The 114015-nt window shown below is 61.4% G+C and carries 107 protein-coding genes, 1 pseudogene and 1 riboswitch (2 of these 109 running past the window's edge); of the genes and pseudogenes, 63 read left to right on the forward strand and 45 right to left on the reverse strand.

Annotated features, from left to right (window positions below; all coding sequences use genetic code 11):
* A protein-coding gene (locus JTP94_RS17965) for a TonB-dependent siderophore receptor (RefSeq protein ID WP_204851828.1) crosses the window boundary here: on the reverse strand, nt 1–514 show its 5' portion. The gene continues 1682 nt to the left of window position 1, outside the view; 514 of the gene's 2196 nt are visible here — the first part of the coding sequence; it begins with the start codon at nt 512–514; its stop codon lies beyond the left edge, outside the window.
* Between the two features lie 158 nt (nt 515–672).
* A complete protein-coding gene (locus tag JTP94_RS17970) occupies nt 673–1557 on the reverse strand; it encodes an AraC family transcriptional regulator (RefSeq protein WP_204851829.1) in 885 nt (294 codons plus the stop codon).
* Nucleotides 1558–1865: 308 nt separating this feature from the next.
* Between JTP94_RS17970 and htpG the strand changes: the two genes are divergently transcribed.
* The 8 genes from htpG (at nt 1866) to JTP94_RS18010 (ending at nt 11736) form a co-directional block, all read left to right on the forward strand.
* Nucleotides 1866–3752 (forward strand): molecular chaperone HtpG, encoded by a 1887-nt coding sequence (gene htpG / locus JTP94_RS17975; RefSeq protein ID WP_204851830.1) that lies wholly within the window; start codon nt 1866–1868, stop codon nt 3750–3752.
* A 184-nt stretch (nt 3753–3936) separates the two neighbouring features.
* The gene (locus tag JTP94_RS17980) at nt 3937–4671 is read left to right on the forward strand and encodes a PIG-L deacetylase family protein (RefSeq protein WP_204851831.1); all 735 of its coding nucleotides are present in this window, start codon (nt 3937–3939) and stop codon (nt 4669–4671) included.
* 23 nt (nt 4672–4694) lie between these two features.
* On the forward strand, nt 4695–5657 hold the full coding sequence (locus JTP94_RS17985) for a VOC family protein (protein ID WP_204851832.1): 963 nt from the start codon (nt 4695–4697) through the stop codon (nt 5655–5657).
* 2 nt (nt 5658–5659) lie between these two features.
* The gene (locus JTP94_RS17990; RefSeq protein ID WP_204851833.1) at nt 5660–6331 is read left to right on the forward strand and encodes a 4-carboxy-4-hydroxy-2-oxoadipate aldolase/oxaloacetate decarboxylase; all 672 of its coding nucleotides are present in this window, start codon (nt 5660–5662) and stop codon (nt 6329–6331) included.
* A complete protein-coding gene (locus JTP94_RS17995) occupies nt 6324–7382 on the forward strand; it encodes a 4-oxalomesaconate tautomerase (protein ID WP_204851834.1) in 1059 nt (352 codons plus the stop codon). The genes JTP94_RS17990 and JTP94_RS17995 overlap by 8 nt, the downstream gene beginning before the upstream one ends.
* A gap of 192 nt (nt 7383–7574) precedes the next feature.
* The gene (locus tag JTP94_RS18000; protein ID WP_204851835.1) at nt 7575–8348 is read left to right on the forward strand and encodes a siderophore-interacting protein; all 774 of its coding nucleotides are present in this window, start codon (nt 7575–7577) and stop codon (nt 8346–8348) included.
* A gap of 341 nt (nt 8349–8689) precedes the next feature.
* Entirely contained in the window at nt 8690–10423 is a 1734-nt protein-coding gene (locus JTP94_RS18005) for a type I secretion system permease/ATPase (protein ID WP_204851836.1), read from the forward strand.
* A 2-nt stretch (nt 10424–10425) separates the two neighbouring features.
* On the forward strand, nt 10426–11736 hold the full coding sequence (locus JTP94_RS18010; protein WP_204851837.1) for an HlyD family type I secretion periplasmic adaptor subunit: 1311 nt from the start codon (nt 10426–10428) through the stop codon (nt 11734–11736).
* A gap of 29 nt (nt 11737–11765) precedes the next feature.
* Here the strand turns inward: JTP94_RS18010 and JTP94_RS18015 are convergent, their stop codons facing one another.
* Nucleotides 11766–13205: a family 16 glycosylhydrolase gene (locus JTP94_RS18015; RefSeq protein WP_204851838.1), complete on the reverse strand. Its 1440-nt coding sequence runs from the start codon at nt 13203–13205 to the stop codon at nt 11766–11768.
* Nucleotides 13206–13509: 304 nt separating this feature from the next.
* On the opposite strand from JTP94_RS18015, the gene msuE reads away from it, so the two are divergent.
* The 4 genes from msuE (at nt 13510) to JTP94_RS18035 (ending at nt 15733) form a co-directional block, all read left to right on the forward strand.
* Nucleotides 13510–14070, forward strand: a complete 561-nt coding sequence (gene msuE / locus JTP94_RS18020) for an FMN reductase (protein WP_204851839.1) — start codon at nt 13510–13512, stop codon at nt 14068–14070.
* Nucleotides 14071–14132: 62 nt separating this feature from the next.
* Entirely contained in the window at nt 14133–14309 is a 177-nt protein-coding gene (locus JTP94_RS18025; protein WP_246755034.1) for a hypothetical protein, read from the forward strand.
* Nucleotides 14310–14374: 65 nt separating this feature from the next.
* Nucleotides 14375–14959: an alpha/beta hydrolase gene (locus JTP94_RS18030; protein ID WP_204851840.1), complete on the forward strand. Its 585-nt coding sequence runs from the start codon at nt 14375–14377 to the stop codon at nt 14957–14959.
* A 114-nt stretch (nt 14960–15073) separates the two neighbouring features.
* Nucleotides 15074–15733 carry a peroxiredoxin gene (locus JTP94_RS18035; RefSeq protein WP_204851841.1) on the forward strand — a complete coding sequence of 220 codons (660 nt, stop codon included), beginning with the start codon at nt 15074–15076 and terminating at the stop codon, nt 15731–15733.
* A 61-nt stretch (nt 15734–15794) separates the two neighbouring features.
* Here JTP94_RS18035 and JTP94_RS18040 read toward each other — a convergent pair whose 3' ends face one another.
* Nucleotides 15795–16697: a LysR family transcriptional regulator gene (locus JTP94_RS18040; RefSeq protein ID WP_204851842.1), complete on the reverse strand. Its 903-nt coding sequence runs from the start codon at nt 16695–16697 to the stop codon at nt 15795–15797.
* A gap of 93 nt (nt 16698–16790) precedes the next feature.
* Here JTP94_RS18040 and JTP94_RS18045 point away from each other — a divergent pair, with 93 nt between their 5' ends.
* Nucleotides 16791–17825, forward strand: a complete 1035-nt coding sequence (locus JTP94_RS18045) for an aldo/keto reductase (protein ID WP_204851843.1) — start codon at nt 16791–16793, stop codon at nt 17823–17825.
* Nucleotides 17826–17909: 84 nt separating this feature from the next.
* Here the strand turns inward: JTP94_RS18045 and JTP94_RS18050 are convergent, their stop codons facing one another.
* The gene (locus tag JTP94_RS18050; RefSeq protein ID WP_204851844.1) at nt 17910–18941 is read right to left on the reverse strand and encodes an aldo/keto reductase; all 1032 of its coding nucleotides are present in this window, start codon (nt 18939–18941) and stop codon (nt 17910–17912) included.
* Between the two features lie 256 nt (nt 18942–19197).
* Here JTP94_RS18050 and recX point away from each other — a divergent pair, with 256 nt between their 5' ends.
* The 9 genes from recX to JTP94_RS18095 all read left to right on the forward strand — a co-directional run bounded on the left by recX (nt 19198) and on the right by JTP94_RS18095 (nt 27811).
* Entirely contained in the window at nt 19198–19737 is a 540-nt protein-coding gene (gene recX / locus JTP94_RS18055) for a recombination regulator RecX (RefSeq protein WP_204851845.1), read from the forward strand.
* Between the two features lie 103 nt (nt 19738–19840).
* Nucleotides 19841–20416, forward strand: a complete 576-nt coding sequence (locus tag JTP94_RS18060) for a DUF922 domain-containing Zn-dependent protease (protein ID WP_246755080.1) — start codon at nt 19841–19843, stop codon at nt 20414–20416.
* A 111-nt stretch (nt 20417–20527) separates the two neighbouring features.
* A complete protein-coding gene (locus JTP94_RS18065) occupies nt 20528–21577 on the forward strand; it encodes a LacI family DNA-binding transcriptional regulator (protein ID WP_204851847.1) in 1050 nt (349 codons plus the stop codon).
* A gap of 83 nt (nt 21578–21660) precedes the next feature.
* Nucleotides 21661–23268, forward strand: a complete 1608-nt coding sequence (locus tag JTP94_RS18070; protein ID WP_204851848.1) for an ABC transporter substrate-binding protein — start codon at nt 21661–21663, stop codon at nt 23266–23268.
* A gap of 11 nt (nt 23269–23279) precedes the next feature.
* Nucleotides 23280–24248, forward strand: a complete 969-nt coding sequence (locus JTP94_RS18075) for an ABC transporter ATP-binding protein (RefSeq protein ID WP_204851849.1) — start codon at nt 23280–23282, stop codon at nt 24246–24248.
* On the forward strand, nt 24238–25107 hold the full coding sequence (locus JTP94_RS18080) for an ABC transporter ATP-binding protein (RefSeq protein WP_204851850.1): 870 nt from the start codon (nt 24238–24240) through the stop codon (nt 25105–25107). The genes JTP94_RS18075 and JTP94_RS18080 overlap by 11 nt, the downstream gene beginning before the upstream one ends.
* Nucleotides 25108–25118: 11 nt before the next feature.
* A complete protein-coding gene (locus tag JTP94_RS18085; protein WP_204851851.1) occupies nt 25119–26045 on the forward strand; it encodes an ABC transporter permease in 927 nt (308 codons plus the stop codon).
* A 25-nt stretch (nt 26046–26070) separates the two neighbouring features.
* A complete protein-coding gene (locus tag JTP94_RS18090) occupies nt 26071–26958 on the forward strand; it encodes an ABC transporter permease (RefSeq protein WP_204851852.1) in 888 nt (295 codons plus the stop codon).
* 40 nt (nt 26959–26998) lie between these two features.
* Nucleotides 26999–27811, forward strand: a complete 813-nt coding sequence (locus tag JTP94_RS18095) for a glycerophosphodiester phosphodiesterase family protein (protein ID WP_204851853.1) — start codon at nt 26999–27001, stop codon at nt 27809–27811.
* A 41-nt stretch (nt 27812–27852) separates the two neighbouring features.
* Here the strand turns inward: JTP94_RS18095 and JTP94_RS18100 are convergent, their stop codons facing one another.
* The 5 genes from JTP94_RS18100 to JTP94_RS18120 are packed head-to-tail and all read right to left on the reverse strand — an operon-like array spanning nt 27853 to nt 33130.
* Complete coding sequence (locus JTP94_RS18100; RefSeq protein WP_204851854.1) at nt 27853–28578, reverse strand: ribonuclease activity regulator RraA; 726 nt, start codon at nt 28576–28578, stop codon at nt 27853–27855.
* A gap of 18 nt (nt 28579–28596) precedes the next feature.
* Nucleotides 28597–30333 carry an L-arabinonate dehydratase gene (gene araD, locus JTP94_RS18105; protein ID WP_204851855.1) on the reverse strand — a complete coding sequence of 579 codons (1737 nt, stop codon included), beginning with the start codon at nt 30331–30333 and terminating at the stop codon, nt 28597–28599.
* Nucleotides 30334–30388: 55 nt separating this feature from the next.
* The gene (locus JTP94_RS18110; RefSeq protein ID WP_204851856.1) at nt 30389–31252 is read right to left on the reverse strand and encodes an ABC transporter permease; all 864 of its coding nucleotides are present in this window, start codon (nt 31250–31252) and stop codon (nt 30389–30391) included.
* 4 nt (nt 31253–31256) lie between these two features.
* Nucleotides 31257–32072 (reverse strand): ABC transporter ATP-binding protein, encoded by an 816-nt coding sequence (locus JTP94_RS18115; RefSeq protein ID WP_204851857.1) that lies wholly within the window; start codon nt 32070–32072, stop codon nt 31257–31259.
* A 53-nt stretch (nt 32073–32125) separates the two neighbouring features.
* Nucleotides 32126–33130 carry an ABC transporter substrate-binding protein gene (locus JTP94_RS18120; protein WP_204851858.1) on the reverse strand — a complete coding sequence of 335 codons (1005 nt, stop codon included), beginning with the start codon at nt 33128–33130 and terminating at the stop codon, nt 32126–32128.
* A gap of 130 nt (nt 33131–33260) precedes the next feature.
* Between JTP94_RS18120 and JTP94_RS18125 the strand changes: the two genes are divergently transcribed.
* The 5 genes from JTP94_RS18125 (at nt 33261) to nadC (ending at nt 38408) form a co-directional block, all read left to right on the forward strand.
* Complete coding sequence (locus JTP94_RS18125; protein WP_204851859.1) at nt 33261–33953, forward strand: GntR family transcriptional regulator; 693 nt, start codon at nt 33261–33263, stop codon at nt 33951–33953.
* 114 nt (nt 33954–34067) lie between these two features.
* Nucleotides 34068–34970: an NrtR DNA-binding winged helix domain-containing protein gene (locus JTP94_RS18130; RefSeq protein WP_204851860.1), complete on the forward strand. Its 903-nt coding sequence runs from the start codon at nt 34068–34070 to the stop codon at nt 34968–34970.
* 69 nt (nt 34971–35039) lie between these two features.
* Entirely contained in the window at nt 35040–36011 is a 972-nt protein-coding gene (nadA, locus tag JTP94_RS18135) for a quinolinate synthase NadA (RefSeq protein ID WP_204851861.1), read from the forward strand.
* A complete protein-coding gene (locus JTP94_RS18140; RefSeq protein ID WP_204851862.1) occupies nt 36008–37549 on the forward strand; it encodes an L-aspartate oxidase in 1542 nt (513 codons plus the stop codon). Before nadA ends, JTP94_RS18140 begins: the two co-directional genes overlap by 4 nt.
* 1 nt (nt 37550) lies before the next feature.
* Complete coding sequence (gene nadC / locus JTP94_RS18145) at nt 37551–38408, forward strand: carboxylating nicotinate-nucleotide diphosphorylase (protein WP_204851863.1); 858 nt, start codon at nt 37551–37553, stop codon at nt 38406–38408.
* A gap of 16 nt (nt 38409–38424) precedes the next feature.
* Here the strand turns inward: nadC and JTP94_RS18150 are convergent, their stop codons facing one another.
* Both JTP94_RS18150 and JTP94_RS18155 read right to left on the reverse strand, forming a co-directional pair.
* Nucleotides 38425–39201, reverse strand: a complete 777-nt coding sequence (locus JTP94_RS18150; RefSeq protein WP_204851864.1) for an SDR family oxidoreductase — start codon at nt 39199–39201, stop codon at nt 38425–38427.
* 96 nt (nt 39202–39297) lie between these two features.
* Nucleotides 39298–40158, reverse strand: coding sequence for a MurR/RpiR family transcriptional regulator (locus JTP94_RS18155; RefSeq protein ID WP_204851865.1), 861 nt, complete (start codon nt 40156–40158; stop codon nt 39298–39300).
* 228 nt (nt 40159–40386) lie between these two features.
* Between JTP94_RS18155 and murA the strand changes: the two genes are divergently transcribed.
* The 11 genes from murA (at nt 40387) to JTP94_RS18210 (ending at nt 54558) form a co-directional block, all read left to right on the forward strand.
* A complete protein-coding gene (gene murA / locus JTP94_RS18160; protein ID WP_204851866.1) occupies nt 40387–41643 on the forward strand; it encodes a UDP-N-acetylglucosamine 1-carboxyvinyltransferase in 1257 nt (418 codons plus the stop codon).
* Nucleotides 41640–42530: an N-acetylglucosamine kinase gene (locus tag JTP94_RS18165; protein ID WP_204851867.1), complete on the forward strand. Its 891-nt coding sequence runs from the start codon at nt 41640–41642 to the stop codon at nt 42528–42530. Before murA ends, JTP94_RS18165 begins: the two co-directional genes overlap by 4 nt.
* 273 nt (nt 42531–42803) lie before the next feature.
* Nucleotides 42804–43727 (forward strand): N-acetylmuramic acid 6-phosphate etherase, encoded by a 924-nt coding sequence (gene murQ, locus JTP94_RS18170; protein WP_204851868.1) that lies wholly within the window; start codon nt 42804–42806, stop codon nt 43725–43727.
* A gap of 81 nt (nt 43728–43808) precedes the next feature.
* A complete protein-coding gene (locus tag JTP94_RS18175) occupies nt 43809–45329 on the forward strand; it encodes an ABC transporter substrate-binding protein (RefSeq protein ID WP_204851869.1) in 1521 nt (506 codons plus the stop codon).
* Nucleotides 45330–45356: 27 nt separating this feature from the next.
* On the forward strand, nt 45357–46316 hold the full coding sequence (locus JTP94_RS18180) for an ABC transporter permease (protein WP_204851870.1): 960 nt from the start codon (nt 45357–45359) through the stop codon (nt 46314–46316).
* Nucleotides 46316–47155 (forward strand): ABC transporter permease, encoded by an 840-nt coding sequence (locus JTP94_RS18185; RefSeq protein WP_204851871.1) that lies wholly within the window; start codon nt 46316–46318, stop codon nt 47153–47155. Before JTP94_RS18180 ends, JTP94_RS18185 begins: the two co-directional genes overlap by 1 nt.
* A complete protein-coding gene (locus JTP94_RS18190; protein WP_204851872.1) occupies nt 47152–48891 on the forward strand; it encodes an ABC transporter ATP-binding protein in 1740 nt (579 codons plus the stop codon). Before JTP94_RS18185 ends, JTP94_RS18190 begins: the two co-directional genes overlap by 4 nt.
* A gap of 23 nt (nt 48892–48914) precedes the next feature.
* Complete coding sequence (locus JTP94_RS18195) at nt 48915–49934, forward strand: serine hydrolase (RefSeq protein ID WP_204851873.1); 1020 nt, start codon at nt 48915–48917, stop codon at nt 49932–49934.
* Between the two features lie 10 nt (nt 49935–49944).
* Nucleotides 49945–51060 (forward strand): anhydro-N-acetylmuramic acid kinase, encoded by a 1116-nt coding sequence (locus tag JTP94_RS18200; RefSeq protein WP_204851874.1) that lies wholly within the window; start codon nt 49945–49947, stop codon nt 51058–51060.
* A gap of 116 nt (nt 51061–51176) precedes the next feature.
* On the forward strand, nt 51177–52127 hold the full coding sequence (locus tag JTP94_RS18205) for a lytic transglycosylase domain-containing protein (RefSeq protein ID WP_204851875.1): 951 nt from the start codon (nt 51177–51179) through the stop codon (nt 52125–52127).
* 160 nt (nt 52128–52287) lie between these two features.
* On the forward strand, nt 52288–54558 hold the full coding sequence (locus tag JTP94_RS18210; protein ID WP_204851876.1) for an FdhF/YdeP family oxidoreductase: 2271 nt from the start codon (nt 52288–52290) through the stop codon (nt 54556–54558).
* A 22-nt stretch (nt 54559–54580) separates the two neighbouring features.
* Here the strand turns inward: JTP94_RS18210 and guaD are convergent, their stop codons facing one another.
* The 6 genes from guaD to JTP94_RS18240 all read right to left on the reverse strand — a co-directional run bounded on the left by guaD (nt 54581) and on the right by JTP94_RS18240 (nt 61611).
* Nucleotides 54581–55939, reverse strand: a complete 1359-nt coding sequence (gene guaD, locus JTP94_RS18215; RefSeq protein WP_204851877.1) for a guanine deaminase — start codon at nt 55937–55939, stop codon at nt 54581–54583.
* Between the two features lie 14 nt (nt 55940–55953).
* On the reverse strand, nt 55954–56811 hold the full coding sequence (locus tag JTP94_RS18220) for an aromatic ring-hydroxylating dioxygenase subunit alpha (protein ID WP_204851878.1): 858 nt from the start codon (nt 56809–56811) through the stop codon (nt 55954–55956).
* A 33-nt stretch (nt 56812–56844) separates the two neighbouring features.
* Nucleotides 56845–57780 (reverse strand): ABC transporter permease, encoded by a 936-nt coding sequence (locus JTP94_RS18225; protein ID WP_204851879.1) that lies wholly within the window; start codon nt 57778–57780, stop codon nt 56845–56847.
* Between the two features lie 15 nt (nt 57781–57795).
* On the reverse strand, nt 57796–58833 hold the full coding sequence (locus tag JTP94_RS18230) for an ABC transporter permease (RefSeq protein ID WP_409456615.1): 1038 nt from the start codon (nt 58831–58833) through the stop codon (nt 57796–57798).
* 7 nt (nt 58834–58840) lie between these two features.
* Nucleotides 58841–60415 (reverse strand): ABC transporter ATP-binding protein, encoded by a 1575-nt coding sequence (locus tag JTP94_RS18235; RefSeq protein ID WP_204851881.1) that lies wholly within the window; start codon nt 60413–60415, stop codon nt 58841–58843.
* Nucleotides 60416–60489: 74 nt separating this feature from the next.
* A complete protein-coding gene (locus JTP94_RS18240) occupies nt 60490–61611 on the reverse strand; it encodes a BMP family ABC transporter substrate-binding protein (RefSeq protein ID WP_204851882.1) in 1122 nt (373 codons plus the stop codon).
* Between the two features lie 249 nt (nt 61612–61860).
* Here JTP94_RS18240 and JTP94_RS18245 point away from each other — a divergent pair, with 249 nt between their 5' ends.
* The 6 genes from JTP94_RS18245 to JTP94_RS18270 all read left to right on the forward strand — a co-directional run bounded on the left by JTP94_RS18245 (nt 61861) and on the right by JTP94_RS18270 (nt 65942).
* Nucleotides 61861–62097, forward strand: coding sequence for a hypothetical protein (locus tag JTP94_RS18245; protein WP_246755036.1), 237 nt, complete (start codon nt 61861–61863; stop codon nt 62095–62097).
* The gene (locus tag JTP94_RS18250; RefSeq protein ID WP_204851883.1) at nt 62094–62744 is read left to right on the forward strand and encodes a Rieske (2Fe-2S) protein; all 651 of its coding nucleotides are present in this window, start codon (nt 62094–62096) and stop codon (nt 62742–62744) included. Before JTP94_RS18245 ends, JTP94_RS18250 begins: the two co-directional genes overlap by 4 nt.
* Nucleotides 62744–63376: a glutathione S-transferase family protein gene (locus JTP94_RS18255; protein ID WP_204851884.1), complete on the forward strand. Its 633-nt coding sequence runs from the start codon at nt 62744–62746 to the stop codon at nt 63374–63376. Before JTP94_RS18250 ends, JTP94_RS18255 begins: the two co-directional genes overlap by 1 nt.
* 18 nt (nt 63377–63394) lie before the next feature.
* Nucleotides 63395–65194, forward strand: coding sequence for an adenine deaminase (locus JTP94_RS18260; RefSeq protein ID WP_204851885.1), 1800 nt, complete (start codon nt 63395–63397; stop codon nt 65192–65194).
* Between the two features lie 89 nt (nt 65195–65283).
* Entirely contained in the window at nt 65284–65532 is a 249-nt protein-coding gene (locus tag JTP94_RS18265) for a hypothetical protein (RefSeq protein WP_037192288.1), read from the forward strand.
* A complete protein-coding gene (locus tag JTP94_RS18270; RefSeq protein ID WP_204851886.1) occupies nt 65529–65942 on the forward strand; it encodes a type II toxin-antitoxin system VapC family toxin in 414 nt (137 codons plus the stop codon). Before JTP94_RS18265 ends, JTP94_RS18270 begins: the two co-directional genes overlap by 4 nt.
* A 13-nt stretch (nt 65943–65955) precedes the next feature.
* Here JTP94_RS18270 and JTP94_RS18275 read toward each other — a convergent pair whose 3' ends face one another.
* The 8 genes from JTP94_RS18275 to putA form a co-directional block, all read right to left on the reverse strand.
* On the reverse strand, nt 65956–67572 hold the full coding sequence (locus JTP94_RS18275) for a GMC family oxidoreductase N-terminal domain-containing protein (protein WP_204851887.1): 1617 nt from the start codon (nt 67570–67572) through the stop codon (nt 65956–65958).
* Nucleotides 67573–67709: 137 nt separating this feature from the next.
* Nucleotides 67710–68783: an ABC transporter ATP-binding protein gene (locus tag JTP94_RS18280; RefSeq protein ID WP_204851888.1), complete on the reverse strand. Its 1074-nt coding sequence runs from the start codon at nt 68781–68783 to the stop codon at nt 67710–67712.
* A gap of 1 nt (nt 68784) precedes the next feature.
* Complete coding sequence (locus JTP94_RS18285; RefSeq protein ID WP_204851889.1) at nt 68785–70713, reverse strand: glycoside hydrolase family 127 protein; 1929 nt, start codon at nt 70711–70713, stop codon at nt 68785–68787.
* Between the two features lie 26 nt (nt 70714–70739).
* Nucleotides 70740–71603 (reverse strand): carbohydrate ABC transporter permease, encoded by an 864-nt coding sequence (locus JTP94_RS18290; RefSeq protein ID WP_204851890.1) that lies wholly within the window; start codon nt 71601–71603, stop codon nt 70740–70742.
* Nucleotides 71600–72517 carry a carbohydrate ABC transporter permease gene (locus tag JTP94_RS18295; RefSeq protein ID WP_204851891.1) on the reverse strand — a complete coding sequence of 306 codons (918 nt, stop codon included), beginning with the start codon at nt 72515–72517 and terminating at the stop codon, nt 71600–71602. Before JTP94_RS18295 ends, JTP94_RS18290 begins: the two co-directional genes overlap by 4 nt.
* A 69-nt stretch (nt 72518–72586) precedes the next feature.
* Nucleotides 72587–73822 (reverse strand): sugar ABC transporter substrate-binding protein, encoded by a 1236-nt coding sequence (locus tag JTP94_RS18300; protein ID WP_204851892.1) that lies wholly within the window; start codon nt 73820–73822, stop codon nt 72587–72589.
* Between the two features lie 45 nt (nt 73823–73867).
* Nucleotides 73868–74887, reverse strand: a complete 1020-nt coding sequence (locus JTP94_RS18305; RefSeq protein WP_204852320.1) for a LacI family DNA-binding transcriptional regulator — start codon at nt 74885–74887, stop codon at nt 73868–73870.
* Between the two features lie 249 nt (nt 74888–75136).
* Complete coding sequence (gene putA / locus JTP94_RS18310) at nt 75137–78841, reverse strand: trifunctional transcriptional regulator/proline dehydrogenase/L-glutamate gamma-semialdehyde dehydrogenase (RefSeq protein WP_204852321.1); 3705 nt, start codon at nt 78839–78841, stop codon at nt 75137–75139.
* A gap of 185 nt (nt 78842–79026) precedes the next feature.
* Between putA and JTP94_RS18315 the strand changes: the two genes are divergently transcribed.
* Both JTP94_RS18315 and JTP94_RS18320 read left to right on the forward strand, forming a co-directional pair.
* Entirely contained in the window at nt 79027–79488 is a 462-nt protein-coding gene (locus JTP94_RS18315) for an Lrp/AsnC family transcriptional regulator (RefSeq protein ID WP_168813940.1), read from the forward strand.
* Nucleotides 79489–79631: 143 nt separating this feature from the next.
* Nucleotides 79632–79898 (forward strand): hypothetical protein, encoded by a 267-nt coding sequence (locus JTP94_RS18320; RefSeq protein ID WP_204851893.1) that lies wholly within the window; start codon nt 79632–79634, stop codon nt 79896–79898.
* Nucleotides 79899–79944: 46 nt separating this feature from the next.
* On the opposite strand, the gene JTP94_RS18325 is transcribed toward JTP94_RS18320, so the two are convergent.
* Nucleotides 79945–80130 carry a 4-oxalocrotonate tautomerase gene (locus JTP94_RS18325; protein ID WP_034507216.1) on the reverse strand — a complete coding sequence of 62 codons (186 nt, stop codon included), beginning with the start codon at nt 80128–80130 and terminating at the stop codon, nt 79945–79947.
* A 115-nt stretch (nt 80131–80245) separates the two neighbouring features.
* Between JTP94_RS18325 and JTP94_RS18330 the strand changes: the two genes are divergently transcribed.
* Both JTP94_RS18330 and JTP94_RS18335 read left to right on the forward strand, forming a co-directional pair.
* Nucleotides 80246–81130 carry a LysR family transcriptional regulator gene (locus JTP94_RS18330; protein WP_204851894.1) on the forward strand — a complete coding sequence of 295 codons (885 nt, stop codon included), beginning with the start codon at nt 80246–80248 and terminating at the stop codon, nt 81128–81130.
* A 56-nt stretch (nt 81131–81186) separates the two neighbouring features.
* Nucleotides 81187–82212: a LacI family DNA-binding transcriptional regulator gene (locus JTP94_RS18335; protein WP_204851895.1), complete on the forward strand. Its 1026-nt coding sequence runs from the start codon at nt 81187–81189 to the stop codon at nt 82210–82212.
* A 6-nt stretch (nt 82213–82218) separates the two neighbouring features.
* Here the strand turns inward: JTP94_RS18335 and JTP94_RS18340 are convergent, their stop codons facing one another.
* Complete coding sequence (locus tag JTP94_RS18340; RefSeq protein WP_204851896.1) at nt 82219–83106, reverse strand: LysR substrate-binding domain-containing protein; 888 nt, start codon at nt 83104–83106, stop codon at nt 82219–82221.
* Nucleotides 83107–83251: 145 nt separating this feature from the next.
* Between JTP94_RS18340 and JTP94_RS18345 the strand changes: the two genes are divergently transcribed.
* On the forward strand, nt 83252–84112 hold the full coding sequence (locus JTP94_RS18345) for a DUF1989 domain-containing protein (protein ID WP_204852322.1): 861 nt from the start codon (nt 83252–83254) through the stop codon (nt 84110–84112).
* A 121-nt stretch (nt 84113–84233) separates the two neighbouring features.
* Here JTP94_RS18345 and JTP94_RS18350 read toward each other — a convergent pair whose 3' ends face one another.
* The 7 genes from JTP94_RS18350 to JTP94_RS18380 all read right to left on the reverse strand — a co-directional run bounded on the left by JTP94_RS18350 (nt 84234) and on the right by JTP94_RS18380 (nt 90160).
* Nucleotides 84234–84578 carry a hypothetical protein gene (locus JTP94_RS18350; protein ID WP_204851897.1) on the reverse strand — a complete coding sequence of 115 codons (345 nt, stop codon included), beginning with the start codon at nt 84576–84578 and terminating at the stop codon, nt 84234–84236.
* Nucleotides 84579–84734: 156 nt separating this feature from the next.
* Nucleotides 84735–85349 carry a thiamine phosphate synthase gene (locus JTP94_RS18355; RefSeq protein ID WP_204851898.1) on the reverse strand — a complete coding sequence of 205 codons (615 nt, stop codon included), beginning with the start codon at nt 85347–85349 and terminating at the stop codon, nt 84735–84737.
* Entirely contained in the window at nt 85346–86119 is a 774-nt protein-coding gene (locus tag JTP94_RS18360) for a thiazole synthase (protein WP_204851899.1), read from the reverse strand. The genes JTP94_RS18355 and JTP94_RS18360 overlap by 4 nt, the downstream gene beginning before the upstream one ends.
* A gap of 3 nt (nt 86120–86122) precedes the next feature.
* A complete protein-coding gene (gene thiS / locus JTP94_RS18365) occupies nt 86123–86320 on the reverse strand; it encodes a sulfur carrier protein ThiS (protein ID WP_204851900.1) in 198 nt (65 codons plus the stop codon).
* Nucleotides 86311–87291, reverse strand: a complete 981-nt coding sequence (gene thiO / locus JTP94_RS18370; RefSeq protein ID WP_204851901.1) for a glycine oxidase ThiO — start codon at nt 87289–87291, stop codon at nt 86311–86313. The genes thiS and thiO overlap by 10 nt, the downstream gene beginning before the upstream one ends.
* A 1-nt stretch (nt 87292) precedes the next feature.
* Nucleotides 87293–89119, reverse strand: a complete 1827-nt coding sequence (thiC, locus tag JTP94_RS18375; RefSeq protein WP_204851902.1) for a phosphomethylpyrimidine synthase ThiC — start codon at nt 89117–89119, stop codon at nt 87293–87295.
* A gap of 93 nt (nt 89120–89212) precedes the next feature.
* Nucleotides 89213–89324: riboswitch (TPP riboswitch) on the reverse strand.
* Between the two features lie 92 nt (nt 89325–89416).
* Entirely contained in the window at nt 89417–90160 is a 744-nt protein-coding gene (locus JTP94_RS18380) for a hypothetical protein (RefSeq protein WP_204851903.1), read from the reverse strand.
* A 604-nt stretch (nt 90161–90764) separates the two neighbouring features.
* On the opposite strand from JTP94_RS18380, the gene JTP94_RS18385 reads away from it, so the two are divergent.
* Nucleotides 90765–91856, forward strand: a complete 1092-nt coding sequence (locus JTP94_RS18385; RefSeq protein WP_034506754.1) for a porin — start codon at nt 90765–90767, stop codon at nt 91854–91856.
* Between the two features lie 130 nt (nt 91857–91986).
* Here the strand turns inward: JTP94_RS18385 and JTP94_RS18390 are convergent, their stop codons facing one another.
* Nucleotides 91987–92628 (reverse strand): TetR family transcriptional regulator, encoded by a 642-nt coding sequence (locus JTP94_RS18390; protein WP_204851904.1) that lies wholly within the window; start codon nt 92626–92628, stop codon nt 91987–91989.
* Between the two features lie 576 nt (nt 92629–93204).
* Between JTP94_RS18390 and JTP94_RS18395 the strand changes: the two genes are divergently transcribed.
* From JTP94_RS18395 to JTP94_RS18420, 6 genes are all read left to right on the forward strand, one after another.
* Entirely contained in the window at nt 93205–93939 is a 735-nt protein-coding gene (locus tag JTP94_RS18395; RefSeq protein WP_271024005.1) for an EF-hand domain-containing protein, read from the forward strand.
* A gap of 463 nt (nt 93940–94402) precedes the next feature.
* Nucleotides 94403–94975 (forward strand): RNA polymerase sigma factor, encoded by a 573-nt coding sequence (locus tag JTP94_RS18400; protein WP_204851906.1) that lies wholly within the window; start codon nt 94403–94405, stop codon nt 94973–94975.
* Entirely contained in the window at nt 94968–95417 is a 450-nt protein-coding gene (locus JTP94_RS18405) for a hypothetical protein (protein ID WP_204851907.1), read from the forward strand. The genes JTP94_RS18400 and JTP94_RS18405 overlap by 8 nt, the downstream gene beginning before the upstream one ends.
* Nucleotides 95414–95863 (forward strand): periplasmic heavy metal sensor, encoded by a 450-nt coding sequence (locus JTP94_RS18410; protein WP_047554785.1) that lies wholly within the window; start codon nt 95414–95416, stop codon nt 95861–95863. Before JTP94_RS18405 ends, JTP94_RS18410 begins: the two co-directional genes overlap by 4 nt.
* Nucleotides 95864–95938: 75 nt before the next feature.
* The gene (locus JTP94_RS18415; protein WP_204851908.1) at nt 95939–97435 is read left to right on the forward strand and encodes a DUF1800 family protein; all 1497 of its coding nucleotides are present in this window, start codon (nt 95939–95941) and stop codon (nt 97433–97435) included.
* Nucleotides 97436–97437: 2 nt separating this feature from the next.
* Nucleotides 97438–98658 (forward strand): DUF1501 domain-containing protein, encoded by a 1221-nt coding sequence (locus JTP94_RS18420; protein ID WP_204851909.1) that lies wholly within the window; start codon nt 97438–97440, stop codon nt 98656–98658.
* A gap of 13 nt (nt 98659–98671) precedes the next feature.
* On the opposite strand, the pseudogene JTP94_RS18425 reads toward JTP94_RS18420, so the two are convergent.
* From JTP94_RS18425 to aceA, 3 genes and pseudogenes are all read right to left on the reverse strand, one after another.
* Nucleotides 98672–98884 (reverse strand): annotated as a pseudogene (locus JTP94_RS18425) (helix-turn-helix domain-containing protein); the annotation flags it as partial.
* A 22-nt stretch (nt 98885–98906) separates the two neighbouring features.
* Nucleotides 98907–99152 (reverse strand): hypothetical protein, encoded by a 246-nt coding sequence (locus JTP94_RS18430; protein WP_204851910.1) that lies wholly within the window; start codon nt 99150–99152, stop codon nt 98907–98909.
* 27 nt (nt 99153–99179) lie between these two features.
* Nucleotides 99180–100469 carry an isocitrate lyase gene (aceA, locus tag JTP94_RS18435; protein WP_204851911.1) on the reverse strand — a complete coding sequence of 430 codons (1290 nt, stop codon included), beginning with the start codon at nt 100467–100469 and terminating at the stop codon, nt 99180–99182.
* Between the two features lie 208 nt (nt 100470–100677).
* Between aceA and JTP94_RS18440 the strand changes: the two genes are divergently transcribed.
* The 7 genes from JTP94_RS18440 (at nt 100678) to JTP94_RS18470 (ending at nt 108130) form a co-directional block, all read left to right on the forward strand.
* A complete protein-coding gene (locus JTP94_RS18440; RefSeq protein WP_204851912.1) occupies nt 100678–102090 on the forward strand; it encodes a short-chain fatty acyl-CoA regulator family protein in 1413 nt (470 codons plus the stop codon).
* Between the two features lie 168 nt (nt 102091–102258).
* Nucleotides 102259–103101 (forward strand): transporter substrate-binding domain-containing protein, encoded by an 843-nt coding sequence (locus JTP94_RS18445; RefSeq protein WP_204851913.1) that lies wholly within the window; start codon nt 102259–102261, stop codon nt 103099–103101.
* 29 nt (nt 103102–103130) lie between these two features.
* Nucleotides 103131–103880: an amino acid ABC transporter permease gene (locus JTP94_RS18450; protein WP_204851914.1), complete on the forward strand. Its 750-nt coding sequence runs from the start codon at nt 103131–103133 to the stop codon at nt 103878–103880.
* Entirely contained in the window at nt 103877–104650 is a 774-nt protein-coding gene (locus tag JTP94_RS18455; protein WP_204851915.1) for an amino acid ABC transporter permease, read from the forward strand. The genes JTP94_RS18450 and JTP94_RS18455 overlap by 4 nt, the downstream gene beginning before the upstream one ends.
* Nucleotides 104651–104659: 9 nt before the next feature.
* Entirely contained in the window at nt 104660–105448 is a 789-nt protein-coding gene (locus JTP94_RS18460; protein ID WP_204851916.1) for an amino acid ABC transporter ATP-binding protein, read from the forward strand.
* Nucleotides 105449–105459: 11 nt separating this feature from the next.
* Nucleotides 105460–106800 carry an MmgE/PrpD family protein gene (locus tag JTP94_RS18465; RefSeq protein WP_204852323.1) on the forward strand — a complete coding sequence of 447 codons (1341 nt, stop codon included), beginning with the start codon at nt 105460–105462 and terminating at the stop codon, nt 106798–106800.
* A gap of 31 nt (nt 106801–106831) precedes the next feature.
* The gene (locus tag JTP94_RS18470; protein ID WP_204851917.1) at nt 106832–108130 is read left to right on the forward strand and encodes an LLM class flavin-dependent oxidoreductase; all 1299 of its coding nucleotides are present in this window, start codon (nt 106832–106834) and stop codon (nt 108128–108130) included.
* A 53-nt stretch (nt 108131–108183) separates the two neighbouring features.
* On the opposite strand, the gene JTP94_RS18475 is transcribed toward JTP94_RS18470, so the two are convergent.
* The 6 genes from JTP94_RS18475 to JTP94_RS18500 all read right to left on the reverse strand — a co-directional run.
* Entirely contained in the window at nt 108184–109905 is a 1722-nt protein-coding gene (locus JTP94_RS18475; protein ID WP_204851918.1) for an ABC transporter ATP-binding protein, read from the reverse strand.
* Nucleotides 109906–110101: 196 nt separating this feature from the next.
* Nucleotides 110102–111076 carry a sugar kinase gene (locus tag JTP94_RS18480; protein ID WP_204851919.1) on the reverse strand — a complete coding sequence of 325 codons (975 nt, stop codon included), beginning with the start codon at nt 111074–111076 and terminating at the stop codon, nt 110102–110104.
* Complete coding sequence (locus JTP94_RS18485) at nt 111073–112131, reverse strand: ABC transporter ATP-binding protein (protein ID WP_204851920.1); 1059 nt, start codon at nt 112129–112131, stop codon at nt 111073–111075. The genes JTP94_RS18480 and JTP94_RS18485 overlap by 4 nt, the downstream gene beginning before the upstream one ends.
* A gap of 31 nt (nt 112132–112162) precedes the next feature.
* Nucleotides 112163–112978 (reverse strand): carbohydrate ABC transporter permease, encoded by an 816-nt coding sequence (locus tag JTP94_RS18490; protein ID WP_204851921.1) that lies wholly within the window; start codon nt 112976–112978, stop codon nt 112163–112165.
* 1 nt (nt 112979) lies between these two features.
* Nucleotides 112980–113915 (reverse strand): carbohydrate ABC transporter permease, encoded by a 936-nt coding sequence (locus JTP94_RS18495; protein WP_204851922.1) that lies wholly within the window; start codon nt 113913–113915, stop codon nt 112980–112982.
* On the reverse strand, nt 113915–114015 hold the final stretch of the coding sequence (locus tag JTP94_RS18500; RefSeq protein WP_204851923.1) for an ABC transporter substrate-binding protein. 1231 nt of this gene lie beyond the right edge of the window; the window shows 101 of its 1332 coding nt (coding positions 1232–1332); its start codon lies beyond the right edge, outside the window; the stop codon is at nt 113915–113917. Before JTP94_RS18500 ends, JTP94_RS18495 begins: the two co-directional genes overlap by 1 nt.

Raw genomic sequence — 114015 nt, forward strand, 5'->3', positions numbered from 1 at the left:
AGGAGGGACCTTTCAGCACCTCGACGCGCTCGAGCATGAACGGATCGATCTGGAAGCCGCCGAAGCCATAGCTGTAGAGCGTCAGGCCGTTCATGAAGACGCCGGTCTGCGTCGCATCGAAGCCGCGAATATAGAACCAGTCGGTATCGCCGTCATTGCCGAAGGGTTGCGTGGTGACGCCGGGCGTATAGCGCAGCGCCTCGTCGACCTTGTTGGTAATGCCGCGATCCTGCATTTCCTCCCGGCCGACGACGGACACCGATTGCGGCACCTCGGTGATCGGCGTATCGGCCTTCGAACCCGAAGTCGTCTTCTTGGCGACATAGCCCTTAACCGGGGCCGTACCACTATCTTCGCTCTTCTGCTGTGCACCCTGGATGACCAAGGGCTGCAATTCCGTGGGGCTTTCCTGTGCCATGAGCTGCGAACCCGCCAGCAGCGCTGCAATGGCTACGCCCGTCGCCAAAAAACGCGTCTTCGATTGGTCTTTCTTCGATCCCAGCATTTCCGTCATATGTCCCGATTTTACGCCTGCTCGGCCAGGGCGGCCGATCCCTCAATAAGATGAGCAGTTAACTCATATTTAACGGCGCGGCTTGTCCGTTGCTGGGGAAATTGAATGTTTTTGGGCAATTCTCCGCGACGCGTACAATTGCTCGCGAACTGTGGTTTTCAGGCAAGCCGGCTTCGCTTCCAACTGGCCGGGGCAGCGCCGACATTCTTGCGGAAGACACGGGTGAAATGCGCTTGGTCGGCAAAGCCGGTCTCGACGGCAACGGTCGTCAGCGGCATCTCGTTCTTCAACAGAAGGTGCTTGGCCCGTTCGAGCCGGGCCTGCGTCTGCCATTGGTGCGGCGGCAAGCCGGTCGAGGCTTTGAAGGCGTGGCTGAAATGCGATTGTGACAGGCCGGTGAGGGAGGCAAGCTCCTCGAGCCGGATGTTGCGCACGCAATTTTCCTCGATGTAGTCGACGGCGCGGCGCAGCTGCCAGGCCGCAAGCGCGCTGCGCCGACGCGGTTGCGGCGCGCGCAATTGCAGCACATTGATCAGCAGGGAGAGCGTCAGACCATCGCCATAGAGATCGTGGAGCGGCTCGGGATTCTCGCATTCGGCGGCGATCAGCTCAGCGAGCGCTATCAGCCGTGAATCGCTGAAATGCAGTCGCGGATGGTCGATCTGCGCGGGATCGATGTCCTCCATCAGCCTTCTGCCAATGATTTCGGTATCGAAATGAATATCGAGATGTCGCACGAATTCGATGCCGCTAAGATCGGCCCAGAGCTCCATGCCAGCGGGAATGTAGGAAATCCGGCCATGATCATAATCCTGCGGACGCCCTTGCGCGCGCGGTGACAGCCGGACGTTCGTCGCTCCCGAGCCGCGTTGGTCGAGCAGGATGAACAGCCGCGGATCCTGGGAGATATAGTATCCGCCGGCTTGCGCCGCGCAGTTGACGTTCCATATGTCGGCAACGATGCCATTCCATTGGCGGCGATGGACACCGCCGATGACGGAGAAGCCGCCGATCTTGTTTTGCATTCTTGGCTGAAACGTCATTCGTAGCTTCCGGCGTTGCTCCGCGGGATAATCCTTCAGATTAAACTCAAGTTATTATATCAGAGCCATGCCGCTGGCAATTGGGTGATTGCGGCCTTCATCACCGTCAGGTTTGGCTAGCAAGAAGCCTCGTTCCGGCGCTACAAATCGCGCGGCCGGAACATTGTGCCGGATGGACGATTGTGTTTGATGAGAGGGAAAATCATCCGGCCGCTAGCGCATGAAGCGACAACGCACGCTTGAAATTTGCCCCATCTTCCGCCACCTGTTCGGCGCGACTTTCAATATTCCCAGGAGACTAGACGCATATGACAACCACCGCAGAAAATACCGCTGAGAGCCACGTCTTTGAGGCTGACGTTGCCCGCCTTCTGCACATGATGGTTCACTCGGTTTATTCGGACAAGGACGTCTTTCTGCGCGAGCTGATCTCGAACGCGGCCGACGCCTGCGAAAAGCTGCGCTATGAAGCGATCGCCGAGCCCGCGCTGCTCGCCAACGATCCCGACAGCCGCATCCTGCTGACGCTCGACGGCGATGGCGGTAAGCTCGTCGTCGAGGACAACGGTATCGGCATGAGTCGCGACGAGCTGATCGAGGCGCTCGGAATGATCGCCCGCTCCGGCACCCGCGCCTTCATGGAGCGCATCGAGGCCAACAAGCAGGGCGAAGGCGCCCAGCTCATCGGCCAGTTCGGCGTCGGCTTCTATTCCTGTTTCATGGTGGCCGACCGGGTCGATGTCGTCTCCCGCCGCGCCGGCGCCGAGGATGCCTGGCTCTGGTCCTCCGACGGCAAGGGCGGCTACAGCGTCGCTCCGATCGATGCAAGCGAGGCTCCCGCTCGCGGTACCCGCATCACGCTGCATCTGATGGACGATGCCAAGAGCTATGCATCGCGCTGGACGGTGGAACGTATCGTCAAGGAGCAGTCTGGCCATGTGCCGGTGCCGATCAAGATCGCCGAGACGCCCGGTGCTGAGCCCACGCAGCTGACCGACGGCACCGCGCTTTGGACCAAGTCGAAGAACGACATCACCAGCGAGGAATACACGGATTTCTATCGCGGCGTTTCCGGCCAGTATGACGAGCCGGCGCTGACGGTGCATTTCCGCGCCGAAGGCCGCCACGAATATTCCGCTCTCGCCTTCGTGCCGGGCTCGCAGCCATTCGATCTCTCCGATCCGGATCGCAAGGGCCGCATGAAGCTCTATGTGAAGCGGGTCTTCATCACCGACGAGGCGGAATTGCTGCCGCGCTATCTCCGCTTCGTGCGCGGTCTTGTCGATACGAACGACCTGCCGCTCAACGTCTCGCGCGAAATGATCCAGGAAAGCGCGATCCTGTCGGCGATCCGCAAGGGTGTCACCAACCGCATCATCACGGCGATCGAGAAGCTGGTGGAAAGCGATAATGACGCTTTCCTGAAGCTCTGGGAAAATTTCGGCAGCCTGATCAAGGAAGGCCTCTACGAGGATTTCGAGCGGCGCACGCAATTGCTGGCGCTGTCGCGCTTCCGCACGACAGCCTCCCCAGACGGCTACCGTTCGCTTGCCGACTACGTCAAGGACGCCAAGGAAGGCCAGCAGTCGATCTACTATCTCGTCGGCGGCAGCCTGGAGCAGTTGAAGGCATCGCCTCAGCTCGAAGGCTTCCGCGCCCGCGGCATCGAAGTACTGTTGCTCACGGATTCCGTCGACAGCTTCTGGGTGACGAACGCGCCGGAATTCGAGGGCAAGAGCTTCAAGTCGATCACGCAGGGCTCCGCCGATCTCGCGCAGTTCAAGAAGCTGGATGAAGACAAGGCGGAAAATGCGAGCGCTCCCGCCGAAGTGCAGGCCTTCATCGATTTCGCGAGGGAAAAGCTTGCCGATGAGGTGTCGGACGTTCGCGCTTCCGATCGCCTGATCGAAAGCGCCGTCTGCCTTGTCGCCTCCGAACAGGGCTACGACCGGCAGCTCGAGAAGATCCTGCAGGGCGCCGGCCGCCTGCAGTCCGGCGCCAAGCCGATCCTCGAGATCAATATGGATCATCCCGTGGTCAAGGCCATCGCCGCCAAGGTCGACGCACCGTCGCTGCGCGACGATGCGGCATTCCTGCTGCTCGATCAGGCGCGCGTGCTGGATGGCGACAAGCCGGCCGATCCGCGCGCTTTTGCCGAGCGTCTGGCGCGGGTGATGGAAAAGGCACTGCAGTAGTCGATAGGGCCGGCACGGCTTTGATGAGGCCGTGCCGGCCCGGATCTTTCGAGTGCGGTCGGGAAGGCTGAATACGTTCGACAGAGCGGGTCGCTATAGCCAAAACTTATCGCCAGGGCACGAAATCCGAATTGGCAAACTGCGCCGCGCGGCGTGAAATCGCTGTCGTTCGGAAGGAGTTCCCATGTCGGAAGAAAAGACTGCATTGGTCATCAGCGCGCATGCTGCTGACTTCGTATGGCGCTGCGGCGGCGCGATCGCGCTGCACGCGGAGCGGGGCTACAAGGTCACCGTCGTTTGCCTTTCCTTCGGCGAACGCGGCGAGTCGGCAAAGCTCTGGAAGCAGCCGGGCATGACGCTGGAGCGGGTCAAGGCGGCGCGAAAGGCGGAATCGGAAAAGGCGGCACAGGCGCTCGGCGTCCACGATCTCATCAGCTTCGACCTCGGCGACTATCCGCTACGCCTGACGGACGAGGACAAATACTGCCTGGCCGATGTCATCAGGAGCGTGCAGCCGGCCTTCATGCTCAGCCACTCGCACTACGATCCCTACAATACCGACCATATGTATGCGACCCAGGTCGCCCTCGAAGCCCGCATGATCGCGCAGGCCTGGGGCCATAATCCGGGTCAGAAGGTGCTCGGTGCGCCGCAGCTCTATCTGTTCGAGCCGCATCAGACCGAGCAGATGGGCTGGAAGCCGGATGTCTTCCTCGATATCACCTCGGTCTGGGAGAAGAAGCGGGCGGCGATCGAGTGCATGGAAGGCCAGGAGCACCTCTGGGAATTCTACACTCGCGTCGCGCAGAACCGGGCCAACCATTTCCAGCGCAATTCCGGCGGCCAGTCGGGCGGTCGCGCGACGCAATATGCCGAGGGTTTCCAGTCTGTCTTCCCCCGCACGGTCGATGAGCTCTGATGAGCTTTCGGGAGGAGCATTGCATGGAACCCTGTTTCGACATCGCGCATCTGGCGCATGTGGAGATTTATTCGGACAGGTTCGAAGAGAGCCTGGATTTCTTCGTCAACGTCTATGGCCTGACGCTCGCCGGCCGCGACGAGTATTCGGCCTACCTGCGGGCTTGGGACGACTATGAATTCCATACGCTGAAGCTTACCCAGCATCACACGACGGGTGTTGGACATATCGCCTACCGGACCTCCTCGCCCGCGGCATTGGAACGGCGCGTGAAGGCGATCGAGGCGAGCGGCTACAAGGTGCTCGGCTGGGTCGACGGCGACCTCGGCCACGGGCGGGCATTCCGCTTCGAAGATCCGTTCGGGCATATGTTCGAGATCTACTGGGACACGGTTCGCTATTCGCCGCCGGAGCATGAGAAGCCGGCCTTGAAGAACCTTACCCAGCGTTATCACGCCAGGGGATGCCATCCACGCCGGCTCGACCATCTGAACCTCCTGGCTGCCGATGTCGCCGAGTTTCGCCGTTTCATGGAGGCATGCCTCGGCTCTCGTGTCACCGAGATGATTGAGCTCGACAATGGCCGGCTCGGCGGCTGCTGGTTCACGATCAACAACAAGACCTACGACCTTGCCTGCACCGAGGAGCATGGTGGTGGGGACGGACGCCTCCATCACGTGACCTATGCCACCGACAGCCGCGAGGAGATATTGCGTGCCGCCGACATCTTTCTCGAAAACGGCGTTCATATCGAGACCGGACCCCACAAACACGCGATCCAGGGAACCTTCTTCCTCTACGTCTGGGAGCCGGCCGGCAATCGCGTCGAGCTCGCCAATTCCGGCGCGCGGTTGATCCTGGCGCCCGACTGGCAACCCGTGGTCTGGACGGAGAGCGAGCGCAAGAAGGGGCAGGCTTGGGGGCTGAAGACGATCGAGACCTTCCATACCCACGGTACACCGCCGCTGGACAAGAAAGGAAACTGACGATGGGAATTGTTGTCCAGCAGATCGCGAGGGCCGAACAGCAGGTGATCGAACGCCTGGCGAAAGCCGGCGTTGCGACCGTGCATGAGGCGCAGGCGCGCAAGGGCATGCTCGCCAGCCATATCAGGCCGATCTATGCCGGTGCACAAATTGCCGGTTCCGCCGTCACCATCTCAGCGCCCCCCGGCGACAACTGGATGCTGCATGTGGCGATCGAGCAGCTGAGGCCGGGCGACATTCTCGTTCTGGCGCCGACATCGCCTTGCGACAACGGCTATTTCGGCGATCTGCTGGCGACCTCAGCCATGGCGCGCGGATGCAAGGGGCTCGTCATCGATGCCGGCGTGCGCGACGTTCGCGATCTCACGCAGATGGGTTTTCCGGTCTGGTCGAAGGCGATCTCCGCCCAGGGTACGGTCAAGGAGACGGTTGGTTCCGTCAACGTATCAGTGGTATGCGCCGGCGCCTTCATCGAGGCGGGCGATGTCATTGTTGCCGATGACGATGGCGTCTGTGTCGTGAAGTGCGCCGAGGCGGAAGTGGTGGCAGCTGCCGCCGAAAAGCGGATGGCGAACGAGGACGCCAAGCGCAAGCGTCTCGCCGCCGGCGAGCTGGGGCTCGATATCTACGACATGCGGCAGACCCTATCAGCCAAGGGGCTGAAATATGTATGAGGACGGCATTGCGTGCCTGTGGATGCGCGGCGGAACCTCCAAGGGCGCGTATTTTGTTGCCGAGGATCTTCCCTCGAACCCGGCAGAACGGGATGCTTTGCTCTTGAAGGTCATGGGGTCATCGGACCCGCGTCAGATAGACGGTATCGGCGGTGCCGATCCCCTGACCTCTAAGGTGGCCATCCTGTCGCCTTCCACGCGCGACGATGCCGATGTCGATTACCTATTCCTGCAGGTCTTTGTCGATCAGCCCGTCGTCAGCGATGTGCAGGGCTGCGGCAATATTCTGGCCGGCGTCGGGCCTGCCGCCATCGAACGAGGGCTGGTGAAGACGACCGGAGACGTGACAGAAGTCCGCATCAACATGCTCAATTCCGGCGAGGTCGCCGTTGCGCGCATCGAAACACCGAGCGGCCGGGTGAATTACGCCGGAAAGACCGAGATTGCCGGCGTTCCGGGAGGCCATGCTGCCATTCCCCTGCTGTTCACCAATATCGCCGGCTCCATGTGCGGCGCGTTGCTGCCGACAGGGAACGAGGTCGATGTTATCGATGGAATAGAGGCGACCCTGATCGACAACGGCATGCCCTGCATTGTCATGCGGGCGGCGGATTTCGGGCTGACGGGGCAGGAGAGCCGCGAGGCGCTGGAGGCAGATGAGGTGCTTCGCTCGCGGGTCGAGGCCATTCGCCGCAAGGCCGGGCTGATGATGAACCTCGGCGACGTGACATCCGCCTCCGTGCCGAAGATGACGCTGGTCTCGGCGCCTGAGAACGGCGGCGCGATCTCGACGCGCAGTTTCATCCCGCATCGGGTCCATGCTTCCGTCGGCGTTCTCGCTGCAATCACGGTTGCGACGGCCACGCGCCTGCCCCGAAGCCCGGCTGCGGCTCTGGCCGTCAATCCGGTCGATGGACGCTATCTGATTGAGCATCCAACGGGTCTGATGGAGGTTTTCCTGGACCTCGACGACAGAGGTTCGATCAAGGGGGCGGGAACGGTCAGGACAGCGCGAAAATTGTTCGATGGCCGCGTGTTTCCGACGTTATAAACTTGAGTTTCACTTTCATCTTTTCATTGCGCAGTGTGCGTTCTTCTCCTATAGAGGAACCCGAAATGGCCGGGTGTATCCGGCCACGTAAGCGTTAACGTCACTCAACGCGTATGATCGAACGGCTCTGCGGCTTCGATCTGCGCGACTATGTCCTGCAGATCAAGGTTTAAGAGCCTCGAAAGGACACAGATGGATAACCCCCAAACCTCCAATCCGAATAGTTCGGCTCCGAAGATCGAGCGCGTGCGCCATGAGCTGAAGCGGCGTTCCCTGACCGTCTCCAACGTCGAAAAGATCACGCCCGGAATGCTGCGCATCGAACTTGCCGGCGAGGATCTTGCCGATTTCGTCAGCCTGGCGCCCGACGATCACATCAAGGTTCTCGTGCCGGGCTCTGGTGAAGAGATGGAGCGGCGCGACTATACGCCTCGCCGTTACAATACCGATGCCCACACGCTCGTCATCGATTTTGCCATTCATGAAGCAGGACCGGTCACTCAATGGGCGCTTGGCGCCCGCCCCGGCGATAGGCTGGAGATCGGCGGTCCCCGCGGTTCCGCTGTTATCTCCGGCGGCATCAAGAATTGGCTGCTCGTCGGCGACGAGACGGCGTTGCCGGCAATCGGCCGTCGCATCGAGGAGACCGGCAGCGATGCACACATCACGGCCATCATGGCGGTTGCTGGTGATGCCGAGCATCAGGTCTTTCAAACGGATGCCCAGCTGAAGACTCATTGGGAGCATCGGCCCTTGTCGGAGGCGACCGACGCGTCTGCGCTGATTGCCGTTCTCCAATCGGTCGAGCTCGCGCCCGGCACCTTCGTCTGGATTGCCGCTGAAGCCTCGGTGACGCGTGCACTGCGGACCTATCTCGTCGAAGAACGCGGCTATCCCCTGAGCTGGATCAAGGCATCCGGCTACTGGGTCAAGGGCAAGGCGGACACGACCGAGAAATTCGACTAGGCGTCGATATGGCAGGCGGCTGCAAGAAACCGCCTGCCAATCCTGATATGAAGGCCGGCTCATCTTGCCGGCGGATGTTCCTGCCCCATCTGATGGCACAGCTGTTCCGTAAAAGGACAAGACGCTCAATGCTAAGATTGAGTTCACCGAGACTGAAGCCGGGGCAGATTTCGACTTCCTAAATTGCGTGGGATCGCCGAAGGTTAGGCGCGAAGCGGAAATGGTGGCGAAGTCATCACCGGCCACTTTAAAGGTTCGAGGCGCCGAGCGGGAGGCGGTGCCGACGAACGTCGCGCAAACCCCTGCCGCACGCGACGGCCGATGTTGAGGATCGAAGCGAAGTGCCTGCCGTCCCGAAAGAACCACCGCAAACATTCGTCTCGCTGATGTTGTCGTCGCTGCGCAAGGCCTTCTTCAGTATTGCGCTCGCGAGTGCTGGTATCAACGTGCTGGCGCTGACCGGCTCCTTCTTCATGCTGCAGGTCTACGACCGGGTCATTCCCAGTCGCAGCCTGCCGACACTGTCGGGACTCGTCATCATCGTCGCAACCCTGTTCCTCTTCCAGGGAGTGCTGGAGCTGCTGCGTTCGATGCTGCTTGCGCGCATCGGCATGTCGCTAGACGAGCAATTGAACCGAAAGGTCTTCCGCTCGCTCTTGTTCCTGCCGACCCAAAGGCAGACATCGGATGACGGGTTGCAATCGGTTCGCGATCTTGAGCAGATCCGCTCGTTTCTGTCAGGCAGCGGCTCGACGGCGCTTTTCGATCTGCCTTGGATGCCTTTCTACCTGATCCTCTGCTTCCTATTCCACGTCTGGATCGGCGTCACGGCCCTATGCGGCGCCGTCCTGCTTGTCGGCATAACCTTGCTCGCGGAAATATTGTCGCGACAGCCAACCCTGGAGGCGGCCAAGTCCTCTGCGCTGCGTCTCGGCTTCGCGCAGGCCGCGCGGCGAAACTGGGAGGCCGCGATATCAATGGGTTTTGCCGGCCGACTGACCGAGAAATGGGCTGTCATGAATGACGATTACCTGAAGCATCAGGCGGCCGCGGGTTCCATCGTCGGAGCGCTGACGATCGCGGCAAAGATGGCGCGCATGATGCTTCAATCCGCGGTGCTGGCGGTCGGCGCGATCCTCGTCATCCGTCAGGAAGCGACGGGCGGCATCATCATCGCGAGCTCGATCCTGGTGACGCGGGCGCTGGCACCCGTCGAGCTTGCGATCGGTCAATGGAAGGGCTTCGTTGCCGCACGCCAGGGCTGGGCGCGGCTTGCGACGCTCCTCGATGTCGCACCGGCCGAGCAGCACGCTCTCACCCTGCCGGCACCAGCGCGCGAACTCAGCGTCGAGAATATCAGCGTTGCCTCTCCGGGCGGCCGCGATCTCATCCTGCGCAACGTCTCGTTCAAAGTACCGGCGGGAACGGTGCTGGGTGTCATCGGTCCGAGTGCATCGGGCAAGTCTTCGCTGGCGCGCGCGATCACGGGCCTCTGGCCGGCTGCGATCGGCACCATCAGGCTCGACAAGGCAGCGCTATCGCAATGGGAGCCGAACGAACTTGGCCGGCATATCGGCTATCTGCCGCAGGATGTCGCTCTCTTCGACGGCTCGATTGCGGACAACATTTCCCGTTTCGATAGGGATATGGAGCCCGAGCCGGTCATCTCAGCTGCAAAGGCTGCCGGCGTCTACGACATGATCGTCAAGCTTCCCGATGGATTCGATACGGTGATCGGCGAGGGCGGCTCGCGGCTTTCAGCCGGCCAGCGGCAGCGCATCGCATTGGCGCGCGCGCTTTACGGGGATCCGTTCCTGGTGGTGCTGGACGAGCCGAATTCGAACCTCGATGCGGAAGGGGAGGCTTGCCTGACCGCGGCGCTGACGGGTGTGCGGGAGCGCGGCGGCATCGCCATCGTCATCGCTCACAGGCCGAGCGCGCTTGCCGCCGCCGATAAGGTGATGATCGTTGCCGGCGGCCAGATGCAGGCATTCGGGCCGAAGAAGGAGATCCTTGGTCCGCCGCCCAAGCAGGTCGGGACGGCAGCCCTTGCGATTGCTGGCGGAGAAGTATGAGGATGAACGACAGCCCATCACCTTCAACCGAACGCGCCATCCGCCGCCTGTCCTTGCTCGTGGTGGCCGCCATCCTGCTATTGTTCGGCGTCATGGGCGGTCTTGCGGCCGCAACGAAGATTTCCGGCGCGGTGATTGCTCCCGGCAGCCTGGTCGTCGACAGCTACGTGAAGCCGGTGAAGCACCTGAAGGGCGGCATTACCAGCGCGATCTTCGTGAAGAATGGCGATCATGTCGGTGCAGGCCAAGTGCTCCTGCGGCTAGACGACACGCAAACCAGAGCCAACCTCGCCATCATCCGCAAGCGCCTCAACGAACTGTCCGCCCGCACGGCGCGTCTGGTCGCCGAGCGCGACGGCAAGGATGAGATCGCCTTTCCTGCCGATCTGCTCTCTGCTGCCGACAACGAGGATGTCGGGGCCATTCTGGACGGCGAGCGGCGGCTTTTTCGAGACCGGCAGGCTTCACGCGAGGGCCAGAAATCGCAGCTGCGCGAGCGAATTCAGCAGCTGAAGCAGGAGATCGAGGGTCTTGTCGCGCAGGAGCAGGGCAAGCGGAACGAGATTGGGCTGATCGGCAAGGAGCTTAGCAGCCTCGAGGGGCTGCTCAGCCAGGGCATCATTTCGGCAACCAAAGTCTATTCCCTGCAGCGGGAGAGCGCTTCGCTGAACGGCGATCTCGGCAATCTCGTATCGTCGATCGCCCAGACCAGGGGCAAGATCGCGGAAACCGAACTGCAGATTCTGCAGATCGATGCCGATCAGAGTTCGCAGGTCTCCGATCAGCTGCGCCAGGCAGAAAGTGACACAGGCCAGTTTTCGGAACGCCTGGTCGCCGCCGAGGACGATCTGAAGCGGATCGACATCAGGGCGCCGCAGGCAGGTATCGTGGATCAGCTGGGCGTGCATGCCGAAGGCGCGGTCATCTCCCCGGCCGAAGCGATCCTGCAGATCGTTCCCGACAAGGATGCGCTCGTGGCCGAGCTGAAGCTCGCGCCGCAGGATATCGATCAGATCGCCGTCGGACAGCCGGTCTCATTGCGATTTCCCGCCTTCAATCAACGGATTACGCCGGAGCTGAACGGGCATGTGGAGACCGTCTCTGCGGATCTGGCGACCGATCAACGTTCGGGCCAGAGCTATTATATCGTGCGGACAAGGTTGCCGAAGCAGGAATGGGACCGACTGGGGCAGCTGACGCCGCTGCCCGGCATGCCGGTGGAGGCTTTCATGCAGACAGGCCAGAGAAGCATTTTGGCCTATCTGACGAAGCCGATGACCGACCAGATCAGGCGGGCATTCAAGGAGGATTAGGGTGCCGCTGAAAGCTACTCTTGATCTTCTCAGATATGCCAGTCCGACGTATGGGCTGTTTGGGCCGAGGCAGCGAGCTGCGTCGTATGGTCATCAAGTGAATAGGCCTTGATGTAGTCGATTTTCATTTCGGATCCGTTCTGAAGCCCGTTCGCCGGCTCGCCCGCCACACCGCCGACGGCGAGATCGACGATCATATACATCGGACCATGCATGTCGGCGGGCGTAGCGGCATGGGCGACGGCGACGTCGTCGAAATACCAGGTGATCTGATCCTTGTCCCAGAGCACGCCGTAATTGTGGAAGCCGTCGGTGCTCGACACTTCCACCGGAATAGACGTCATCGTGTGCTCGCCGGTGGCATTCGAATGAACCGTCACGTTGACCGTGTTCGGGTTCTGGCCGCGCATTTCCGCAACGTCGAGTTCCGGCGGCCAGGAGCCGTCCTCCGGCAACAACCAGAAGGCAGGCCAGACGCCCTGGTCATGCGGCATCTCGGCGCGCATTTCGAAATACCCATAGGTCTGGGAGAAGGTGGAATGGGTGGTCAGTATGCCGGAGGTGTAGTCATGGTTCTCGGTGATTGTCTTCAATGCGTCGGGCGTCGGTTTCGCCGTGATGGTGAGAACACCGTCGGAAGAGATGGAAAACGGATTTGCGGATGCCGTCGGCGCATAGGATGGATTGATGTACCATTGCAGCTCGTCGTTCAGGCTGCTGCCCTTGTCTGGCGCCCAGGAATATTTCGCATCCCAGGTGCCCTGCGTTCCCTCATGCAGGGAGAGCGTGTTGAAATCATCCGAAAAGGTTTGCGTCAATGAGGATCTGTCCAGCCCGAGCTGGAACTGATCCTCGTGCAGATCGGCAACGGTCTTGTTGGCGAAGACCAGGCTTTCGCCGTTGCCGAGATCGAGATGCAGATTGGCGCCGTCCTGGCTGGTATGGCTGACGACCTGGTCGAATGAGGTCAGGCCGTACTGGTTGAGGCGCACCTTGTCGTCATCGCTGAAGTCGGTGATGAGATCGCTGCCGTTGCCCTTGGTGACGATGAAGGTATCGGCCCCGCCACCGCCCGTCAGCACATCGTTGCCGGCGCCGCCGTCAATGGTCTGGCTGCCGCTGCCGCCCGTGATGATGTTGTCGGCGCTGTTGCCATAGGCATGGCGATTGTTGCCGGTCACCGTAAGGTTTTCGAAATTGTCGGGCAGGGTGTAATCCATCCAGGTGTTGATGGTATCGACCCCTGCATTGGGTGCTTCATAGGCGTGGTTGAGGCTCGAATAGAGGTAGTAGATATCGTCGCCGGTGCCGCCCATCATCGTCACGTTGACGGAGCTGTCGCCCCACATCGAATCATTTCCGCTGGTACCGTAGAGCGTCGGGCCGGAGCCCGTGGCCGAAAAGAAACCCGTCGACGTATCGCTGTAGTATAGCGGCTGGCCTAGGGCATTCAAAACCGAATTGGGCATCGCAAACCTCTTCCTGTGTGCCGGGCTGTCTCCTCCACAGACCTAATATTCCTCCACGCTCATGTGCGTCAGATAGCGTGCTTTGTTTTTTCGCCCAGTGCCGCGCGGCAAGTTTTTCCGCCGTGTGACCGAAATGGCTGGACATCGCGCATTTTTGATCAACCGGGACGGGCGGCTCCGGCACGTAGAGAAGAGATTTTCGGTTTTGCGACCAACGAGAGATCGTCGTTTCTTTTAATCTACCATTTTTGTGGACAATATTCGCATCAACGAAAACGTGCCCGACGTTCGGAAAGGGATGAGAATGAGTGCGCCTAAACTGGTCGGCATCGCCGGCAGCTTCAACCGACCATCAAAGACCTACGCACTGGTCCAGACCGTCGCCGATCTCGCGGGCGACCGATATGGTTTCACCAGCAAGGTCTACGACCTGCACGATGTCGGCCCCTCGCTCGGCGCAGCACAATGGCGCAAGGACCTCGACGATCAGGCCAGGAAGGTGATCGATGATATCGTCTCGTCGGATGCGCTGGTCATCGGTTCGCCGACCTTCAAGGGATCCTATCCGGGGCTCTTCAAGCATCTCATCGACCTCATCGATCCGCATGAGCTGCGCGCCAAACCGATCATCATCACGGCGACGGGCGGAGGCGACCGTCATGCGCTGATGGTGGAACACCAGTTGCGGCCGCTCTTCGGCTTCTTCATGGCCCACACGCTGCCGACAGCGGTCTATGCCTCGGATCGCGATTTCACCGACTACAAGGTTTCCTCGGAGCCGCTCGCCAACCGGATCAATGAAGTCGTCGGCGAGCTTGCCGCCTTCTTTCCGCATCCGGTGAGGGTGCTTGTTGCTGCGGAATAGTGCCTGAAAGGCGGTCCGGTCTGCGAGCACCAGACTTGGAATTCAACGAGATGGAGGGTTGCATGAGATCTAATATCATCAGTCGCCTGAAGACGATTTTCGGTTTCTTTCCGTTGGATAGAAAGAAGGATGGGCTCGTGCCCGCACAAGGGGCGCCGATCGCAAGCTACGACCGGGAGCCTTCCGCCCGCGACTATGAGCTCTATTATTGGTGCTCCTCGCCGGCGCCCTGGTATTGAAGGGACACGCTCTTGGTTTCGTGTCGCGGGTTGCGGTTCTCGCTGAAATCGGCTGCGAGGGTATCATGAGCAGAGTGCTGATCGTGCCGGGATTGTTCGGATCGGGCGAGGGGCATTGGCAACGCTATTGGCTGCAGGACCATGCTGACGTTCGGCTAGTGGAGCAGGACGACTGGGACTTTCCCAATCTCGGCAATTGGATGGAAAGCCTGGAGGCGGCGCTGGAAGATGCCGGCGATGCTTACATCGTCGCCCATAGCCTGGGTTGCCTGCTGACTGCGAGATTGGCCAGCCGTCCGGCTGCGCGAAGGGTCAAAGGTGCGCTTCTCGTCGCACCTTGCGATATTCCCGCAACCGAGACACTTCATGCCGGTCATCTTTCCTTCGGCACGATGCCAACGGAGGCGCTGCCTTTCCCTAGCATCACGATCGGCAGCCTCAACGACATCTATATGAGGCTCGACCGCCTGACCATGTTCGGCCGGCTCTGGAATTCCGATATCCGCAACATCGGCCTTGCCGGGCACATCAATATCGCCAGCGGATTTGGACGATGGCCGAGCGGCTACGGCTTTCTGGAAATGCTGAAGGCGCGCACCAGGCATCGCAGGCCACAAGGGCTCCCGCTTGCAATCACAGCGCTCCCTTGAAAGAGGGGCTTCCCATGGGAGGCATTCGACGCCATTGTGCGGCCGACTTTTTGACCATGTCCTCTGCTCGCAATCCAAGGTATGCGACGAGGATCACATTTTGGAGGTAAGGTAATGAGCTTGCGTATCAACGATATTGCTCCCGATTTCACCGCAGAGACGACGCAAGGGGAAATTCACTTCCACGACTGGATCGGCAGCGGCTGGGCCGTTCTGTTCTCCCACCCGAAGAACTTCACGCCCGTCTGCACGACCGAACTCGGAGCGATGGCAGGTTTGGAGAGCGAATTCGCCAAGCGCGGCGTCAAAGTCATCGGCATTTCCGTCGATCCGGTCGAAAGCCACAGCAAATGGAAGAGCGACATCAAGACGGCGACCGGCTTCGAGGTCGAATATCCGTTGATCGGCGACAAGGACCTCCAGGTCGCCAAACTCTATGACATGTTGCCGGCCGGCGCTGGCGAAAGCTCCGAGGGGCGGACGCCCGCCGACAACGCCACCGTTCGCTCCGTCTTCGTCATCGGCCCGGACAAGAAGATCAAATTGATCCTCACCTATCCGATGACCACGGGTCGCAATTTCGGCGAAATTCTCCGCGCCATCGACTCGATCCAGCTGACGGCCAAGCACCAGGTCGCGACGCCGGCAAACTGGCAGCAGGGCGAAGATGTCATCATCACCGCCGCCGTTTCCAACGAGGATGCCATCAGCCGGTTCGGCTCGTTCGATACGGTACTGCCCTATCTGCGCAAGACCCGGCAGCCGACTGCCTAAATCCGCGTGTTGGCACGATTACCAATCGATGCGATGCGGCCTTAGGGGCCGCATCGCATTTTCATAGCCTGACATTCTCGCGCAGGAACTCCAGGAGCGCCCGCACGCGCGCCGGCAGGGGGCCACCCTGGCCGATATAGACGGCGTAGAATTCCTCGACATCGCCCGGGTTGAGCTCTTCCAACACCGGTAGCAGCCGGCCGGCATCAAGGTCGGTCTTAACAGTGAAGGCGGCGAGGCGCGCAATGCCGGCACCCGCAAGCACAAGGTGACGCATGGCTTCGCCGTCGCCAACCTGCAGGCTGCGCGCCGCCGGAAGTGTCATCATCTGGTTGCCGAGCCGAAGAGGCCAGTCTTCGATCGCCCGCGAATAGGAAAAGCCGATGCGGCAGTGCCTTTCAAGCTCTGCGGGTGAGCGCGGCACACCATGCCGCCGTAGATAATCCGGCGATGCAACGATCATCCTGCGCGTCATGCCCAGCTTGCTGGCGGTGAGGCTGGAACTCTTCAGCGGGCCGGTGCGGATTGCGACATCCGCCCGCTCTTCCATCAGATCCACGACCCGATCGGTGTGGAAGACCTCGAGCGAGACATCAGGATATAGCGCCATGAAGGCGGGAACGAGTGGAGCGAGCACATGATTGCCGAAGGAGCCGCTGGTGTTGATGCGGATATGCCCTGCAACCTGCTCGCCTGCCGAAGCATGGCGTTCGGCCTCGCCAATATCGGCGAGGATCGCCACGCTGCGTTCATAGAAGCCGCAGCCCTCGGGCGTCAGCTGCAGGCGCCTTGTCGAGCGATTGATGAGACGCGCGCCGAGGCGCTTCTCCAGCCTCGCGACGAGTTTGCTCACGGCTGAAGGAGTCATCCGGCAGGCGGTGGCCGCGGCGGTGAAGCCGCCGAGCTCGACGGCGCGGACGAAGACCTCCATTTCACCGGAACGATTGATGTCCTGACGGCTCATGATGAATTGAAATCACAAATCAGTTTCTTTTCGGCAATCTATATCATCATGGCCGAAGCGTCTATCTATTAGGAGAACCAAAGGAGACAGACGATGGATTACAGAAATCTTGGTGCTTCCGGTTTGAGAGTACCGGTGCTCAGCTTCGGAGCTGGGACGTTTGCCGGCAGCGGACCGCTGTTCAGTGCCTGGGGCTCGACGGACGCGACCGAAGCGCGGCGTCTGGTCGATATCTGCCTCGAGGCGGGCGTCAATCTCTTCGACACCGCCGATGTCTATTCGGCCGGCGCCTCGGAAGAGGTGCTGGGTCAGGCGATCCGGGGCCGGCGCGACGCCGTGCTGATTTCGACCAAGACCGCGCTGCCGATGGGGGATGGACCGGGCGATTGGGGCACCTCGCGTTCCCGGTTGATCAAATCGGTCGACGGCGCCTTGCGCCGTCTGGGCACCGACTATATCGACCTGCTGCAGTTGCACGCTTTCGATGCCTCGACGCCGATCGAGGAGACGCTGTCCACCCTTGACGGTCTCGTGAAGGCGGGCAAGATCCGCTATATCGGCGCTTCCAATTTCGCCGGTTGGGAACTGATGAAATCGCTTGCCGTGTCCGACAGGCATTCCTACGTGCGCCACGTCGCCCATCAGGTCTATTACTCGCTTGCAGGCCGTGACTATGAATGGGAGCTGATGCCGCTCGGCGCCGACCAGAATGTCGGCGCGCTGGTCTGGAGCCCGCTTGCATGGGGCAGGCTGACGGGCAAGATCCGCCGTGGTCAGCCATTGCCGGAGAAAAGCCGTCTGCACGAAACGGCATCCTTCGGGCCGCCGGTCGATGATGAAAAGCTGTTCGATATCGTCGATGTTCTGGATGAGATCGCCGCCGAAACCGGCAAGAGCGTGCCGCAGATATCAATCAACTGGCTTCTGAGCCGCCCGACCGTGTCGAGTGTCATCATCGGTGCACGCAACGAAGAGCAGCTGAGGCAGAATCTCGGTGCGGTCGGCTGGGCGCTTTCCAGGGAGCAGATCGAAAAGCTGGACCGGGTGAGCGCCGTGACAGCGCCCTATCCTTATTTTCCGTATCGGCGGCAGGAAGGCTTCGCCAGGCTCAATCCGCCGCTGGTCTGACCGGCAACTCTTGCGCTTGCGCGAGACCGGGATGAGGAAAAAACTGGCGGCGAAGAACAATCTCTCTTCGCCGCCAAACTACATTTACCGGCCGCCTTCGATCTTGCGGTGGCGCTGGTTCCTGCCGCTCTCGCCATAGGGATAGGCGGCGGGTTGCGGTGCGCTGATCTCGTTCAGCCTATCCATCTCCGCCTCCGACAGCTTCAGCTCGGCTGCGCCGAGATTGTCGGCAAGCTGCTCCCGCGTGCGGGCACCAAGGATGACGGAGGTCACCGCTGGCCGCGCTGCCGTCCAAGCGAGTGCGACTTGCGCCATGCTGACGCCGCGTGCCTTGGCGATCTCTTCCACGGCAGCGATGATTGCCCAGGTCCGTTCCTGCGCGTTTCGCGGTGCATAGGATTCGCTGCCGCGATTGGGGTTCTCGCCAAGCCGGGTAGCACCGGTCGGCGCCTCGTCGCGCTTGTATTTACCGGTCAGCCAGCCGCCGCCGAGCGGTGACCAGGGCAGCATGCCCATACCGGCATCCAGACAGGCGTCGACGATCTCAAGCTCGATATCGCGGATGAGCAGATTATATTGTGGCTGCAGCGTGACCGGCCGCGTGTATCCGTGCGCCTTGGCGATCTCGACGGCCTTGGCGATGTGCCAGCCGACATAGTTGGAGAAGCCGTAGTAGCCGATCTTGCCGGCGCGCACCGCATCGTCGAGAAAGCGCAACGTCTCCTCGATCGGGGTCAAGGCATCCCAGGCGTGCATCTGATAGAGATCGATGTGGTCGATGCCGAGGCGGCGCAGCGAGTCATCCAGAGCCTGACCGAGATGCCGGCGCGAGAGGCCGATGTCGTTCGGGCCGTTGCCCATCGGGAAGCGGCCCTTGGTGGCGACGACGGCCTGACGCGCTTCGGTCGGACGCGCCTTGAGCCAGCGCCCGATGATCTCTTCCGACTTGCCGGCGCTATAGACGTCGGCGGTGTCGATCAAGTTGCCGCCCCAGGCGAAGTAGTCGTCCAGCAGTTTGTGCGATGCGGCTTCGTCCGCTTCCGCGCCGAAAGTCATGGTGCCAAGGCAATAGGCTGACACAACGGCCCCGCTTGGGCCAAGCTTGCGATAATCCATTCCTGTCTCCTCTGACGGAGCGACTGCACCCGATTCGCAAAAGCGAACGGCAGAGCCAGGCTCCGATATCCATAGCGATGTCGTGGTTGAGACGGCCTCCACCGTCGATGGGTTCGACGCTCGGCATGTTATTGCCGTGGCCGCAGCCCAAGCTTAACCAATCATCCTATGATATCCAAGCGCATTCATTGCCTGGACGGCTTGGCTTGCGTAAAATTCTCCGTGATGATTCTTCTTTCGCCGAATGCCTTCCTTCATGGATGAAACGCCGCCGACAAGCCGCATGCTCTCCTGGGCGCGCAACTCCACCATCTATCGGCTCGAGCGCCGGATGATGACCGAGAAGCAGCTGTTCGATGCAATCGCCAAAAAAGCAAAACAGAAGTTCGAGGATATCGGCGCTGAGCAGATCAAAGCGCTTGCCGATTTTGCGGTCAAATTCGCCTATGAGCTGAAAGTGCTCGATGATGTCGCGTACGCCGAGATCAGCACGCGCTCGGCAGTTCGCTCCGGCAAGTCGAAGAAGGCCATCGCCTTCAAGCTCGCGTCGAAGGGGATACATAGTGAAACGGTCGTCGCGGCAGTGGAAGAGGTCGATGATCTCCATGCCGCCGTCATCTTTGCCAGAAAGCGCGGCTTCGGCCCCTTTCGGCGCGGTGATCTCGATGAGAAGCGCAAGTCAAAGGAATTGTCCGCCTTTGCCCGCAACGGCTTTAGCTTTGCGGTCGGTAAAAAGGTTTTCGATATGGAGCGTCATGACGCCGAAGAAGTGCTGCAGTCGACCTCTGCATTCTGAGGCCTGACACTCATTGAAATAGCCGGGGTCACCGGCTAGCTTGCCGCGCTTGAGAGCGGCGCGCATGGGGAAGTTCGTGAAATCAGATATTCGATTATTCGCAATGGCGGTGTGTGTCGCCTTTTGTCCCGTTGCCGCACATGCGGATTGGCAGCCGGTTGAGATCATCAAGACTTACGCGATCGCGGGAACATCCGGGGCCAAGCTTTATGATTCGATCGGCGAGCGCGGCCCATTGCTCGGTCCTAAGGCAAGGGCGATTGCCCATACCGATTTCAAGCTGACATGGACCCGGAAATACGAGCCGCAGCCGGATGGTGCCTGCACCATCACCGTCAACATTCCCAAAGTGATCATCACCTACACATTGCCGAAACCCACGGCGCAATTGCCAGCTTCGACCCGCAAAAGCTGGCAGAAGTTCATTGCGGGTGTCGAGGCGCATGAGCGGGTGCATGGTGGGTTCATCAAGGACATGGTCAAGGAAATCGAGACCATGAGCGTCGGCTTCTCCGTGCCCGACGACCCGAAATGCAGCAGGATTCGCGTGGAATTGACGAAGCGGCTTGGCGAGATCTCCAAGAAAGAGCGGCAGCGCAACGTCGACTTCGACAAGGTCGAATTCAGCGACGGCGGCAATCTCCAGCAGCTTGTTCTGAAACTGGTAAGGGAAGAATAGGCGGCGACAGAGATATCGAAGCTCGCAAGGCCATTGTCGTCTCCACCGCTTGCCCCGACACCAACCTTTCGCCATTGTCGCCTCGGGGCGGAAGAGGTTGTGCAAGGCGATATGAAAACACCCAGGAGAATCGGCATTCTTGAGGTTGCTCGGCTAGCCGGCGTTTCCGCTACGACGGTTTCCCGCGTCCTCAACGGTCATGCCGATAGCCGCATCAGCCTGGAGACACAGGAACGCGTCAGGGCGACGGCGAACAGTGTCGGCTATGTCGTCAACCGGCTGGCGACATCGCTCAGAACGCACCGAACCGGTGTGTTCGGCGCCATCGTCAATAGTCTTTCGGGTCACTATCAACCGCATCTGACAAGCCGCCTTCAGGCGGCGGCTCAGCGGCGAGGGGTGGAACTGCTGGTTGCGCAGGCGAAGGCCGAGGCTGGCGAGGTCGCCGGCCAATTGCGGCTGTTCCAGGAGGACTTCTTCGACGGCGTGATCATGGTCAGCGATCTCCCTGGTCAGCGGGCCCTTTGCGATCATCTGGATCGCATGGGCAAGGCGCATGTGACGCTCGGCGCGGGGTTGACCGGTCCGCTGCCTGCAGTCGTGACGGACGATCGTCATGGCATGACCCTGCTGTTCGACCATCTGACGGGACTTGGGCACAGCCGCATCTCCTTCGTCTACCGCGTGAGCCGCAGCGCGCTCCGCGACCGTCTGTCGATCTTTCTAGATATGGTTGCCGGCAGCGCGGGTTCCATCATCGGCGACGTCATCTCCTTCGAGAGGAGTGATAGCGATCGTGAGGCGTTCAAGGGGATCCTGGCTTCGCCCACAACGCATCCGACGGCCCTCATCTGCGGAAGCGATGGCCTTGCTATCGAGGTCGTCGCATTCCTGCGCGATATCGGGCTGCGGATTCCAGCCGATATATCCGTGGTAGGCTATGACAATGTGCCCGACACCGCCTATTGGGCGCCGCCCCTGACGACGGTGGCACAACCGACGGATTCGCTGTGCGAAGCCTCGCTTGACCTTCTGGTTGAGCTGTCGAATCTTCCGGCGGAAGTGCGTGTCGCAAAGCGTCCGATACGCTTCGTGCCGCCCGAACTTGTCATACGTGCGTCATCGAGCTCCCCTAGTTTGCAGCCATTCTCCCTTGCGTAATTTGAAACGGCAGTTTTGAGCGCAAGTGGTCGTTTTTTATTTGCGCAAACGTTTGTGCAAGCCCTTAAAAGGAGAGTGTGCCGATGTCCGATACCTTGCTCACCGGCCTCAATATGGCCATTACCCGCCGCACGACGCTTCTCATGGGAGCGGCGGCAGGACTCTCCGTCTTCGTGCCGGCGCTGTCTGCTTCCGCTGATGACGGCGATGACAAAAGACCCGAGCTTCGCATCGCGGTTCAGCAGAATCCGGTGTCGCAGGAGCCTGTCGATGCGGCCAGCAACGTCGCCTTCCGCAACAACTATTCCATTCACGAGACGGTTCTTGCGCTCGACATGCGCGGCGATTTCTCGGTGAAGCCCAATCTCGGGGTATCCTGGACCTGGGTCTCGCCGACCATCCTTGAGATGAAGCTGCGTCCGGGCGTGATCTTCCACGACGGCCGCGAGATGACGTCCGAGGATGTTGCCTTTTCCTTCGGCCCCGAGCGGCTTCTGAACAAGGATGCGCCGGGCTATCCCACCTATCGCACCAATTTCACCAGCCTCGATCATGTCGAGGTGGTGGATCCGCTGACGGTTCGCTTCATCACGAAATTCCAGGATCCGATCTTCCTGCAGCGCCTGGCATCCTATGCCGCCGTCGTTATCAGCAAGGACGCCTGGCAGAAGAACGGCGGCAATTGGACCACATGGCGTCAGAAGCCGGTCGGTGCCGGCCCCTACAAGGTCGAGAGCTATGCGACCAATGAAAATGTGATCCTCGCGTCGCATGATCAGGCCTATCGCGGCAAGCCGGCGGCCAAGCGCGTGACCTTGCGCATCGTGCCGGAAGTCTCCTCGCGCATCGCCGGTCTGCTCGCTGGCGACTACGATATTGCCACGGATCTGCCGCCGGATCAGCTTGCGGTCGTCACCGCCAGCACCGGCCATGAGATCGTCGGCGGCCCCGTTCCCAACCATCGCATTCTGTATTTCGACAAGAACAATCCGGCGCTGAAGGACCCGCGCGTACGCCAGGCGCTCATTCTCGCCATCGATCGCCAGGCCATCGTCGACACGATCTGGAATGGTCGCACCAGGGTTCCGAACGGCCTGCAGTTCGAACTCTACGGTCCCGTCTATCTCAAGGATTACCCCGCCTATAAGTACGATCCGGATCAGGCGATGAAGCTCCTGAAAGATGCCGGCTATAACGGCGAAGAGATCGAGATTCGCTCGCAGAACAATTACTACACGGCGGAAAATCCCGTCACGCAGGCCGTCGTCGCCATGTGGCAGGCCGTCGGCGTCAACGCCAAGATGAAGTTCGTCGAAGGCGGCAAGCTGTTCGAAAACTCGTCGACCCGTGCGACCGGTAATTGGTCGAGCACCGGGCAGATCCCGGACCCCTACATCTCCTTCTTCACCCAGTTCAGCTCGGCCGGTTCGCTCAACTCGTTCAAGATCTGGCAGAATGCGGACTTCGACGCCCTGGGCGCGAAAATGGAGCAGGCCGTCGATCCGGCCGAACGTGCCAAGATCTTCCGCGACATGCTGCATCTGATCGAATGGGAAGATCCGGGCGAGACAGTCCTGCATCAGAACGCCGTCTTCTTCGGCATCCGCAAGGGCATCAAGTGGCAGCCGCTACCGGCCTTCCAGATGGATCTCGGCGCGGGCAGCCTTGCCTTCGAAGAGCAGAAGAGCTGAGCTGTCCGCCGATGGCCACCCCCATCCTTTCGGTCGACAATCTGAGCGTTGCGTTTCAGACCAAGCCGGGCCGATCCCATCCGGTCAACAACGTCTCCTTTGACCTTGCCGAGGGCGAAATCCTCGGCATCGTCGGGGAGAGCGGCTCGGGCAAGAGCGTGACGTGCCTTGCGCTTGCCGGCCTGCTGGGGCCGACGGCGCGCGCGACAGGATATATTTCCTTCCAGGATTCCATGTACGATGCCGGCGAGCTTGGCTCGATGGCGCGGGCAAAACTGCCGCCCATCGGCCTGATTTTTCAGGAGCCCGTCTCCTGTCTCGATCCTGTGCGCACGATCGGCTCCCAGATTGCCGAAGCGGCTGTTAGCGCCGGCATGTCGGCAAGCGAAGCCAAGGCCGAGGCGCTCAGGCTACTGGCCGAGGTGGCCATTCCGCAGCCGGAAACCCGCTACAACGCCTATCCCGCACAATTTTCCGGTGGCATGTGCCAGCGCGTGATGATCGCGATGGCGCTTGCCATGCAGCCGCGGCTGATCATTGCCGACGAGCCGACCACGGCGCTCGACGTGACGGTTCAGGCGCAGGTCGTGGCATTGCTGGTCAAGGCGGTGCGCGAGCGCGGCATCCCGATGATCTTCATCAGCCACGATCTCGATCTGGTTTCCGAAGTCTGCGACCGCATCGCCGTGATGTATGCGGGCTCGCTGGTCGAGATCAACCGGACGGACGATCTCTACGACAATCCGCGCCATCCCTATACGCGGCTGCTGCTGGAGGCGATGCCGGGGCGCGGCAAGCCGCTCGAAAAGCTCGCCGATATCCCGGGAGAGTTGAAGCTGCACGATACCGCGCCGCTGGCCTGCGCCTTCGCGCCGCGTTGCCCGCGGGTCGAAACCCATTGCGCGACGGCGGTTCCGCCTCTGATCGCCGGCACGGCTTCGCTCGCCTGCTTCAATCCATGGAGCTCTCATGACGCCTGAGAAACAGACACCATCGAGCGAGCAGGAGGCTGGTCTCGCGCTTGTCGCCCGCAATCTGCAATTTTCCTATTCGCCGGGCTTCTCCCTGTGGCCGGGGCGCGCTCAAGGATTTCATGCGATCAAGGATGTGAGCCTGGAATTGAAGTCTGGCGAGACGCTGGGTCTGGTCGGGGAATCCGGTTGCGGCAAATCCACGCTCGCCTCGCTTCTCTGCGGCGACCGGATGCCGACATCAGGCGCCATCGAATTGTTCGGCCAACCCTTCGACACCTTGATGAAGCCGAACCGGCGCGGGCTGGCCAGGCATTTGCAGGTGATTTCACAGGATACGCTGGGCGCGCTTGATCCGCGGCGCAGCGTCGGCCACCAGATGCTGGAGACACTGGCGATCCACGGCATCGGCCATCCGTCGAGCCGGCTCGACCGCGCCGCCGAGACCTTCAAGGCCGTGAGCCTACCGGTCTCCGCCCTGCAGAAGTTCCCGCACCAGCTTTCGGGCGGGCAGCGCCAGCGCGTGGCCATCGCCCGCGCCTTGATCGTCGAGCCGAAGATCCTGCTCTGCGACGAGCCGGTCTCGGCGCTCGATGTCTCGGTGCAGGCGCAGGTTCTCAATCTTCTGCTCGATCTGCAGCGCGCCCGCGGCCTGTCGCTGCTCTTCATCAGCCACGACGTGCGGGTGGTCCGCCATGTCTCGCATCGCGTCGCGATCATGGAGGCGGGACAGATCGTCGAGACCGGCTCGACCGAGGAGGTCTTCACAAATCCCGCCCACCCCTACACGGCAAAGCTTCTGTCTGCCGTTCCGCGCGGACGACGCCACAAGATGCGGCAGGCAACGGCCGTTCTCGAAACGCTCTGAAGGAACAGGCAATGCTTCAGTCCATCCTGCGCGCGCTCTTCAGGGCTCTCGTCACGCTCTTTCTGGCGATCACCTTCACCTTCATCATCCTGCGTATCAGCGGCGATCCCCTACATTCGCTGCTGCCCGTCGAGACGCCGCCGGAGGTGGTGGCGTTGATGCGGCAGCAGTGGGGTCTCGATCAGCCGCTCTACATCCAATATTTTTCCTATCTCGGCCATCTGGTGCGCGGGGATTTCGGCACGTCGCTGCTGAACGGGCAGGATGCCTTGACGCTCGTCCTTTCAAAGGTGCCGGCGACGCTGGAACTGATGGGCGCGGCCCTGGTGGTGGCATTCGGCGCCGGCGTGCCTCTCGGCATTCTGGCCGCGCGCAATCGCGGCGGTCTGATCGACCGTTTTGTGATGATGCTGGCGGTGCTGATGCATTCCCTGCCGAATTTTCTGATCGCAATCCTGCTCATTCAGTTGTTCGCCGTATCCTTGCGGCTGCTGCCGAGCGGCGGCGGATCGACGGCAGCGCATCTGGTCATGCCTGTTCTGGTCATCGGTCTTTACAATGCCGGCATCATCGCCCGTTTCGTTCGTTCGAGCGTGCTGGAGGTGCTGGGCCAGCGTTATATCCTGGCCGCCCGCGCCAAGCGGATCGGCGAGCGCGCCGTGCTCTGGCAGCATGTCATGCCGAATGCGGCATTGCCGCTCCTGACCATGCTCGGCTTCCTTGTCGGTGGCATGATCGGCGGCGCGGCTGTTGTCGAGACCGTCTATGCCTGGCCCGGCGTCGGCCGCTTTCTCGTTTCATCGGTGGCGCAGCGCGACCTCAACATCGTGCAGACCATCGTCATCCTCATCACGGCGACGATGGTGAGCGCCAATCTCCTCATCGATTGTCTCTACATTCTCGCCGATCCGCGCCTGCGGCATCGGGCATCGGCCTGATCGGCCAGTTCGAAAGGTCATCATCATGACGAACGCCGCGACGGGCGCCGATGCGCTCCCCAAGATCAAGTCAGAGAAAGCCTCGCGCAGCCCGCGTCTCGATCTCACGACTGCGCTTTGCGCGATCGTGCTTGTCACGTTCATTCTGGTTGCGATCTTTGCCAATCTGCTTGCGCCCTACGGCTTTGCGCAGATCGACCTTCATGCCCGCAAGGCGCCGCCGATCCTGTTCGGCGGCACATTCAAGCACGTTCTCGGCACGGACGAGCTTGGTCGCGATATTCTGAGCCGGGTCTTCTATGGCGTGCGGACCAGCCTGCTGATCGCGCTCGGCGCTTCGACGATCAGCCTGGCGCTCGGAACGACGCTCGGACTGCTCGCCGCCTTCCGCCGCGGCTTTGCCGACACGCTGATCCGGGTGGCGGTGGATTTCCAGGCATCGATGCCGTTTCTGATCATCGCGCTCGCCGTTCTCGCCTTCTTCGGCGACAACCTCTGGCTTTTCATGGCGCTGCTCGGCCTCTACGGCTGGGAGCGTTACGCCCGGCTGGTTCGCACCATGGCCGGCCTGGAGCTGGAACGGGGCTATGTCGCCGCCCTCAAGCGCAATGGCGCTGGCACACCACGCATCGCCTTCCTGCATGTCCTGCCGAACATCCTTTCGGTCGTTCTCGTCAATCTCACAGTGATCCTGCCCGAAATCCTGATGCAGGAATCGGCGCTGAGCTTCCTCGGCCTCGGTATCCAGCCGCCGCTCGTCAGCCTCGGCAGCATGGTCGGGGCAGGGCGTGATTACATCATGACCGAATGGTGGATTTCGACGCTGCCGGGCATCGTGATCTTCCTGCTGTCGCTGTCGATCAGCCTGATCGGCGACTATCTGCGCGACGCCTTCGACCCGACGCTGCATTAAGCCTCTGCTGAAAACATTCGATAATCCAAGGAGACTTCCATTGCCTTTGCCTCTTCATGCCGCTCGTCACGGCCTGCTGCGCATTGCAGCCCATCGCGGCTTCAGCCGACATTTCCCGGAAAATACCATCCTTGCCTTTCAGCAGGGGGTGGATGCCGGCGCCAACGAATCCGAGATCGATCTGATGCTGACGCGCGACGACAAGATCGTCGTGATGCATGACAAGACGCTGGACCGCACCACGAGCGGCCGCGGCTTTGTCGCCGATCATGATCTCGACCATATTCTGACGCTCGATGCGGGTGCGAAATTCGATCCGCGTTTTGCCGGCACGCGCGCGCCAGCCTTCGCCGAGGTAATCTCCTGGGCGAAGCGGACGGATACGCGCCTCGCCATCGAGATGAAGGAGCATGAACGGCCCGACAGGCTTGCCGACATCATGATCGGGACGCTGCGCGACATGGATGCCTTCGAGCACGTCGCCATCTCCTCCTTCGATCACCTCGACCTTCGGCGGGTGAAGGAAATCGAGCCCCGCCTGCAGACGGAAGCGATCCTTCATCATCGTCCGGTCGATATCGTCGCCTCCATGCGATCAGGCGAGATAGATGGCGTGTCGCTGGAGCTCAATCGCTTTCATCGCGCCGACGCCGAGGCCCTGCAGGAAGCCGGGATCGCTGTGCGATTGAGCCTGCCGCTACCGGAAAAGCTCGCCGTCTTCTGGCAGGGCGGCAGAGACCTGCTTCCGATGATCCGGCGCTGCATCAAGGATGGCATTATCGACGCCCTGATCGGCGACGATGTGGATTTCCTGTGCATGCTGGCGAGAAGTGCAGCCGGAATCGAGGAATGACGGGCGCTCCCCTGGCCCCGCTTTTGCCGTGAGGGCCGCCGTCAGCGGCCCTTTTTCTTTCGCCATTCGGCGAATCTGAGTTTCGGAGCATCGCTGGTCGCCGGATAGAGACCGATGATGGTGGCGCCGTTCATGACCTCCTCGGTCACGAAGTCCTCGTAAGCCGTCATCTCCACAGTCTCGTCGGCAATCTCGTCTGCCAGATGTGCGGGAATGACGATGACGCCCTCGTTATCACCGACGAGCACATCGCCGGGGAAGACGGCAACATCGCCGCAGCCGATCGGACCGTTGATTTCGATGGCCTGATGCAGCGTCAGGTTTGTCGGCGCGGACGGCCGGTGATGGTAGGCGGGAATATCGAGATCGGCGATTTCCGGGCTGTCGCGGAAGCCGCCATCGGTGACGACGCCGGCCACGCCGCGCACCTGCAGGCGCGAGATCAGGATGGACCCTGCCGAGGCGGCGCGCGCATCCTTGCGGCTATCCATGACCAGAACGGCGCCGGGCGGGCATTGTTCGACTGCAGCGCGCTGCGGATGTTCCGGATTACGGAAGACTTCGAGCGTGTTGAGGTCTTCGCGCGCCGGGATATAGCGCAGCGTGAAAGCCTGGCCGACCATGTTCGCCTTCTTCGGCGAAAGGGGGCGCACATCCTGGATGAACTGGTTGCGCAAGCCGCGCTTGAAAAGCGCTGTGGCGATCGTCGGCGTTGCGACCCCCATCAGCTTGTTGCGCGTCTCGTTGCTCAGCACATAATTGCTCATGCGATATATCCTTTAAGATCAATAGATGTCGGGCTCGCCCGGCGTGGGGCCGAAACCGGTTTCCAGAAAATCGAAGTCGCAGCCCGTATCGGCCTGCGCCACATGGCGCGAGAACATCCAGCCATAGCCGCGGCCGAATTTCTCGGTCGGCTTGACCCAGGCGTTGCGCCGCCGTTGCAACTCGTCCTCGTCGACCAGCATGTCGATGCGCCTCGCTTCTAGATCGAGGCGAATGATATCGCCGTTGCGCAGCAAGGCCAGCGGTCCGCCGACATGGGATTCCGGTGAGACATGCAGAATGCAGGCGCCGTAGCTGGTGCCGCTCATGCGCGCATCGGACAGGCGGAGCATGTCGCGATGCCCCTGCTTCAAGAGCGCCTTGGGGATCGGCAGCATGCCCCATTCCGGCATGCCAGGTCCGCCTTGAGGCCCGGCGCCGCGCAGCACCATGACGTGGTCGGGCGTGATGTCGAGATTTTCGTTGTCGACCGCGGCTTTCATCTCGGGATAGCTGTCGAAAACCAGCGCCGGCCCTTGATGCTTATGGAAGCGCGGATCGCAGGCGGCCGGCTTGATGACGGCGCCAGTCGGCGCGAGATTGCCTTTCAGCACCGCGAGCGAGCCTTCATGGTAGACCGGATTGTCGAGCGAGCGGATGACGTCGTCATTGTAGCATTTAGCGCCTTCGAGCGTTTCGCCGAGTGTGACGCCGGATACTGTCAGTGCCGACAGGTCGAGCTTGGAAGCGAGCTTCGCCATTAGCGCGCGCAGGCCGCCGGCGTAATAGAAATCCTCCATCAAATAGGTCTTGCCGGTCGGCCTGATATTGGCCAGCACCGGCGTGGTGCGGCCTGCCGTGTCGAGATCGTCAAGCGAAAGATTGACTCCGGCCCGGCGCGCCATGGCGATCAGATGGACGACGGCGTTGGTGGAACAGCCCGTCGCCATCGCCACGGCGACGGCATTGTTGACAGCGGCTTCCGTCACGATCTTGGAGGGAATGAGATCTTCCCAGACCATGTCTACGATGCGGCGGCCGACAGCCGAAGACATGCGGATATGGTTGGCATCCGGTGCCGGAATGGAGCTCGCGCCAGGCAACGTCAACCCCAGCGCCTCGGCGATCGCCGTCATCGTGCTCGCCGTGCCCATGGTCATACAGTGGCCGTAGGAGCGGGCGATGCCGGCTTCGACGTCGACCCATTCCTTCTCCGAGATCGTGCCGGCGCGGCGCTCGTCCCAGAATTTCCATGCGTCGGAGCCGGAGCCCAGATATTCGCCGCGGTAATTGCCCCGTAGCATCGGACCGGCTGGCAGATAGATCATCGGCAGCTCCGCGGAGAGAGCGCCCATGACGAGGCCTGGCGTGGTCTTGTCGCAGCCGCCCATCAAGACAGTGCCGTCGACCGGATGCGAGCGCAGAAGTTCCTCTGCTTCCATCGCCAGCATGTTGCGATAGAGCATGGTCGTCGGCTTCACATAGCTTTCCGACAGCGACAGCGCGGGCAGCTCCAACGGAAAGCCGCCGGCCTGCAGGATGCCGCGCTTTACGTCCTCGACGCGGTGCTTGAAGTGGGCATGGCAGGGATTGGCATCAGACCAGGTGTTGAGGATGGCGATGACCGGCTTGTCGGTCCATTCTTCGGGTGCATAGCCCATCTGCATGGTGCGGGAGCGATGGCCAGAGCTTCTGAGATCGTCCGGTGCGAACCATCTGGCACTGCGCAGTTCCGAGGGCTTTTTCCTGCTGTTCATTGTATTCCAGCCTTGTATCCGAATGTTGGTGGAAGCGATAAATCGATGCGCCGCATCATTCCTTCATGCCCCATTTTTGCAGGGTCCGACGCTCGATCGTCTGGAAGACCAGGTTCTCGACAATAAGCCCGATGACGATCACAGTCAGCAGGCCGGCGAAGACCGAGGGTATGTCGAGAAGATTGCGGTTTTCGAAGATGAACCAGCCAAGGCCGCCCTGGCCGGAGGAGACGCCGAACACAAGCTCGGCGGCAATCAGCGTGCGCCACGAGAAGGCCCAGCCGATCTTCAATCCGGTGAGGATCGAGGGGAAGGCAGCGGGAATGAGGATGCGGAAGACATAGGAAAGTCCGGTCAGCCCATAATTGGCGCCCACCATGCGAAGGGTGCGGGAGACGCCGAGGAAACCGGCATGGGTGTTGAGCGCGACAGCCCAAAGTACCGAATGTATGAGCACGAAGACGAGGCTTGCCGGGCCGAGGCCGAACCAGATGAGGGCGAGCGGAAGCAGCGAGATCGCCGGCAGCGGATTGAACATCGCCGTCATGGTTTCAAGAAAATCGGTGCCGATACGGGTATTGATCGCGACGACCGTGAGGATGGCGGCGAGCACCGTTCCCGTCACATAACCTGTCACCAGCACCTTCAGTGTCGTCCAGATGCGTGCCGGCAGGACGCCGTCGGCGAAGCGATCGTAGAGCGCCGTCAGCGTGTCGCTGAGAGTCGGGAACAGCAGGGGATTGTCGAGATGTCGGGCATAGGCCTCCCAGATGATGGCAAGGGCGACGATCAGCAGTGATTTGCGGAAGAAACCGGATTGCCAGAGGAGCTCCAGCGGACCGAGCTTCTGCTCGACAGCTGCGATATGGCCAGCCGTTTCGGCTGCGTCGGGAGCAAGGATGATCTGCGGTGCGCTCATGGTCTCACTCCCTGTGTCCCTGATCGGCAAACAGCATGTGATGGATTTCCTGCTCAAGCTTGGCGGCGGCCGCAGCGTCGTTGCGGACCGATTCCACATCGCGCACCTCGGCCTTGACGCGGCCGGGATGCGGCGACAGCAGCAGGATGCGGTTGGAGATCTTGATTGCCTCGGCGATCGAATGAGTGACGAAGATCACGGTGAAGCGGGTGTCTTCCCAGAGCTGCAGCAGCTCGTCCTGCATCTGGCGGCGGGTCAGCGCATCGAGCGCGGCAAAAGGCTCGTCCATCAGGAGAATATCGGGCTGCATGGCCATGCCGCGGGCAATTGCGACGCGCTGTTTCATGCCGCCGGAAAGCATATGCGGATAGGTGTCCACCGCCCGGGTGAGTTTTACCTTCTCGATATAGTCACGGGCAATGGCCTCGGCTTCCCTGCGTGGCAGGCGGCGCGCCGTCGTCAGCGGGAACATCACGTTTTCCAGCACCGTCTTCCAGGGCAGCAGCTGATCGAACTCCTGGAAGACCATCATGCGGTCGGCGCCGGGCTTCTTGACCGGCTGCCCCTTGATCTCGATCCGGCCCGCTGTCGGCGTCATATAGCCGCCGATGGCCTTCAGCAGGGTCGATTTTCCGCATCCCGATGGCCCGAGAAGAACGAAGCGGTCGGACTGGGCAACCGAGAAGCTGACGTTTTCCGTCGCGGTGATCAGGAGGTTCGGCGTCTTGTAACGCAGCGTCACCTTATCGACATTCAACAGCGGCTTCTCGGTCGCCGTTTCTGTTGTTGGCTTGTCGTCGGCAATTTTTGTCTGAAGCATGAGGGCTCCTCCACGAAATGGCTTGCAGGCGGCATTCGCGCCGCCCGCAGGCGTCAGTTGCCGTTGAGATCAGCCGCTTCCGGCAGGTAGTAGTCCGTCCAGGCCTTGGGCATCGTCTTCAGCACACCTGTCTTGTAGAGGTGGGCCGCGAATTTCATGGTTCCCTGCGGGTCCATGCGGAATTCCATCATGTGCGGCTCATTGAGGATCGCCAGCAGGTCGTCGACACCAGTCTTGTCGCCGCTCACCGTCTTATAGGCCTCCACAGCCGATTTCGGGTCCTTTTTGATGAAATCGATCGCTTCCGCCGTCGCCTCACGCACTGCCTTGATGATCGTCGGGTTGGCGCTGGCAAACTGGGTCGTGGTGAAGAAGGTGCCCTGGGTCAGCTCGCCGCCGATGATGTCGCGGGAATCGATGACCTTGTGAACGCCCGGCTGTTTCAGCTCCAGATATTGGAAGGGCGGGGCGGAGAAATGGTTCTTGACCTCATGGGTCTGGTTGGCAAGCGCTGCCATGGCATCGGGATGGCCGAGTTGCACGGTATTGGCATCGAACTTGTGCACCTGGTCGTCGCCATACATCTGCGCGGCGGCCATCTGCAACAGGATGGCCTGCGTCGAAACGCCGACTGTCGGCACCGCGATCTTGTCGCCCTGCTGGATATCCTTCAGCGACTGGATGCGCGGATCGCGCGAGACCATGATGACCGGCTGGGCGGAATTGGTGACGATGCCCTTGACCTTGCCCCTGGTGCGATCCCAAAGCAGCAGGAGATTGCCGGTGCCGGTATTGACGATGTCGACGCTGCCGGAAAGCAGTGCATCGGTCTGCGCGCCGCCGCCGCTGAAGGTGCGCCATTCCACCGCGACACCAGGCAGGCCATCGGCCGCCGCGTGTTTCTCGATCAGCTTCTGCGTCTCCATGACGTGGCTGGCGAGATAAAGAATGCCCGGCTGGCGCGTGATCGAAATGTCGGTCTTTTCAGCGGCGCCGGCTGAAAAAGTGCCGGCAAGCATCACGCCGACCGCGGTCAGACAGCGAAGAAATCCTCTCATCTATTCCTCCCGATTGATCCAACCCTTGAGAAATGGAGTTGGCTTGGCCGGACTAAAGCACTAATGTATCAGTGCATCAAGCCCTAAACTGTGCTTAATGGATCGACGCTCTCGATCAGAAAGGCTGCCAGTGAAGCTCAACCCGAAAGAATTCGCCCTGGACCGCTCCCGTCAGGTCGCGCCGCAGATCCTGGAAATCCTGAGATCGCGTATTCTTTCCATGAGCCTGCCGCCGACGACGGTGCTATCGCGCATTTCTCTGCAAAGTGAGTTCAATGTCAGTCAGACGCCCGTGCGCGATGCCCTGATCCGGTTGGAAGAGGAGGGGCTGGTCGAGGTCTATCCGCAATATGCGACTGTTGTCTCAAGGATCGATGTCCGCAATGCCATCGAGGCGCATTTCCTGCGATTGTCGATCGAGCTGGAAGCTGTCCGGCGGCTGGCGGTGGACTCGCCCGCGGAGACGGCGGCGGTCCTGGAGGGCATTCTCGCCCGCCAGAAACACGTCATGTCGCAGGAAACCTACGATCTCTTCGATTCGCTCGACAAGGATTTTCATCGGGTACTTTATGAGAGGGCAGACATTCTCGGTCTGTGGGCGACAGTTCGGCGCCAGGGCGTGCATATCGACCGGTTGCGCATGCTCAATCTTCCGATGCCGGGCAAGTTGGAGCAGATCATCGTCGATCATCGGGCCGTCGTCGATGCCGTTCGCTTAGGCGATCCGGAGGCGGCCGTTGCAGCCTTGCGCAAGCATCTCTCCGGTACATTGTCGATCATCGATCTGATCTGCGAGCAATATCCGGATTATGTGAGCCGGTAGACGCAATCAGTCCTCTCAAGGCTGCTTGGACATGTGGAGCGCGCAAGCGCGCGCATTGGCTTGTGCCTCGCTTCATGCGAGAAAGCGTATGATGAAACAGATCATGGAGTTCGCTTGACCATCGGGCTTGCGCATGCCGAGCTGATCGCGGTCCTGACGGCTGTCACGGGCAATGATCCCAGGGTGATGACGGTGCGTTCGGGCGAAGCCTTGCCGTCCGGTCCGTTCGAGCTTGGGCACCGCACGCTGCAAAGCGGGCTTCGCGAGTGGATCAGGGAGCAGACGGCTCATCCCGTCGGCTATCTGGAGCAGCTCTATACCTTCGCCGATCGCGACCGAAACAATGAGATCCTTGGCGGGCGGACGATCTCGATCAGCTATCTCGGTCTGGTGCGCGAACAGGCGGCGCCTGGCGGCGGCTCACCAGGATGGCACGGCTGGTACGAATATCTCCCCTGGGAAGACCATCGCAATGGTCGGCCGGCAATTCTCGATAATATCGCCGACCGCCTTGCGCTCTGGGCCGACGGCGATGGGACGAGGCGTGACCAACGCCGGCGCCGTATCGATTTCGCCTTTGGATTGAACGGCGCCCCATGGAACGAAGACATGGTTTTGCAGCGCTACGAACTGCTTTATGAAGCCGGCATCGTCGCTGAGGCGGGCTGTGAACAGTCGCGCACTTTCGGCCGGCCGATGTTTGCCGATCACCGCCGTATCCTCGCCACCGGCATGGCGCGGCTGCGGGCCAAGATCAAGTACCGCCCGGTCGTCTTCGAGCTCATGCCTGGGAATTTCACGCTTCTGCAATTGCAGCGAACCGTCGAGGCGCTGGCAGGCCTGACGCTGCACAAGCAGAATTTCCGCCGGCTGATCGAGCAGCAGGACTTGGTGGAAGAGACCGGCGGCTCCGAAAGCGAGACTGGCGGCCGCCCGGCAAAGCTCTTCCGCTTCCGTCACGCCATCCTCGAAGAACGCGAATTCGCCGGAACGAAATTACCGCTCTCTCGCAATTGACATATGCTCATATCGAGAATATCTATTTGCGCATAATATGCTCAAAGTGAGTATAACAAGGAGCCGGTCATGAATCTTCCCGTATCCGCATCCTCCCTCTATGATCGTGTCAGCCGTGTCATCCCCAAAGCCGAATGGCTGACGTTTGAGGATGATGTCGAGGCCATCCTCGAACTGAAGCGGCGGCGCAACGCTGTCATTCTCGCTCACAACTACCAGACGCCGGAGATCTTCCACGGCGTTGCCGATATCGTTGGCGACAGCCTGGCGCTGGCGCGCAAGGCCATCGAGGTCGACGCCGATATCATCGTGCTTGCCGGCGTGCACTTCATGGCCGAGACCGCCAAGCTGCTGAACCCCGAAAAGACGGTACTGATTCCGGATATGGGGGCGGGTTGTTCGCTCGCGGATTCGATCACGCCCGAGGATATCGCCCTGCTGCGGCAGGCGCATCCGGGCGTCCCTGTCGTCACCTACGTGAATACGTCGGCCGCCGTGAAGGCGGCATCCGATATCTGCTGCACTTCGGGCAATGCCAAACAGGTGGTGGAATCGCTCGGTGTGCCGAGAGTGCTGATGCTTCCGGACGAATATCTGGCGCGCAACGTCGCGCGCGAAACCAATGTCGAGCTCATTGCCTGGCATGGACACTGCGAGGTCCATGAACTCTTCACCGCCGATGACGTGCGTCAGCTTCGCGAGAACTATCCTGGTATCACCGTGCTTGCACATCCCGAATGCCCGCCCGATGTCGTCAAGGAAGCGGATTTTGCCGGCTCGACCGCCGTCATGTCCGATTATGTCGGCAACAGGCGTCCGGCACGCGTCGTGCTTCTGACGGAATGTTCGATGAGCGACAACGTCGCCGTGCATCATCCCGACGTCGAGTTCATCCGGCCCTGCAATCTCTGCCCGCACATGAAGCGCATCACCCTCGGCAATATTCGCAAGGCGCTGGAACAGGGCCAACATGAAGTGACCATCGATCCGGCGATCGCGGTCGCTGCACGTCGCGCGGTGGAAAGGATGCTGGCGATATGAGCGAGATCCTCGAGGAACTAAGCGGCCGCATCGTCATCGTCGGCAGCGGTCTTGCCGGGCTGATGACGGCGTTGACCTTGGCGCCGGAGCCGACCGTGATCGTAACGCGCGCCGCGCTCGGCGGGGAATCGTCGAGCGCCTGGGCGCAGGGCGGCATCGCCGCCAGCATGGGTGACGACGATAGTGCTGCGTTGCACCTGGCCGATACGCTTGCCGCCGGCGACGGGCTTTGCGATTTGAAGATGGCTGCGAGCATCGTCGCAGAAGCGCCCGCTGCCATCGCTGCACTGGAGCGGGCTGGCGTTCAGTTTGATCGCAATGGTGCCGGCGTACTATCATTGGGCCTTGAAGCGGCTCATTCACGTCGCCGTATCGTGCATGCGAAAGGCGACGGCTCGGGTGCGGCCATTGTCCGCGCTCTTGTTGACACGGTTGCACGGACCCCGTCGATCACGGTGCTTGAGGGTTACCGGGCACAACGCCTGTTGCTGGATGGCGACCATATCGCCGGCCTGCTGTGCGCAACGGAAGAGGGGGCAGTCATCCTGCCATCCTCGCGCGTCGTGCTTGCGACGGGCGGCATCGGCGGGCTGTACGATGCCACGACCAATCCTGTTGGCAATTTCGGGCAGGGGATCGCGCTTGCCGCGCGGGCCGGAGCACTGCTTGCCGACATGGAATTCGTGCAGTTCCATCCGACGGCACTCGATAGTCGCCGGCGGCCGTTAGCACTCGTTAGCGAGGCGGTTCGCGGCGAGGGCGCCATGCTCGTCAATGAGAAAAACGAGCGCTTCATGGCTGAGGTCGATGGCGCCGAATTGGCCCCCCGCGATGTTGTCGCGCGCGCGATCAGCGCGGAGATCGCGCGCGGCGGCCGGGTCTTTCTCGATGCCCGCCAGGCGCTCGGCAGTCGTTTCGCGGCGCGTTTCCCTGTCATCGACGCGCTTTGCGGCGAGGCCGGCGTCGATCCATCGCGTGATCTCATTCCGGTGCGCCCGGCCGTCCACTATCATATGGGCGGCGTGGCCACGGACGAGAATGGCCGCAGTTCCGTGCCCGGCCTATGGGTCGTGGGTGAGGCGGCCTCCACCGGCCTGCACGGGGCCAACCGCCTTGCCAGCAATTCGCTGCTGGAGGCCGCGGTCATGGGCATGCGGGCGGCGCATGATATTCGCAGCCTGGACACGAAGCCGGCGAAGTTGCCGCAAGACGATCTGAACGTTGTGGCACCCGATCCATCGCTCGTTCGGCCGATCGTCTCGCGCCATCTTGGCGTGCTGCGCAACGCTGGCGCGATTCATGGCGCGATCGCAGCCCTCCTGCCGCTGTTCGACAGCGAGGGCCCGGCCGCAGATCCGGCTCTCGTCGCGCTGCTGATCGCCGTCTTTGCCAGCTTGAGGACGGAATCGCGCGGTGCTCATGCCCGCACCGATTTTCCGCTGAAGCAGCATCATGCGCAGCGTCGCATGATGCGTCTGTCGGATGCCCTGGATATTGCCAGATCCGTCATCCCCTATTCCTTTGCCAGGAGCGCCTGACATGACCCTCGTTCCCCTTCCGCGCCTCATCGTCGAGCCGCTGGTGCGCAATGCGCTTCTTGAGGATCTCGGCCTTGCCGGTGACGTTACGTCTACAGCCGTTATCCCTGCGACCCATCGTTCCAGAGTGGCGATGGTGACACGTCAGCCGGGTGTGGTTGCCGGCCTCGACGCCTCGGAACTCGCCTTCCAGCTCGTCGATCCCGGCATCACCATGACCCGTCATGTGCCTGATGGCACGAAGGTCGAGGCAGGCGAAGTGATCGCAACGATCGAGGGACCGTCGCGCGGCCTGCTGACGGCCGAACGCACCGCCCTGAATTTCCTCGGCCATCTCTCGGGCATCGCATCCGTGACTGGCGGCATTGTCGAAGCGATCGCCGGCATGAAGGCATCGATCGTCTGCACCCGCAAGACGACGCCGGGTCTGAGGGCACTGGAGAAATATGCGGTACGCGCCGGCGGTGGCATGAACCATCGTTTTGCGCTCTATGACGCGGTCCTGATCAAGGACAATCATGTCGCCATTGCTGGCGGTGTCGTTGAGGCGATCCGTCGCGCCAAAGCTGGCGTGGGCCATATGGTCAAGATCGAAGTCGAGGTCGATACGCTGGAACAGCTTCGCGAAGCGATGGCCGAAGGTGTGGATGCCGTGCTGCTTGACAATATGACGCCGGATCAGCTTCGTAACGCCGTCGATATCGTCGCCGGGCGCGCAATCACCGAAGCATCTGGCCGTATCACGCCGGCAACCGCTGCCGCGATCGCTGCCTCCGGCGTTGATCTCATTTCGGTGGGATGGCTGACGCATAGCGCGCCGACGCTCGATATCGGGCTGGACTGGAAGGCGGCGGCCTGAGCCGCCACTTGGGCCTTCACACCACGACCGGCACCTGCGCCCCATCCATGCTGATGACGACGCCGGTGACGTAGCTGGCCTTGGCCGAGCTGAGGAAGGCAGCGACATTGGCGATGTCGGCTGGATCGGCCATGCGGCCGATCGGGATACGCCGCAAGGCGTCGGCTAGCGCCTCTTCCTCCGTCGAGCCGGCCAGTTTCGCCGATGCCTTCAGGCCCTCGGCCACGCGGTCCGTCTCCGTCAGGCCGGGATTGAGCCCGACGACGCGCACGCCCTGGCCGGCATAGGCATTGGCCAGGCCGACGCTTGCAAGCATCAGAGCGGCATTGGCAGCGCCGCCGGCAAGATGGGTCGGCGAGGCGATCTTGCCGCCATTGCCGATGATATTGATGACGGCGCCAGAGCCGCGCCCACCCATGCGTTTGATCACGGGATCGAGCACGTTGATGTAGGAGAAATACTTCGCGTCCATCGCGGCGCGCCAGATAGAAGGCGTCAGGTCCTGCACCGGCGTGCGCATCGCGGCGCCGGCGCTGTTGACGAGGATATCGATGGGGCCGATCTCGGCCTCGACCTTGTCGACGACTTCAAGCGCTTGCTGGTCGGATGTCAGGTCGGCGACATAGCCGCGCGCTCCGGAGAGTTTCGACAATGCCGTGTCGATATTGGCTTGCGCGCGCGAACAGATGGCGACGCGTGCGCCTTCTGACAGAAAGAGTTCAGCGCAGGCATAGCCGATGCCCTTCGAGCCGCCTGTGATCAGAACGACTTTATCCTTGAGGCCAAGGTCCATGAGATGTCTCCGGGTGCATTGCAAAAGGGTCCGCAAGCTACGACCGGAAATCCATGCCGTACAGAGTGGCAGCCGTCACAGCTTGTTTACCGGTCTCTACGAAAGGCGCTTGGCCTTCAGCACGGAGACGGCGGTTTCGCTGTTGTGGACATAGTCATGGGCATCGGGCTGCTTCTGCACCAGCAGAATGAACAGCAAATCCGTCAACATCAGCTGTGCGTCGCGCGCCGTAATCGACGAAGAGCGGACGCGATCCTCGTCGCCGACGGTATGAAGGCGGATATCGGCGACACGGGCGAGCGGATTGTCCTGAAGCCCGGTAACGGCAATGACCGTCGCCTTGCGCTGGCTTGCCAGTTCGGCGATCCGCAGCGTCTCGATGCTGGTGCCGGAATAGGAAAGGGCGAAGAGCAGGTCGTCCGGCCCGAGCGTCGATGCATTGGCCATCTGCACATGGCTGTCGCTGTCATGCAGGACGTTGCGGCCGAGCTTCATCAGCTTGTAGGAAAAGTCGCGGGCGACCAGGGACGAGGCGCCGACGCCGGCCAGATGGATGCGTCTGGCATCGTGGAGGGCTTCCAGCGCCTTTTCGATGTCGGCCTCATTATTCACCGAAATGGTCTGCTGCATGGCCTGCAATTTACTGCCCAACAGTTTCTGCAGGATGGTCAGATAGCCGTCGTCCACTTCGATCGTGCCGTGGATCATGCCAGCCGGGGCCGGCCACTCCTGGGCTTTCGCCTCGCTGACGGCGAGCTTCAGCTCCTGATAGCCGGCATAGCCTAGCTTCTGGCTGAACTTGACGACGCTCGACTGGCTGCGGCCGGTTTCGACCGCAAGCGCCGCCGATGAGAGGCGCAACATCTGGTCGGGGTTTTCGACGATGAATTGCCCGATCTGGCGGTCGGCGGGCGCCATGGTCTCGAGCTGCGCGCTGATTTTCTTTAAGATGGACATCTGTTCCTTCGGGCCGCCGAGGCCGATTCACGCGTCATCACGAGCACACCAAAAATAACATCTGAGCGAAGCGGGGCAACCGTGCTTCGAGCAATGAAGGTTATCACAGAGAATTGGAATAAAAAATTCCAATTCCCGTTGACAGTATGGAATGGGCGAATAGTCTTCAGCGAGAAGCAGGTGGCGGAGTCTCTGGGACTTCGCACCTCTCTTCAACGGGTTCTGATCATGGATAGACTTCGCATCTCCGGCGGCAAAAGGTTGCAGGGTGCCGTGACGATTTCAGGCGCCAAGAATGCTGCCTTGCCGCAGATCGCGGCAGCGCTCTTGAGCCCACATCCGCTGGAGCTCACCAACCTGCCGTTAGTGAGTGACGTCGAGAACATGCTTGGCGTCATTGCCCTTCATGGGGCGAACATCACCCGCGCGGCACACGGCACCACGATCGATTCGAGCGCCATCGTCTCGAAGGAAACCTCCTACGATACCGTCCGGCGCATGCGGGCGACGGTCCTGGTGCTGGCGCCGTTGCTTGCCCGTTTCGGTCAGGCGCGCGTCTCCCTTCCCGGCGGCTGTGCCATCGGTGCTCGGCCTGTCGACATGCATATCAAGGCGCTGGCGACCCTGGGCGCCAATATCGCGATCGAAAGCGGCCTGATCGTCGCCTCGGCCGCCAATGGGCTCAAGGGCGCCCGTATCGTGCTGAGCTCGCCGTCGGTCGGTGCGACGGAGACGGCTATGATGGCCGCTTGCGCCGCCAAGGGCGAGACGGAAATCCTGAATGCCGCGCGTGAGCCGGAAGTTGCCGATCTCGCCGCCTGCCTCAGCGCCATGGGTGCGCGGATCGAAGGGGCGGGCACGCATCGCATCCTGATCGATGGCGACACCAGCTGGCGTCCCGCCAAACACCACGGCATCCCCGACCGCATCGAGGCGGGCACCTATGCCGTAGCCGCCGCCATCACCGGCGGACAGCTCGAGCTCATCCATGCCCGGTTGGAAAATCTGGCCTCGGTCGTGCAGGCGCTGGAGGCCATGGGCGTCAGCGTCTGGCCGAGCGACCGTGGTCTCGTGGTTTCGAGAGACGGTCCGCTCAAGGGCGCCGACCTCACCACCGAACCCTATCCGGGCTTCCCGACCGATCTGCAGGCGCAATTCATGGCTCTTGCCTGCTGCGCCGAGGGCGCGTCGCTGATCCGCGAGACGGTGTTTGAAAATCGCTTCATGCATGTGCCGGAGCTGATGCGGCTGGGAGCCAACATCACCCTGCAGGGCACGACTGCTCTCGTGCGGGGTGGTGCGCCGCTCAAGGGGGCGCAGGTGATGGCCACGGACCTTCGCGCCTCCGTCTCGCTGGTGCTGGCGGCGCTCGTGTCGGAAGGCGAGACCGTCGTCAATCGCGTCTATCATCTCGATCGCGGCTACGAGCAGCTCGATCGCAAGCTTCGCCTCTGCGGCGCCGATATCGAGCGGCTGACGTCATGACCGCTGCAGCAGAAAATGCCCCATATTTCCTTGGCGTCGATGGCGGCGGCACCGGCTGCCGCGCCCGCATCGAGGATGCCGCCGGCACGATATTGGGGCAGGGATTGTCCGGTCCCGCGACGACGCGGCTCGGCATTGAGGAAGCATGGGCGTCGATCGCCAGGGCTTTCGATGCCGCAATCGAAGAGGCGGGTCTAAGCGCTTCCGATATCAAGCGTATCCATGCAGGCGTCGGGCTGGCCGGTATCAGCCGCAAGGGTGCGCTTGCGGCTCTCAGAGCCATAGAGCATCCCTTCGCCAGCATCGATTTCGTCAGCGATGGCGAGGGGGCCTGCCTCGGCGCCCATTCCGGCCGCGATGGGGCGATCGTCATTGCCGGCACGGGGTCGATCGGGCTCGGTCTCGTCGAGGGCCGGCAATTGCGGGTCGGTGGTTATGGTTTTCCGATCTCGGACGAGGGCAGTGGCGCTTACCTCGGGCTGAAGGCGGTGCAGCTTGCTCTGCGCGCCCATGATGGCCGCGAGCAGAAGACGGCATTATTGGCCGAGATCATGCAGCGATTCCAGAACGATCACATGGAAGCGGTGGCCTGGATGGATCGCGCATCCGCCACCGACTATGCGACACTTGCGCCGATGGTTCTTCGTCATGCCGACCAGGGCGATGCCGTGGCACGCCGCATCGTACAAAGCGCGGCAGGGCATATCGACACATTGGTTCGCACCCTGTTCGAGAAGGGCGCGCCGCGTGTCTGCCTGCTTGGCGGCCTGGCGAGTCCGCTCGAGCCCTGGCTTGCACCGGACGTGCGCCGCAGCCTCAAGCCCATCGATGGCGATGCGGTTTCGGGTGCTATCATCCTCGCCAGAAGGGCGATCTGCCAGCGTTGACAGGAAGATTGGTGCGGGCGGTTTCTAGCACGATAAAATGGAATATTTTATTCCTTTTTTGATTGACTGAAGGAATAAACGGACATAGTGTTAATAAAGGTAAACAGGGAATGGGCGCAGAACGAAGCCGAAAAGGCCGGCTGCATCCTGGTTGATTTCAGTCTTCCGTTTTGTTGAAAACCGAACTTTGCCGGGGCGGGTCCGATGCTTCATCGGTCGGGCTTGTCATCTCCTTATCTATTGATATCGAAGCGTTATTTCGAGAGCAGACCCATGACAGAGCAGAAGTTGATATCCGAACTGGAGCAGTTGGTTTCCGAAGGCCGCAATCCGAACACGATGCATATCGATCTGCTGCCGACCTTCGATATCCTGCGCGAGATTAATTATGCGGATCAGACGGTGCCGATCGCCGTCGAAAAGGTCATTCCGGCGATCGCCGCTGCCGTCAACCAGATCGTCGTCGCCTTCCAGAAGGGTGGTCGGCTGATCTACATGGGGGCAGGGACCAGCGGCCGGCTCGGCGTTCTCGACGCTTCCGAATGCCCGCCGACGTTCAGCGTGCCGCCGGACATGGTCATCGGCCTGATTGCTGGCGGTCCGGATGCGCTGCGGCGCTCGATCGAGGGAGCCGAGGACGATCCGGAGCAGGGGCGTCAGGCACTGGAAGAGATCAATCTGACGAAGGACGATGTCGTTGTTGGCATCGCCGTCAGCGGCCGCACCCCTTATGTCATCGGTGGCTTGAACTATGCGAAGAGCATCGGCGCCTTTACGGCTGCCCTGTCGTGCAATCCCAATTCCATCATTGCCGGCATCGCCGATCTGGCGATTTCCCCGGTCGTCGGGCCTGAAATCCTGACCGGTTCGACGCGCCTGAAGTCCGGCACGGCACAGAAGCTCATCCTCAACATGCTGACGACGGCAAGCATGATCCGCATCGGCAAGAGCTATCAGAATCTGATGGTCGACGTCAGCGCGAGCAACAAGAAGCTGGTGGCGCGCGCCGCGCGCATCGTTATGCAGGCAACCGGCTGTTCGCAGCAGGAGGCACGCCGTGTCCTCGATCTGACGGGAAACGACGTCAAGCTTGCCATTCTCATGGAAATAACCGGAATGGGCATTGAAGAAGCCCGCACGGCATTGCAAAACGCTGATGGGTTCCTGCGCAAGGCCATCAACACGAAGACTGCTTAAAGGGACGTCGCGGCGCGCCGCGATCGTAATCAATTGGCCAAAAACGGCCGGGGACATTTGAAAAAAATCGGAGGGATAGGAATGGAACGGCATTTTGCAAGGAAACTGATTTCGGGGGTGGTGCTGGCGGCAGGACTAGGCATGGCGGCGGTCGCCATACCGGCGCAGGCAGCGACGCTGCGCATGGCGTGGTCGCAGGACGCGACCGGGCTCGACCCGCACAAGCAGACGGCGTTCTCCTCCATCCGCCTGTTGGAGCTGATTTATGAACCGCTCGTTCGCCTCGACGGCAATCTGCAGATTGTGCCCGGCATTGCCGACAGCTGGCAGTTTTCGCCCGACGGCAAGCAGCTGACCTTCAAGCTCAACGCCAAGGCGAAGTTCCAGAACGGCGCACCGGTGACCTCGGCTGACGTGAAGGCTTCCTTCCAGCGCATTCTCGACCAGGCGACCGGTGCTGTCGCCCGCGCCAACTTCCTGTCGATCGCGAGCATCGATACGCCCGACGCCAATACCGTTGTGTTCAACCTGTCGCAGCCCGACGTTCCGATCCTGACGGCGATGACCAGCCTCAATGCGGCGATTGTTCCGGCAAGCGAAATTACCGCCGGCACCATCGGCACGAAGGCGATCGGCTCCGGCCCCTTCAAGCTCGACAGCTGGGTTCCGAATTCCAAGGAAGTGCTGAGCGCCAACAAGGACTGGGCAGGCGGCGCCGTCGGCGTCGACGGCATCAATATCAGCGTACTGCCCGATGAAACGGCGATCCTCGCCTCGCTGCGCACCGGCCAAATCGATTTCGCGCTCCTGAACGATCCGCTCGTGGCGACGCTGGTGCCCAAGGAGCCGAAGCTGCAGCTCACCCGCACGCCTGTGCTTTCCTACAATGTCCTGCAGCTCAATCCCTCCCGCAAGCCGATGGATCAGCTGGCCGTGCGCCAGGCGATCTCCTGTGCCATCGACCGCAAGGACGTGATGGATACGGCCGCGCTCGGCGAAGGCAAGGTGACCGGGCCGTTGACCATGCCGCTCTACGCCACCGATCCAGGCCAGCTTTTCTGCTATACGCGCGACGTGGCGAAGGCAAAGAAGCTGATGGCCGATGCCGGCTTTGCCAGCGGCTTTTCGGCGACCGTGATCGCCGCCACCGGCGAGCCGCCGACGGCGACAGCCGAAGCGCAGGTCATCCAGTCGCAGCTCGCCGAAATCGGCATCAAGCTCGATATCAAGGTGATGGAGCTCAACGTCTACGTCGACACCTGGCTGAAGGGCAATTTCGACATGGCGGTCGCGCTCAACGGCGGCAGCGCCGATCCCTATTCCATGTACAACCGCTACTGGACGAAGACCGGCAATCTGCAGAAGGTCGCCAATTACATCGACGACACGCTCGATAGCCTGATGCAGAAGGGACGCGTCGAAACCGACCCGGCCAAGCGCAAGGCGATCTTTGCCGAATTCGAGACGCACATCGCCGAAGTCTCGCCCTGGATCTGGCTCTACACGGCTTATGGCTACACGGCCGAGCAGAAGAATGTTCAGGGCTTTGTGCCGACGCCGACAGGCTCGCTGTTCGGTCTCGCCAAAGTCTCGATCAAGTGACGACGGCCGAGGTCTAGGGGAAGTGCCATGGGATACCTGACGCGCCGGCTGATGATATTCCCGCTGATCATGCTGGGCGTATCCATCCTCGTCTTCGTCGCCATCCGGCTGGTGCCGGGCGATGCGATCACGGCGATGCTCGGAACCAATGCGGGCCTGCTGACGCCGGAGCAGCGGCAGGCTCTGGCCGCCTATTTCGGCATCGACCAGTCCTGGCCTGTTCAGTACTGGCATTGGCTCCTGGGCATATTCCAGGGCAATCTCGGCATATCAGTCACCTACGGCAAGCCGGTGGTCGACATCATCCTCGAGCGTTTCCCGCTGACGCTCGAGCTTGCGTTGCTTTCCATGGTGATCGCGCTTGCCATCGGCCTGCCGGCGGGCGTCTTTGCCGCCACGCGAAACGGGAGGTTCTCCGATCTTGCCGTGCGCATCGTCGCCATGATCGGGCAATCGACGCCGAATTTCGTTCTCGGGCTTCTGCTGATCTATGCATTGTCGGCCGGTTTCGGCGTGTTGCCGACCATGGGTGAGTTCACGCCGCTTTGGCAGGATCCGCTCGGCAATCTCGGCCAGATGATCCTGCCGGCATTGACGCTCGGCTTCGCCTTCGCCGCCTCGGTCACGCGCGTCGTGCGCTCGGCCATGCTCGATGTTCTGAGTGATGATTATGTCCGCACGGCCCGCAGCCGTGGTGTGCCGGCACGCAGCGTCATCTGGCGGCACGCATTGCCGAACGCGCTGATCCCGGTGGTGACGCTCAGTGGTGTCGAGTTCGGCTATCTTCTCGGCGGCGCTGTGCTTGTCGAGCAGATTTATGCTCTGCCCGGACTCGGGCGCATGGTGCTCGACGCCATCCTGCAGCGCGATTATGCCCTGGTGCAGGGTAGCGTGCTGTTCATCGCCTTCAACTTCATGATCGTCAACCTGCTCGTCGATCTCGCCTATGTCGCGCTCGATCCGCGCGTCCGTCTGGGAGAGGGTTGATGCGGATCGTCAAGGCCATTTTCGGACATATGAGCGGCCGGATCGGCGGCATCATCGTTCTCATCTACATCGTGCTTGCCATTCTCGGCATGCTGGGGCTCACCCCGCACGATCCATTGATGCAGAACCGGATCGACCGGCTGCATGCCCCCAATCTCACCTATTGGATGGGCACCGATCTCTTCGGCCGCGATGTCGCAAGCCGGCTGATGAATGGCATCGGAGAATCCTTCACCGTCGCCTTCCTGTCCGTTGCCGCCGCAAGCCTGATCGGCACCGTGCTCGGTTTGACCGCGGCCTGGTCCGGAAAGCGCTGGGACGGCGTGATCATGCGGACGATGGACGTACTGCTAGCCTTCCCGGCGATCCTCCTCGCGCTCCTGATCATCGCCATCGTCGGGCCGGGCACCTGGACCAGCGTCGCGGCGATCGCGATCGTCTATACGCCGATCTTTACCCGCGTCGTGCGCGGTCCAGCCCTTTCGTTGAAGGGCCGCGACTTCGTCGATGCCGCCCGCACCTTCGGCAGCAGCAGGTCCTATATCCTGACGCGGCATCTGTTGCTCAATCTCGTCGCGCCGCTGACCGTGCAGGTGACGCTGGCGCTCGCCTGGTCGCTGCTGACAGAAGCGGGCCTGAGCTTTCTCGGTTTGGGAACACAGCCGCCGGCCTCCTCGCTCGGGCTGATGCTGAGCGACAGCCGCAACCTCATGGAAACGGCACCCTGGCTGCTGATCTTCCCCGGCATAACCATCATGATCTCTATTCTCGGCTTCAACCTGCTCGGCGATGCCCTGCGCGATATTCTCGATCCGAAAATGCGGAGGTCGACCGTATGAGCCCGCTGCTATCGGTCTCTAATCTCCGCGTCGGTTTCGGCCGCAATCCGGAAGCCAATCCCATCGTTCGCGGCGTCAGTTTTGACCTCGAAGCCGGCGAGACGCTGGCGATCGTCGGCGAGAGCGGGTCGGGCAAATCCGTGACAGCCCTTTCGATCAATCGCCTGGTCGATTTCGGCGGCGGCCGCATCGTCGGCGGCTCGATCCGGCTGAAACGTGCCGACAACAGCGTTCTCGACCTGACCACGGTCGGCGAGGCACAGCTAACGAAGATCCGCGGTGCCGAGATCGGCATGATCTTCCAGGAGCCGATGACCTCGCTTAATCCGGTGCTGACGATCGGCACGCAGATCGAAGAATCGTTCCGGCTGCATCGCGGACTGACCGGCGGCCAAGCAAAGGCGGCCGCCAAGGATGCGCTCGATCGCGTGCGCATTCCCGATGCCGCGCGGCGCCTGACCTATTGCCCGAACCAGCTTTCCGGCGGCATGCTTCAGCGCGTGATGATCGCGACGGCGCTCGCCTGCAATCCACGCCTGCTGATCGCCGACGAGCCGACGACGGCGCTCGACGTGACCGTGCAGGCGCAGATCATGGCGTTGCTCGCCGAGCTGAAGCGCGAGACCGGCATGTCGATGATCTTCATCACCCACGATATCGGCCTTGTCGCCGGCATTGCCGACAAGGTCATGGTGATGCAGGCCGGAGAGGCGGTCGAGCAGGGCGAGCTCAACCAGATCCTCGACAACCCCACTCATCCTTATACGCAGCACCTGTTGCATTCAGTTCCGCATTTCGCGGCCGGACGTGCGGCGCGCACGGATTTCCAGCGTGATGAAGCGCCAGCCAAGCCGGCGTTGAAAGTGGATGGTTTGACCGTCCGTTTTCCGGTGTCGGGTAGTTTCCTGCGCCGTCCGACAGGCGCCGTCCATGCCGTCGAAGAGGTTGGCTTTGACCTGATGCCCGGCGAGACGCTGGCGATCGTCGGTGAAAGCGGGTCAGGCAAATCCACGACCGCGCGGGCGATCCTTGGATTGGTCAAGTCGACGCGCGGTACGTTTACGACCCATGGCGGCAAGGCCGCCGACCGCACGAGCGCGGTGCAGATGGTCTTCCAGAACCCTTACGCCTCGCTCAATCCGAGGCTTCGGATCGACAGTATCCTCGCCGAACCGGTGATCGCGGCCGGTGGCCGTCTGTCGGCAGGCACGCGCGAGCGGATGGTCATGCTGCTGAAACGGGTCGGATTGCCGGAAAATGCGCTTGAGCGCTACCCCCACGAGTTTTCGGGCGGCCAGCGCCAGAGGCTGTGCATCGCGCGCGCCCTGATGCTGAACCCGTCCGTGCTGGTACTCGATGAGGCGGTGTCCGCACTCGACGTCTCCGTGCAGGCGCAGGTCCTGAACCTGTTGGTCGAGCTCCAGCGCGAATATGGGCTTGCCTATCTGTTCATCTCGCATGACATGGCCGTGGTGGAGCGGATCGCTCATCGCATCGCCGTGCTCTATGCCGGCCAGATCGTCGAGATTGGTGACGCCGCCTCGATCTTGTCGCAGCCCAAGCATTCCTATACCAGGCGGCTGATTTCGGCGGTTCCGACGGTCGCACGGCGAAAGGAAATTTTCGCGCTCGACACGCGTCAGGTTCCTTCGTTGGTGCGCCCTCTCGGTTTCGAGCCGGCAGCACCCGAATGGCGCCGGTTCGCACCGGATCACATCGCTTTGGCGGAAGCCTGAGCAAGGTCGCGTGGGAGGTAAGCATGGCATCTGGGGGGAGCATGCGATTTGAAGAGGGTTTCGATCGGGCTTTTGTGCCGCTCGAACAAGCCGTCGCGTCCGCACGCATTCCAGGCGGCGTGCTGGGCATGGTCGATCTCGACGGCAATCGGCTGGTGCGTGCGGTCGGTTCGGCGCAGAAGGTCCCGAGCGTCAGGCCGATGCTGGTCGATACATGGTTCGATCTTGCCTCGCTCACCAAGGTCATTTTCACCACACCGCGCATCCTGGCGCTGGCAGAGGCCGGCACTATTGACCTCGATGCGCCGCTGACGACACTTCTGCCCGATCTGCGTCAGTACAGCGCCGAGGCATGGGAGCGAAAGGTGACCTTTCGCCAATGCCTCGGGCATCAGACGCCTTTTCCGGCGGTCGAGCCGATCTATACTTATGGCCACGATCCGGAGCTATTGCGCGCTTTCATCCTGCAGCGCGAATGGCGGGCCGGCCCGCCCGTCTATTCCGACATCAATTTCATTCTTCTTGGCTTCGCGCTCGAACGCCTGACCGGCCAGACGATCCGCGCCATGGACCCGGGGCCGGGCTTTGCCTTTTCCGTCGCGTCCAATCAGGCGGCCGCGACGGAAGACTGCACGTGGCGTCATCGCGTCTTGTCGGGCGAAGTCCATGACGATAATTGCTCCGCTCTTCAGGGTGCGGGCCATGCCGGGCTATTCGGAACGGCAGCGGCAATCCTCGATTTTGCCGGGGGCCTGCTCGATGGCAGCGGCGTATCAGCCCGCTCGATCGCATTGATGCGCGCACCGCTTTCGGCCACGCGCACGCATGGCTGGGAGCGTACCCATAACGGCTGGTCTGGCGGGACGTTGTGTTCGCCAGAGACGATCGGCCACACAGGGTTCACCGGCACTGGCCTCTGGATCGATTTCGACAAGGGCAGGGCCTGGACCTTGCTCACCAACCGCATTCATCCGACACGCCATTTCGACAGCGGCATCCTGACGCTTCGTCAAACTGTCGGCGATCTCGTCAACGCAGCTTAGGAGCCTGATCATGGAACCAATCTGGGCAGTCGGTCTGATGACCGGAACCGTTCTCGACGGCAATATCGATGTTGCCATGCTGAAGACGGATGGCGAGCGGATCGAGGAATTCGGCCCCTATGTTCTGGCTCCTTATCCCGACTGGATTCGGGCGCTTCTGGAAGAGACACTGCGGCAGGCGCGGGTGTGGAACTTCGAAGGCCCCGAACCAGCGATCTTCAAGGAAGCCGAGGAGGCCCTGACGCGGGCTCAGTCGGAGGCTGTCAGGCAATTGGTCGAGAGCAACGGCATGACCATGGCCGATATCGGCATTGTCGGCTTTCACGGCCAGACCGTGCTGCATCGGGCACCACAGAAAGATCGGCTGGGGCAGACGCGCCAGCTCGGCGATGGCGCGTTGATGCGCTCCATCCTCGGCACCAAGGTCGCCTATGATTTCCGCTCCGCCGACATGCGCGCCGGCGGCCAGGGTGCGCCGCTTGCCGCCGCCTATCACACCGCCTTGCTGCAGGGCGCCGGTGCAGCAGGCGAGACCGCCATCCTCAATCTCGGCGGCGTTGCCAACATTACCTGGTGGGATGGCGAGGGCAATTTCGTTGCCTTCGACACCGGCCCTGCCAATGCACCCCTCAATGATTTCATCAAGTCCCATGGTCTCGGCGAGATGGACCGCGACGGTGCGCTCGGCCGGGCCGGCAAAGTGAACGAGGCGAGGCTCGAGAAACTGCTGCAGCATCCCTATCTGAGCGCCCGCTATCCGAAGTCGCTGGACCGCTTCGATTTCGGGGCTTCGATGGCGGATGGTCTGAGCCCCGAAGATGGTGCGGCGACGCTTTCCGCCTTTACCGCCAGCGCCGTCGGCAAGGCGCTCGATCTGTTGCCGCGCCGGCCGAAGAAAGTCGTCGTCAGCGGCGGCGGCCGTCACAATCCGACGATCATGTCGATGCTGCAAAGCCGCGCCGGCGTCGAGCCGATCTTTGCCGAAGACCTCGGATGGCGCGGCGATGCGGTCGAAGCAGAGTGTTTCGCATTTCTGGCCGTTCGCGTGCTGCGCGGCTTGCCGATCAGCTTCCCCGGCACGACGGGCGTGCCCGCGCCGATGCGTGGTGGATGTCTTGCCGAATAGCCGCCTGCCTGTCTGACTGGGCGCTTTATGCCGTCGAAGGTTTTCGTCGCAGTCCATCGATGCTATGAAGAGATCGCAATTTTGCGATCGGACGACCTTGGACGGATATCGCACGGATGGCAGGCAGGCAGCATCGAGCAGGCTTTGTCGGCGGCGTGGTCGCCTTTGCAATTACATGCGTCGTTGTGGCTTCGGCCCTTCGCCCAGCAAACGCCCAGCCGGAATGGAGCGTTGCGCCGCCGGCCTGCGTCTCCGGCCCGATGATCACGGATACGGGCGAAACGCTTTGCCTCCGCAGGGAGAGCTATAACCGTGATCTCTGTGCAGCCATCGACTATTTCGCCGGTATCAATCATCTACCGCCGGATTATCTGGCCCGGCTGGTCTGGCGCGAGAGCACATTTCGGTCGGATGCCGTCAGCCCGAAGGGCGCTCAAGGCATTGCGCAATTCATGCCGGGCACGGCAAAGCTGCGCGGCGTCCGCGACAGCTATGATGCGCTCGAGGCGCTGGGCAAGGCAGCCGCCTATCTCGACGAATTGCGCAACCGGTTCGGCAATCTCGGGCTGGCCGCCGCCGCCTACAATGCCGGCGAAGCTGGCCTCGCGAATTTTCTGAATTCCGGCGATCTTCCCTATGAGACGCGCAGCTATGTGAGCGCGATCACCGCGCATACGGTCGAGGAGTGGCGCGATGGACCGCCCGACGTCGCCGCGCCGGCCTTGGACAAGGGCAAGCCCTTTGTCCAATCCTGTGTTGCCCTTGCTGGCAGTCGGCGGCTGAAACAGGTCGCCTTGGAGCAAGAGCGACCCTGGGCGCCCTGGGGCGCTCAATTGGCAGAGCATTTCCAGGTTAATTCTGCCCGCAACCTGTTCGCGACAAATATCCGAAAGTTGCAGTCTCCCTTGAATGCAGAAAAGCCGTTGATCGTGCGTCAGCGCAATGCGGATTTTGGCCGGCGCATCCGCTTTGCGGCGCGCATCGGCCGGCAGACGCGTGCCGAGGCGGATGCCGTTTGTACGCAGGTCCGGCAACAGGGCGGCACTTGCCTGGTGTTCAAGAATTGAGTTTGGGGCGCCCCAATACCTGCGTCGTTTGGCCCCGCGGCGCGTATCGATTGTTTTGTCAAGTGCCTATTGGTAGTGCTTTACTCCCTCCTGCCGCACGCTTATTCGTTAAGGCCCGGCATTTGGGAGGAAGCCGTCGGGTCAGTCAAAGGAGCGTGCGATGGTGCAGAAACGTGAAGTCCCTGGTATCCGTCCCTATAACAGCCCGGCCGGTGGCTGGGGCGCGCTGAAAGCCACCGCCAAGGCGGTCCGCGACCAGATGGATGTCACCGAGGCGCCCGGCCTGCTCCTGCGCACCAACAAGCCGGCCGGCTTCGATTGCCCCGGCTGCGCCTGGCCCGACAAGGAACATACCTCAACTTTCCAATTCTGTGAAAACGGTGCGAAAGCAGTCACCTGGGAAGCGACGAACAAGCGCGTGACGCCGGATTTCTTCGCCGAGCATACGGTCAGCGAACTTCTGACGTGGAGCGATCACGAACTCGAAAATGCCGGCCGGCTGACGCATCCATTGGTCTATGACCGCGCAACCGACACCTATCGGCCGGTCGCCTGGGAAGACGCCTTTGCCCGTATCGGCGAGGTCATGCGCAGCATGCCCAATCCGGATATGGTAGAATTCTACACCTCGGGCCGCGCCTCCAACGAGGCTGCGTTCCTCTTCCAGATCTTTGCGCGCGAATACGGCACCAACAATTTCCCCGATTGCTCGAACATGTGCCATGAGGCGACCAGTGTCGGCCTGCCGCAATCGATCGGCATCGGCAAGGGCACGGTCTCGCTCGACGATTTCGATCTCTGCGACCTGATCATCTCGATGGGGCACAATCCCGGCACCAACCATCCGCGCATGATGGGCACGCTGCACGAGTGCTCGCGCCGCGGCGTGCCGATCATCGTGTTCAATCCGCTGAAGGAGCGGGCGCTGGAGCGCTTCGCCGATCCGCAGAGCCCGATCGAAATGGGGACTTTCGGATCGACGCGGATCGCCTCCTCCTACTATCAGGTCAAGATCGGCGGCGATGCTGCTGCGCTCAAGGGCATCATGAAGGCCGTTCTGGCGCTTGCCGAGACCTCGGAAGACGTGCTCGATCATGCGTTCATTGCCGAGCATACCAGCGGCTTCGACGCGTTGGTTGCCGATATCAAGCAGACGGAATGGGCAGATATAGAACGCGTCTCAGGCCTTTCCCGCTCCGATCTGGAGCGGGTCGCCGCCGCCTATGCCAAGTCAAAGGCAACGATCGTCGCCTACGGCATGGGCATCACCCAGCATGCGAGGGGCACCGCCAATGTTCAGCAGATCGCCAATCTTCTGCTGCTGCGCGGCAATTTCGGCAAGCCTGGAGCCGGCATCTGCCCGCTGCGCGGACACTCCAACGTGCAGGGCAATCGTACCGTCGGGATCACCGAGAAACCGAATGCCGCGCTGATCGAGGGCATTGAGCGCGCCTTCGGCTTCAAGTCCCCGGCCCATCACGGCCATGATGCGGTTGCCGCCATGCAGGCGATGGCGGAGGGCCGTTCGAAAGTGCTGCTCAGCCTCGGAGGCAATTTTTCGATCGCGCTTCCTGATCCCGAGCTGTGCGCCGAGGGTATGCGCAGGCTCGAGCTTGCCGTCCACATGAACACCAAGCTCAACCGCTCCAATCTTCTGATCGGTAAGGAATCCTTCCTGCTGCCGGTGCTTGGCCGCACCGAAGAGGACGTTCAGGCCACCGGCCCGCAAGCGGTGACGATCGAAGACTCGATGTCGATGGTGCATGCCTCGCAAGGCAGGTTGAAACCGGCCTCCGACCAGCTGCGTTCCGAGCCGGCCATCGTTGCCGCTATGGCGCAGGCCACCTTACTAGAAAGCAGGGTCGCATGGATGGAGCTCATCAACGATTACGCTCTGATCCGCGACAAGATCGAAATCGTCTATCCGGATTTTGCCCGCTATAACGAGCGCATCGGCGTGCCGGGCGGCTTTCGCCTGCCGCTCCCGGCGACGGAACGCGTCTGGAAGACGCCCTCCGGCAAAGCCGAGTTCAAGCTGTTTGCCGGTCTCAATGAAGATATTTCCTTTTCCGACGCCAGTATTCTCAAGCTCGCGACGATCCGGAGCCACGATCAGTACAACACCACGATCTACGGACTCGACGACCGTTATCGCGGCGTATTCGGCCGTCGTGACGTCCTGTTCATGAACGACAAGGACCTGACGGCGAAGGGATTGGAGCATGGCGATCTCGTCGAGATCGAGACGGCGCTGCCTTCCGGCGGCAAGCGGTTGTTGAAGCTGACGGCGATTTCCTACGATATCTCGGAGGGTTCCGTCGCTGCCTATTATCCGGAAGCCAATTGCCTGATCCCGCTCGACTATCAGGACAAGGAAAGCGGCACGCCTTCCTACAAGTCCATTCCGGTGCGCATCAGCAAGGCTGCGTGAGCAAGGCTTTGCGTAAAGCGGGCTAGACGCTGCGGCCACCGACCCAGGTGGCCGCAATGTTCGGTCGCGAGGCGGTGTAAATGATCTTCTGCAGGATGCCTTCCCTGGCATCGCGATCCTCGAACAGCCGCACCGTGCCCTTCTCATGGGCGGTGTCGATGACGATGGCATCGAACTGATAGCCTGATGTAAACTGACCGACCGGCAGATTGAGTGCCGCGCCGCCGCCGGCCGTTGCGATATGAAAGGCATCGCGGAAATCGATCTGCGCCGGTCCGAATGTGGAACGGCTTTCGGCCGGCACGTTCGGATCGACACCGCTTTGCAACATCCTCGAGGCAAGGATCGCGCCGCGGGCGTTTTCCAACATCGAAGCGCTCGGCCCACCGGAAATATCCGTGCCGAGGCCGACATGCAGCCCCTTTTCCAGCGCCGCTCGCAAGGGAAAGACCGCATTGGCGAAATAGACGTTCGAAAGCGGACAATGCGCAACGGCGGCATCGCGCGCCTTGATCGTCTCCATATCCCTAGTGGTCAGGAAATTCGCATGCGCCAGCACCGTGCCGCGGGCAAGCAGGCCGAAGCGGTCCAGGCTCTCCGTATCCGTCGTGCCGTGGCGGGCTAGCACGTAACCATGTGCCCAATCGCTTTCCGAACAATGGGTCTGCACATGGCAGCCGCATTCCCGGGCAATCGCGCCGAGCCCTTCGAGCGTCGCATCCGTGCAGGAGGGAATGAAGCGCGGCGTTACCACAGGAAGGACGCGGCTCTCGCTGTTGTCGGGATGGCCGCGCACATAATCGATGAGCGCGCGAGTGCCTTCCAGCGCGGCATCGGTCGAGGCGTCGCGATAGTAGTCGGGGCATTCCTGCGGATTGTCCATCGCCACCTTGCCGATCAGGGCGCGCTGGCCCCTTTCGAGGCAGATATCGACCAACGCCCGCGTCGCCTCCTGATGGATGGTGGCGAAATACAGCGCCGTCGTCGTGCCGTTGGCAAGGAGGTCGTCGACCAGCAGGCCGTAGACATGGCGTGCGAAGACAAGGTCCTCATAGCGCGCCTCCAGCGGGAACGTGTGTTTCTGCAGCCAGACTTCCAGCGGCACGTCGAGCGCGTCGCCGAGTTGCGGATATTGCGGCGCATGCACATGCAGGTCGACGAAACCTGGCAACAGATAGGAGCCGATTGGCAGCGTCACCAATTCACCGGTGGCTTCGCGGGCGTCACGAATGGTCCGATAGTTGGGGTCACCGTAACGATGGATCGCCTTGATCGCGCCTGCTGCATCGATCTCGATCAGCACGTCATCCAGAATGTCGATCTTGCCGCGCACGGGCGAATGAAAGCCCGATGCGCTCAGGGTCTTGCCACGCAAATCCATCGCTATTCTCTGTTTCAGGCAGCCATCATGGTGGTGCCGTAGGTAATGCCCTTTTCCTTCAACCAGCGCCGATAGGCAATCGAGGTGGCGTCGGCGCGAGTCGGGATTTCCGCCCGCGGCTCCAGCGGTAGCAGCACCGGGCGCTGGTTTTCAAGAATGATGCGGTCCTGCAGGAAAATGAGTTGCTGGAAATGGACCAGCTCCGTCGTCGTCGAGACGTCGTCGATCAGGAACATGACCGGATGGGCGCGGCAACGATCCGGGTCCAGCGGCTGCACGAAAAGGCAGATGACGTCCCAACGATTGGCGGCGTTCGGACAGGTCTTGTAGAGCAGCGTCGCAAACGGCGTCATCACCCTGTAGATGTAGTCCGTCATGATGCCTTCACTGGCCGAAAGTGCTGCCTGTGGCTGGAAGAACTGGCAATTCGTTGCCCAGACCTCGTCGACGTCGCGGCGGATCTCGACATTGTACTGTGCCACTTCGGTGTGCGGCTCGGCGCCGAGAATATCGGTGTGAACGAACGGAAAATGCGCCAGATCGAGGAAATTTTCCACGATCCGAAGCCCGGAGGCGCGCACCGCCACCGTGCCGCAATTGACCACGCGGCGATCCGGCTCATCGGCTTCTGGTAGGTCGAACAATCCACCGGCCGGCGTGCCGAGCGTCGTCCAGACGAGGCCGAAGCGGCGGATCAGCGGCAATGGCTCGACGCGTCCCTCGGCATTTAAGACCAGCGTCCCGTCATTCGATCGCGTCACGGTAAGGTCGGTGCCGAGAAGACGGTTCACCGAAGTTCCGAACGGAATCTCAGTTTCCGTTTCCAGCGCATACCATTGATCGAGGGCTGCCTTGTCCAAACACTGGCTCATGCGAGGCTCCTTTTTCTTGTCCGGCGATGCACTTTAGCGGACATCGCGATAATAGGGCAGGCCGATGGCGGCCGGGGCCGCCATGATGCGGCGCATGCGCTGCCATGCCAGCACCGGCACGATGATGAAGGCCATCGTGCCGAGATAGGGCAACATTGACAGAAAGGCGGGTGCGATCGGCCAGCCGCGCGCCTGGCCGACGAAGCCGAGCGCGGTGATGAGGCCGAACAGCAAGCCTGACAGAACGGCCGGGATCGGCCGGTAGCCGGCAAAGATCACCAGCGCCACCGCGATCCAGCCGCGACCGGCGACGACCCCGTCGGACCAGGACGGCACGAAAGCGAGCGTCAGGTAGGCACCCGCGCCGGCGGCAAGGGCTGAGCCGGCCATGACATAGGCGCAGCGAATGAGGTTGACCGAAATGCCGGCCGCGTCCGCCGCTGCCGGGTTTTCGCCGACGGCGCGCAGATTGAGGCCGTGGCGCGTGCGGAACATGACGTAGCTCAGCACGACAGGCAGGATGATATAGATCAGATAGACGAGGATGTTCTGCGAGAAGAAGGCTTTGCCGAGGATCGGAAGATCGCTGAGGAGGGGGATCTCGATGCCGGAAAAGGTAGCGCGTGCCGGCATGCCGGAATAGGCGCGGCCGATGCTGGAGGCGATGCCATTGCCCATCAAAGTCAGCGCCAGGCCGCAGAGGACCTGGTTGGCACGCAGGAGAACGGTGGCTACGGCGAAGATCGCGCCGAAGAATGCGCCGACCAGCAAGGCTGCGAGGAAACCAAGGGTCGGTGAAGGATAGATGGTGGTTGCGGCAATGCCCGTCAGCGCCCCCATCGCCATCAGGCCCTCGACGCCGAGATTGACGACGCCGACCCGTTCGGCCAGCACTTCGCCGAGAGCGGCAAGCGCCAGCACGCCGCCTGCGAGAAAGGCTGTGGTCAGGAGGCCGGTGAGAAGATCCATGGTCTCTTGTCCTTATCAGGCCTTGTCGCGGGCGATGTGATAGTGAGCGAGCTCATCGCCGATCGCCGTCAGGAACAGGATGAGCCCGGTGATCGCGAGCACGGCCGACGTGGTCAGCCCCTGGGTTTGCAGGATGATGCCGGAATTCAGGATGAAGGCCATCAACGCCGCCGAAAAGATGACGCCGATGGCCGAGTTGCGCGCCAGCACCGCCACCATGATGCCGAGATAGCCGTAGTTGTTGGAAATGCCGCCTTGGAGGCGATGCACGGTGCCGGCGATCTCCAGCATTCCGGCAAGCCCGGCAATGGCACCGGACAGAAGCATCACCGTGATCAGGTGGCGCCGCGCCGGTATGCCGGCATAATGGGCCGCGGCCGGGTTGGAGCCGACGAGGCGCACTTCGTATCCCCAGCGCGAGAAAGCCAGCAGGCCGGCGACGATGATGGCGGCAAGAATGGCGACAGGAAAGCCCCAATGGATGGAGCCCCAAAGCTCCGGTATTTCGGCCGACAATCGCGCGGTTGCCGAATTCGCGGTGCGGTCGCGCCAGGCGCTGGTCGAGACATAGAACACGAGAAGCACGGCAACGAAGTTGAGCAGCAGCGTGGTGATCAGCTCATTGACGCCGGCATAGGCGCGAGCGAGCGTTGGGACGAGGATCCAGACAGCGCCGCCGATCAACCCGCCAAGAAACATCAACGGCAGTATCACGACCGGTGGGCCGGGCACGAAGAGGCCGACGACGGCGGCACCGAAGGCGCCGGCATAGAATTGTCCCTCGGCACCGATGTTCCAGACGCCGATCTGCTGACCGACGGCGACGGACAGTCCTGTCAAGATAAGAGGGATCAGCAGCACGCCGAGATCCTGAAGGCCGAAGCTGGAGCCGAGGCTCGAGTCGATCACCTCGGAAGCCAGTTCGAGTGGATTGGCGCCGGTGGCAGCGAGAACCAGTCCGGCAAACACGAGCGCCAGCAGGATGGCGACGACGCGGGCGGCAAATGCCTTGGCGGGCGAGGCGGAAGGCAAGCGGTGGAGACGCCAGGTCATGTTCATATCAGGCGACCTCGCGCGCAAGGGCGCGTCCACCCATTAGCAGGCCGATCTGGTCGATGTCGGTTCTGTCGTTGTCGACTATTCCCATGATCCTGCCTTCGTAGAGCACGGCGATGCGGTCGGAGAGATTGAGAAGCTCTTCCAGCTCCTCCGAGATCAGCACGATCCCCGCGCCGGCATCGCGTAGCTCGACGATGTAGCGCAGCATGGTGTTGATGGCGCCGACGTCGAGGCCGCGGCTTGGATAGGCAGCGATCAGGACCTTGTTGGCGATACGCATCTCGCGCCGGGCGACGAGGCGCTGCTGGTTGCCGCCGGAAAGATTGCGGATCGGCATGCCGAAATCGGGAATGGTTACATCGGCGGCTGCCGCGATCTCCCTGGCAAGTGCGGTCGCTCCGCCTGGACGATAGGCCGCGCCGGCCGATACCGGCGGCTTCTTGTATTCGCGCATCACGGCATTGATGGTGATGCTGAGCGCGGGGGCAAGACCACTATGCAGCCGGTCTTCCGGTATATGGCCGATGCCATTGTCAGCGAATGCAGCTGCATTGCTGTGCTCGATTGGGCGCCCATCTATAAGGATGCGCCCGCTGCTGATCTGCCGCATGCCTGATAGCACCTGGCTCAACTCGCGCTGGCCGTTTCCGGCAACGCCGGCAATGCCAAGAATTTCGCCGGCATGAACCGCAAGCGAAACATCGTGCAGCACCTCAGCGCCGATGTCATTCTTTGCCGACACGCTTTCCAGGCTCAGCACAGGCTTCGCAGAGATAGGCGCGGCGCCGGCGGCGCGCTGGCGCATGTCGGCAAGCACGATATCGCGGCCGACCATCAGCTTGGCAAGCATGCGGGCGTTGCAATCGGCGGTCCTTTCGGTCGCGACCTTGCGTCCGCCGCGCAGAACACTGATGCGATCGGAAATCTCCATGACCTCGTCGAGCTTGTGGCTGATGAAGATGACGGCATTGCCATGGGAGACGAACTCGCGCAGCGCCTTGAAAAGCTCGCGGGCCTCAGCAGGCGTCAGTACGGCGGTCGGCTCGTCGAGGATGAGGACGCGAGCCTGGCGCGCGAGCACTCTCAGGATCTCGACGCGTTGCTGCTCACCCGTCGAAAGATCGCTGATGCGGGCGCCGGGGCGGGTTTGAAGATTGAATTTTTCGGCGAGGGATGCCGTGCGTGCTTCCAGCACCTGTGCGGAGGCGCGCCGTGGCGTCTCCGACCAGCCGAGATGGATGTTTTCGGCAACGGTGAAGGCCTGCACCAGCTTGAAATGCTGATGAACCATGCCGATGCCGGCGGCAATCGCCTGAAGTGGCGTCGCAAAATGCTTGGCGTAGCCATCGATGATGATCTCACCGGCGTCGGGCTGATAGATGCCCGTGAGGATGTTCATCAACGTCGACTTGCCGGCGCCGTTTTCGCCAAGCAGCGCGTGGATTTCACCGGGCAGGACCTCGAGATCCACATTCTCGTTGGCAATGACGCCCGGAAAATATTTGGCGATGCCCTTGAGCTGGACCAGTGGCGGTGTGCCCGCAGGAGCGGAAAAGGGTGTCGCGGTTTCAGTCATCGAATGCATACCAGACAGTCATGGGACAGGCCTCGGCCGCAGATAGGCCGAGGCGCAATTCGCAATTGGCTTGTTCAGGCGCTGAGCCCGGTAACGCCCTCGACGGACCAATCCCAATTATAGAGGTCGTTGTCGGTCATCGTCTGGCCGGCAGCGATACGGACCTTGCCGGTCGAATCCTTGATCTCACCGGCAAAGGGCGACCAGCCGCCGACGATCTTATCGCGCACCGCATCGGCAGCTGCTGCAACATCAGCCGGGACCTTTTCGCCCCATTTGTCGCGGTCGACGCCGGCGCCCATGGCGAAGAGTGTGTTGGCGGGCGTCCAGGTGCCGGCAAGCCGCTTGCCGACCTGATCGACATAATACTTGCTAAAATCGATGAGGACGGATGAGACGTAGGAGTTCGGGCCGTAGCGGCGGATATCGGTGTTCCACATGGCGGCCCAGACGCCGCGCTTTTCGGCGACCTGCAGATAGCCGGCTTCGTCCATGATGCCGAAGAGGAAATCGCAGCCATTGTCGATCAGCGCCGTGCCGGCCTGCGTTGCCGCCTGCGGGTCGAACCAGGAATTGATGGCGATGGTCTGCAGCGTCGCATTCGGATTGACCGAGCGCGCGCCCATCAGAAAGGCGTTGGTCGAGGCAAAGACGGAAGCGACCGGGAAAGAGGCGACATAGCCGAGCTTGCCGGACTTCGACAGATGACCGGCCGCAACGCCGATGACGTAGGTCGGATACCAATGGGCCAGATAGTACCAGCCGAGATTGTCCATATCGACGCGGCCGTCGCATTCGAGGAAGGCGACATCGGGCGCCTGCTTGACGACGGCGTGCAGGAAGTCGCCGTTCGAGGAGGTGTCGAAGATGATGTTGGCGCCTTCGCTGACGAACTGGCGATAGGTGCGGGTCGCATCGGCGGAATAGGGGATGTTTTCGACCTCGAGGATCTTTTTCAGCTTCGGATAGGCCGCCTTGACCGCAAGCAGGCCCTGATGGTGCGCCCAGGTCCAGCCCTCGTCCGAAATCGGGCCGACATGACCGAAGCCGACGACCGCATCCTCTTCCTTGATTGCGGGAAAGGCGGCGGCGGCATGCGCCTGGCTGGCAAGGCCCGCGGGCAGCATCAGGGAGGCTGCACCGGCAGCGCTCATATTTAGAAATCCGCGACGGGACAGCGAACGCAAGTCAATCATGGAACCCCTCTTTTGATTAGGTGCGCCAACGGCGCCCGAGTGTAATCGACGCAACAATTATGCCAGTTGCTGTGCGATGATCTGTCTGATGCCTGTTGGTCGATAGCGATCCGCTTTGCAAAGCCTCTTGAATTTCAAAAGGCAGCGCGGCTAGAATGCCTAAAAGTGAAGCATGTTTATTTTTTATGCAAAGTGGACATTTTTGATGCGTAACGTGGGCATGGATAGAACGAGCGGACTGTCTGCGGCATGATCGAGGCGGCGCGTTTTGTCTTTCGGGGGCGGATGGTGTGCGACAGTTTCGTCGAGTTTGCCCGCCATCGTGCGCGCCGGCTGGATCTGGACATCGAGGTCGGGGCCTGCGACGCGGGATCCGCGACGCTTGCCGTAAGGGGCCAGAATGATCTTGTCGACGCCTTCGAAATGGCCTGCAGCCTCGGGCCTTATGATTGCGTTATCCTCGATATCGAGCGGAGTGGCTTATGAAACTGGAAGCAGGATGGGTACCGGTGGCGCTTTCGGCGTCGATCGAGGCTGGAACCTCGGCCGGCGCCGTGGTCGATGGCAGCGAGATCGTTGTCTGGCGCGACAATAGCGGCAAGGCGCATGTCTGGGAGGATCGTTGCCCCCATCGTGGCATGCGCATGAGCTTCGGTTTCGTTCGCGGTGATCACATCGCCTGCCTGTATCACGGCTGGCAGTATGATACCGCCGGGCAATGTCGTTATATCCCGGCGCATCCGACCCTTGAGGTGCCGCAGACCATCAAGGTGCCGACCTATGCGACCGAGGAGAGATATGGGATCGTCTGGACGACAGCCGCAGGGGACACTTCGCTGCCTGAAATTGACGGCGTAACCGAGGTGACCCCGGTGCGCAGCCTCTACATCGAGCGCGGGGCAGATGATGTCGCCGCCGCATTGCACGAGAGCGGCGCCACCGATCTCGGCTTGTTGCAGGTGGGCGATGACCGTCTGCTGGTGGCGCTGCAAAGCATTTCGCTGAACAAGACCGCCCTGCATATCGTCATTGCCGGTGCGCCTGCCGTGCATGCCGGCGCCAAGCAGAAGCACTATGCTGTTTGGGCCGAAAGGCTTCGTTTTGACCTCGAGCAGAAAGCGGAGGTCGCCTGATGGCCGGCATCACGCTCTATAATTACGAGATGGACGAGGGAAGCTATCGCATCCGCCTGCTGCTTTCGATGCTGAAGCTCACCTATACGACGATCGCCGTCGATGTGTTTCCCGGGCACGAAGAGATGAAGCCGGCCGTGCTGACGCTCAATCCCCTGGGAACGATGCCTGTCCTGAGCGACAACGACCTCGTGCTGCATGGCACGGAGGCGATCCTTGCCTATCTCGCCAAAGCCTACGATCCGGCGGGCCTGTTGCTGCCAGAGGATGCGCCAGCCTTTGGCGCCACCGTGATGTGGCTGCATTTTTCCGCAACAGCGCTTGCGCCCGCCGTGGCGGCGCGGCTGAAATCCCTGTTCGATACGCCCGGGGATGAGGCCGCCCTTTACGCCGGCGCGCGCAAGGCCTTCCGCATCATGGATGACCATATGACGCTGCGCCAGTTCGATGGCTGCGAATGGTTCGTCGGCGACGGCCCGACGCTTGCGGATCTGACGCTGTTTCCATCCTTCGCGCTCAGCCGCGACTATGGTATCGATCACGATGACTATCCGGCCCTGCGCCGTTGGGTGCGGCGCTTCCGTGCCATCGAAGGCTTCCGCACCATGCCCGGCATTCCCGATTATCACTGATCTCGAATTGGATATCCGATGACGCTCACACGTTTTTCCGTCAAGCCACTTTCGACCATGACGCGCACGCTCGCCGATGTCGCCTCGGCACGTCGCGAGCCGGATCTGGTGATTAAGGGCGCGCGTGTACTGTCGACCTATTCGGAGCGGATTCTCCCCGACAAGGAGATCTGGGTTTCGGGCGGCCGTATCGCCGCAGTCAAGCCGGCCGGCAGCTACCGGGGCGGCGGCGCCAAGCTCTATGACGCCAAAGGAGGGATCATCGCGCCCGGCCTGGTCGATCCGCATATCCATATCGAATCCAGCATGGTGACGGCCTGCGCCTATGCGGAAGCCGCCCTCTTGAACGGGACGACGACCATCTTCTGCGACAGCCATGAGATCGGCAATGTCATGGATGTCGCCGGCGTCGAAGCGATGCTGGAGGATGCGCGCCATGCGCCCCTGTCGATCTTCCTGACGGTGCCGAGCACGGTGCCGGCAACCTCGCCGCAGCTGGAGACGGCGGGCGGCGATTTGACGCCGCAGAAGATCGCCGATCTCTTCGACAAATGGCCGGAAGCGCTGGCGCTCGGCGAAAAGATGGATTTCGTGCAGGTCGCGATGGGCGACGAGCGCAGCCATGCGATCCTTGCGGCGGCCCTGGAGCGAGGGCGGCCGGTCTCAGGCCATGTCTATGGCCGCGAATTCGTCGCCGCCTATGCGGCATCCGGCGTGACGGATACGCATGAAGCCATCGACCGGGAGATCGCCGACGACCTGCTGGAAGCCGGCATCTGGCTGTTCCTGCGCGGCGGCCCGCCCACGACGCCCTGGCACAGCCTGCCGCATGCCATTAAGACCATCACCGAGCTCGGTGCGTCGCATAAGCGCATCGCCGTCTGCACCGACGATCGCGATGCCGAGGACCTTCTGCTCTTCGGTCTCGATTGGGTAACGCGCGAGGCGGTCAAGGCCGGCATGACGCCGGAGCAGGCCTGGGCCATGGGCTCGTTGCACGGCGCGACCCGCTTCGGCATGGAGGGTGAAATCGGCGGCCTCGGCGGCGGCCGCCGCGCCGACCTGGTGCGCTTGACCGACGACCTGAAGCCGGTCAGCACCTGGTATGGCGGCGAGCTGGTGGTCGAAGACCGCAAGATCACCCCTGTTCTCGATGCGGCGCTGTCCAATCCCTACCGCTATCCGGAGGCGGCCTATCACACGGTGAAGCTGCCGAAGGCGCTGAAGCTGACGCCGGAACTGCCGACCGGGGCGGTGATCGCCCACACGATCAAGACCGAGTTGCCGGGCATCACGCTCGGGCATGTGACGATCGAGCTCGAGCCGGCAAACGATTGGCAGACGCATTTTGACCGTCACGGGCTCTGCTTCGTGACCGTGGTCGAGCGTCACGGCAAATCCCCCGGCAACGTGGCCTATGGTCTCTTGAACAGCTTCGGCCTGAAGAAGGGCGCGGTCGCCTCCTCCGTCGGGCATGACAGCCATAATATCATCATCGCCGGCACCAACGAGGCGGATATGAAGGTCGCCCTCGATGCGATCGAGGCCGTGCAAGGCGGCGTCTGCGTCGTCATGGACGGCAAGGTGACGGCGATGGTGCCGCTGCCGATCGCCGGGCTGCTGTCTGACAAGCGCGTGCATGAGGTTGCGGAAGAGGTGAAGGCGCTGAAGGTCGAATGGGAAAAGGCTGGCTGCACCATCGCCTATATGGGCTTCAACCTCATCCCGCTCTCCGTCATCCCGGAAATCCGCATCACCGACAAGGGCCTCGTCCTTGTGCCGGAAATGGTGATCGAGCCGCTGTTCGAGCCGGCATGACATTCATCTACATTTTGCCATCCAGCCATCAGCTGCCATCTTGATGGCTGGATGTGAGGCGCTTATATTGGTGGGGATAGGAGACCAATATGGCTGAACCTCAACTATCCGTTCGCAGCGCTAAGGCACGTGACCTCGCTCATCGGCTTGCCCGGCGCGAGAACCGCACCATTGCCGATATCGTCGAACGGGCACTGGAATCCTACGAAATCCGCGAGGCCGGTCGTGAACCCGCATCGTCTTTTTATGCTCGTATGGCTATGAGCGATGGTGAGGATATCGATCTGGAGGCCGTCATCCGCGAAGGACGGCAAGCTAATCACGGAATAGATCTGTGATATTTCTCGATACCAATGTCGTCTCGGAAACGTTCCGGAAGCTGCCGGACGCGGCTGTGATCTCGTGGCTTGGTCGGTATGATGCAGAGGTCGCGCTTTCCACCGTGGTTATCGGCGAAATCGCCTTCGGTATTCAGAAGATCTTACCTGATCAACGTGCGGCACGGCTGGAGCAACGATTGTCGGAATGGCGCCGCCGGTTTGCTGATCGGCTTTTCGGCCTCACCGAAGAGGCTGCATTGGCTTACGGCGAGATCATGGGGATCGCGAAACGACAGGGGCGGCCGATGTTGACGGCCGACGGCATGATCGCTGCCATCGCGCGCGTTAATGGGGGCCGCCTGGCGACTCGTAATTTACCCGATTTCCAGACTACGGGCCTTGAACTCATATCACCCTGGGAATTCTAGTATCGCGCCAAGTTCAATAATCCCTCGCGATCATCTCCGCCGCCTTGGAGCCGATCGCCATGGCAGGCGCATTGGTGTTTCCCGACGGTATGAAAGGGATGATCGAGCAATCGATGACCCTGAGGCCTTCGATGCCGCGCACGCGCAGCCTTCCGTCGACCACTGACATCGGATCGCTCTCCGGCCCCATGCGCAGGCTGCCGGAGGGATGGTAGTTGGTCTTGACCGTCTGGCCGGCAAACTTGGCCAGCGACTCTTCGTCCTGCAGCGCCCGTCCGGGTAGGATCTCATCGGCGATCTTTGATTTGAACGGCTCGGTTTCCAATAGCTGACGAGCGACCTTCAATGAGGCGAGTGTCAGGCGCAGATCGTCCGGATCGCCGAAGAAATTGCAGTCGACCAAGGGCTGGTCTGCCGGATCTGCTGAGCGCAGCTTGACGCTGCCGCGTGCCTTTGGCCGCAATAGGCAGGAGGTGAAGGTGACGCCGTAGGTCGGCTTTGCCGAGGAGACGTCGCGGTCGAGGTAGACGATCGGCGCGCAATAGAGCTGGATCGTCGGCCGCTCGCCGCCATCGGGATCGTAGAAGACGCAGGATTCGATGCCTGTCGTTGTCACCGGCCCGGAGTTGAACAGGAGATATTGCAGGCCGTTGCGCAGCATCGGCCAGCCCTTGTCCTCGCCGAAATAACCGGATTTACCCTTGGTGGTGGCGATGACCGGGACCTCGTGATGATCCTGCAGATTGGCGCCGACGCCTGGAAGATCGAGCACGACGCCGATGCCATGCTCGCGCAGATGATCGGCCGGTCCGATGCCGGAGAGCATCATCAGCTTGGCGCTGTTATAGGTGCCGGCTGCGACGAGAACTTCGCGGGCGGCCCTGACCGTATGCGTTTTACCATTCTGCGTGTAACTGACGCCGGTCGCGCGGCCGTTTTCGATGACGATGCGATCGACGCGGGCATCGGTGACGATCTCCAGACGCTCATCGCCGGCAAGCGGATCGAGAAAGGCCTTCTTGGCGTCGGAGCGTTCGGTCTTGCCGCCCCATAGTCCATAGGTGTGCTGCATGATGCCGACGCCGTTTTGCCTGGCGCCGTTGAAATCCGGATTATAGGGATGGCCGAGGCCCTGGGCTGCGAGCAGGAAATCCTGCGTCGTATCGCAGGTGTAGCCGGGTTCAGAGACGCGGAGATTGCCCGCGATACCGTGATAGTCGTCGTTGAAGCGGGTATTACCTTCGATGCCTCTGAAATGCGGCAGTATGTCAGCATAGGACCATTCCGCACCATCGCCGAGATGGGCGGCCCAGTGGTCGTAATCCTCCTTCTGGCCGCGCATATAGACCATGGCGTTGACGGCGCTGCCGCCGCCGAGCGCCTTGGCGACCGGAACGATCGGGCCGCGGCCACCGAGCTGCGGCTGGGCGACCGTGTGATGCATTTCGAGGAAGTCGTCGCGGGCGAGATATTTCATGTAGCCGGCGGGAAAGGCCATAAGCTTGGCGGTATTGCGCGGACCGCGCTCGATGATGAGCACGGAGAAGCCGAAATCGCGCACGAGCCGCATGGCAGCGACGCAGGCAGCCGAACCGCCGCCGGCAATGATGAAATCATATGTCTTCGCCACCAAAGCTTCTCCGGCTTGATACTACGCATCTGCCAGCGCCGGATGGGCGCTTGGCTTGCAAATCCTAACGGCAACCTTCTTCAAATCATCTTTGTTGGTCAAACGATTAGCGTGCGGATCCCGTGGAAATTCTTAAGCTAGCGAAGCCGCTCGCCCTGCTTATCGAAGTAGCGGCGGCGCTCGGGCGGGCAGCGCAGATAGAGCGTATCGCCGCGCTCGATATCAGGCCCTTCACGATATTCGGCGATCAGGGTCTGGCCGTCTTCCGTCTGGCAATAGAGGTAGCGGGTGCCGCCCAGATCTTCGGTGACGTCGACCGTGACCTGAACCGCGTCCTCCTGATCGGATGTGACGATCAAATGTTCCGGGCGCATGCCGAGCAGCAGGCTTTCGCCGGCTGACGGCTTGTGCTGTGCGAGATCGACCCTGATGATACCGTTGCCGACCTTCGCCATCCCTTCGCCGGACCATGTGGCTTCGATCATGTTCATGCGTGGCGAACCGATGAAGCCGGCGACGAAGCTGTTGGCCGGATCCTCATAGATCTCGCGCGGACTGCCCACCTGTTCGATCCGGCCGTCCTTCAGGACGACGATCTTGTCGGCGAGCGTCATGGCCTCGGTCTGATCGTGGGTGACGTAGATCATGGTATTGCCGAGTTCGCGGTGCAGCCGGGCGATTTCGATGCGCATGGAGACGCGCAGTTCCGCATCGAGATTGGACAGCGGTTCGTCAAAGAGAAAGACGTCCGGCTTGCGCACGATCGCCCGGCCGATGGCGACGCGCTGGCGCTGGCCGCCCGAAAGCTGGCCCGGCCGCCGCTCGAGCAGATGGTCGATCTTGAGGATCGCTGCGGCGGAGCCCACACGCTGCTCGATCTCGGCCGCATCGGCTCGGGCCATTTTCAGCCCGAAACCGAGATTGTCGCGCACGCTCATATGCGGATAGAGCGCGTAGGATTGAAAGACCATGGCGATGCCGCGCTCGGAGGGATCGAGATCGGTGACATCGCGGCCCTTGATGGCGATCTCGCCGTCGGTGACTTCCTCAAGCCCGGCAATCATCCGCAGCAGGGTGGACTTGCCGCAGCCGGAAGGGCCGACGAAGACCACGAAGGCGCCCTCCGGCACGTCCAGATCGATGCCGTGAATCACCTCCAGCCCGCCGAAGCTCTTGCGGACGCCGGTGAGCCTCATGCCGTTCTTTGTCATGTCAGGCCCCACGACTCTGGTCGGCGCGAATCCAGACCAGCATCTCGCCCGGCTCGCGGTTGTCCCAGAGATGATAGGGCACGAAGCGCGCGGTGGCCGCTCGGCTCTTCGGTGGCGTCGTTCGATAAAGGTCAGATCCCCAGTCGGCCTCATCGCGCGTGACGGGAATATCGAGTGCAACTGCGCCTTCCAGGACCGCTATTTCCGCCGTCTTTGCCGATGCCGGGTCGCCGGCAAGTGAAATGCCGTTGAGGTCTTGACCATTGTCGGTGGTCTCGACGCAATAGACGAGCGGGCCGCGCATCAGGGCCGCACGCCCGGCATCCTGGCGAACTCTAGGATTGGCGAACAGGGTACGCGGGATCAGCGGAATGTTGAGGTCGACCTTATCGCCTGCCTGCCATTCCCGTTCGATGCGGGCATAGCCGTCGATGGTAACGGCCGAGAGATCGACGGGCTTGCCGTTGACGGCAAGCGTTGCGTCTTCGGCCCACTCCGGTATGCGCAGCGACAGCGCGAATTCAGCGTTGCGATCGGGATTGACCTCGAAATGGATGGCTCCATCCCAAGGATAGCGCGTCGTCTGGGCAAGCGTCACTGTCACGCCGCTCGCCAGCGGCACGCGGGCCTTGCTCTCGCCATAGAGATGCACGGCGATCTCGTTGTCTGCTGCAGCATACATGTAGGAGCCGACCGAAGCGAGCAGGCGGGCGATATTCGGCGGGCAGCAGGGGCAATGATGCCAGGTCCAACGATGATGCTTGCCGGCGCTCTCCAGCGGGTTTTCATAGAAGAAGGTCTTGCCGTCGAGCGACAATCCGGCCATCGCGCCGTTATAGAGCGCCTGCTCCATGATGTCGGCATAGCGGCGGTTCGGGCCGCGCCCGAGCATGCGGTTGGCCCAGAAGACCAGCCCGACCGAGGCGCAGGTCTCGGCATAGGCGCTTTCGTTCGGCAGGTCGTAATAGTCGGTGAAGCCTTCGTTGGAGGCAGCCGGGCCGATGCCGCCGGTGACGTACATCTGCTTGGTCGTCAGATCGTCCCAGAGCGTTTCCAGCGCCGAGGTCAGGGTATCGTCGTTATATTCGGTCGCGATGTCGGCCATGCCGGAATAGAGATACATGGCGCGCACGGCATGCCCCACAACCTTGGTCTGGTTGCGGACCGGCTGATGGGCCTGATTGTACTCATAGGTCTTCTGCACGAATTTCTTCGGGTCGCGCCCGTCGCGCAGCGCTTCCTCGGTGAAGAAATGCGGCTCCTGACCGCGCTCGTCGATGAAGTATTTGGCGAGGTCGAGGTACTTCTTCTCAGCCGTGACGCGGGCGAGCTTGACGAGCGCGAGCTCCACTTCCTCATGGCCGCAATAGCCGCGCAGCTGCTCTTCGCCGTGGCCGAAGACGGTGATCATATAGTCGGCAAAGCGGCTCATGATATCGAGCAGTTTGCGCTTGCCCGTCGCCTGATAATAGGCGACCGCTGCCTCGATCAGGTGGCCGGCGCAATAGAGCTCGTGATGATCGCGAAGATTGGTCCAGCGGCGGCCGGGCTGGACGCGTTGGAACCAGGCGTTCAGATAGCCGTCCTCGTCCTGCATCTTGCCATACATGTCGATGATGGCGTCGGCGCGCGCCTCCAGTTCCGGATTGGGCCGGCGATAGAGCGAATAGGCGATGGTCTCGATCGATTTGCCGAGATCGCTATCCCAGAACATCTGCGTCGAGCCCGACCATGTCTGTAGGGGGATGACGATGCCCGGGCTTGGCTGGCCGACGTCAATGGCCCGGATCATGCCGGCCTCGACGCAGCGGTCGAGCAGCGTGGCGGCGGTCGAATTGCAGATGGCATCCTGGCGGTCGCCGAACAGGCCGGCGAGCTCGACATTCGGAACGGGCAGGGGGCGGAACTGGCGGCTTTGCTTATCTGACATGGCTTTCATCCGTTTGTTTGAAGGGGTCATTTCACCGCGCCGGCCATCAGCCCGCGCATGTAGTAGCGTTGCAGAAGCAGGAAGACGATGACGCAGGGGATAGTCATCACGGCGATGCCGGCCTGGACCGCCCCCCAGTTGACGGCGCCGAGGCGCCCGGTCCTGACGGCGATCATCAGCACCGGTAGGGTAAATTTCTCATTGCTGGAGAGAAGTATCAGTGCTGCCAGGAACTCGTTCCAGGCATTCAGAAAGGCGAAGATCGCGACTGTTGCGACGCCCGGCAGCACCAGCGGAAACAGCACCCGGAAGAGAAGCCTGAGGTCGCGCGCGCCGTCGATGCGCGCGGCCTCCTCGATTTCCTTGGGCACCGCGTCGAAAGCGTTGCGCATCATGAAGACCGAAAAGGGCAGTTGCAGCGTCACATAGACCAGCGTCAGCCCGATCAGCGAATTGTTGAGGCCGAGCTTCGCCAGGATGATGAAGAGCGGTGTCAGGATCGATTGAAAGGGGATCATCAGCGTTGCGATGACCAGTATGAACAGCGCGCCCTTGAAGGGGAATTGATAGCGCGAGAAGCCGTAGCCGGCGAGTAGGCTGACGATGACGGTCAGCAGCACCGTGCCGAGAGAGACGAAGAGCGAATTCAGCGTGTGCTGCACGATGCCGGCGCCGAAGCCATCGAGCGAGCGATAGGCATCGAAGCTGAAGCCGGTCGTCGGCCAGGGCGGCAGCGGCGGCAGGCTCGCCTCGCTACCGTGCCGGAACGACGACAGGAGCGCGATCGCAAAGGGCGCGAAGAAGAAGATAACGATGATGATGCCGACGCCGTGATAACCGACACCGCCCCAAAGCTTGCGCCTTGCGCGGCGCTCCCTCGCACTGGTCATGGCCGGTCCTCACCGACGCGCAGCAGCCAGAGCTGAACGATGCTGATCAGCACGAGGATGACGAGCAGCGCGATCGAGAGCGCTGCGCCATAGCCGAGATTGAAGGAAACGAAGGACTGGTTGAAGATGTAGTAAACAACGGAAATCATTCGGTTCTGCGGCCCGCCGCTGGTCATGATGTAGAACTGGTCGAAGGCGAGCACCGAGCCGGTGATGGAGATGATCAGCGCGAGCGCGATAGTGCGGCGCATCAGCGGCAAGGTCAGGTGCCGGAAGCGCTGCCAGCGTTTCGCGCCATCGATGCGGGCCGCTTCGGTGAGTTCGGAGGGGATCGCCTGCAGGCCGGTGAGCAGGATGATCATGGTGAAGCCGGCGATTTTCCAGACGACCATGACGATGATCGTGGCGAAGGCCATGTCGAAATCGGCGAGCAGGTTCGGCCTCTTATCGACCAGACCGAGCGCCAGCGCCACCGGCGCGAAGAAGCCGCTATCGACATTGGCGAGCCAGACCCAGAGCAGCGACGCCGTCGCAAGCCCGACGACGACGGGAAGGAAGATAATGGTGCGGTAGAAGCCGACGAAGGGCCGCTGCTTTTCCACATAAAGCGCCAGCGGAAAAGCGACGGCGAAAATCGCGATGGTGACGATGACGGTGTAGTAGGCAGTAAAGCGCAACGCCGCCATGAAACGTATGTCGGAGACCATGCGCGTATAGTTGCCGAAGCCGATCCAGCGCGGATTGCCGAGCAGCGGCCAGTTATGCAGGCTCATCCAGACGGTGAAGACGACGGGGAGAATGAAGAAGACGATGACGAGCGCCATGGCCGGCGCGATATAGAGAAATCCGTGCCAGCCGGCACGCCTTCGCCTCTTGCGAAGCCGCGCGGTTGCGATAGCTCCAGGACCAGCCATGGAATGCTCCCGATGTTGCGATGGAAGGACCGGGGAACCTTGAGGCTCCCCGGCATTCACGCGCCTATGTTACTGGGCGTTGTCGATGATCGACTGCATTTCCGATTGGGCGCTGGCAAAGGCGCCGTCGACGTCGCTTCCGAAGATGGCGGCGTTGGTGAAGCCAGCCCAGGGTCCGTTGGCGCTGTTGATCAGGTCATTGAACTGCAGCGTATAGGGCGTCTTGGCGACCGATATGGCCTTGAGGCCCACCTGCATCCGCGGATCGAGGCCTTGCAGCACCTGGTCGGCGATATCGCCGCGCGTCGGCAGGCTGCCGTACTTCGCCATGATCTTCTGTCCCTCGAGCGAATAGGTGTATTCGAGGAATTTTTTCACCGCGTCGAGCTTCTTGGTACCCTTGGAGATGACGAAATTGTCGCCGCCCGCAAAGGACGACGGCTTGCCGTCGACGCCGGGGATCAGCGTCACCCCGAAGTGGATATCGGGATATTGCGTGATCAGCGTGCCGATCGAAAAGGCGCCGATGCTTTGCTGGCCGATCCTGCCGTTGCTGATGCTGAGGAAATTGGCGCCGTTGTCGCTGGCGGCCCCCGCCGGCACCAGATCCTTCTTGACCATGTCACGATAGATGCCGACCGCCTTGCGCATCTGTGGCGTGTCGAGCGTGGCCGTCTTGCCGTCGGCCGAAAGGATGTCGGCGCCCGCACCCCAGACGAGCGGCGTGAAGGTGAAAATCATGCAGCCGCCACAGCCGCCGCCGGAGAAATAGAAGCCGTAGGTATCGCCGCCGAGCGCGCGGATCTTTTCGGCATTCTGCTCGATCTCCTCCCAGGTGGTTGGCGCCTTTTCCGGGTCGAGGCCGGCCTTCTTGTAGAGATCCTTGTTCCAGGCGAAGACCGAGGTCTCGACCGACAGCGGCAGGCCGTAAACATGGCCGTCATAGGTGCCGAGCTTCACATGCGAGGGCGAGAGCGAATTGAAATAGGGCAAGCTCTTGGCCCAGTCGGTGAGGTCCGCGAGCTGGCCCGCGGCGGCGAAGGCCGGGGTGTAGATAAGGTCCATCGACAACGCGTCAGGGGCCTGGCCGCCTGCGATGGAGGTTGCGTATTTCTGCACGAGTTCCGAGAAGGGCACCTCCGTCAGGGTGACCTTGTCGTCATGGCCGGCATTGTAGGCCTCGACGACCTTCTTGAAGGAATCGCCGATGCCGCTGCGCACCCACATGGAGATGTTTTCGGCGGATGCGGCGGATGCAAGGCATAGGGATATGAGGCCGGTTGCGGCCAGAAAGCGCTTCATCATGTTTCTCCTCCCATGGGGCAACTCCCGTGCGCCCCTTTTCCTCAATTAAAGATCGGGGTCTCCCCCGCACGACTGCCGCACGACGAGTTCGCAGGGCAATGTTCTGATCCCCGGTTCGACGGCGCGTCCCTCCGCCAGCGCCAGAACCGTCAGCCCGGCCTCTCTGCCGAGCGCCTTGAGATTCATGTCGACTGTCGTCAGCGGCGGTCGCGTTTGCGCAGCAACAATCTCCCAATTGTCGAAGCCGACCACCGAGACATCCTCCGGCACCCGCACGCTGCGTTCGCGCAGCGCGTCCACGACCGCGCGGGCGATCTGGTCGTTGCCGCAGAAAATACCGTCCGGCTTTGCGCCGGCCGTGCTCCACAGTTGTGCCACCGCCTCATGGCCCCACGCCTCCGACCAGGTGCCGTACATGACCGGCAGTGCGTCGCCGGCAAGCTCGCGATAGGCTCGGGCACGCTCGCGTACCGAGACGAAGCTCTCCGGGCCGGTCACATGGGCGATCCGGTGGCGGCCGAGACCCTGCAGCCACTCGACGGCAAGGGCCGCGCCCTGAAAATCGTCGGCGCAGAAGGTGACGCTATCAGGCGCACCCTCGGTAAAGGCATAGACGACGGGCACGGGCAGGTTGGAAAGATCCACCGGCAGGCGGCGGTCGATCCGCTTTCCCGAGGCGATGATGCCATCGACGTGCTTGTCCAGCATGGCGTCCACATGAACCTTTCCGAGCGCCGGATCGTCCTCGATCGTACAGAGGAAGACCGAAACCCCATGATCGACGAGTGCTTCCGTGATGCCGGCCATAACAGGCAGCGTGAAGCGGCCATATGTATCGTTGGTCAGAAGACCGATCGTGAAGGTGCGATTGCTGAGCAGCCCCTTGGCCAGCGCGTTCGGACGGAAGCCGATCTCGGCAGCGATGCGCTTGACCCGCTCCCGGGTGTCGTCACCCATGCGGCCGGTATTGTTCAAGGCTTTCGATGCCGTGGAAATGCTCACGCCCGCAGCCGCCGCAACATCGTGAATCGTGGCCCGACCGCTTCTCGCACGCTGATTTTCCAGATGTTTTCTCCCATTCGACTTTTCATGAGAAAAGCTTTTCTCACTATGAGAGTCAAGATGAGAAAAGCTTTTCTCAAATATTTTTGAGCACAGCGGTTCATGGCGCTCGAAGCGCGAGTAGATCACGCCGCGGCGATTGCGCAGGGGCGAATTTGGGAGGGTTTACGATCGAAGGCAGATCAATAAAAAAGGCGGCAGCCGACCCTCGGCAAGGGTTCGACTGCCGCATGCATCAAGGCTACAAAGGCGCTAGCCGATCGTCATCAGGCTCGCATTGCCGCCGGCGGCGGCCGTGTTGATCGAGGTCGTCACTTCCTCCAATAGCCAGCTCAGGCAATAGGCGTCCGTGCTGTTGGCGATTTCCTCGCTCGATGCGCCCTGCGTCAGCACCAGCGGGCCGGGCAGTGTGGCGATCGTCTTGACGGCCTGTGCGATGCGCTCGGCATTACCTTCGATCAGAGCGCCGGCGAAAGGTCCGTCCGTAGCCCAGTCTTTCGTCCAGGAGATGCGGCTTGCGACAGCGGCCGGCAGGTTCTGAAGCTCGTCCTGCAGGCCGGATGCGGCGTCGACGGCGATCGAATTGCCTGTCGCAAGCGCGGCGGTGATCTGGACATGCAGGCCAAGTGCGGTCTGCGGCACGAGCAGGATCCTGCCGCGCGGATGCAGCGCATAGAGGTTCAATTCGCCGACGGGGCCTGTCAGCTCGGCGTTGAAGCCCAATGACGATTGGCCGGCGACGGTGCGCGCCTGCTTTGCTGCCTCTGCTGCTCCCTTGCTCTCGAGCCAGGCGAGATACTGCTTTGCTGCCGGATCGGCTTGTACAGTGGCGTCGCGCAGTGGCTCTGTCGAAGAGGCGACCAGCCTGCGCAGATACATCGGTCCACCGGCTTTGGGTCCTGTACCGGAAAGGCCGCGGCCGCCGAAGGGCTGGACACCGACAACGGCGCCGATGATGTTGCGGTTGACGTAGAGATTGCCCGCCCGCACGCGCCCGGTGACATGGGCAATCATGTCGTCGAGCCTGGTGTGCAGACCGAAGGTCAGGCCGTAGCCGGATGCGTTGACATCGTCGATCAGCTTGTCGAGCCCCTTGCGCTTGTAGCGAATGATGTGGAGGACAGGTCCGAACACTTCTTTCTTGAGATCGCTTAGCTTCTTCAGCTCGATGATCGTCGGGGCAACGAACGTACCCTTGGCAGCACTTGCGGGAAGATCGAGTTGCTCGACGGCGCAGCCGAGCTTGCGCATGCGTTCGATATGCTCGTCGATGCCGCGTTTGGCGCTGTCGTCGATGACAGGGCCGATATCGATGGCAAGCCGGTCGGTTCGGCCGACGGACAGTTCGCGAAGCGCGCCCCGCAGCATGGTCAGCGTGCGATCAGCAATTTCGTCTTGCAGGCAGAGGACCCGCAGAGCCGAGCAGCGCTGTCCGGCGCTGTCGAAGGCCGAGGCGATGACGTCGCCGACCACCTGTTCGGCGAGCGCCGAGGAGTCGACGATCATGCCGTTCTGGCCACCGGTCTCGGCGATCAAGGGAATGGGCTTGTTGAATTTCGACAGCCGTTCGGAAAGCTGTGCTTGAATGAGCCGGGCCACTTCCGTCGAGCCGGTGAACATGACGCCAGCAGTCTCCGGCGCGCCGACGAGGGCTGAACCCATCCTGCCGCTGCCCGGCGCGAATTGAAGAACGTCACGCGGAATGCCGGCTTCGTGCAGGAGGCGGATTCCCTGGGCCGCAATCAGTGGTGTGTTACCGGCCGGCTTGGCGACGACCGGATTGCCGGCGACCAGTGCTGCGGCAACCTGGCCGGTGAAGATCGCCAGCGGGAAGTTCCAGGGGCTGATGCAGACGACCGGGCCGAGCGGGACGCTGTCGGGCTTCAACACCTTGCGCGCCTGCGCGGCGTAATAGCGAAGGAAGTCGATGGCTTCCCTGACTTCGCCGACAGCATTGGCTGCCGACTTGCCTGCCTCGCGGATCGCCAAGCCCACAAGCAAGGGCATCTCGCCCTGCATCAGCTCGGCGGCACGCTCCAGCATCGTCGCGCGCGCATCCGGGCTGACGGCCGCCCATGAGGCAGCAGCGCCGGCTGCAAGGCGCATCACCTCGGCTGCGTCATCCAGGCCGAGCTCGGTGACGTGACCGACAGTGTCGGCATGGTCGGCAGGGTTCAGGATCGCGCGCGTCTCGCCTCGTTCTGAGCCATCGGCAAGCAAAGGCTTGGCCACCCACTCTCTGACAGCTGACGCCAGCAGCTGCCCGGACAGATCGGAAAGCGCTGTTTCATTCGACAGGTCTATGCCGACAGAATTCTTCCGAGCACCTTCAAACAGGTCGGCGGGGAGGACGATCCTCTCGTGCTGGACGCCCATGATGGCCATTGCGCGCACGCGTTCGACAGGATCGGCGATCAGCTCGGACACCGGAACGGCGGGATCGGCGATCTTGTTGACGAAGGAGGAGTTAGCGCCGTTTTCCAGCAGGCGCCGGACAAGGTAGGCGAGCAGCGTTTCATGCGTGCCGACGGGCGCGTAGATCCTGCAGGGGCGGCCGAGGTTTTCGGGGCCGACCACTTCCTCATAGAGCGGCTCGCCCATGCCATGCAGGCATTGGAATTCATATTTGCCGACGGAGAAATCGCTTCCGGCCATCTGATAGATCGTGGCCAGCGTCTGCGCATTATGCGTGGCGAACTGCGGGAAGACCACATCGGTTGCCGCGAGCAGCTTCTTGGCGCAGGCGACGTAGGAGACGTCCGTGTAGATCTTGCGGGTATAGACCGGGAAGCCTTCGAGGCCATCCAGTTGGGCCCGCTTGATCTCGGCGTCCCAATAGGCGCCCTTGACGAGGCGCACCATCAGCCGGTGTCCGGAGCGGCGGGCAAGATCGATGATGAAATCGAGGACGAAGGGGCAGCGCTTGCCATAGGCCTGCACGACGAAGCCCATTCCATCCCAGCCAACAAGATCGGGATCGAGGCAAAGCGCCTCCAGCAGATCGAGCGACAGCTCCAGCCGGTCGGCCTCTTCGGCATCGATGTTCAAGCCGATATTGTATCGCTTGGAGAGAAGGGCGAGCGCTTTCACCTTCGGCAGCAGCTCGCCCATGACCCTGTCGACTTGCGAACGCGAATAGCGGGGATGCAGGGCTGAAAGCTTGATGGAGATGCCCGGGCCTTCGTAAATGCCGCGGCCGGCCGACGCCTTGCCGATCGCCTGGATCGCGGCTTCATAGTCGCGATAGTAGCGTTCCGCATCGGCATGCGTTGTCGCGGCTTCGCCGAGCATGTCGTAGGAATAGCGGAAGCCCTGTGCTTCCAGCGTGCGGGCGCGCCGCAGCGCCTCGTCGATCGTTTCGCCGGTGACGAACTGTTCGCCCATCATGCGCATGGCCATGTCGACGCCGCGTCGGATGACCGGCTCGCCGCAGCGCGCGATCAGCCGCGTCAGCGATGCCGACAGCCCGCCGTCGTTGACTGTCGATGTGAGCTTGCCGGTCACGACCAACCCCCAGGTCGCGGCATTGACGAAAATGGAGCGACCGCCACCCAGATGTGACTTCCAGTTACCCCCGGCGATCTTGTCGCGGATCAGGGCGTCACGTGTTGCGGTATCGGGAATGCGCAACAGCGCTTCGGCAAGGCACATCAGCGCCACGCCTTCCTGGCTGGACAATGAATATTCATGCACCAGACCTTCGACGCCGTCGCCCTTGTGCTTGGCGCGAAGCGCCTCGATCAGTGTCCTCGCCGTCTTCTTCGCAGCTTCGCGGACGGTCTCAGGCAGCGTGGCTGCTTCGACGAGCATGGGCAGGCATTCGGTCTCGGGGCGCCGGTAGGCGGCGGTGATCGCCTTTCGAAGCGCGTTTTGCTGTTGGATAGGCGGCGCGAATTGCGAGAATGGGGCGGTGTCTGGCGATGGTTCTTCAGCGGCGAGTGCGACAGTGGCAGTCATGATAACCTCAAGGTGCAGGGGTCCCGATGGCTCGATGAGCGCAAGCGATTTCGCCTCATGCGGCCCTCCCCGTTGCTTCGGTGCGAACATACTTCATTCCTGGAAAGCATTTCGCCTTGAAACTGCGGCTTTCCAGTCATATTGAACTTCAAATAACTTCATTTCAAATAGGAATGCCTGCGAAGATGATCAAATCCAGTGAAATTGACCAGTTCGATCAAAAGATCCTCGACGCGCTGGTCGAAGACGGCCGTATGTCGATCACCGAGCTTTCCGAGCGTGTCGGTCTTTCCAAGACCCCTTGCCAGGCACGGCTGAAGAAACTGATCGATTCCGGCTATATCGATGGCTTCAAAGCGGTGCTCAATCCGATCAAGCTCGGTCTCGATCATGTCGCCTTTGCCGAAGTGAAACTGACGGATACCCGCGAGGAGGCCTTGCTCAGCTTCAACAATGCCATCAAGAAAATCAAGGAGATTGAGGAGTGCCATATGATCGCCGGCCGCTTCGATTATCTTCTGAAAGTGCGGACGTCAGATATTCGTCGCTACCGTATTGTTTTGGGCGAGAAGATTTCCAGCCTGCCTTTTGTAGCGAGCACATCGACCAATGTGGTGATGCAGTCCGTCAAGGAAAACTGGTCGTAATTCCCGCCGCAATTCCGCTGGTTTCCGCCCCTGCGATCCTGCCTCATCCATCGCAATCCATCTCGCCGGCTAAACAACGATCTAGATTTCGCCATTCGAATCGGATCATTGCGAAGGGCTAAAATTAGTAAGGTGGAGTATGCATGGAAATGAATGCAAGCGACTGCGACCTCATTGAGGTCATGAAGCGGTACTTTGCGGTGAAGGCCGAAGTGGAGGAAGTAAAGTCCCGCCTGGAGGCTGCAAGACGGGACAGCGGCGAGGAGATCGGCGCATTTTACAATCCGCGCACCAATATTGACCACGCCGCCGATATCATCCGTTCGCATGCCCTCAGGCAGGAATTGGCCCGTCTGATGGATTGGGCCGAGGGCTGGGGGCGGCAGAGCTTGATGACGAACGAAGCCTGACGGCCGATTTGGTCGTCAGACTCTATGATGATCAGATCGGATCTTCTCAGCTATCCGATTTCAGTTTGCCCGCCGTCGCCCAGGAATCCTTCGAAACCTCGGTAATGATGATTTCCACCGATTCCGGCGGGCAAACGAGCGTTTCGACGACGACCTTGGTCGCTTCGCGAACGAAGGCACGCTTCTGGTCCTGTGTGCGTCCGGGATGCATTTCCAAGCGTAAGATGGGCATGACGGCTCCTTGATAGAACATGGCCTGATGTTAGGCGCCTTGGACTATCTTGCAAAACCAGAGGTCGATAAATACGCTGTTATTCGTTTCATTCCGAACCTATAGGTATGCAATCGTGGATAAGTTGGCTGGCATGGCGATGTTCGTCAGGGTCGTCGATGAGGGAAGCTTCGCAGCCGCGGCGGAGACCAGCCAGGTATCGGCCACCATGGTCGCCAAGCATATCAGGACGATCGAACAACGCCTCGGCGCACGATTGCTCCATCGCACCACGCGCCGCCACCAGCTGACCGAGGTCGGCAAGCTCTATTATGAGCGATGCAAGACGGTATTGGCAGAGGTCGATCTGGCCGAGGCGTCGGCGTCGGAATTGCAATCGGCGCCGCGGGGCCGGTTGCGGCTTGTCGCGCCTGTCAGTTTCGGGACCCAAAGTCTCGTCCCGGCTCTCGTCGAGTACCTGCGTCAGAATCTCGAAGTCAGCGTCGATCTGGCGCTCGACAACAACCCTCATGATTTGATCGGCGAGGGCTATGAGCTCGGCATTCATATCGGTGCCCTGACGAATACCAATCTGGTCGCACGCCCGCTGAAACCCTATCGCCGGATTCTCGCGGCATCGCCCGACTATCTCGACCGCCGCGGCAGGCCGGAAAGCCCGGAAGAGCTCACCAATCATCTGTGCCTCGGCCATTCCTATTGGCGCACGCAAGGTCGGTGGCATTTGGTCGGCCCCGAGGGTGAAACGCGCGAGATCGCCATCAGCGGCAGGTTCACCACCAACCAGGGCGCGGCGCTTCGCATCGCCGCCCTGCATGGCGCCGGCATCGCTCTGCAGCCGGAGCTGCTCCTGGCCGCCGATCTCGATGCAGGAAGGCTGGAGCCCGTGCTGCCGCAATGGTCGTACAAGCCGACGCCGATGCATCTGGTCTATGCGCCGGATCGCCGTCCCACAGCGATGTTGCGGAGCGCGATCGATTTCCTTGTGGCCCGCTTTGGCTGAAGCCCGAAGCCCTCTTTCGGCGGCGGCGAATCTATGATCAGATCTGATCATGGACTATGGGGGAAGATGGGGGAGACGTGGCGAAAGTTACGCTGAAGGATGTGGCTGCCGCTGCCGGTGTCGGCGCTGCCACGGTAGAGCGGGCGCTAAACGGGCGCGGGAATGTGCTGCCTGAGACGGCGGAGAAAATATTCATTGCAGCCAAGCGGCTTGGCTATCGTGCACCGCCCGCCGGCACAAGGCACGGTCTGGTGCGCATCGAAGTGGTGCTGCTTCGGCCGGAAACCTATTTCTACTCGCGTCTCAATCGCGCTTTCGAACGCATCGCCGCCTTGCTCGACAAGGATATTCTCATCCAGCGGACCTTTGCGCGCGAAAATGACCCGGCCGATTTTTCGCGCCATATCGCCACCCCGCAAGCCCGCCGTTCGGCGCTCATCGTCGTCGCGCCCGATCATCCTGACGTGGTCGGCAGCGTCCGCAAGGCGGCCGCCGGCGGCATCCCTGTCGTGCAGATCATGACGCGGCCGGCACCGGAACTTGCCTATGTCGGCATCGACAACGAGGCGGCCGGACGCACCGCCGCCTTCTACATGGCGCGCATGCAGGCCGGGTGCGCGGGCACCTTCGTCGCACTCTGTCACAGCGGCGCCTACGAGAATCACAAGGCGCGCATCCGCGGCTTTTCCGACTATCTGCTTGCGAATGCGAACCCATCCCATCGCTTTGCCGAGGTCATGTTCGACGAGGATGACGAGATGAAGACGATGGAGCTCTTGTCCAGCGCCCTCGATCGTTATCCCGATATTGCCGGTCTTTACAGCGCCGGCGGCGACAACGCCGCAATCGCGACGGTTCTTCGCCGCCATCGCAAGCAATCGGTTTTCTGGGTCGGTCATGAACTCTCCGATGCGACGCGCAGCTACCTGAAGGAAGGCTTGATGACGATCGTTCTCGATCAGGCTCCGGAAGTGCAGGCTCGGCGCGCCATCGACCTGACGCTGAAGCGCCTCGGCCTGATCGATACCGACATCGATTCCGAGCCGGTACGCTTTCTGACCGTGACGGCGGAAAGCCTTTGAACGGCGTCAGCGCATCGTCAGATCGTTTCGGGACGTCATGCTTGCCGCAATGAGCCAGTCGCGAAAGATTTCTGCTTCAGCGGAAAGGCGGTTGGCTTCGATGAGCCAATAGGATTTGTCAGTATCCGAGGGCGTGTCGAACAGGGTGACCAGCGTTCCATTGGCCAGTTCGTCGGCAATCAGCGCGGTCGGGCAGAGGCCGATGCCCTGGCCGCCGATGACCGATCCGATCATCAGGCTGAAATCGGCGAAGATCGGCCCGGATTTCGGAGCCTTGCGGATACCGGCAAGCGCGAACCAGCGCGCCCAGGAGCTCGTGGTTTCATCATGCAGGAGATCCACGTCGATCAGGTCGGCCGGTACATTGATAGGGTCATGACGAAGCTTGAACTCCGCCGAGCAGGTCGGTCGCGTCTCGCCGCTCAATAGTGCGATGGCTGCCGCTTCCGGCCTCGGCCCATGACGGATCAGCAGATCGACGCTTGCAGCCTCCGGCGTCCTTGCATCGAGCGCATAGACGATGTTGATGCGAATATCCGGATGCTCTCTCCTGAATGCCGGCAACTGCGGGATCAGCCAGCGGGTGGCGACGGACGCGATGCATGCCACGCTGACCGGTCGGTCATGGGCCTCGAGCTTCAATTGCCTGGCGGCGATATCGATATGTCCAAGGCCATTTGCCACCGCCGCCCCGAATTCGCGGCCCGCTGCCGTCAGCGTCACGCCGCGGGCATGACGCATGAACAGCGAAACGCCGAGCCAGTGCTCCATCGACCGCACATGCTGGCTGACGCCGGCCGCTGTCAGATTGAGCTCTGCGGCTGCCCTGACGAAACTCTCATGACGCACGGCCGCCTCGAAGGCGCGAAGGGAGGCAAGGGGGATATGACGCATGTGCCAAGGCTAAGTAAAACTTAGCCAAAGAGCAAGAACAATCGGCGTTGTGCGATGGGCTGATCTCGCTAGAGTGCAGCCCGAATTGTTGCCTCGCCGGCGGAATGAGGCTAGCAAGCGAATCGGTAAAGGATGAAGGATCGTGATGCACAGGACCCTCGACATGCCCGCTCCCTCCGACGCCGAGGAACGGCGCAGCAAGCCGCCGGTTGTCGTCTATCCGAATGAAACGCTGCCGCCGGCCGGTCTGGATGTGCTCTACGCCGCAAGGCAAAGCATGAGCAAGGTCGCGGAAATCATCGTGCCGCCGCGCGAAGCCGGTAGCTTTCGTGTGCCGAAAGGGCATTTCTTTCGCATCGTCAGCATGGAGGGTTCGCAGGTCGGCGACCTCAATCTATGGAACGCCGCCGACCTCTCGGAATGCTTCTTCAGCGGCAAGACCCGCGCGCTTCATGCCACGCATGTCGGCGTCGGCGACCGGCTCTGGAGCACTTTGCCCTATCTGCGGCCGATGGCGACGATTACCTATGATACGCTCGGCTGGTATGGCTGGGACGCCGATGGCGCCGGCATCCACGATGTCATCGGCACGCGCTGCGATCCCTATACCAACCGTCTGCTGAAAGGCGACGACTACCACCATTGTTGCCATTCAAACCTGTCGCGAGCGCTCGCCTCTGAAATGAACATTCCTGTCCGGGAGGCGGAAGCCCATGTTCATGACGTGCTTAATGTCTTCATGTGCACGGGTTTTACGCGCGACACACATCAATATTTCATGAAGGCAAGCCCGGTACGTCCGGGCGATTTCATCGAGTTTTTTGCGGAGATCGATCTTGTCGGCGCGCTATCGGCCTGTCCGGGCGGCGATTGCGGCAGCGGCCATTCGAGCGATTTGGCGCCGTGCTATCCGCTTCGCGTGGAGATCTGGCAGCCTGATCCGGAAAGTCTTGCCGGCCGGGCCTTTCCCGAGCGCAGCCCCTATCCGGGAACGCATGGCCTTTAGGTCTGCAAACGGCTTGCATCCGTGAGCCTATAGAAACAGTTTGCCGGCGGTTTCGGCCGCCGGCAATCCAAATTCGTTTATCAAGCCGTCATCAGCCTGGAGCCGATGCTCAGTTGATTGCTTAATTGCAGACGCGGACGCGCTCGTAGTGCCAACCGTCGTCATACTGGTTTTGAACCTCGCGGTTCTCCAACCAGCATCTCGGCGGAGGCGCTGCGTAAACCGGGCCGCTGTTGGCGAGGGCGCCACCGACGATCAGACCGCCGATGAGACCTGCGGCGACGCCGCCGGCGATCGCACCGCCATGGCCATGGTGGTGGCGGCGCCAATCGTCATGGCCACGCCAGTCGCCGCGATAGGGCGGTCTGCCGTCATACTGCTGCGCTTGCGCGAAGCTGACAGGCGCCAATGCGCCGCCTACGACCGTAGCGGCCAGCAAAACCGTAAGAACTGTTTTCTTTATCATGACTACCTCCAAAGCAGTCTTCATGCTCAGCGAATGCGCGAGTCATTTATCTAACGTTCTAAGCATGATTATGTTCAGCTGAACATTTTATGAATATGCCGTTCATCGGCGCCAAAGCCTGGAAAACCAGCCTAGACGCTATGATCTCGCGCTGGATTATTTCGTTGGAAGGCGATCGCGCGTTGCCCTGATCCATTCCAATGTTCGTGATTCGGGATCGGGATTGCGCGTGATGTCGGTGACGACGGCGGCGCTATCCGCGCCGTTTTCGAACACGCCGGCAATGCGCTCCACCGTCAGCCCGCCGATCGCCACAAGCGGTAACTCGCCAACACGAGCCTTCCAGTCGGCGAGGCGATCAAGACCCTGCGGTGCCCAAGCCATGGCCTTGAGCACTGTAGGATAGATCGGACCGAGCGCGATATAGTCGGGACCAGCCGCAAGTGCTGTCGCCAGTTCCGCCTCGTCATGCGTCGAAAGCCCCAGTTTCAGACCTGCGGCGTGAATTGCATTGAGATCGGCGGTTGCCAGATCCTCTTGACCGAGATGGATGAAATCGCAGCCTTCCTCGATGGCGAGTTGCCAATAGTCGTTGACAATCAATTGGCATCCATGCGCTGAGCAGACAGCCCTTGCCCGCTGGATGTCGGCGCGTATCTCCGCCGGCAGACGATCCTTTATGCGCAGTTGCACCAGCTTGACGCCGAGCGGCACCAGCCTTTCGATCCAGGCGGCACTGTCGACGATCAAGTAGAAGGGATCGAGCGTCACGCGAAAACCGCCTTTCCGATCACGGGCGTCGACGGCACCGCCATGTCGCGCGGCTCCAGCATGCCCGCGCCGAATGCCTGCCTGCCGGCATCGATCGCCTTCGCAAAGGCTTCCGCCATCGCAGTGGGATCGCCGGCGCCGGCAACGGCGGTGTTCAGCAGCACGGCATCGAAGCCGAGTTCCATGACGATGGCAGCGTGCGAGGGCCGGCCGATGCCGGCGTCCACGATCAAGGGCACGTCGGGAAAATGCGCCCGCATCGAGCGAAGGGCGGAAAGATTGAGCGGCCCCGCCGCGGTTCCGATCGGCGCGCACCAGGGCATCAGCACCTTGCATCCGGCTTCGAGCAGCCGTTCGGCCACCACCAGATCGTCCGTCGTATAGGGAAAGACCTCGAAACCTTCGCCGGTAAGAATGCGCGCTGCTTCGACGAGCGCAAACACATCCGGCTGCAGCGTGTCGTGATTGCCGATCACCTCCAGCTTGATCCAGCTGGTCTGAAATACCTCACGCGCCATTTTCGCGGTCAGCACGGCCTCTGACACACCATGGCAACCGGCCGTATTGGGAAGAACGCGAATGCCGAGCCCACGGATCATGTCGAAGAAGGCGCCGCCATTGCGCCCGCCGGCCGTTTCGCGGCGCAGTGACACGGTGACGATCTCGGTCCCCGAACGCTTGACCGCTTCTGCGAGGACGGCGGGCGAGGGATAGCGCGCTGTGCCGAGAAGAAGGCGTGATTCTATTGGGGTTCCATAAAGATCAAGCATGGTTCAGCCTCCCTGCATCGGCGTCAGGATCTCGATCCTGTCGTTGTCATCCAGTGCATGGTCATGGCGGTCCTCGCGATGGACGAGTTCGCCGTTGACGGCGGTCGCCAGCCAGTCGCCCTCATAGTCGAGCGCGGCCAGAAGCTGCGAAAGTGTGGCTGCGGCGATCGTCTGGGCTTCGCCATTGATGATCAGGCGCATCGGGAGCTCCTTTGCTTTGTCTGTTCGGAAAGGACGAGATCGGCAGCCTCGGCTGCCATTGCCGGGGCCAGCAGGAAACCGTGGCGATAAAAACCGTTGATCACGACGACCTTGCCTTCCCGCGTCACACGCGGAAGATTGTCGGGGAAGGCGGGGCGGATACCGGCGCCGGTTTCGATGACGGAGGCGTCCGCAAAGGCAGGGTGCAGCGCGTAGGCGGCATTCAGCAGCTCAATCAGCGAGCGCGCGCTGATCGGCCCATTAAATTCGGTCTCGATCATGGTCGCGCCGACCATGAAAAGGCCGTTGCCGCGAGGAACGATATAGACAGGAAAGCGTGGATGCAGCAGTCGCACGGGCCGGGCGAGCGCGACTTCTTCCGTGCGCAGATAGAGCATTTCGCCGCGTACGCCGCGCAGGTCCGGGGTGTGCCCGATACGGGCGGCGCCCGTGCAATCGACGATCTCGGAGAAATCGTCTTCGTTCACATCGTCACAGGTAAAGACAGCGCCCTTTGCCAGCAATCCTTCTTTCAACGAGTGCAACGCCTGGCGCGGATCGAGATGGGCTTCCTCAGGAAAGAACAACCCGTGTCTGAAACGTCCGGCAAGGGCAGGCTCGAGTGTCGTGATATCGCTCTCCTCCACCCAGCGATAACCGGCCGTGCGGCTGGCGAATCGCTTTAGTTCGCCGTGATCGCGTGTCGGCGCGACGACGAGCGTTCCGTTGCGCACGATTTTACCCGGCAGGATCGCATCCCATCGGTCGGCGGCATCGAGGCCGAGCGTGAGCACAGCCGCATCGGCGCTTTCCCGTTCGCACCATGGCGCCAGCATGCCGCCAGCGAGCCATGAGGCGGCGTGATCGAAGTTCGGACGTGGATCCAGGACCGTTACTTCTGCGCCACGAGCATTCAGCTCGTGCGCGACCGTGAGGCCGGCGACGCCGGCCCCTTTGACAAGGACGCGCATCTTATTCGGCCGGATGCACTGGGTTATCGATCGGCATATAGAGATCGCCGCCTTCGCGATATTTTGCCGCCATCGCGTCCAGCCCCTCCTTCTGCGCCTCGGCGCGGATGTCGTGCGAGATCCGCATCGAGCAGAATTTCGGGCCGCACATCGAGCAGAAATGCGCCACTTTGTGAGCCTCTTTCGGCAGGGTCTCGTCGTGGAAACTGCGGGCGGTGTCTGGATCGAGCGAAAGGTTGAACTGGTCTTCCCAACGGAATTCGAATCGGGCCCGCGACAGGGCGTCGTCGCGCAGCTGGGCGGCCGGATGTCCCTTGGCAAGATCGGCGGCGTGTGCGGCGATCTTGTAAGTGATGACGCCGGTCTTGACGTCGTTGCGATCCGGCAAGCCGAGATGCTCCTTCGGCGTGACGTAGCAGAGCATCGCCGTGCCGAACCAGCCGATCATGGCAGCGCCTATCCCCGAGGTGATGTGGTCGTAACCTGGCGCGATATCGGTCGTCAGCGGCCCGAGCGTGTAGAAGGGCGCTTCGCCGCAGACCGCGAGCTGTTTGTCCATATTCGCCTTGATCTTGTGCATCGGCACATGGCCGGGGCCTTCGATCATCACTTGGCAATCCCTGGCCCAGGCGATCTTCGTCAGCTCGCCGAGCGTTTCGAGTTCGGCGAATTGCGCTGAGTCGTTGGCATCGGCGATCGAGCCGGGGCGAAGGCCGTCGCCGAGCGAGAAGGAGACGTCATAAGCCCGGCAGATGTCGCAGATCTCCTCGAAATGCTCGTAGAGGAAGCTCTCGCGGTGATGATGGAGACACCACTTGGCCATGATCGAGCCGCCGCGGGAGACGATGCCGGTGACGCGATTGACTGTGAGCGGGATGTAATGCAGTCGCACGCCGGCATGGATGGTGAAATAGTCGACGCCCTGTTCGGCCTGTTCGATCAGCGTATCGCGATAGACCTCCCAGGTCAGGTTCTCGGCAATGCCTTCGACCTTTTCCAGCGCCTGATAGAGCGGCACGGTGCCGATCGGCAGCGGCGAATTGCGGATGATCCACTCGCGGATATTGTGGATGTTGCGGCCGGTGGAGAGATCCATGACGGTATCGGCACCCCAACGAGCGGCCCAGACCATCTTCTCGACCTCTTCCGCCATCGAGGATGTAACGGCGGAGTTGCCGATATTGGCGTTGATCTTCACCAGAAAATTCCGACCGATGATCATCGGCTCGGCCTCGGGGTGATTGATGTTGGCGGGGATGATCGCCCGGCCGGCGGCGACTTCCTGGCGGACGAATTCCGGCGTCACATGATCGGGAATATGCGCGCCGAAACTCTCGCCGTCGCGGACCAAAGCTTCCGCCTTCGCCTTGCGACCGAGGTTTTCGCGGATGGCAATGAACTCCATCTCCGGCGTGATGATGCCGGCCCGCGCATAGGCGAGCTGGGTGACGGCGTTGCCATCCCTGGCGCGCAGCGGCTGGCGCCGCCCGGGAAATTCGGGGGTCAACCGATCGGCACTGACGAAGTCGTTGTCCTCAGGGCGCACGTGGCGGCCCTCATAGGCTTCGACATCGCCGCGGGTGAGCACCCAGTCGCGACGGAGCTCGGCAAGTCCCTGCTCGATGCGGATATCGGCACCCTCGATCGTGTAGGGGCCAGAGGAATCATAGACGACGACAGGCGGTTCGCCTGCGGTCGGATGGACGCTGATCTTGCGCATCGGCACGCGGATGTCGGGATGGATGTCTCCCGGAATGTAGATCTTCCGGGATGCCGGCAGCGGGCCGGTGGTGACTGTTGGGGTGAGGTTCTTTGCGGCAATGGTCATGGTTTGAGGCTCCAAGTTAGATTTGGAGACCCAGTCAATCAGCCGGAATGATGGAAAGACGCCGGCCATGGATTTCACGCGTGAATCCGAAGCCTTCGAGCGCTTGCACCGTCCCTACGCCAGTATGAACTGGATCAGGTTCAACGGGTCACTGCGCACGCTAGCAGTATCTCAGCCCCTTGCCGGGACCCCCCTGGTGAATATCGGGAGGCTATGCTCTCCCTTCCGCTTCTGTCAACCCCGCGGCCGAGGTCGCTGTCTCTAATCCTCCGCCGGCCGCCCCGGCGTAAACCCGCCTTAGTAGCGGGGCGTTGTGTTGCCAACGAAGCGATGAGCGCCCGTATGGGTAAGCTTGCTGGCGGTATCGAGCCAGATCTTGCCGCCAAGCGCCCGCCAGCGATGGCAGAAGGCGAAATCCTCGCTCAAGTAGATACCCGTCCCTTCCTCGATCATACATTCGAAGAGAGCGTATTGCGTCGCAGGCGAACGCTTGGTGCCGGGATAGGCATGGATGGCGCTGTAGCGCAGATCGGGATAGGCCGCGGTCATCGTCTCGATGACTTCGCGTTTGATGAGCAGCATGCCGGTGCCTGCATAGATGGCACTGACAAAATCACCATCGCGTTCGCTGCTTTGGCCGACCAGCGGCGTGCCGACATAGTGCAGAGCTGCGGCATTGAGTGATTCGCCGTCGCGCGTGGTTGCTCGCGCCGCGCTATCCCAGTCGTAGTCTTTGATGGGATACATGGCCGCGACAACATCCTTGTCCGCATTCATCAGCCGCATGACCTGCTCGGGCTCGAAACTGATGTCCGCGTCGATGAACAGCATGTGCGTCGCCGCCGTGTCGTTCAGGAAGGAGGATACCAGCGTGTTGCGGCTGCGGGTGATCAGCGCATCATTGCCGAGGAGTGCAAGCGTCAATTGTATGCCGGCTTGCGCGCCGGCCTGCATCAGTGAAAAGATGGATTGCATATAATCCTTGGCAACAAGTCCGCCGAAACAGGGAGTCGCTATGAAGATCAGCCGATTCTCGGTCATTCGCTGTTGGGCCCTTTCCGGTAGCGCGCGAGTCGCAAGAATCTAGGGAGATTCAACATTTCTGTGTGTACCGAATTATTGAATTTTGTTTCTTAGGTGTTTCCGAACGTTGCTGACGGAAACCAGGAAGATTGCCAAGGTCGTGCGAAAATGGCGGTTAGGTCGCGGGGGCTTCTGGATTGGCCACCGATGTCGATGGTGCCGCCGCGCCAGGCCGTGGTCGCTCCCGTCAGACCCCAAAACGCGCTTTTCCGCCATCAATGGACGGGTCCAGCCTGTCTTGCTGCCCGCAGTTGCATTTAAGCAACAGAGGCCAAGACTAACGCTACGGTCGGTTTCACATAATTGACAAACATACGGGCTGTTTGTAAATCAGATGCAGGACATAACTGTCTTACGGTCGAGCATTCGGCCGGATCGGTAGGGGCATTTCATGACCGTTGCCGCGGGGTCAATTATGGAGGTTCGAGGGGACTCAAGCCAACATCAGGTGCGTATTTGCCGGGCTACCTGGTCGCGTTTAGACCGAACCGACTTTCGAGGTGGTATTCCAGCTCTGCACTCGCGGTAAACTAGAAATGCATATTACAACCAGGAGTTTAATATGAACCTGAAAAGTCTTCTTCTCGGCTCGGCTGCTGCGCTGGCAGCAGTATCCGGTGCTCATGCGGCTGACGCTGTCGTCGCTGCTGAACCGGAGCCGCTTGAATACGTCCGCATCTGCGACGCTTACGGTGCTGGCTACTTCTTCATCCCGGGCACGGAAACCTGCCTCAAGATCGGCGGCCGTGTCCGTACCGAAGGCGAGTGGTATGATGCCTACAACCCGAACAGCAAGGTCGGCACGCTGTGGCACACCCGCGCCGAGCTGAACGTCGACACCGCGACCGACACCGAATACGGTCCGCTGAAGACCAACATGGTTCTGCGTTGGGACTGGAACGACGGCGGCTCCACCAGCACGAAGCTGCTGTTCGCCAACATCAGCCTCGGTGGCTTCACCGTTGGTAAGCTCGACTCCCAGTACAACCTGTACGTAGGTTACGCTGGCGACGTCATCAACGACGACGTGATCTATGACGGCCCGTACGAACTCAACCAGTTGACCTATAACTACGACGCAGGCAACGGCTTCACGGCTGTGATCTCCGTCGAAGACAGCAACTCCAGCGGCTCGGGCGCTTCCTACGGCTCCAGCTGGTGGACGGACGACAAGTCCAACCACTACGCTCCTGACGTTGTTGCCGGTGCCGGTTTCAAGTCTGGCGCATGGGGCTTCAAGGTCGTCGGTGGTTATGACTCCATCGTCGAAGAAGGCGCCATCAAGGCTCGTGTCGATGCCGACTTCGGTGTCTTCTCGGCCTTCTTGATGGGTGGCTGGAACACCGACGGCGACAAGCTGAACAAGTATGCCGGCACCAACCTTGATCGTTCTGCTTGCCCCGTTAATGATCCGTCGAAGTGCGGCTGGGGTGACTGGGCACTTTGGGGCGGCGTTGGCGTTCCGATCAACGAAAAGCTGAAGTGGAACCTCCAGCTCGCCTACACCGACTCGAAGATCTTTGCTGCGACCACGAACCTCAAGTTCAACCCAGTTAAGAACTTGCTTATCGAGCCGGAAATCTCCTATACCGATTTTGATTCTGTGAACCAGGATCAGTGGGCTGGTATTCTGCGCTTCGAGCGTAGCTTCTAATCTTAAGTTACCTGGCCTCGTGCCAGGTAATAGAAGCCTGATGTTTCCAATCCGTCGGGCTTCTTACACTGATCGGTTGACCTCCGATCAAAGAGGAAGGATCCGGCTTTCCCTCCGGATCCTTCTTGATTCAAAGAGCCAATGTCGCCATCTCGCGCGTCTTGACCGACGGGAACCAAGTCTTCAGAACCATCTTGATAAACATCTGTCCGCAAGGGACGAGCTGGAAATCGCCCCTGTCGAGCGTCCATTCCGCGATCAATCCGCCGATGACGGCGGTCAGTGCGGAGGCAGCCGTATCCGGCGTCCAGGGCGCGGGTAGCTTCGTGTTCGCATCCATCAAGGTAAATATTCTTGCGAAATGTTGGTGCATATCGTGCCGAAAGGAGCTCGCCTGGCTCGTGGTTCCATCGCAGAACGCCATGTCGAGATGCATCATGACCTTCAGCATGCTGCGTTTGCGCGGATCGTACTGAACATCCTCGAACACCGCTGCGATCGCATCCGCGACAAGATCGAGCGGATTGGGCGGCAGTTCCTTCGACATCCGCTCCGCCAATTCCTGGAATGGTTGCTGCGCCTCATCCCGGATCGCGAACATCAATCCCTGCTTGTTCTTGAAATGCCAGTGAACCGCTCCCCGCGTAACACCGGCTGCTGCCGCTATCTCCTCCAGGCTGACATTTTCGTATCCTTTGTCGAGAAACAGAGCCTTTGCGGAATGTAGTATTTCGCTCCGGGTTTCTGCCGCCTCCTCCTTAGTGCGCCTCATTCGCTTCTCCACATAAGCCGATATTCAAGCTGGGCCCCTTTTTATATGTCGCTCCATCAACGCTGCTTCGGTACTGGTCCCCCCTTATACCAGCAACAGCCACAGCGCAGCAAAGCTTAGATATTCCCTAAAAATCGACGAAGGAAATCGTACTGAGGCGTATTCGTCAAGCTCCTATAAGCCACGCGCAAGTTTCCTTGTGCAGTTTGGACGCGTTGGGAAGTGCAAAATCGAAAAATGTGCAGATGCCGATAGCGCCATGATGGCGATCGCTCGCCTCAAACAACCTTGAATTCATTGCTCCTGGAGACGGCGCGTTTGCCTGATCGAAGGGGCATGGCGAGTTTGATCTCCAGCATTCGGCAATCCCATCCGCCCATATCGATATCGAAGTCACGCCGCCGCGGTCACGCGATCCGGCATGGCATCCTGTTCAAGTCGCGTACGCGTAAAACATCTGAGTCCCTCTCAACGCTCGTATTCGGAGGCCCCATGACGAGCATTACCTCAGTCTTATCAAATAATTACTATCCGTATCGGACATCCCAGTCGACGTCGTCCTCATCAGACGATTCCGTGGCGTCCATACTGTCTGGCAGCTCATCCAGCAGTTCGTCGAGCACGAGCTCGTCGTCATCAGACGACCAATCTCAGGTCACTGCGGCCGAGCAGCTGGTTGCCCAGCTGATGAATATCATCCTCAACATGCAGTCTGGTAACAGCAGTGACAGCTCCACCTCGGACTCGGACAGTGATTCCACCAGTGTGACGCCCAGCACTCAGCAGTCTTCCGCGACCAGCAGCCAGGGCAGCAAACAGAGCGATATGATCAGCGCCATGGATACCAATGGCGATGGCAATATCAGCGAGGCGGAATTCGTTGCCGCTCGTCCGTCCGATGTCAGCGAGGACCAGGCAACGCAGCTGTTCAAAAGCTTCGACACGAGCAATACCGGCTCGCTCACCGAATCGCAAATGGCAACCGCCATGCAGTCGGGCCAGCGGCCGCCTCCGCCACCTTCGGGCGACCAGTCGAGCGACGACCAGCTCTCCAGCATGTTCTCCTCCATGGATACCAATGGCGACGGCAGCGTCAGCGAAACCGAGTTCGTTGCAGCTCGCCCGTCCGACGTGAGCGAGGATCAGGCGACGACGCTGTTCGAAAGTCTCGATACTTCCGGCTCGGGGTCGCTGACGCAGAGCCAGTTCGAATCGGCCATGAAGGCGCAACAGCAGCCACAGATGCCTGATTTCGCCGGTCTCTATGGATCCACTGACCAGGATCAGACGGACGAACTGCTGTCCCTCTGATCGAAAGTGACCCTTCGCATCCGATCATGCGAACGGGCCGGCCGCTTGGACAAGAGACGTTGGGGCCACCATGTCCAAGCGGGCCGGCTTTTAAAGAACTCCCCCTATGAATGCGGCATTCCTGCAGCCCATCCTCTTATGGATGATGGGCTCGACGCAGCTCGATCTCCAATTTTCTGGAAAGCCGCCTTGTTCCCAGTGCTGCTCGCGACACAGCCGGTGCAGCGCTCACAAACCGAAAAGCAAAAATCGATGATATCAGAGCGACGGATTTCGTCGCGCGAGGCGTTCAACTATCGAGAATCCATGCTCGATATCGGAGGGAATGTACGCTGTCGGAGACATTGCGATCGGATGGGCGCCGCACGGCGGGACTGACGGATAGGCAGAGTCCCCTTGTCAAGAGCGGGGGACGGGCGTGCTATGCGATCATCGTACGAAACTGGGACGATGGCGATTGTCGATGAAATGGGATCGCGTGCCCAAGAGTGGCGACCCGGACGAGGATCTGCTCGGCCGCATCGCTGCCGGTGACGTTCCGGCGATGCGCACGATGATAGCGCGGCAACTGCCGCGGATTCTGTCCGTCGCCACCCGCATGCTTGGCGATGCCGCCGAGGCCGAGGATATCGCGCAGGAGACATTCCTGCGCGTGTGGCGGAACGCCGGAGGCTGGCGCCAGCGCGATGCCCTCTTCAGCACCTGGGTCCATCGCGTAGCGATCAACCTCTGCTACGATCACCTGCGTCGGCGCAAGGATGTGTTTGCCGAGCACCCGCCCGACCTCGAATATGAGGGTCCGGCGCCGGATGCCGGCTTGATGAGCGAGGATGACCCATCGCGGCGCGTGGAGCGGGCCATGCAGCTGATTGCTCCCCGGCAGCGCGAGGCGATCGTCCTGGTCTACTATCAGGGGCTGTCGAATGCGGAGGCGGCGGCGATCATGGACGTTAGCGTGGATGCACTGGAAAGCCTGCTTGCGCGTGGAAGGCGCTCCTTGCAGTTGCTGTTATTGAAGGAACAGAGCGATGGCTGAACATATCGCGGGTCCGATGAGTGCCGAGCGGTTTGCTGAAATGGTCGATGCCTATGGCAGCAATATCGGCCGATGGCCACAGCCGGAGCGTGCGGCCGCACGCGACTATGCCAGGAATGCCGAGGCGACCAGCATGCTCGAACGCGCCGCGGACCTCGATTCGCTGCTCGACACATATGTCCTCAAAGCCGGCCACGAAGGCTTGGATGGCCGGATAGTCGCGAAATTTGTCCGCCGCTCGAGGATGAGGAACTGGTTTCGCTTCGGCTCCGCCGGCATCGGTCTTGTCGGCATCGGCATTGCAGGCGCTCTCGCCGGCAGTATCGCCATCGCCATATTGGCGCCGAGCCTGACGTCGGACACCGTCGTCGCATCGGATGGGACCGCCACCATGTTCGGCGATGTCGGGCCGGATGTGGCCATAAAGCAGGACAGCCAATGACAGACCGCAGCTTTCGAATATTGGTCATATCTCTGCTGGTGCTGAACACCTTCCTGATCGGAGCGTTGGCGGGCGGAGGACTGACATGGATCCGCAACTCGCAGGCACGCGCCGCCGTGATGCCTTTGGCAGGCGAGCAACTGCCCTCGTCGCAGAGGAAAGCGCTGCGCGCGGCACTGAACGAAGCGCGCAAGGACCAGCGCCCGACCATTCTCGAGGCGCAGCAGGCGAAGATAGATGCCGCATCCATCCTGGGGCAGCCGACGCTGGATACCGAAGCGTTGTCGGCCGCCTTGGCGAGGGCCCGCAATGCCGACATCGCCCTGCGGACGAAGCTCGAGGAACGCGCCGTCGATTTCGCGGCCACGCTTTCCTATGACGAACGTCGCGCTCTTGCCGAAAGCCTGATCCGCCGCGGCGTTCCCAAAGCCGCCGCCACAAAATGATCACACTTGCCCACCGACGGATCGGAAAGATGCTCGCGTTTAAGGAGCATGTCCGATGCAGGAGTTGGCAGGAACATGGCTCAGCAATCGAATGATGTTTATGCCGCGCTCGCTCTTTCCCGGTTCGGGCTAGGAGCTGATCATAACGGCATCGCGTCGATCCTATCGGATCCGCGCGGCGCGCTGCTTGAAGAGATCACCGAACGCTTCGTCCCGGTTCCGGTCGGGCCGCAATTGCAGTCCACAGCCGATCTTCTCGTCGGCCTCTACGCGTTCCAGGAACAACGCAAGGAAGCCCGTCAGCAGGCTGCGACGGCTGCAGCGCCGCCAGATAAGCCGGCGCAAGCCCCGCAGCAGGGGCCGCACCCCCCCGGCGCGATGAGCGCTCAGCCTGCCGCTCAAGAGATGGCAGGTGCGATCACCAAGGCGGTCGAGAAACTGGAGAAGCCTTCGGTCCCCTATCTTCCGCAGCAGATCCTGCTGGCGGAGGCGGATGCGCGTTTCAACGGCACCATCAGGCAGCCGCTGATCGGTTTCGGCGAACGATTGGCCATGTTCTGGGCAAACCATTTCGCGGTCGCGATCTCCAAGAGCGAGGAATGCCACATTCTTGCCGGTGCTTTCGAGCGGGAGGCCATCCGGCCGCATGTCTTCGGACGGTTCTCGGACATGCTGCTTGCGGTCGAAACCCATCCGGCCATGCTCGGCTATCTCGACAACCAGCAGTCGATCGGGCCGAATTCGAAGGCCAATGGCAACAAGAAGCGTGGCCTCAACGAAAATCTTGCCCGCGAGACTCTGGAACTGCATACGCTCGGCGTCAATGGCGGCTACACCCAGACCGACGTAACGACGCTTGCGAAAATCATCACCGGCTGGACGGTGGCGCGGGCGGAGGGAAAGCTCGGCACGCCCGGAACTTTTGTCTTCAACGCGGGGGCTCACGAGCCCGGCGACCAGACGTTGCTCGGCTTGACCTATGCCGACAACGGCGTCGGGCAGGGGCGGGAGGCGCTGCGTGACCTTGCCCGCCACCCGGCCACCGCGCAGCATATCGCCACCAAGCTCGTTCGGCATTTTATTGCCGACGTGCCGCCGCCGGCACTTGTGCAGACCGTTTCGGCGACCTTCACCAAGACGGATGGTGATCTTTCTGCCGTCTATCGCGCTCTGCTCGGCTCCGAAGAAGCCTGGAACCCGACGCTTGCCAAGGTCCGCTCGCCGCAGGAATTCATGGCCGCGCTTCTGCGGGCAAGCGGCGAGACGCCGAAGCCGAATGTCATTCTCGGTACCCTGACCGCAATGGGCCAGCCGTTTTGGGCTCCGGCCGGCCCGAACGGCTTCGCCGACACTGCCGATGTCTGGGCTTCCAGCGAAAGTCTCAGCATGCGGATGGATGTCGCCAGCATGATCGCCAATGCAGTGCCGCCGCAGGTCGATCCGCGTCGCTTCGTCTCGGACAGTCTCGGCCCGCTTCTCTCTAATGAAACGCTGCAGGCGGTGTCGCGTGCTGAGACCCGCAATCAGGGCTTTGCGATCGCCTATCTTTCCCCCGAATTTCAAAGGCGCTGACCATGACTTGCGAACTCATGACTCCTACCCGCCGTGCCGTTCTCGGTGCTTCAGGCGCATTGTTCGCCTGGGCCTTCATCCCTCGTTTCGCCCACGCCGCCGGCGGCCGCGACCCGCGCTTCATCACCATCATACTGCGTGGCGCGCTCGATGGCCTGACGGCGGTTCCGCCCGTCGGCGATCCGGACTATCAAGCGCTTCGTCAGGCGATCGCCATGACGACGAGCGGTCCGCATGCGGCGCTTCCGCTCGACAGCTTCTTTGCGTTGCATCCTTCGATGCCGAACTTCAACAACCTCTATCGGGCGGGACAGGCGGTCGTCGTTCATGCCAGCGCCACTCCCTATCGCGACCGCTCGCACTTCGACGGTCAGGACGTGCTGGAATCCGGCTATGAGACGCCGGGTCGCGTTGATTCCGGCTGGCTGAACCGGATGCTTGAGGGTCTTCCCAAGGGCGACAAAGTCTCGCCCGGTGCATCCACCATCCGCGGATTGTCGGTCGGCGCGAACGCACCGCTGGTTATTCGCGGCAAGGCGCCGGTGCTGGGCTGGTCGCCGTCCAACCTGCAACCAGTCAGCGACGATCTGCCGCCACGGCTGATGGATCTCTACAGCCACACCGATCCCTTGTTCGCGAAGATCCTCGCCGAGGGCATCTCCACCGGCAAGATCGCGGCTGGCCTCGACGTAAAGGCGCGAGGCGGTCCCGGCGACCCCACCGGAATGGAGCAGATGGCGAGGGGCGCCGCGCGCCTGCTGGCGCAGGATGACGGTCCTCGCGTGGCAGCGCTTGCCTTCGAAGGATGGGATACCCATGCCGGCGAGGTGGATCGGCTGAACAAGCTGCTTGTTGGTCTCGACAATGCGTTAGCCGCGTTCCAGCAGGAGCTCGGCCCTGCCTGGAAGGATACCGCCATCGTCGTTGCGACGGAGTTCGGCCGCACGGCACAGGTGAACGGCACCGAGGGCACGGATCATGGCACCGGAACGACAGCATTCCTTGCCGGTGGTGCGATCAAGGGCGGCCGGGTAATTGCCGACTGGCCCGGCCTCAAGCAGACGCAGTTGCGCGATGGCCGCGATCTTGCCGCCACGACCGACCTGCGTGCGGTGATCAAGGGCATCGCCGTCGACCTGCTTGGCGCCTCGCCAGCGGTATTGACCCGCGACGTCTTTCCCGGGTCCGATCATGTCCTGCCGATAAAGGGGCTGATCGTCTGACGACAGGCTGTCGTCACGGCCAGTCGGCATAACCCGACGAAAGGGTGCCTTCCGAGACTTCGCTCTTGCGGGCGAAGTCGCGATAGGCGGCCGGCGAAAAACCCGTCTTCTTCTTGAAGAAGTGGCTGAAATAGGTGGGGTCGCGAAAGCCGAGCCCGTCGGAAATCTCCTGGACTGTACGGGCCGAGCGCTCCAGCCGCAATTTCGCTTCCTGCACGACCCGCAAATCGTTGATCGATGCTGCTGACCTAAGCAGGCCGTGCCGCGTTGGCGACGACGACGGGGATCAGCAGATCGCCCCAGTTGCCATCGCCGCCATGGTGGCGGGCCGAGCGGACGAGCTCGACGGAGACGCCGGCGTCGACCGCATTCATGACCGCCTGGTTGAGGCGATGCAGCTCGTTGGCCAGCATGCGGATGACGGCCTGCTGGTCGGAATTCATGGTGAGAGATTGCTCCTCGGCTCTCTCGCGGACGCGTGCTATCGATGGCATGTCATTCTCCTCCTGTTGATCTGGATATTACTCTGCTGCCGGCTTGAACTGGGCGTGCTCGGTCGATCCGTGCATGGCGGTGGTCGATGACTGGCCGCCGGTGATTGCCAGCGACACCGCATCGAAATAGCCCGTGCCCACTTCTCGCTGATGCTTGGTGGCGGTGTAGCCATTGGCCTCGGCCGCGAATTCGGCCTGCTGCAGTTCGGAATAGGCTGCCATCTGGCGGGCCTTGTAGCCGCGAGCAAGCTCGAACATGCCGAAGTTCAGCTGGTGGAAGCCGGCAAGCGTGATGAACTGGAACTTGTAACCCATCGCGCCCAGTTCGCGCTGGAACTTGGCAATCGTCGCGTCGTCCAGATTTTTCTTCCAGTTGAAGGACGGCGAGCAATTATAGGCGAGCAGTTTGCCGGGATGGACCCGGTGCACCCCTTCGGCGAACCGGCGCGCCTGCTCGAGATCCGGCTTCGACGTCTCGCACCAGATGAGGTCGCAATGCGGTGCGTAGGCGACGGCGCGGGCGATGCAGGGATCGATGCCGTTCCTGACCTGATAGAAGCCCTCGACCGTGCGGCCGGCATCATAGTCAACGAAGGGCTGGTCGCGTTCGTCGATATCGGAGGTCAGAAGCTTGGCAGCTTCCGCATCGGTACGGGCGACGACCAGTGTCGGCACGCCCATGACATCGGCTGCCAGGCGGGCGGCGTTCAGATTGCGGATATGGGCAGCTGTTGGAATGAGAACCTTGCCGCCGAGATGGCCGCATTTCTTCTCCGACGCCAGCTGGTCCTCGAAATGGACGCCGGCCGCACCCGCCTCGATATAGGCCTTCATGATCTCGAACGCGTTGAGGGGGCCACCGAAGCCCGCCTCGGCATCGGCAACGATCGGCGCGAACCATGTGTCGACCGAAAGACCCTTGCCCTCGGCAGTCTCGATCTGGTCGGCCCGCTGCAGGGTGCGGTTGATGCGCTTCGCCAGTTCAGGGCCCGCGTTGGCGGGGTAGAGGGACTGGTCGGGATACATGGCCGAAGCGGTATTGGCGTCCGCTGCGACCTGCCAGCCCGACAGGTAGATCGCCTTCAGCCCGGCGCGGACCATCTGCATGGCCTGGTTGCCCGAGAGCGCACCGAGCGCATTGACGAAATCCTCTTCATGAATGAGCTGCCAGAGCCGGTTCGCTCCCATCTCGGCTAGGGAATGGCGAATGGTGATCGATCCGCGCAGCCGCTTCACATCCTCAACCGTATAGGGCCGCTCAACGCCATCGAAACGTCCGGCAGGCGCGTTCGGAACCAGTTTGTAAAAATCTGTCATGCGAATCTCCCAAGGCTGTTCTGCTGATCGTTTGATCGATGTGAATTGCGTGACGATTTTTACAGGATGAGCATGCCGGAAGCCAGAAAATCTGGAATAACCCATTAGATAAAAGGGTTAGGATGTGCTATTGTTGACGGTGGTCGCTAGTAAATTTGTAAATATTGTAAAATTCGGTGCAAAGGGAAATTTGTAAAGGGAATGACAAATGGCTGAGCGCAAGATCTTTGCCGGGCCGCGGGTTCGGCGCATCCGCATGGGCCTCGGCCTGACGCAGACGACCATGGCGCAGGCCCTGGAGATTTCGCCGTCCTATCTTAATCTCATCGAGCGCAATCAGCGGCCGTTGACCGTGCAGCTGCTTTTGAAGCTGTCGGCGGTCTACAAGATTGATCTCGATGAGCTGCAGGGCGGGCAGGGCGGCAATGCCGGGCAATTGCGCGAGATCTTCGCCGATCCGCTGCTTGTCGGCGAGATCCCCGCCGATCAGGAGCTGATCGAGCTTGCTGAAGCCGCGCCAAACGCGGCAAACGGCATGATCCGGCTCTATCGTGCCTATCGCGAGCAGGCGGCCAGGCTGTCCGATCTCGCCGAACTCTTGGCCCGCGAGGGTCGGGTTGCGGATGTTGTCGGCCCACGCCTGCCACTCGACGAGGTTCATGACCGGTTGCAGGGACGGCCAAATTTCTTTGCCCGCATCGAGGATGCCGCAGAAGCGTTCTACTCACGTCTTGCACCCGGCGACGATATGGCGGGCGCCCTGAAAGCGTGGCTGAAAAGCGAGCATGGCATTGCCGTGCGCCTGCTGCCGGTGCACGCCATGCCGAGCTTGCGCCGGCGTTACGACCGCCATTCCATGCGCCTGTTCCTTTCCGAGCGCTTGTCGCCTTTCGACCAGCTGCGGGAGATCGCAACCGAGGTCTCCCTGCTGGCATTGCGTGACGAGATTGCCACTGAGCTGGACGCGCTCGCTCTCTCGACGCCGGAAGCCAAGCGGATCGCCCGTTTCGAACTGGCGCGCTATGCTTCCCATGCTCTGCTGATGCCTTGCGGCGCCTGTCTTTCGGCGGCGCAGCGCCTGCATTACGATATCGATGGGCTTGGCGCCCGCTTCGGGGTTTCCTACGAGCAGGCGGCCACGCGTCTGACGACCTTGCAGCGCCCGGGCGCCTCAGGCATCGCCTTTTTCCTGATGGAAATCGACAGCGCCGGCCATCGCCTGCGCAAGGCCGGAGCACAGGGTTTCCCGCAGGCTCGTTTCGGCGGAGGCTGTCCCAAGCTCAATATTCACGCCGCCTTTGCCCAGTCAGGGCAGATATTGGTCGAGGCGACGGAGATGCCGGATGGTGCGGGTTTTCTGACGATATCGCGCACCATTGAAGGCCCTCAGGCGGATTTTGGCGAAAGGGTGCGCCGCACGGCACTTCTCATCGGCTGCGACGTCGCTCATCGCGATGAGGTTATCTATGGCAAGGCGCTTGGTTCGACGCCGGTGACGATCGGTCCGGCCTGCCGACTGTGCGAGCGTCAGGGCTGTCTGGTGAGAGCCGAACCACCCGTCACGCGTCCGCTTGGCCTCGATGAAATGGCGGCGGGCCTCAGTGTGTTCGACTTTCAATGATCGCATTGGCTGTCGTTATCGGCGCGGGCGTAACGGCAGATAGAGTATGTTAAAATCTATGGTTTATATGGGCAATTGTTGCGCCCATCTGTTGATAAATAGCATGTCATTCCTCGCGTGGCGCGCTTGCCCTCTCTAGGTTCCGCGCAGACAAGGAGTCTGACATCCATGAATTTTGCCAAGCGAACATCTGCTGCCATTTTTGCCGCTGCTCTTTCCTGCGGCGCGCTTTTTTCCACGATTGCCCACGCTGATGCGACGCTCGATCGCATCAAAGGTCGCGGCGCGCTGACGGTCGGCGTCATCCTGTCGGGTGCGCCTTTCGGCTATATCGATCCGGCAAGCCAGGAGCAGAAGGGGTATAACCTCGACATCGCCAAGGCACTCGCCGATAAGCTCGGCGTCAAGCTGGAAACGGTGACGGTGACGCCGCCGAACCGGGTGCAGTTCCTGCAGCAGGGCAAGGTCGATATCCTGATTGCCAACATGCAGTACACCGAAGAGCGCGCCAAGATCCTCGATTACGTGCCGACGCCCTATGACCGCAGCGGTGGCGCCGCCGTCGGCCGCAAGGATAGCGGTTTGAAGGACTGGAGCGACCTGAAGGGCAAGCCCGTCTGCGTTTCTCAAGGGTCGAACTACACGCAGCCGCTGATCGAACAATATGGTGCCGAAGTGAAGGCGCTGCCGAGCCAGCCGGAATCGCTTCTGGCGCTGCAGGGCGGCAATTGCGTCGCCGCCGTACATGTCGGCGCGACGGTCAATCTGCTGCTTCAGGATCGGCCGCAGGAGTGGAAGGACTATACGATCCTGTTCCCCACTGAGCTCGTTCCTTCGGATTCGGTGATCTGGCTGCGCAAGGGCGAGAGCGACACGAGCGCTGCGCTCGACAAGGCCATCCGCGAGCTGCACACAAACGGCAAGCTTCTCGACTATGCCAAGGCGAACCGTCTGCTCAACACGACCTATCTCGAGGAAGAGCACGAGAAGCTCGAGGCCGAAGGCAAGTGACGTTGTCAGTCGCTTGAGGAGCGGTTTGCATGGGGAATTCGCTTCTTCAGACCTTTATCGACTGGACTGGCAAGATCGGGCTCCATTACGAGTTCCTGTCCAGCGGCTATGAGGCGCAGATCTGGCGTGGTGGTTTCATCACCACGCTTTATCTCATCGTGCTCCTCATTCCCTTGAGCCTGCTTTTCGGCCTGCTGTTTGCGGCGATGCTCACCTCCGGGCGCAAGGCCTTGTCCGTGCCGGTCAGAGCGTTCATCGAGGTCACCCGCAATACGCCGACGCTGGTTCAGCTGATGTTCAGCTTCCTGGTGCTGAACACGCTCGTCTCCAATGGTCTTGGCGGCGCACAGAACAATCCCTTGACCCCATTTTTTTGGGTTGTTGCAGTCGTTGGTCTGCATGTGGCCGCGCTCCATGCCGATGCGCTTCGTGCCGGCATCGAGGCGGTGCCGGAGCAGACGGTGGAGGCGGCGCGCGCGATCGGCTTTACGCGCCTGCAGATCCTGCGCTTCGTCGCGGTACCCCTTGCCGTCAGGGCCTCGCTCCCGGCGATCGTCAACAATATGATCAATCTGGTGAAGCTGACGACCGTCGGCAATGCGATTGCGGTGAGCGAGATCACCTATGCCTCGATTATGGTCTGGACGCAGCGCGACAACGTCGTCGAGCTGATGATTGTCATTCTGCTGTTCTTCAGCGCCATCAACCTTGCGGTGGCCAGGATCGGGCATTGGGTCGAGAAACGTCTGGCCGTGCCGGGCTTTGGGGTCGGCGCATGACAATGGCAAAACTCTCCTCCGCTCCTTCGAGCAACTGGCTGCCCTGGCTGTTTGGCGCGCTGGTCGCAGCGGCTGTCGTCTGGCTGCTCGCCGATCTCTCGCTGCTGCATGTTCTGATCGAATGGCTGCCTTACCTAGGCAACGGCTTCCTGATGAACATCCTCATCAGCCTGCTTGCCATGGTCGGCGGTACTGTGGTGGGTGTGGCGCTCGGTATCTTCGAACTCGCGCCCCTGAAGATCGTGCGCTACCCGGTTGTTCTCTATGTCCAGATCTTCCGCAATGCGCCGCACTTGGTGCTGATCTTTGCCACGACCTATATCTTTCCCTTCGAAATCGTCGTCTTCGGCCACTATCTGCCCTTTCCTGACTGGCTGAAGGCAGTGATTGGGCTTGCCATTCCGGCCAGCGCCTATGTCGCCGAGATCACGCGCGGGGCCATCCAATCGATCCCGACGACGCAATGGGAAGCGTCAAAGGGGCTCGGCTTTTCCCGGCTGCAGGCGTTGCGCTGGATCATCCTGCCGCAATGCGCCCGCCGTTCGCTGCCACCCTGGATGAACCTTTTCGCCTCGATCACCATGGCCAGCGCGCTCGCCTCACTGGTCGGTGTTCATGAGTTGCTGCATGCCGCGACAGACGCCAGTACTGCCGTGCGCCGGTTGGATTTTACCGTACTCGCCTATTTAGTAGTGATGACGGCGTTCTTTGCCCTCTGCTATCCCATTTCCAGCCTGACGCGCCGCCTCGAGCGTCGCCTCAAAGCATAAGGAGCCGGCATGAGCCAAGCTCAGACCAATCCGATCGTCGAACTGGCCAACGTGCATCTCGCCTTTGGATCTACCGAGGTCCTGAAAGGCATCGACCTGACGGTCGCCCGCGGACAGACCGTTTCGATCATCGGTCCGTCCGGATCCGGCAAATCGACGATCCTGCGCTGCATCAACGCGCTGGTTGCGCCGCAGACCGGACACATTACCGTCAACGGCGTGCGCGTCGATCAGATGCGCAACGAGGCCGAGCGCATCAAGCTGCGGCAGAAGATCGGTATCGTCTTCCAGCAGTACAATCTGTTTCCGCATCTGTCCGTGCTCGACAACATCACGATCGCGCCGATCCGCATCCTCGGCGTCGATCGGGCCGAAGCCGAACGTCACGCCAGGGATCTTCTGGCGCGCGTGCGCCTATCCGAAAAGGCGCAGATGTTTCCGGGGCAGCTTTCCGGCGGGCAGCAGCAACGCGTGGCGATCGCGCGGGCTCTTGCAATGCGGCCGGATCTCGTCCTGTTCGACGAGGTGACCTCCGCGCTCGATCCTGAAACCGTCGGCGAGGTGCTTGCCGTCATTCGCGATCTCGTCAAGGAGGGCATGACCAGCATCCTCGTCACGCATGAAATGCGCTTTGCCGAGGAGATCAGCGATGTCGTTGTTTTCACCGAAAATGGCCTGATCGTTGATCAAGGGTCTCCGGAGGATATCTTCCAGAAGTCGACGAACGCCCGTATCCGGCGCTTCGTCAACGGGCTTGCTGGCGGCCGCACCTCGCTGGAAGACGGCGAAGGCATCTGAAGGGATCGATGATGGAAAAAGCCTTTCCGCTGACCACAGCTTTCGCCGAGGCCATCGTATCAGCCGAACCGTTGAGCGATGAAGCCGCCGTTGCAGCTGCACGCAAGGCGATAGTTGATTGGCTCGCCTGCGCCTTCGGCGGCGCAGCCGACCGCACAACGCGCATCCTGCTGGAACAGCTGCCGGCGGGTGCGGGAGAGGCCGTCATCATCGGGCAGGGGCGTCGCACCGATGCGCTGACGGCGGCCTTGGTCAATGCCCATGCCGGCCATGTGCTTGACTATGATGATGTGCATGCCAGCGTCCGCGGCCATCCGACGACGGTGATCGTGCCCGTGCTGCTCGCGCTGGCGTCGGAAGAGCGGCTGTCGGCCGACCAGCTGATCGCCGGTTATATCGTCGGCCTTGAGGCCATGGCGCGTCTCGGCCTTGCGATCGGCATGCGCCATTACGAGAACGGCTTCCATGCGACTGCGACGCTCGGCACCATCGGCGCTGCGGCGGCCGTTGCCCATGTGCTCGGCTACTCGGTCGCCGAGACATCAACCGCACTGGGACTTGCCGCTACCCATTCGAGCGGTCTGCGCCTGCAGTTCGGTCACGACGCCAAGCCCTATCACGCCGGCATGGCGGCCCGCTCGGGCCTGCTGTCGGCCAAGCTCGCCAGGGCCGGCTTCGGTGGCGCCAGGGATTTCCTCGACAACCCGATCGGCTTTTTCTCGGCTTTCGCCTTCGGCGAAGAGCGGCCGCAGGCGGCGGTGGAGGGTTGGGGTGCGCCCTGGCAGATCGTCGCTCCGGGCTTGACGCTCAAGGCCTTCCCATGCTGCACGGCCAGCCATCCGGTCGGCATGATCGGCCTTCAGCTACATGGCGAAGGGCTGAATGCCGAAACGATCGACGAGGTGGTCATCACCTTCCCACCGGGCGGCGACGCCGCACTGGTCGTGACTGATCCGAGCATCGGCATCGATGCCCGCTTCAGCGCCGAATATGTCTTTGCCACGGCCCTGGTCGACGGTGCGCTGAAGATCAACCATTTTGGCGAGACGCCGGTGCGCGATGACCTGATGGCGATCGCGCGGCGTATTCGCCGCCGGCACGATGAGGCGGCCCCGCGTATGTCGAGCGATCCGAAGACACGTTTCGTGATTGCCGAAGTCAAGCTCAAGGACGGAAGCCGTCTGGTCCGCGAGTTCAAGGGCTTGCCGGGTTTGAACGATCCGACCGAAAAATTCCGCGATGCGACCGATAACCATCCGTCCGTATCGACCATTCCCGAGCTGGTGAGGACCATGCGCAACGAGGACGATCTTCATCGTCTCATCGCGCTTTTGGCCCACAGTCCGAATTGATCTTCTTCCAAGAAACGCAAGGCATGTATCCATGAGCACGACACGCAAGATCCATCTCGGCCTCTTCCTGCAAGGTGCCGGCCATCACGTGTCCGGCTGGCGCCACCCGGAGGCGGAGGCCGGCAGCGAGAACTTCGATCTCCTGCGCCGGGTCGCGCAGATTGCCGAAGCGGCCAAGTTCGACATGCTGTTCCTGGCCGATGGCCTGACGAGCGGCCTCGATGCCCATCCGTCGATGATCGCCCGCTTCGAGCCGCTGACGCTGCTTGCCTCGCTTGCCATGGTGACCGAGAAGATCGGCCTTGCCGCGACTGCGTCTACCACCTACGGCGAACCCTACCATCTGGCTCGCGCCTTCGCTTCGATCGATCATCTGAGCCATGGCCGCGCCGCCTGGAATATCGTCACGACCTCCTATGCGCGCACGGCCGCTAATTTTTCCAAGAGCCATCCGGAGCATGACGAGCGCTATGCGGTGGCGCAAGAGTTCGTCGATGTGGTGCGCGGCCTGTGGGACAGCTGGGCCGACGATGCCTTTCCGAAGGACAAGGAAAGTGGCGTCTATGCCGACCCTAACAAGGTGCGGGTGCTCGATCACGCCGGCAAATATTATTCGGTCAAGGGACCGCTGAATATCCCGCGCTCGCCGCAGGGGCATCCGATCCTCATCCAGGCCGGCTCCTCGGGTCCTGGCCAGGATCTTGCCGCCCGCACCGCCGATATCGTCTTTACCGCCCAGCAGAGCCTCGACGAAGCACAAGCCTTCTACAAGAGCCTGAAGAGCAGGGTTGTCGGCTTTGGGCGCAGCCCCGACGACGTCGCTGTCATGCCGGGCTTTCTGCCTGTTATCGGCAGGACGGCAGCCGAGGCGCGCGAGAAGCTCGACGTGTTGAACCGCTGGACAGAGATCAAGAGCGCCATGCCCCTGCTCGAGGAGCGGATTGGCCATAGCCTGGCCGACTATGATCTCGACGGTCCGCTGCCCGACCTGCCGATCTCGGACCAGCTGCGCAGCCGCGCCGAACTGCTGACCGAGCTTGCCCGCCGCGAAAAGCTGACGATCCGCGAACTGGCGCTGCGCGTTGCGGCCGGTCGCGGTCATCACATCGTGCTCGGCACGGCCGAGGAGATCGCCGATCGCATGCAGCTATGGTTTGAAAACGGCGCTGCGGACGGTTTCAATGTCATGCCGCCGTTCTTCCCGGCCGGCCTTGAGGATTTCACGCGCGATGTCGTCCCGATCCTGCAGGACAGAGGCCTCTTCCGCCGCGAATACGAAGGCACGACGCTGCGCGATCATCTGGGTCTCGCGCGACCTGCCTGGGCCTGACGGTCGCCGAGGCGTAAAGCCTCGGCTCTAAGTCACCAGCTTACATCGCCAAATCAGGCGTAGAGGCCGAACTGTGCGTTATGAAGTCGGGCATAGGCGCCGCGACGGGCGAGCAATTCGTCATGCGATCCCTGCTCGACAATGCCGTTGTCGCCCATGACGATGATGCGATCCGCATTGCGGATGGTCGACAGTCGGTGCGCGACGACCAGCGTCGTGCGCCCTTTCGCCAGCTCCAAAAGCGCCTGCTGGATGGCATATTCCGTTGCCGTATCGAGCGCCGAAGTGGCCTCATCGAGGATCAGGATCGGCGGATCCTTGAGGAAGATGCGGGCAATCGCCAGGCGCTGCTTTTGGCCGCCCGAAAGCTTGACGCCGCGCTCGCCCGTCGGTGTATCGAGCCCGCCGGGGAGGGAGCGGACGAATTCGTCGAGCGAAGCGCGTTGCAACGCCTTCATGATATCCTCGTCGGTCGCGCCCAGCCTTCCATAGGCAATATTCTCGCGAATGGTCGAGCCGAACAGGAAGACGTCCTGCTGCACGATGCCTATCTGGCTGCGCAGCGAGGCCTGGGTCATGTCGCGGATATCGACGCCGTCGATGGTGATGCTGCCAGCCGTCACGTCATAAAAGCGCGGCAGCAGCGAGCAGATGGTCGTTTTGCCAGTGCCGGAGGCGCCGACGAAGGCGACGGTCTCGCCGGCTGCGATCGTCAGATCGAGATCCTTGAAAATCGTGGTCTGATCGGAGTAGCCGAAGGCGACGCTGTTATAGGCGATGTCGCCCTTCAAATGATTGACCACAACCGCATTTGCCCTGTCGGCAAGGTCCGGCTCCGTGTCGATCAATGAGAGGAAGCGTTTGAAGCCGGCAATGCCTTTGGGATAGGTCTCGATGACAGACGTGATCTTGTCTATCGGACGGAAGAAGACATTAATGAGCAACAGGAAGCTGACGAACCCGCCATAGCTCAGCTCGCCCGATATGACGAACCAGGTTCCGGCCATCATGACGACGAGCTGCACCAGGCGCGTGCTGAAATAGCTGAGCGCAATGCTCGCCGTCATATAGGCATAGCCGTCCAGTTTGGTTGCCTTGTAGTCCTCGTTGTCGCTGGCAAACAGCTGGCTTTCGTATCTTTCATTGGCGAAAGCCTTGACCACGCGGATGCCGCCGACGGTTTCCTGCATCCGTGTGTTGAAGTTGCCGACCTTGCCGAACAGGCTGCGCGAGTTCACGGTCATCTTGGAGCCGTAGCGGCTGACCAGCCAGGTCATGAACGGCACAATGGTCGTCGTCAGCAGCGCAAGCTTCCAATGCACGCTGAACATCAGCAGGAACGCGCCGATGAAGGTCATGATCGCGATGAACAGGTCCTCGGGGCCGTGATGGGCGATTTCGCCCACTTCCTCGAGATCCTTGGTGACGTGGGTGATCAGGTGACCGGTGCGGTTGTTGTCGAAATAGCGGAAGGAGAGCTTCTGGATATGGTCGAAGGCCTGGCGTCGCATATCGGATTCGATCGAGATGCCGAGCGCATGGCCCCAATAATTGACCACTGCCGAAAGTCCCGTATTCATCGCGTAGACGACGAGGAGCAGAGCGGCTGTTCCGAAAATCAGGCCCCAGTCGCGGCTTGGGAGCAGCTGATCGATGAAAAGCTTGACCGCCAACGGAAAGCCGAGTTCCAGCAGGCCCGCGAGCACGGCGCAGCCGAAGTCGAGGAAAAACAGCTTTTTATAGCGTGCATAATAGGAAAAGAAGCGACGAAGCATGAATGCCCTCCATGGGCACTGAAGAGGATATGATGGGACAAGAACGGACTGAACAGCAGCCCGAATTCGGCGTCGCCGTTCAGCGCTAGTGGGTGCTGAAATTTCTCATCTGGCGATCCTCCTGCTTGAGTCGCGGGAATTTATATAATCCACGCGTGCATCAGTGTCACCCCCGGAAACAATGGGCGACAGAGCTCTATGCCAGGAATTGAATGTTACAATCTATGGCAGGCTTGGTGTCACGCGCGATGACATCGGCGCGCGTCGGCGCGCCTGATCGCCCTCCAAACACCTCGCATTTCATTGCGGCGGCTATGGACGAGAACCGGATGGCTTCTGCGGGCATTTTGCCTTCGGCTATCGCGAGGGCGAAGGCGCCGTGGAAGATGTCGCCGGCAGCCAGCGTGTCGACGGCCTTTATGGGAATTGTCGGGCTGTGCCGGATCCCATCACTGTGGTCGTCGAACCAGAAGCTGCCGGCTGCACCTGCCGTCACGCAGATGAAGGAACGGCTGAACTTCTGTTTCAATAGGTCAACCATTTCGGCGACATCTTCGGTTCCGGTGAGGCGCTGCGCGGCAGGCTCGGAGAAGACCACATGTGTCGCCTCAGGCGCTAGCTGCTCGATGATCCCATCGGGTGCGACATCGCCGTCGAGGATGGCCGGTTTTCCAAGGCCTCTTGCCGTTTGCAGGACCTTCAGCGCCAGTGCCGGCCAGCGGACGTCGACGAGCACGGCATCGAAAGCGGCGATGTCTTCGGGCGTGAAGGCTTTCGTGGTGTGGTGCAGGTTCGGATCGTAAAAGGGAACGATCAGTCTTTCGCCGTCGTCGTCCACCAGGATGGTCGAGACGGCAGAGCGGGCGCCTTCGACGCGCAGCATGCCTTCGGTGATGATGCCGGCGCCACCCAGTTCGCGAATGATCCGCTCACCGGTATCGTCATTCCCAACCGCCCCCCAAAGGCTTGCCTTGCCGCCAAGGCGCGCGACTGCATAGGCCGCACTCGAGGCCATGCCTTCGGCAATCTGCAGCATGTCATAGGGCAGGACCTTGCCCTGGCCCGATGGCAGCGTTCGGACTCGAAAGAGTGTGTCGAGAACGGCAGCGCCGACGCAGAGGACATGCCTTGGGGCGCCTGCCGGCGGATAGAAAACAGACGACGATGTCAAAGCCGCTTTCCGCTTGCCTTGTCGAAGAGATGCGCGCTGGCCTGATCGATGGCGATATCGATCCTGTCGCCGAAGCGGATGTTCAGCCGCTCCCGGAACAGGCAGGAGATTTCCTCGCCGCCGCAATCGAGCTTGGCGTAGATTTCTGATCCCGTGCCCTCGACGATGCCGACCCGTCCCGAGATGCCATTCGTCGCCACACGGATATGTTCGGGCCGGATGCCGTAGACAAGCGGGCGGCCGCCATATTGTGCGATGGGAGATCCTTCCGGCAATGGCAGGATAAGGCCCTTCTCGCTGCGGAAGACACCCTCTTCGATCCTGCCGTCGATGAAGTTCATCGATGGCGAGCCGATGAAGCCGGCGACGAACAGGTTGGCGGGGCGATCATAGAGGTCGAGCGGCGCACCGACCTGCTCGATGAGGCCGCCGTGAAGCACGACGATCTTGTCGGCCATGGTCATCGCCTCAACCTGATCATGCGTCACGTAGATCGTCGTCGTGCCGACCCGCTGATGCATGGATTTGATCTCGCCGCGCATCTGCACACGCAGCTTGGCGTCGAGGTTGGAAAGCGGCTCGTCGAACAGGAAGACCTGCGGATCGCGCACCAGCGCCCGGCCCATGGCGACGCGCTGGCGCTGGCCGCCTGAAAGCTGGCGGGGAAGCCGGTCGAGCAGGTTTTCCAGGCCGAGAATGGCGGCGGCCTTCGCGACTTTTGCCGTGATCTCGGCCGCGCCTGCCTTTTTCAGCTTCAGTGCGAAGCCCATGTTTTCGGCGACCGTCATATGCGGATAGAGCGCATAGTTCTGGAAGACCATCGCAATGTCGCGGTCGCGCGCCGGCAGATGGCTGACCTCGCGCTTGCCGATGCGGATTTCGCCGTCGCTGACCTCTTCCAGGCCGGCGATCATGCGCAGCAAGGTGGATTTCCCGCATCCAGACGGGCCGACGAGGACGACGAATTCGCCGTCGGCGATATCGACGCTGATATCGTGGATGACCTTCACCTGGCCGAAGCGCTTCTGGATGCTCTGGATGTTTACGGGTGCCATGGATGTGATCCTGTCGGAAAGAGGAGGTGCGTCATTTGACGGCGCCGGCAGTCAGGCCCGCGATGATCTGCCGTTGCGCAAACATGGTCAGGACGAGGACCGGCAGCGTCACGATCAGGGCGGCAGCTGCAAGCGGTCCCCAGCTCACCTGCTCGAAGGAGAGCATGTTGTAGACGGCGACCGGCAGCGTCCGGGTCTCACGGCTGGCAAGCACGATGCCGAAGACGAAGTTGTTCCAGGAGAAGATGACTGAGAGAATGAAGGCGACGACGATACCGGGCCGCGCGATCGGCAGGGCGACCAGGCGAAAGACCTGCCAAGGAGTGGCACCATCGATGCTTGCGGCCTCCTCCAATTCCATCGGGGTCGTCTCGAAATAGCCGATCATGATCCAGACGACGATCGGGACGGTGACGACGAGATGAATGATGATCTGCGGCCAGAGTGTTCCCAATAGATTGAGCCATTGGAACAGCAGAAACAGAGGGATGAGGAAGGAGAGGCCCGGCGTCATGCGGGCGATCATGATGACGATTGCCGACTTTTCCGCCTTCAATCGCGCGATGCCGTAGCCTGCCGGCACACCGATGATAAGTGCGAGCAGAGTGGCCGCACCCGTTACCAATATGGAGTTCCAGAAATAGAGGAAGAAGTTATTTTCCTGGAAGACCTGGACGTAGTTCGACCAGGCGAAACGGTCCGGAATGAGGATCGGCGGATAGGCGCCGCTGTCGATCTCGTATTTCAGCGACAGCGAGATCATCCAAAGGAAGAACAGGACGACCGGCGAGACCATGACCAGGGCCACGAAGAGCAGGCCGAGGCGGTTGAGTGTCGAGCGCTTCATGTCAATGCCCCTCCGCGTCGGTCCATCGCGTGCGCTGGCGCATCATGAGAAGCATGAAGGAAAGCGCGACGATGACGATGAAGAACACCACTGCCATGGCCGAGCCATAACCGATGTCGTAATAGGCAAAAGCGGTGTTGTAGAGATAGATGTTGATGGTCTCGGACGCCGTTCCCGGTCCGCCCTGAGTCATTGCATAGATAATATCGAAGCTCTTGATCGCGTCGATGCCGCGGATGATGACGGCGATCATCAGGAAGGGCGCGATCATCGGCAGCGTCAGGTAACGGAATTTCTGCCAGACATTGGCGCCATCGATCTCGGCGCTCTCATAGGGTTCGCGCGGCACGGAGGCGAGACCCCCGAGCACGATCAGCATGACCAGCGGTGTCCATTGCCAGACCTCGACCAGAACGAGCGAGGGGATGACGCTGACCTGATTGTAGATCCATTCCTGCGGTCCAATGCCGACGAGGGATAGCATGTAGTTGAGCACGCCGAGCTGCGGATGGAACATCATGGTCCAGACGAGCGCCACCGCGACCGGCGTCGCCATCATCGGCATAACGAAGACGCCGCGCAGGAAGCCGCGCAGCGGAAAATTCGTATCGAAGATGAGGGCTGCCAGCGTTCCGAATATCAGCGGAGCGACGACGGATAGCACTGTATAGAGAACCGTATGCCAGAGCGATTCCCAGAAGCGGAGATCGGTTGCCAGCCGGACGTAGTTGTCCAAGCCAATGAAACTCTGCGATTGGCCGAGCGTCCATTTGTTCACGCTCATCCACAGGGTGAAAACCCAGGGAAAGACGATGACGGCTGCAATCACGATCAGCGCGGGAACGACGAATGGCCAGTAATTGGGAGCAAGCCTTCTCGGCTTGCTCCTCTCCTTTGCCGTGGTCGCCCTGGGATCTTCAATGCTCACGGAGGCCATTATCCCTCGCTTCGCGCCAGCACCGGTTCGAACTGCGCCGTCGCCGTCTTCAGTTCGCTTGCCGGGTCGGCGCCGCCGATCATGTTGGTCAGTGCAACGC

The sequence above is a fragment of the Martinezella lusitana genome (assembly GCF_016901135.1).
Taxonomy (GTDB): domain Bacteria; phylum Pseudomonadota; class Alphaproteobacteria; order Rhizobiales; family Rhizobiaceae; genus Rhizobium; species Rhizobium lusitanum_D.

Bases quoted from the DNA above. Each gene is read 5' to 3' on its own strand.
- JTP94_RS17970 (WP_204851829.1), bottom strand. From the start codon at position 1,557: ATGACGTTTCAGCCAAGAATGCAAAACAAGATCGGCGGCTTCTCCGTC.
- htpG (WP_204851830.1), top strand. From the start codon at position 1,866: ATGACAACCACCGCAGAAAATACCGCTGAGAGCCACGTCTTTGAGGCT.
- JTP94_RS17980 (WP_204851831.1), top strand. From the start codon at position 3,937: ATGTCGGAAGAAAAGACTGCATTGGTCATCAGCGCGCATGCTGCTGAC.
- JTP94_RS17985 (WP_204851832.1), top strand. From the start codon at position 4,695: ATGGAACCCTGTTTCGACATCGCGCATCTGGCGCATGTGGAGATTTAT.
- JTP94_RS17990 (WP_204851833.1), top strand. From the start codon at position 5,660: ATGGGAATTGTTGTCCAGCAGATCGCGAGGGCCGAACAGCAGGTGATC.
- JTP94_RS17995 (WP_204851834.1), top strand. From the start codon at position 6,324: ATGTATGAGGACGGCATTGCGTGCCTGTGGATGCGCGGCGGAACCTCC.
- JTP94_RS18000 (WP_204851835.1), top strand. From the start codon at position 7,575: ATGGATAACCCCCAAACCTCCAATCCGAATAGTTCGGCTCCGAAGATC.
- JTP94_RS18010 (WP_204851837.1), top strand. From the start codon at position 10,426: ATGAACGACAGCCCATCACCTTCAACCGAACGCGCCATCCGCCGCCTG.
- JTP94_RS18015 (WP_204851838.1), bottom strand. From the start codon at position 13,205: ATGCCCAATTCGGTTTTGAATGCCCTAGGCCAGCCGCTATACTACAGC.
- msuE (WP_204851839.1), top strand. From the start codon at position 13,510: ATGAGTGCGCCTAAACTGGTCGGCATCGCCGGCAGCTTCAACCGACCA.
- JTP94_RS18025 (WP_246755034.1), top strand. From the start codon at position 14,133: ATGAGATCTAATATCATCAGTCGCCTGAAGACGATTTTCGGTTTCTTT.
- JTP94_RS18030 (WP_204851840.1), top strand. From the start codon at position 14,375: ATGAGCAGAGTGCTGATCGTGCCGGGATTGTTCGGATCGGGCGAGGGG.
- JTP94_RS18035 (WP_204851841.1), top strand. From the start codon at position 15,074: ATGAGCTTGCGTATCAACGATATTGCTCCCGATTTCACCGCAGAGACG.
- JTP94_RS18040 (WP_204851842.1), bottom strand. From the start codon at position 16,697: ATGAGCCGTCAGGACATCAATCGTTCCGGTGAAATGGAGGTCTTCGTC.
- JTP94_RS18045 (WP_204851843.1), top strand. From the start codon at position 16,791: ATGGATTACAGAAATCTTGGTGCTTCCGGTTTGAGAGTACCGGTGCTC.
- JTP94_RS18050 (WP_204851844.1), bottom strand. From the start codon at position 18,941: ATGGATTATCGCAAGCTTGGCCCAAGCGGGGCCGTTGTGTCAGCCTAT.
- recX (WP_204851845.1), top strand. From the start codon at position 19,198: ATGGATGAAACGCCGCCGACAAGCCGCATGCTCTCCTGGGCGCGCAAC.
- JTP94_RS18060 (WP_246755080.1), top strand. From the start codon at position 19,841: ATGGCGGTGTGTGTCGCCTTTTGTCCCGTTGCCGCACATGCGGATTGG.
- JTP94_RS18065 (WP_204851847.1), top strand. From the start codon at position 20,528: ATGAAAACACCCAGGAGAATCGGCATTCTTGAGGTTGCTCGGCTAGCC.
- JTP94_RS18070 (WP_204851848.1), top strand. From the start codon at position 21,661: ATGTCCGATACCTTGCTCACCGGCCTCAATATGGCCATTACCCGCCGC.
- JTP94_RS18075 (WP_204851849.1), top strand. From the start codon at position 23,280: ATGGCCACCCCCATCCTTTCGGTCGACAATCTGAGCGTTGCGTTTCAG.
- JTP94_RS18080 (WP_204851850.1), top strand. From the start codon at position 24,238: ATGACGCCTGAGAAACAGACACCATCGAGCGAGCAGGAGGCTGGTCTC.
- JTP94_RS18085 (WP_204851851.1), top strand. From the start codon at position 25,119: ATGCTTCAGTCCATCCTGCGCGCGCTCTTCAGGGCTCTCGTCACGCTC.
- JTP94_RS18090 (WP_204851852.1), top strand. From the start codon at position 26,071: ATGACGAACGCCGCGACGGGCGCCGATGCGCTCCCCAAGATCAAGTCA.
- JTP94_RS18100 (WP_204851854.1), bottom strand. From the start codon at position 28,578: ATGAGCAATTATGTGCTGAGCAACGAGACGCGCAACAAGCTGATGGGG.
- araD (WP_204851855.1), bottom strand. From the start codon at position 30,333: ATGAACAGCAGGAAAAAGCCCTCGGAACTGCGCAGTGCCAGATGGTTC.
- JTP94_RS18110 (WP_204851856.1), bottom strand. From the start codon at position 31,252: ATGAGCGCACCGCAGATCATCCTTGCTCCCGACGCAGCCGAAACGGCT.
- JTP94_RS18115 (WP_204851857.1), bottom strand. From the start codon at position 32,072: ATGCTTCAGACAAAAATTGCCGACGACAAGCCAACAACAGAAACGGCG.
- JTP94_RS18120 (WP_204851858.1), bottom strand. From the start codon at position 33,130: ATGAGAGGATTTCTTCGCTGTCTGACCGCGGTCGGCGTGATGCTTGCC.
- nadA (WP_204851861.1), top strand. From the start codon at position 35,040: ATGAATCTTCCCGTATCCGCATCCTCCCTCTATGATCGTGTCAGCCGT.
- JTP94_RS18140 (WP_204851862.1), top strand. From the start codon at position 36,008: ATGAGCGAGATCCTCGAGGAACTAAGCGGCCGCATCGTCATCGTCGGC.
- nadC (WP_204851863.1), top strand. From the start codon at position 37,551: ATGACCCTCGTTCCCCTTCCGCGCCTCATCGTCGAGCCGCTGGTGCGC.
- JTP94_RS18150 (WP_204851864.1), bottom strand. From the start codon at position 39,201: ATGGACCTTGGCCTCAAGGATAAAGTCGTTCTGATCACAGGCGGCTCG.
- JTP94_RS18155 (WP_204851865.1), bottom strand. From the start codon at position 40,158: ATGTCCATCTTAAAGAAAATCAGCGCGCAGCTCGAGACCATGGCGCCC.
- murA (WP_204851866.1), top strand. From the start codon at position 40,387: ATGGATAGACTTCGCATCTCCGGCGGCAAAAGGTTGCAGGGTGCCGTG.
- JTP94_RS18165 (WP_204851867.1), top strand. From the start codon at position 41,640: ATGACCGCTGCAGCAGAAAATGCCCCATATTTCCTTGGCGTCGATGGC.
- murQ (WP_204851868.1), top strand. From the start codon at position 42,804: ATGACAGAGCAGAAGTTGATATCCGAACTGGAGCAGTTGGTTTCCGAA.
- JTP94_RS18175 (WP_204851869.1), top strand. From the start codon at position 43,809: ATGGAACGGCATTTTGCAAGGAAACTGATTTCGGGGGTGGTGCTGGCG.
- JTP94_RS18180 (WP_204851870.1), top strand. From the start codon at position 45,357: ATGGGATACCTGACGCGCCGGCTGATGATATTCCCGCTGATCATGCTG.
- JTP94_RS18185 (WP_204851871.1), top strand. From the start codon at position 46,316: ATGCGGATCGTCAAGGCCATTTTCGGACATATGAGCGGCCGGATCGGC.
- JTP94_RS18190 (WP_204851872.1), top strand. From the start codon at position 47,152: ATGAGCCCGCTGCTATCGGTCTCTAATCTCCGCGTCGGTTTCGGCCGC.
- JTP94_RS18195 (WP_204851873.1), top strand. From the start codon at position 48,915: ATGGCATCTGGGGGGAGCATGCGATTTGAAGAGGGTTTCGATCGGGCT.
- JTP94_RS18200 (WP_204851874.1), top strand. From the start codon at position 49,945: ATGGAACCAATCTGGGCAGTCGGTCTGATGACCGGAACCGTTCTCGAC.
- JTP94_RS18205 (WP_204851875.1), top strand. From the start codon at position 51,177: ATGGCAGGCAGGCAGCATCGAGCAGGCTTTGTCGGCGGCGTGGTCGCC.
- JTP94_RS18210 (WP_204851876.1), top strand. From the start codon at position 52,288: ATGGTGCAGAAACGTGAAGTCCCTGGTATCCGTCCCTATAACAGCCCG.
- guaD (WP_204851877.1), bottom strand. From the start codon at position 55,939: ATGGATTTGCGTGGCAAGACCCTGAGCGCATCGGGCTTTCATTCGCCC.
- JTP94_RS18220 (WP_204851878.1), bottom strand. From the start codon at position 56,811: ATGAGCCAGTGTTTGGACAAGGCAGCCCTCGATCAATGGTATGCGCTG.
- JTP94_RS18225 (WP_204851879.1), bottom strand. From the start codon at position 57,780: ATGGATCTTCTCACCGGCCTCCTGACCACAGCCTTTCTCGCAGGCGGC.
- JTP94_RS18230 (WP_409456615.1), bottom strand. From the start codon at position 58,833: ATGACCTGGCGTCTCCACCGCTTGCCTTCCGCCTCGCCCGCCAAGGCA.
- JTP94_RS18235 (WP_204851881.1), bottom strand. From the start codon at position 60,415: ATGACTGAAACCGCGACACCCTTTTCCGCTCCTGCGGGCACACCGCCA.
- JTP94_RS18240 (WP_204851882.1), bottom strand. From the start codon at position 61,611: ATGATTGACTTGCGTTCGCTGTCCCGTCGCGGATTTCTAAATATGAGC.
- JTP94_RS18245 (WP_246755036.1), top strand. From the start codon at position 61,861: ATGATCGAGGCGGCGCGTTTTGTCTTTCGGGGGCGGATGGTGTGCGAC.
- JTP94_RS18250 (WP_204851883.1), top strand. From the start codon at position 62,094: ATGAAACTGGAAGCAGGATGGGTACCGGTGGCGCTTTCGGCGTCGATC.
- JTP94_RS18255 (WP_204851884.1), top strand. From the start codon at position 62,744: ATGGCCGGCATCACGCTCTATAATTACGAGATGGACGAGGGAAGCTAT.
- JTP94_RS18260 (WP_204851885.1), top strand. From the start codon at position 63,395: ATGACGCTCACACGTTTTTCCGTCAAGCCACTTTCGACCATGACGCGC.
- JTP94_RS18265 (WP_037192288.1), top strand. From the start codon at position 65,284: ATGGCTGAACCTCAACTATCCGTTCGCAGCGCTAAGGCACGTGACCTC.
- JTP94_RS18280 (WP_204851888.1), bottom strand. From the start codon at position 68,783: ATGACAAAGAACGGCATGAGGCTCACCGGCGTCCGCAAGAGCTTCGGC.
- JTP94_RS18285 (WP_204851889.1), bottom strand. From the start codon at position 70,713: ATGTCAGATAAGCAAAGCCGCCAGTTCCGCCCCCTGCCCGTTCCGAAT.
- JTP94_RS18290 (WP_204851890.1), bottom strand. From the start codon at position 71,603: ATGACCAGTGCGAGGGAGCGCCGCGCAAGGCGCAAGCTTTGGGGCGGT.
- JTP94_RS18295 (WP_204851891.1), bottom strand. From the start codon at position 72,517: ATGGCTGGTCCTGGAGCTATCGCAACCGCGCGGCTTCGCAAGAGGCGA.
- JTP94_RS18300 (WP_204851892.1), bottom strand. From the start codon at position 73,822: ATGATGAAGCGCTTTCTGGCCGCAACCGGCCTCATATCCCTATGCCTT.
- putA (WP_204852321.1), bottom strand. From the start codon at position 78,841: ATGACTGCCACTGTCGCACTCGCCGCTGAAGAACCATCGCCAGACACC.
- JTP94_RS18315 (WP_168813940.1), top strand. From the start codon at position 79,027: ATGATCAAATCCAGTGAAATTGACCAGTTCGATCAAAAGATCCTCGAC.
- JTP94_RS18320 (WP_204851893.1), top strand. From the start codon at position 79,632: ATGGAAATGAATGCAAGCGACTGCGACCTCATTGAGGTCATGAAGCGG.
- JTP94_RS18325 (WP_034507216.1), bottom strand. From the start codon at position 80,130: ATGCCCATCTTACGCTTGGAAATGCATCCCGGACGCACACAGGACCAG.
- JTP94_RS18335 (WP_204851895.1), top strand. From the start codon at position 81,187: ATGGGGGAAGATGGGGGAGACGTGGCGAAAGTTACGCTGAAGGATGTG.
- JTP94_RS18340 (WP_204851896.1), bottom strand. From the start codon at position 83,106: ATGCGTCATATCCCCCTTGCCTCCCTTCGCGCCTTCGAGGCGGCCGTG.
- JTP94_RS18345 (WP_204852322.1), top strand. From the start codon at position 83,252: ATGCACAGGACCCTCGACATGCCCGCTCCCTCCGACGCCGAGGAACGG.
- JTP94_RS18350 (WP_204851897.1), bottom strand. From the start codon at position 84,578: ATGATAAAGAAAACAGTTCTTACGGTTTTGCTGGCCGCTACGGTCGTA.
- JTP94_RS18360 (WP_204851899.1), bottom strand. From the start codon at position 86,119: ATGCTTGATCTTTATGGAACCCCAATAGAATCACGCCTTCTTCTCGGC.
- thiS (WP_204851900.1), bottom strand. From the start codon at position 86,320: ATGCGCCTGATCATCAATGGCGAAGCCCAGACGATCGCCGCAGCCACA.
- thiO (WP_204851901.1), bottom strand. From the start codon at position 87,291: ATGCGCGTCCTTGTCAAAGGGGCCGGCGTCGCCGGCCTCACGGTCGCG.
- thiC (WP_204851902.1), bottom strand. From the start codon at position 89,119: ATGACCATTGCCGCAAAGAACCTCACCCCAACAGTCACCACCGGCCCG.
- JTP94_RS18380 (WP_204851903.1), bottom strand. From the start codon at position 90,160: ATGACCGAGAATCGGCTGATCTTCATAGCGACTCCCTGTTTCGGCGGA.
- JTP94_RS18385 (WP_034506754.1), top strand. From the start codon at position 90,765: ATGAACCTGAAAAGTCTTCTTCTCGGCTCGGCTGCTGCGCTGGCAGCA.
- JTP94_RS18390 (WP_204851904.1), bottom strand. From the start codon at position 92,628: ATGAGGCGCACTAAGGAGGAGGCGGCAGAAACCCGGAGCGAAATACTA.
- JTP94_RS18400 (WP_204851906.1), top strand. From the start codon at position 94,403: ATGAAATGGGATCGCGTGCCCAAGAGTGGCGACCCGGACGAGGATCTG.
- JTP94_RS18405 (WP_204851907.1), top strand. From the start codon at position 94,968: ATGGCTGAACATATCGCGGGTCCGATGAGTGCCGAGCGGTTTGCTGAA.
- JTP94_RS18410 (WP_047554785.1), top strand. From the start codon at position 95,414: ATGACAGACCGCAGCTTTCGAATATTGGTCATATCTCTGCTGGTGCTG.
- JTP94_RS18415 (WP_204851908.1), top strand. From the start codon at position 95,939: ATGGCTCAGCAATCGAATGATGTTTATGCCGCGCTCGCTCTTTCCCGG.
- JTP94_RS18420 (WP_204851909.1), top strand. From the start codon at position 97,438: ATGACTTGCGAACTCATGACTCCTACCCGCCGTGCCGTTCTCGGTGCT.
- JTP94_RS18430 (WP_204851910.1), bottom strand. From the start codon at position 99,152: ATGCCATCGATAGCACGCGTCCGCGAGAGAGCCGAGGAGCAATCTCTC.
- aceA (WP_204851911.1), bottom strand. From the start codon at position 100,469: ATGACAGATTTTTACAAACTGGTTCCGAACGCGCCTGCCGGACGTTTC.
- JTP94_RS18440 (WP_204851912.1), top strand. From the start codon at position 100,678: ATGGCTGAGCGCAAGATCTTTGCCGGGCCGCGGGTTCGGCGCATCCGC.
- JTP94_RS18445 (WP_204851913.1), top strand. From the start codon at position 102,259: ATGAATTTTGCCAAGCGAACATCTGCTGCCATTTTTGCCGCTGCTCTT.
- JTP94_RS18450 (WP_204851914.1), top strand. From the start codon at position 103,131: ATGGGGAATTCGCTTCTTCAGACCTTTATCGACTGGACTGGCAAGATC.
- JTP94_RS18455 (WP_204851915.1), top strand. From the start codon at position 103,877: ATGACAATGGCAAAACTCTCCTCCGCTCCTTCGAGCAACTGGCTGCCC.
- JTP94_RS18460 (WP_204851916.1), top strand. From the start codon at position 104,660: ATGAGCCAAGCTCAGACCAATCCGATCGTCGAACTGGCCAACGTGCAT.
- JTP94_RS18465 (WP_204852323.1), top strand. From the start codon at position 105,460: ATGGAAAAAGCCTTTCCGCTGACCACAGCTTTCGCCGAGGCCATCGTA.
- JTP94_RS18470 (WP_204851917.1), top strand. From the start codon at position 106,832: ATGAGCACGACACGCAAGATCCATCTCGGCCTCTTCCTGCAAGGTGCC.
- JTP94_RS18475 (WP_204851918.1), bottom strand. From the start codon at position 109,905: ATGCTTCGTCGCTTCTTTTCCTATTATGCACGCTATAAAAAGCTGTTT.
- JTP94_RS18485 (WP_204851920.1), bottom strand. From the start codon at position 112,131: ATGGCACCCGTAAACATCCAGAGCATCCAGAAGCGCTTCGGCCAGGTG.
- JTP94_RS18490 (WP_204851921.1), bottom strand. From the start codon at position 112,978: ATGAAGCGCTCGACACTCAACCGCCTCGGCCTGCTCTTCGTGGCCCTG.
- JTP94_RS18495 (WP_204851922.1), bottom strand. From the start codon at position 113,915: ATGGCCTCCGTGAGCATTGAAGATCCCAGGGCGACCACGGCAAAGGAG.